Here is a 115,343-nt window from a genome sequence, read left to right on the forward strand (position 1 = left end):
GCACATACAGGAACTTACATCCTGCAAGCTTAATACCATGCCCGACATACAAAAATCCCAACAATTTATGCCGGGATATTTTTTTAATAATATAAATAGGTTATTTATACTAACTTATCGATTTTCTCAGTGAAAAGGGTTTTGGGGCCTGCACCTACCAGTTTGTCTACCACTTTACCGTTTTTAATGAAAAGTACGGTAGGGATATTGCGGATTCCGTATTTGCCGGTTGTTTCATCATTCTCATCCACATTCAGTTTGCCTACTACCACTTTATCCTTGTACTCTTCTCCGATCTCTTCGATGATGGGTCCGATCATTTTGCAGGGACCGCACCATTCAGCCCAGAAATCTATGACCACCAGCTTGTCTGTATCCAATACTGAGTCAAGGGTTGCATCTGTAATTTGAAGCGCCATAATTTGTCTTTTTTGTTATTATTTATTAGTTGATTTTAAAGTCGATAGATAAATTATTCTTTAAGTAATCGATGAACCTTTTATTTACTTGAATTTTAGCTGGCCGTGAAAACAGCTGAATTCTCATGTGCGGTTCTTCACCAATAATTTGGAAATATAACAATGAATTTCCGGAATTGTTTTTCACAAGTGCCGATAATTCAGCCACGGAGGTGTCATCTATTTCTGAAAGAGGAATTTGCAGAGTGATCTTCGACACCAGCTTGTCTTTCACTTCGGATAACAGGGAGATGGAGGATATTTTTACTTCCATCTCTCCCTCCCGGTAACGTCTGGGTTGTACTTTTCCCTCAATATAGATAGAGAGTCCGATACGTGCGTATCTGCCGAAGTTTACACTGTCTTCGCTGAAAAGAGCGATCTCATACTTACCGGCATAATCTTCCAGTTTGAAGATAGTGTAAGGCGAGCCTCTTTTGGTTTGTCCCTCGCGTACTGCTGTGACGATACCACCAAAGGTGATATCTTTCCCATTGAGCGAATCGAGATCCTGTAATTGCTGTGTGTCGGCATTACATACATACTTGAGAATAAACTCATATTCATCTAACGGGTGTGCCGATAAATAGATACCAATCAGTTCCCGTTCTTTGTTCAGCCTTTCCAGATCCGACCATCGTGCAGCCTGGGGAATTTCGGGACGAGCTATCTGGAAAGAGGTATCGTCGCCGAAGAGTGAATTCATTGCTTCAATCTTGTCCTGTTGGTATTTATTGCCGTAACGGATGAGGGTTTCCAGGAATTCTTCTCCCTTGCTGTTTTGTGCTGCGAACTGTTCCCTCTGTATGCCCGGAAAAGAATCGAATGCCCCTGCCATTGCCAGCGCCTCTATATTTTTTTTATTACAGGAAGAGAGGTTTACACGTTCCACAAAATCGAAAATATCTTTATAACGACCGTTTTTAGTGCGTTCTGCAATGATATCGTTTACCGCGTTTTGTCCCACGCTCTTGATAGCAGCCAGCCCGAAGCGGACATCACCTGCATCGTTGACGGAAAATTTCAGCATTGATTCATTCACGTCGGGAGGAAGCACGTTGATACCCATCGCCATGCACTCATCCATGAACTTGGTGATTTCAGTGATGTTGTTCAGGTTATTGGAGAGTACCGCCGCCATGTATTCCGACGGGTAGTTGGCTTTGAGCCACGCTGTCTGATATGCTACCCACGAGTAGCAGGTCGCGTGAGATTTATTGAAAGCGTAAGAAGCAAATTTTTCCCAGTCGTTCCATATTTTGTTGAGCACTTTGGCCTCATACCCGTTTTTGGTACCTCCCGCAATGAATTTTTCCTTCAGCGCCATCATCTTGTCGATCAGCTTTTTTCCCATTGCCTTACGCAACTCATCCGATTGTCCACGCGTGAAACCTGCGAGCAGACGGGAGAGAAGCATCACCTGCTCCTGATAGACGGTGATCCCATAGGTTTCATCCAGGTATTTCTCCATGATGGGAATGTCGTATGCGATCTCCTCCCTGCCGTGCTTACGGGCAACGAATGAAGGTATATAGTCCATGGGTCCCGGACGGTAGAGGGCATTCATCGCTATCAGGTCTTCGAACTTACTTGGTTGCAACTCTTTGAGGTATTTCTGCATACCTGCCGACTCAAACTGGAAGGTACCGGTGGTTTGTCCGTTGCAATAAAGCTTGTAAGTAGCCTCATCGTTCATGTCGATGGCATCGATGTTTATCTTTATTCCCCGGTTTTGTTCGATGATGGATAGCGCATCTTTGATAATGGAAAGCGTTTTGAGCCCGAGGAAATCCATCTTGATCAATCCTGTCTCCTCGATCACAGACCCTTCATATTGTGTTACCAGCAGTTTCTCTTTGGTCTCTTTATCTTCTGCCGTACTGATGGGGACCACATCAGAGATGTCAGTCTGGCCGATGATTACACCGCAGGCATGCACGCCCGTGCTTCGTACGTTCCCCTCGAGCATTCCGGCATACTTCAGAGTGCTTTTTACCAGCGGATCGTTACTTTGGGCGGCCTCTTGCAGCTCAGGCACATTCTCGATTGCTGCTTTCAGGTTGATTTTTTTGACGTTAGGTATCCTATCGGGCACGAGTTTGGCAAGCCGGTTCGATTCGGACAAAGGTAACTTGTGTACACGTGCCACATCCCGGATAGACGATTTGGTCGCCATCGTACCGTAGGTAATGATATGAGCTACCTTCTCACTGCCATATTTTTCCGTCACCCAGCGCAGCACTTTCCCTCGGCCTTCATCATCGAAATCGATATCGATATCAGGCATCGAAATTCGGTCGGGGTTCAGGAAACGTTCGAACAGGAGATTATATTTCAGCGGGTCGATATCGGTGATCCTTAAACAGTAGGCTACCGCTGATCCCGCGGCCGATCCACGTCCCGGGCCGACAGCCACATCCATTTCCCGGGCCGCACTGATAAAATCCTGCACGATCAGGAAGTAGCCGGGAAAACCCATAGTCTTGATGGTCTCCAATTCGAATTCGAGTCGCTCCTCTACTTCCGGAGAGAGCGTATCTCCATATCTTTTTTGAGCACCTTTTTTAGTAAGATATGCAAGATAGTCGGCTTCCAACTTGATACGAATCACTTTATCATAGCCTCCCAGGCGATGGAAATTGGCTTCGCCGAATTCTTCGATCAATTCCCTTTCTGAATATTTTTGTTTATAAATCTCTTCGGTACCGAATGTAGGGTCGATAGGATAGAAAGGCATCAGTGCAGCGTGGTCTATGGAGTAGGACTCTATTTTGGCCGCTACCTCTAGCGTGTTGGTCAACGCTTCCGGGATATCAGCAAAGATACGGTTCATCTCGGCTGTAGTTTTTAACCACTCCTGCTTGGTATATCGCATCCGGTTGGGGTCATCAAAATCCTTTCCGGTACTCAGACAGATCAGCCGGTCGTGTGCATCGGCATCTTCTTCATTCACGAAATGGACGTCGTTGGTCGCGATTATCTTCACATCATATTTCCTGGCGATACGGATCAGTTCCTGATTCACCCTCTCCTGTTTGGGGTAGGTGGCCTGGTCGGCATCAACCCTGTCGGTCTTATGTCGTTGGAGTTCTATATAGTAATCTTCACCGAAAATGCCTTTGAACCACTGTACCGCCTCTTCGGCTTCCTGTATCTGTCCGCTGTCGATTTTCCGGGAGATTTCACCGCCAAGGCAGGCTGAGGAGACGATCAGTCCTTCGTGGTATTGTTCCAACAGTTCCTTATCGATACGGGGACGGTAATAAAACCCTTCGGTCCAGCTCTTGGAGACCATCTTGATAAGGTTTTTATACCCTTGCAGGTTCTTGGCAAGCACGACCAGGTGCCACCCGCTGCCGTCGATCTTCTCCGACTGCAGGTAGCGGTTACGGCGTGCCACGTAGCATTCGCACCCCACTATCGGTTTAAAAAGCTTGTTTTCCGTCTCGGTGAGTTTTTGACGGAGTTGCCCGATCTTCTCTCCACTTTCCCCTTTCTTCTCCAGATCGCTTATCTCGCTCTTTATTTTTTTTATTTCTGCGTTTACCGGAGCATTTTTCCTGGCAGCATAATTGAGGAATTCCTTGATGCCGTACATGGCACCGTGGTCGGTCAGCGCCAGCGCTTTCATACCGTCTCCCACGGCTTTGTCGATCAGGCGTTGTATGCTTGCCTGCCCGTCGAGCAGTGAATACTGCGAGTGAACATGTAGATGTACAAACGGATGCATATAATTGGTCGAATTTTTATTCCTGAATAGGACAAAAATACGGAAAATCGGCCAAGGTTGGTGGAGATATTGTCAGAAGTTATCAACGGGTGATGGTATCTATCTCTGTACCCGTCGTTAACTTATTTTTTACCATTACGATGAACTCTTCGGCTTGTGGACGCAATTCTGCAATCATTTCTTCATCGTATTGGACAAAGTCATCATAATCACTGCTTATGCGGTCGTTAAATAAACGTCCGTAGAATATCGAGTATCGTTTTTCTATTTTCCCGTTGGCAGCGAAATGCAGTGAGAACATTTGTTTAACTCCTTTATGAGTCTGTGCAGTAATATTATGTTTTATCAAAAGCGCTATAACAGCATAATAACAAGCATAATACAATCTGTTTACTGCTGCATTGTAAAAATTGGATTTTATCAGACTATCAGCTTCAGCCAGAGCTTCTTATGCTCGTTGCAGGCGATAGTCGACCAACTGCCAACGTTCTGTCTCGGTTAATGGCTGTTGTTTCATTGCAATCTGACTCCTTCATTCATTACGTTTATAAAAAAGGGTGTTCGAAACGGACGATTGTACCACTCCTTTCGGGTATATACTAAAGGACTGATACTTACACTGCAATCACCTTGTAATTCCAAATCGTATAGTGGATTTGTAATATCCGCTTTTTCCTTATAGGTCAAATTATCCTTGTTTATCAAAATGAGCAAGTCAATATCGCTGTCCACACGAGCGTCACCCCGGGCCTCCGAGCCGTAAAGAATCACTTCGGCATCGGGCGCCACGCACTGTAAAATTGTTTTTACCGCCTGTACTATTTCGGGACGTTTCATTTTTATATGCAAATAACTGGTTGTAAAGATAATATTTTTTATTCACTCTTCACCATACGGTCAGCATTTTAGTTGAAACGGTCATAACTCAATTTCTCTTTTAATTAGTTGCATTGCCATATTGAATAATTGGCACATTAAATTACTCTCCTTTCAATGACTCCACCGGATTGGCCCGTGCCGCTTTCCAGGTCATATAACTTACTGAAATAAGTGTGAGTAAAAGGACAGCTAATCCGGCAATGACAAATACCCACCACGAAAGTGAGATTTTGTAGGGAAAGTTCTCGAACCATTTTGTCATGGCGTAGTAAGCGGCAGGGCAGGCGACCACAAACGCGATAGCTACCCTTTTTAATGAGTCTATGTTAAGCAGAAGCAGCACCTCTTTTTCAGTAGCACCATTGACCTTTCGCAGTGCAATCTCTTTTTCCTTCTGACGGATCAGGTAGAGCGACATGGCAAACACGCCCATCACCATAATAATAATGGTCAGTAACGTAAATGCGTTCATAATGGATGATGTTTTCCGGACGCTTTCGTAATTCTGCTGGATTCCTTCATCTACAAACCGGGCTTCGAACAGTTCTCCCCCGGTGTATTGTGTATATTCCCTTTCAATGCGTTTTGCCGTACCGTAGTAATCGGTTCCCGACATCATTTTCACGATAATAACCCAGGGCGTTTCGTAACTTCTTCGCCAGCGTATACGCAACAGGTTGTAATCTCGCTCCAGGGTGCGTATCTTGAAATCATTGAAAATGCCCGGGATCTGTGCTTTTTCCTCTCCGCCCCAAACGCGGAATGTTTGTGTCGCCGGATCTGCATGTACCGCTTTGTATGCCTTTTTGCTCAGCCACCAGGTTTCTTTCGTAGGTGGAATACCGGTTGGTTCGACCGTGATACCGTATATCCGGAAAAATGCCGAATCCACATAAAATTTCTGAAAACTGAACTGTTCACCGTCCTGTTCATACGAGTTGTTGTTACCGCCATTGAGGGGTGTTCCGCATGAGAAGGAGACCAATTCCACTCCGGGGATCCCCAAGAGTTTTGCTTTAAAACCATCCAACTGCGTTGTATCTAATCCGGTATTGTTTATTTCCAGGATGCCTTCCTTGTTGTAACCTACATCATAGTTGATCAAAAACTGGGATTGCCGTTGAATAAAGATGGCACATATAAGCAATGCAATCGCCACTGTATATTGAAATATGATCAATACTTTGGAATAGGATGATTTCACTTTTCGGGAAAAAGTCCCTTTCACTACTTCAAGCGGAATAAAATTAGAGATAATAACGGCGGGAATAATCCCTGCAAGGAAAGAGATAATAACCACGAACAGGATACAGATTCCGATCATGGATGGTGTAAACTGATGCGCCATGTTAAGCGTGGTGTCCAGTACGTTATTGAAAAACGGTTCGGCAAGAAATGCCAGCAGCAATCCTGCGAGGAAGGTGACGGTGGTGATCAGCAATGATTCAGCAAGCAGTTGGGAAACCAGTTTGTTCTTGCTGCTTCCCAGCAGTTTTTTTATGGCCGACTCTTTACCGCGGAATCCCGCCTGCGCTACCGTGAGGTTGATATAGTTCAACAGGGCGATCACCAATATCAGGATAGCGATTGCCATATAGACCGTAATGGTAGTCCGACTGTTGTGCCTTAAAACCCCATAACCTGAATAGGTAAGCGTAAAATAGGCATCCTTCAGGGGAATGATATTTACCGATTTCCCAAATCCTTCTTTGTAAAACCAGAAATTCTCTTTGAACAAATCCAACAATACGGGCGCTTTCGATGTAAAATCCGTACCCTTTTTTTCGAGAAAGAAGGCCGTGAAACCGAAGTTGTTATTCGTTTCGAGTATATAGTCGCCCCAGTATTGAGTGATGGAATTATAATTGACGAGTATTTCCGCATCGGGAATAATGGTGTTTTCAGGTATATTCTCCATTATTCCCGTGATGGTATGTTCGCTATTATCGATAAAGAGGCTCTTGCCGACGGGATTCTCATCTCCAAAATGTTGGGAGGCAAAGCTACGGGTAACAATCACACTTTTACGTGCTTCCAGCACCCGTGCCGGATCGCCTTCGATCACTTTAAAGGAAAAGACATGGAAAAACGTAGAGTCGGCAAATAAAGCCTTTACTTTTACCTTATCACTCCCCTTTTTTCCAAGCGCTACTTCGCGTGAAAGTACCCGTGCGAATGATTCCACTTCGGGGCAATTGTCCTTCACGAACTGCGGTACGGGATTTCCCAGCATCGATTCGGTGCCGTTCGCGATCAGGAAAATACGGTCTTTGTTCTCCTGAAAATCATCTATCGATAGTTCCTGCTTGACGTATAGTCCCAGAATGATAACGAACATCAGTGAGATGGAAAATCCGACGATGGAAACAAACGTGTAGAGTTTGTTGCGCGAAAGGAATTTCAGATAAGTTTTTAAGTTGACCATTTTAAATAATTGAAAATTGACAGTTGAAAATTGAAAATGGATAAAGACCTTCTTTCACCCAAGAAAGTCTCGCTGATTGCCGACTCAATTGCTTTTACATCTGTACCTCGGTGACGATTTGTCCGTCGAACAGGTTGACAATGCGGTGTGCGAAAGAGGCATCGTGTTGCGAGTGGGTTACCATCACGATGGTGGTGCCTTCCCTGTTGAGTTCGGTGAGCAAATCCATCACGTCCTTCCCGTTTTTGGAGTCGAGGTTACCGGTCGGCTCATCGGCAAGGATTAGCTTGGGGTTGGCGATTACCGCGCGGGCAATGGCTACACGCTGTTGTTGACCTCCCGAAAGCTGGTTGGGGAAATGTCCCGAACGGTGGCTGATATTCATCCGGCGGAGCACTTCCTCTACCCGTCTCTTACGCTCCGACGTTTTCACTTTCAGGTAGGTAAGCGGTAATTCCACGTTTTCATACACCGTCATTTCTTCGATCAGGTTGAAGCTCTGGAACACGAAGCCAATCTTTCCCTTGCGGGTTTGGGTGCGTTCTTTTTCTTTGAGATGCCCCACCTCCTTGTTATCAAGCCAATATTTTCCTGACGTAGGATTGTCCAGCAAACCGAGAATATTCAGCAGGGTGGATTTACCACAACCCGACGGCCCCATGATGGCTACAAATTCACCCTCTTTTACTTCCATGGCGATATTGTTCAACGCGATGGTTTCTACCTCTTCAGTACGGAATACTTTTCTCAAATCATTAATCTTAATCATAGTTGTAAGTGTAAATAGTTTATATTATTGTTATTATTTGGAAATTAGAATTTTTTTAGGAACGAGTGCAGAGTCAAGTTTACTTGAACTATGCCGAGTGACGACAGAAAATGGACAAAGTCAAGTAAAGAAGTGGGAAAATTTACTCCTTCTTCAACGCATTCACAGGGTTTTGTTGCAAAGCCCACAACGTTACTCCCGATGTAGCCAGGATGGCGATGACGCATTGAATCAATATGGGAATTACAAACATTGTCCAACTCAAGGAAGTATGATTACTATATTCGTTCAACATGTTTGATGCCATATAATAGATGATAGGGACAGCTATGATTCCGGCAATCACGATCCATTTGACAATATCACTTGTCAATAGAGAGAATATTGCTTCGGAAGTTGCCCCGTTGATCCTGCGGATCCCTATTTCCTTTGTCCTGCGGACTGTCGTATATAAATGTATCGCCACTAATCCCAGCATGGCTATAAATATCGAAAGCGAGGATGCCAGTGTGATTACCCTGGAAGTGGTTGCGAATGTTTCAAACTTTTGGGTATAGCACTAGTGTCCGGTTATAAATCAAACAAATTCAATTGTTTATTATCATTCGGACTTGTTAAATTGTAATCGCTCTTTGTAAATAGTTCATTTATAGGCATCTTTTCAAAAAGAGTAAGGCTGAAAATCTGTAATAAATTGTAGAGCGAATGCTCCAGATTGAGCCTCTTCTTTACGATCGCTACTAAAAGATATGCACAGACGGAAATCCATATCTGGCAACATACCGCATTGTAGCTCGTGCCGTAAAAATTTTTAATTCGAAGATGTTGTTTTATCCATTTGAAAAACAATTCAATCTTCCAGCGTTCTTTGTATAACTGAGTTATAAGCAAGGCGTCTAACTCAAAGTTATTCGTCAGGAATACGTAAGTGTTTCCGGTATCGGGGTCCAAGGATTTTATCCTGCGAATCAGTTCCGGATATTCTTTCTTCGAGTTGTAGACTGTAAACCTTACGGATTGATCACACCTGAGCCCCGTGGTTTTATCGACCGGCCGGCTATAAACCCTCTTCACCGCAGTGTTCCCCTTTGCCCGGGTAATAAAAAAAGCACCTTTGCAATGAATGGAATGGAGCCTGTCCAGGTCAAGATATCCCCGATCCATGATATAGATGGCACCGGGTTCAATTGTGATATGGTCCAGTATATTGACATCGTGCACACTCCCGTCTGTTATTTCAATAATAGTCGGGATAGAGCCCCGAAGATCCAAAAGGACATGAGCCTTTACGGCTGCTTTCTTTTTGCGGAACTTCGCCCATGGGAACAATGAGAGACAAAGGTCTATCGTTGTGCTGTCAAGGGCATAGGCCATGTTGTCAATGTCAAGTAAAAAATCGTTGTCTGTTTTATACAGCTTGCGCGCATCCTTTATCAGGACTTGCGCAAAGTCTGCATAAATGCGCCAGTCACGATTTTCATTAGCCTCTGCCAATGTGGATTTTGAGACTGCCTGTTTTATACCGCTATGGTATAATTTACTTGAAAGTGCTTTCAAACAGGCTTCGATATCCCTGAGACTTTCCCTGTAGGTGAGTTGGGCAAAACTCATTACATGGAAATGTTCACGGCAGGTAAAGCTTCGCACTTTATAGTTGCCGTTGTATTTAGTAACACATTTATTAAACTCATAGTCCGGGAAGAATGACATTAATTGAGCAAATACGGTTTTCCCTACATTCATATCTGGCGTTTTTACGACAAATATGAAAAATATTTTCAAATCGAAAAATAAAAAAAACGCTCAAAACCGTTTGTTCATCAATCCTACAAGCAAATCGCTATTCGCTTAACCGGACACTAGTGATTGAGAATGAAAAATTCTTAAGTGTTATCATGGAGAGTGTCTCCACCGGCATCATCATCCTGAACGAAGAGAATGTAGTAATACAGATAAACCGCACTGTCAATCAGCTATTGGGACTTCCGGTTTTCACACATATCAATCAACTGGCGAATATCGATAAGTCTTTTCCCGACCTGTTCCGCAATCTGGATTCGTCGGACACCAAAACCATTAAAATCGCCAACGAGCGGGAAGAGATGCAGTTGAGCCTCAGGGCTTCGGAGATCATACTACAAGGAAGACGGCTGAAAATCATCACCCTGAACAATATCGGCAGTGAACTCGACTATAAAGAGATGGATTCGTGGATACGGTTGATCCGCGTAATGACACATGAGATCATGAACTCCATTGCACCTGTCACTTCTCTGACCGACACGTTGCTATTTGCTTTTCGCAAGGACGAACCCTATGAAGAGGATTCTTTGATGCAGAATACCGTAGAGGCACTACAAACAATCAATTCCACGGCTAAGGGTTTGATAAGTTTTGTCAATTCCTATCGCCGTTTCACGGGAATCCCCAAGCCTCAGTTAAACCCCGTTTCATTGCAGTCCGTTATCGAGCGGGCAATAGTACTGGAAGCTGCCGTACTTCAAGAGAAAGGAATATCAGTAACACTACATCTACCCGATGAATCCACCGTGAGACAGGTGGATGAGTCCCAGATCATGCAGGTGTTGCTCAACCTTTTAAAAAACGCTTCGGAAGCCATCCCGGGAGAAGAGGGACAGATCAGGATAGAATTGATGGAAGAGAATGAGAAAATATACCTGGATGTATGCAATAACGGGCAACCCATCGCAGAAGATATACTCCCAAATATTTTTGTACCCTTTTTCACAACCAAACATACCGGTACCGGAATAGGACTGAGCGTATCACGATATATTATGCGTCTGCATGGGGGCACGCTGACTCACTTCAACAGGGAAGGGTGGACGGTATTCCGGATGGCATTCTATCATTCCTCAAAATAAAAAAGGAGGAAAGCAATACTACTTTCCCCCTATCCGACCGGAATCGTATAATGATTATTTTGCGATCCTTTCTAACCATTTGAGCATGCCCAACATGGTGAACATCGAGATCACACATGCTGACACAAATACCAACCATGTGGCTGTCATCGAAATGTTGGCATAGAAGATAGCTCCGATAAACAACAGACTGTTACCGATTGCCGTTGCACCTAACCAGGCTCCCTGCATGATTCCCTGCAATTTCGGGGGAGCGACTTTCGACACGAAAGAGATACCCAATGGACTGATAAAGAGTTCAGCTACAGTAAGGATAAAATAAGTGCCGATCAACAGCCAGGGAGTCACACGTGCCGAGTCGGCCAACCCACCCATAGCATCCACTTCCGATTTAAGGGGAAGTCCTACCGACCCTATCGCCATAACCACATAAGCCAGTGCGGCAATTCCCATACCGATCGCTATCTTACGGGGGGTAGATGGCTCTTTCCCTTTAGCCCTGAGCCATCCGAAAAATCCTACTATAATGGGAGTAAGGAAGACCACAAAGAAAGGATTGATAGACTGGAATATTTCGGCCCCCTGCAAAGTGACAAATCCCAAGTTGAGCTTTATCTGGCTCAGGTCGGTGTAATCCTTGGCAAAATAAGTGAGAGTCAACCCGTTCTGGTGAAACGAGAACCAAAAGAAAATAACAACGGCAAATACGGCGAAAAGGGCATAAAGGCGCTGTTTCACCTCTTTGATATCCATCTCTTCCACAGCGGCATTGGCACTGTCGATCTGTTTATTGGCGGGATCGGGGAATCTGTTCTTATTGAAGAGGTATATCACCAATGAAACAAGCATCGCCACGATAGCCACCGCAAAAGCGTAATGGAACCCGGTAGTAAACACGTTCAGATATCCACTACTGAAAGTCGCAAGGTCGGTACCGGCAAATCCGGCTTCCGATGCCAGACTTTGTAACCGGGCCGCACCTTCAGATGTAATGGTATTTCCCAGATATTGGTGAGCAAGCGTAGGAAGGTCGGCATTATACAGATATCCGTTCTTCTCTACCCACCAGTTCCTTACACCGACGGCAAGGAAGGGCGCGAAGATAGCCCCCACATTGATAAACATGTAGAACAACTGGAAACCGGAGTCACGCATTTTGCTGTACTGCGGATTATCGTACATCTGCCCCACCAACGCCTGGAGATTACCTTTGAACATCCCGTTACCAAACGCGATAATAAGAAGTCCAAAACAACTTAAAGCCAACAGAATCCCGAATTTGTCCGATGGAACGGGTGTGGCCGTAGGAACAGAGATAATCACATATCCCAGTGTCATCAGGAGCAGACCGAGCAGAATGATCCCTTTATAGTTCCGGGTCTTATCGGCAATAAGACCGCCTACCAGCGCTAACAGATAGATGGAAGCATAAAAGACTGAGTAAATAATTCCGGCATTCGTCTCGTTAAGACCAAACTTCGTCATTAAGAAAAGTGAGAGGATAGCCATCATGGTATAAAAACCAAAACGCTCTCCCATGTTCGCCAGTGAGGCGGCGAGCAACCCTTTAGGATGATTTTTGAACATTGATTAATTTGTTTATGGTTGTAAATATTAGTCTTCTCGGTCCTCTTTAATGTGCAAAAATAATGAAAACTGATAGATTTGCAACTGTTTTATAGTGGTTTTATCCTACATTTTTTAATTATTCGCTACATTTTTTCTTCATTTTGTTTGTCGAGAAGAAAAAAATAGTACTTTTGCATTCATTATCGATATGATATTTTTGTCATATCCGCTTTATAGAAAAAATACAATGATTGGTTCTGTTTTTGCATTTGGTTTCTGGTTTTACTTTTACTTTAGTAGGTAAAGGCAGGATTTTATATGCAGAATGAGAAGAATTTAAAAGTCATATCAGAATAATAAAGTCCTGTCGATTACACGACGGGACTTTTTTCATTTAAATAATAAATCAGATGAAACGAATAGCCATTCAAGGGGGAGAAGGTTCATTCCACGAAATTGCAGCCCGCGAATATTTCAAAGATGAAGAACTGGAGATTGTTCCGTGCAGCACTTTTCGTGATATCTTCACTGAAACAAAAAAAGACCCTGATTTGATAGGCCTGATGGCGATTGAGAATACTATTGCCGGAAGCCTGCTGCAAAATCACGACCTGCTGAAAATGAGCGACGTGCAGATCGCAGGAGAGCATAAATTGCGTATCTCGCATTCATTGGTGGTACTTCCCGGCAAGCCGATAGAAGGGATTAAAGAGGTGATGTCGCATCCTATTGCTTTAATGCAATGTGAAGCGTTTCTCGATACTTTATCGAATGTAAAAATTGTAGAGCACGAAGATACGGCTTTGGCTGCACGTGATATCCGGGATAAGCAACTGGAGTCGACTGCGGCTATCTGCAGCGCATTGGCTGCTGAAAAGTATGGCCTGGAAGTGCTTGCCCATGGTATCGAGACAAATAAAAGGAACTTCACCCGCTTCCTTATCCTGGCACAAGGCGAAATGCTGCGTGAAGTACAGAAAGAAAACCATATCAATAAATCGTCACTGGTTTTTGTACTTCCACATAACGAAGGAAGCCTCTCCCAGGTACTTTCTGTATTGTCATTCTATAATATCAACCTGACCCGTATCCAGTCGCTTCCTATTATTGGAAGAGAATGGGAGTATCAATTCTATATTGATCTTACCTTCACCGATTACAATCGTTACCGGCAATCTATAGATGCTATTATGCCTTTGATAAGCAGACTGAAGGTGTTGGGAGAATACAGGGAAGAGAAGCATAAGTTCAGTGAAGAATGAAGAGTGAAGAATGAAAAGGGGAAAGAGGAACATGAAGAGGGGAAAGGGGAAGACTGGGGAAATTGGGGAGACGAGGAGATAGAAAATGTATTTGATGATGGAATTAATGAGTCAATTAGTAATTGCTAACTCATAATTTATAACTTATAATTCATAATTAAAAAAATGATAAAACCAGCCGAACATATCAAGTCGATATCCGAATACTATTTTTCGGTAAAACTGGCGGAAGTGGCCCGCATGAACGCCGAAGGGAAAGACGTGATCAGTCTTGGAGTAGGCGCACCCGACCGCATGCCGTCGGAAGAGACTATCCGCACACTCTGTGAAACAGCCCAGCGCCCAGATACACATGCTTATCAGCCCTATACAGGTATTCCCGAGTTGAGAAGAGCTTTCGCGCAGTGGTATGGCAGGATATATCATGTGGAATTAGCGGAAGACGAAATATTACCGCTGATTGGTTCAAAAGAGGGAGTACTACATATCTCAATGGCCTTCCTCAATTTTGGAGATGGTGTTTTGGTACCCGACCCGGGCTACCCCACTTACAGTTCCGTGTCGGGCCTACTGAGGGCAAATGTAATACCCTACGATCTGTTGGAGGGCAATAATTGGGAACCCGATTTCGAGGCATTGGAGAAAATGGATCTGTCGAATGTGAAACTGATGTGGGTCAATTATCCCAATATGCCTACAGGAGCCAATGCTTCGGTAGAATTATTCGAAAAACTGGTAGAGTTCGGGAAAAAGCATAGTATTATTATTTGCCACGATAACCCTTATAGTTTTATACTGAATGATAAGCCGATGAGTATTTTGTCAGTTCCTGGTGCTAAAGATATCTGTATTGAACTGAACTCATTGAGTAAGTCTCATAATATGTCGGGGTGGCGTATGGGGATGTTGGCATCCAATCCGCAATTTGTAAAATGGGTACTCAGGGCAAAAAGTAATATCGACAGTGGGCAGTTCAAGCCGATGCAATTGGCGGCTATTGCCGCATTGTCAAATACGGACGAGTGGCACACCGGAATGAACAAGTTATACGCGGAACGCCGCGTATGGGCGGAGAAGATTATGGATCAGTTGCAATGCAGTTACGACAAACGCCAAGTGGGCCTTTTCGTATGGGGAAAGCTTCCTGATGAGGCTCCCGACAGCAAAACATTTGTCGACAATATACTGCACAATGCAAGGGTTTTTATTACACCGGGTGCCATCTTCGGAAAGAACGGAGACCGGTTTATCCGGATCTCGCTTGGATCGCCAGCAGAAAAACTGGAGGAAGCTCATAAGAGGGTGGAAAGGAGCCTAAGTGCCTATCTGAATAAATAAACAATAAAACAACAATTAAAATAATATGGAATTTGAATCAATCTTGTTACCAGGCATTGACGATAAGAGGCCTCTTGTGATCGCCGGCCCTTGTAGTGCGGAAACAGAAGAACAGGTGATGGCCACTGCCCGCCAGTTGGCAGATAATGGAGTAAAAATATACAGGGCAGGCGTGTGGAAACCAAGAACCAAACCGGGCGGATTTGAAGGAATAGGCAGTCCGGCTCTTGGATGGATGATGCAGGCCAAAAAGGAAACCGGCATGTATATGTCGACCGAAGTGGCCACCGAAAAACATGTCTATGAATCCTTAAAATATGGGATCGACATGTTATGGATTGGCGCCAGGACAGCAGCAAATCCTTTTGCAGTACAGGAAATTGCTGATACGCTCAAAGGGGTGGATATCCCCATATTGATAAAAAATCCAGTCAATCCCGACCTGGAATTGTGGATCGGTGCTTTGGAACGATTGTACAACGCAGGGATAAAGAAGTTGGGGGTGATCCACCGTGGGTTCAGTACTCCCGACAAGACCATCTATCGTAATTTGCCGCAGTGGCATATTCCTATCGAGCTGAAACGCCGTTTTCCTACGTTGCCCATTATCTGTGACCCGAGCCATATCGGTGGCGCACGCAATCTGATATCAAAGTTAAGTCAACAGGCAATGGACCTGAATTACTCGGGGTTGATCATAGAGTCGCACTGTTCTCCGGACGAAGCATGGAGTGATAAGGCACAACAAGTCACACCCGCCACCCTGAAAGAGATACTCGACAACCTTGTGATCCGCGATACGATACAGACTACGGAAGATCTCTCCGACTTGCGCGAACAGATCGACGAACTGGACAATGAACTATTACAACTGCTGGCCAAACGGATGCGGGTATCAAGGGAGATCGGACAATACAAACTGGAACACCATATGCCGATCTTGCAGACACAACGGTATGACCAGATACTGACTGATCGGGCAGCGCAGGGCGAACGGATGGAAATGTCGGGCGACTTTGTCAAAAAAGTTTTGGAAGCCATCCACTCAGAATCAGTCCGTCAACAGATGGTGATTATGGAGAGAGTAAAATCGAATAAAGATTAATAAGACAAACAACGTTCAACGAAACGAAGTGTAGTTAAATATGCCAATCCCGATAAATCGGGACAAGTAGCGACTAATGTAATTAATTGGTAATTAGTAATTTCAATAGTATGAAGATATTAATTCTCGGAGCCGGCAAGATGGGGTCGTTTTTTGCCGATGTGCTTAGTTTTGACCACGAAGTGGCAGTACTGGATCCCGATCCTCTAAAATTGAGATTCATCTATAATACGCAACGGATGACCGACGCTACCGAAGTAAAAGATTTTGCACCGGAACTGGTGATCAATGCCGCTACGCTGAAGTATACCATTCCGGCATTCCATAACGTATTGCCATATCTGCCGGAGACTTGTATCCTGAGCGATATCGCTTCGGTGAAAACAGGATTAGAGGAGTTCTACAGGGAACGTACCCGCCCGTATGTTTCCACCCATCCCATGTTCGGCCCTACTTTTGCGAGCCTTAACGACCTGAGTAGAGAAAGCGCCATCATTATTTCGGAGTCGTCGCATATGGGAAAGGTCTTTTTCAGGGATCTGTACCATCGACTGAAGCTCAACGTGTTTGAATATTCGTTCCAGGAACATGACGAAACCATTGCCTACTCTCTCTCTATCCCCTTTGCTTCGACATTGGTGTTTGCTTCCGTAATGAAACATCAGGATGCGCCGGGGACGACCTTTAAAAAGCATATGAATATTGCACAGGGCTTACTCTCGGAAGACGATTACCTCCTAACGGAAATCCTTTTTAATCCGCATACATCGAAGCAATTGGAAAATATCAGGATGAAACTGCGCGAATTGCTCGATATTATCGGGGAGAAAGATTCCGATAAAATGAAAGCATTTCTGACCGGGGTAAGGAAGAATATTGAGTGATTGCATAGATTCTTATAATCTTGGCATCAGTTTTGGGACGACTGTTCTCATCGACCGGCAGGGCCGCGATCTTATCGATCACTTCAAGTCCTTCGGTCACCTCTCCAAAGACAGTATAGGAACCATCCAGACGATCTATGCCGCCAAGGGTAGTGTATGCCTCTTTCAACTCCTGGGGGAGGAAGAATTTTCCGGGAGCTATCGCGTAGAGGGAATCCACGACGTTTAAAAGCGAATCTAAAAGGGCATTGAATCCACCGGCATCGTTTGCCGCTTTCAGTTCATCGAGCTTCTCTTTATGCGGCAGATAATGGGTACGGATAATTTCGTTCTTGATAGGTACATTCACAGCCATCTCCATTGAGTCGAGCCGTCCCTGTGTATAAATCCTTCCTTGTACGATATAGATCTGTGAAGCATCTGATTTTTTCTGCGGATTTTCGTTGTCACCTCTTCTTGGAGCAGCGAGCGCCCCTTTTTTATGAAACCTGTTTTCCCGAAATTCAGGCATCAACTCCATATCAGTACGTCCACCTCCAATCCGGGCACCTGACGGGGCATCACGGGAATCCTGTGCCCCTCCCTGTATTACGAAATCCTCTACTACCCTGTGAAAGAGGGTACCATCGAAATAACCTTCCTTTATCAGTTTCAGATAATGATTGCTATGTACGGGCGTATCATCATATAGCATTGCTTTCATTGTCCCATAATTGGTCTCAATGACAATGACCGGATAGTTTGCCTGTGCATTGGACTGCCATGCCACTGCGATTAAAATAAAAATCAGTATGTTACGTATCATAATTTCAGTAAACTAAAAACTAAAAGTGAAATTTCTTTACATCTAAACTTCTCATTCAATCTCATTCAATCTCACTCAATCTCATTATTCACATTGGCATATTGATATCACCACATTGTTAAATCATTACTACCGGTTCCGACTTGTCGGGATCAACAAATCAATTCGGCGCTCTCTTATACAGATACAACGCGATACCGGTAAAAATAATATTTGGAATCCAGGCAGCAATAAACGGGCTCATTCCCCCTTTCACGGCAAAAGTGGAACTCACAGTCATGAAAAGGATATAAGCCATGCTCAGCGCCAGCCCGATACCAATATTAAGTCCCATTCCCCCTTTTACTTTCCTCGCCGAGATCGCTGCGCCGATAATGGTGAGGATAAATGCCGAGAATACAGAGGCTATCCGTGAGTGATACTCTATCTGGAATGCCTGTATATTTCCAAATCCCCGTTCCTTTTGACTCTGGATGTAACTGCGTAGTTGAGGCGAAGTCATCATTTGCTGGTCTGTCTTGGCAATAATAAAATCGTTGGGTACAATCTGTAAAGTGGTGTCTATAGACGTACCTTTGGTAATTATCTCTTTCAATCCTTCGAAACGCCTGATCTGGTAATTGCTGATAGTCCAGTGATAGGCAGAGTCGTAACGGATAGATTGTGCTGTGAGCCTTGATGTTAATTGAAGGCTGTCGAAATGATCCATAGAGAAATTATATCCCGTGTTGGTGGTCATGTCAAAATTACCAAAATAAACGATGGTTTGCGGTCCTATCCTGAACTGGATATCGCGATCGCCCGTCACCTTGCCCCGGGGATTCACATAGGTTTGTTCAAATTCAATACGTGTGGCATTGGCAGGAGGGATAATATAACTCCCGAAGACAAAAGAAAAAACAGCAATCACTAAAGCAGACACCATATAGGGTTTTATCAACCGCTTAAAACCTATACCGTTTGAAAGGATAGCAATGATCTCGGAATTATTCGCCATCTTGGAAGTAAAAAAGATTACGGCGAGGAAGACGAACAGTGGGCTGAACAGGTTAGTATAGTAAGGGATGAAATTGAGATAATAATCGAAGACAATGGCTTGCAGCGATGCGTTGTTGGTCATGAACTTATCGATCTTCTCGTTGATGTCAAACACCACTGCAATAGAGATAATCAGGGCAATCATAAAGATATAAGTACCCAGGAACTTTTTAATGATATATCTGTCGAGTCGTTTTAACTTAAGAAATTCTATATTACTCATAATCTTCTGGTTACATTTTCGAGTATCATCGGCTTCCATTCCGAAAAATCACCGGCGATGATATGTTTCCTTGCCTCCTGTACCAGCCATATATAGAAAGCCAAGTTGTGGATAGATGCAATTTGTAATCCCAATATCTCGTTGACATTGATGAGATGTCGCAGATAGGCTTTGCTGTACAGGGTATCTACAAACGATGCGCCATCTTCTTCGATGGGAGAGAAATCATTCTTCCACCGTTCGTTACGCATGTTCATCACTCCCTGTTTAGTGAAGATCTGACCATTGCGTCCGTTACGTGTCGGCATGATACAGTCAAACATATCTACACCCCGCTCAATGGCTTCCAGAATATTCTCGGGCTTGCCCACTCCCATCAGGTAACGCGGCTTGCCCTTGGGTAAGATCTCATTGACCAGTTCTACCATCTCGTACATCTTTTCGGTGGGTTCACCGACCGCTAATCCTCCGATAGCATTCCCATCCGCACCTTTAGCTGCCACATTTTCAGCGGCACGGCGTCTCAGGTCGGGATATACACAACCCTGTACGATGGGAAAAAGGGTCTGCCGGTGTCCGTAGGGACATTCCGTCTCCCGGAAACGGGCCAGACAGCGGTCGAGCCACCGTTCTGTGAGATCGAGTGACTTTTTCGCGTAATCGTAATCGGCATCCCCCGGAGTGCATTCATCGAACGCCATCATGATATCGGCTCCGATGATCCGTTGGATGTCGACTGCCTTTTCTGGCGTGAAGAAATGTCTTGAACCATCGATATGTGATTGGAACTCTGCTCCTTCTTCCGAGAGCTTCCGGTTCTCGGTCAACGAGAACACTTGAAATCCACCACTGTCAGTAAGCATGGGCTTGTTCCAGCTGTTGAACCGGTGTAGTCCCCCCGCCTGTTGCAGGATATCAAGCCCCGGACGCAGGTAAAGATGATAGGTATTGCCCAGGATAATCTGTGCTCCGATATCCTCTTTCAACTCACTGACATGAACAGCTTTTACACTCCCTACAGTACCTACCGGCATAAATACCGGGGTCTCCACCTCTCCATGGTCAGTGGATATAATACCCGCCCGGGCACTTGATCCGGGATCTGTATGTAATAATCGAAAATCCAATATAATCCGCTCTAACTGAGTTTAGGGGACAAAGATAAAAAATTAATCTTTTAGTTTTCAGTTTTTAGTTTAAACAGTCTTGGTTCTCTTAAGAAACAAAAGTTTCAACGCATTTTTTGAACGGCGACAATGTTCTGGAATGCTTGGTCCTAAAAATAATTTAGCAAATACCCGAATAAAATAGTATTTTTGTTTTCTGTATAACATTAAAAAAAATCACTTTTTCATTGTATCGCAGAAAAATATGATTTTAGTCTGCCTGGTACAACGAATGAAATTAATAAAAATATGGATAGCAAGCCTGAATTAATGACTAGAAAGCCTGATTGGCTCAAAATATCGCTTCCTCAGGGGAAGCAATACCTGGATGTAAGAGAGATCATTGCAAGGAAGGGATTGCATACAATTTGCGTAAGCGGAAAATGCCCTAACTTGTCGGAATGCTGGGGCAGAGGAACCGCTTCTTTTATGATCCTCGGCGATGTCTGTACCCGTGCATGCAGATTCTGTTCTGTGAAAACGGGAAGCCCACAGGGAATTGTGGATTGGAATGAACCTGATCGTCTGGCAGAGAGTATTGAGAAGATGAACCTGAAGCATTGCGTGATCACAAGCGTGGATAGGGACGACCTTCCCGACCTCGGGGCGGAATTTTGGGCGACCACAATCAGACGTGTCAAAGAAAGAAATCCGGACGTGACACTCGAAACACTCATCCCTGATTTCAACGGGATTGAGGAATTGATTTATAAAGTGATCGATACGGGTCCCGAAATCATTTCGCATAATATGGAGACGGTAAGGCGACTCACACCGAAGGTGCGTAGCCGTGCCAAATATGATGTCAGCCTCAAAACGATAGAAACCATTGCTAAAAGCGGTAAGGCCAAGCCCAAGTCAGGGATCATGGTGGGTCTGGGAGAGACCGAAGAAGAAATACTGGAGACGATGGACGACCTGATCAACGTAGGATGCCAGGTGCTCACTATCGGACAGTATCTGCAACCTACCAGAAAACATCTGACGGTGAAAGAATTTGTAACGCCGGAGCAGTTCCGGAAATACAAGGTTATAGGCCTGGAGAAAGGATTTAAGTTCGTGGAAAGTGGACCATTGGTGCGTTCTTCCTACCATGCGGAGAAACATGTTTGATGTGCCGATGATTCAATGAGACAATGAGACTAACGTGGTTAAACGATTTGATAACCTCAAAATCTTGATTTTTGAATAATGAATAAAGTGATATTTGAAAATCTCGGATCGGGCCGTTACAAGGAAACGTGGGATTATCAGGAAAAGCTGTTCGAATCGGTAGTCCGGGCGAAATCGGAAAAGAAGGAAGAGAAAGAACAGTACCTCCTTTTTTGCGAGCATGAACATGTGTACACCCTGGGGAAACATGGCGATAAACAGAACCTGCTTATCGCCAACCACGTCTGTAAGAGTAAAAATATCGACCTGCATACTATTGACCGGGGCGGGGATATCACCTACCATGGTCCGGGACAGTTGGTCGTTTACCCGATCATCGACCTGGAGGCATTCGGAATGGGAATAAAAAAATATATATCCACACTGGAGGATGTGGTAATCGATATGCTGGACACCTACGGTATCAAAGGAGAAAAGGATGATAAGGCAATGGGGGTATGGATTGATGCTGCCGATCGGGCCAAATCGAGGAAGATCTGTGCCATTGGTGTGCGGGCAAGCCATTTCGTGACGATGCACGGCCTGGCGCTTAACATCAATACCGACCTCTCCTATTTTAATTATATCAATCCCTGCGGTTTCAGGGATCGGGGTGTGACCTCCATACAGAAAGAGCTGGGGCATGAAGTCGACTTTGAAGAGGTTTCCGACCGGATGAAAGAAGCTTTCGTCAATCGCTTCGAAATGGAGTTATCCTACAGGCTTAAACATTTTTAACCCCTAAACTGTAAGAAACCTCTTTAACATTTCTAATTTTGTAAGTCGAAAAAAAAATCTACCTATCAATAATAAAAAAATATGAGCCAAGTTGTCGATATTAAGGAGCTAAATGAGAGAATAGAGCAAAAGAGCGGCTTCGTCCAGACACTCGTTACCGGGATGAATCAGGTGATCGTGGGACAGAAGCACTTAGTGGAGTCGCTGCTGATCGGATTATTATCAGACGGGCATATCCTTCTGGAGGGGGTGCCCGGATTAGCAAAAACACTGGCTATCAAAACGCTGGCTCAACTGATCGATGCAAATTACAGCCGGATCCAGTTTACTCCCGACCTGTTGCCTGCCGACGTGATCGGAACCATGATCTACAGCCAACGCAATGAGGAGTTCCAAGTAAAACACGGTCCCATCTTCGCCAATTTCGTGTTGGCAGATGAAATAAACCGTGCTCCCGCCAAAGTGCAGAGTTCATTGCTCGAAGCGATGCAGGAACGCCATGTTACCATTGGCGAGCAGACCTATAAATTACCAAATCCTTTTCTGGTAATGGCTACCCAGAACCCTATCGAACAGGAAGGGACCTATCCTCTACCTGAAGCGCAGGTAGACCGTTTTATGCTGAAGGTGATCATTTCTTATCCTTCGAAAGAGGAGGAGAAGCAGATCATCCGGCAAAATATTTTCGAGCCGGTTGCCATCGATAAAGCAGTCATCTCTACTGAAGCCATCTTAGAGGCACGGAAAGTGGTGAGGGAGGTGTATATCGATGAAAAGATCAGTAAGTATATTGTAGATATTGTGTTTGCCTCCCGTTTCCCCGACCAGTTCGGCATGGCAAACCTGAAAGAGATGATCGGGTTTGGGGCATCACCCCGTGCCTCCATCAACCTGGCGTTGGCCGCTCGTGCTTTCGCGTTTATCAAACGTCGCGGCTATGTAATCCCGGAAGATATCCGTGCGGTGTGCCATGATGTACTTCGTCATCGTATCGGCCTTACCTATGAAGCGGAAGCCAACAACATGACTTCCGAAGAGATTGTCAGCGAAATTCTGAACAGGGTAGAGGTGCCGTAAAGAATAAAGGCAGGAGACTAAATGGAGACGACCGACCTACTTAAAAAAGTACGACATATAGAGATAAAGGCGCGAGGCCTTTCGCGGAATATCTTCGCGGGAGAGTACCATTCCGCGTTCAAGGGGCGTGGTATGGCTTTCTCTGAGGTTCGGGAGTACCAGTACGGGGACGATATGCGTGATATCGACTGGAATGTGACGGCCCGGTACAACCGACCCTATATCAAAATATTTGAAGAGGAACGGGAGTTGACCGTGATGCTGCTGATCGATGTGTCGGAAAGTCTTGGCTTTGGCTCACAATCACTGTTGAAACGTGATATAGTAGCGGAAATCGCGGCAACGCTGGCATTCTCTGCCATCCAGAACAATGATAAGATTGGAGTGATTTTCTTTACCGACAAGGTAGAGAAATTTATCCCTCCCAAAAAAGGAAGAAAACATATCCTTTATATTATTCGTGAAATCCTGGGCTTTAAACCTGAAGGGAACGGTACAGACCTTAACGTGACCCTGCGCTACATGACCAACGCTATCAAGAAGCGGTGTACCGCTTTCCTGATATCGGACTTCATTGATGCAGGCGATTATAAACAAGCGCTTCGGATTGCAGCCAGGAAGTATGATGTGGCGGCTATCCAGGTGTACGACAAGCTGAGTACCGAATTACAACCGGTCGGCCTGATGAAAGTCAGGGATCCCGAAACGGGAGAAGAGCGATGGATCAACACATCCTCAAAAAAGGTAAGGGACCGCTACCGTTCCTGGTGGAGCGACCTGCAGGTGTCGATGAACAATGCCTTCCGGCAGAGTGGTGTAGACAGTGTGTCGGTCTCTACCGAAAGCGATTATGTGAAATTGTTACTGCAATTATTTAAACAAAGAAAGTAACTTTGATACGGAAAAAACTACATATCATCCCGATCCATAGGGCAGCCGCGGTTGCCCTATGCCTTATATCCATCACTTCCCTTGTTGCACAAAAGGCTTCGGTACAGGCAACAGTGCAGCCTACTGAAATTATGATCGGCGAACAGGCGTTAATCAACCTTAAAGTAATTACCCCAAAAGATAAGGTCATCCATTTTCCGGTGTATGAAAAGGAGATAGTGCCCGGTATTGAAGTAATTACTATGTTGCCTCCCGACACCATCATCGAGAACAACGTGATGACACTCAACTTCAAGTACGTGGTCACTTCATTTGATTCTACCTTGTACCATATACCCCATATTCCCTTTTTCGATGGAACGGATACCATTTACTCCAACTCATTCGGATTAAAGGTTACTTCTCCGGAACTCTCCGATTCCACATTGGCTTATCTGGAAAAGATTAACACGGGAGAAACGGACTCCATCGATTTCAAACAATTACAACTTAATGATATAAAACCGGTACGAAAAGCTCCGTTCGTATGGACAGATTATCTGTGGATACTCTGGATTGCGATGGGAGCAATACTGGTACTTGGGCTAATTGGTTTTATCATCTATCTTGTACTGAAGAAAAAGAAAAAAGGGTATTTCTTTAAACCGCCGCAAGTGTTGCCGGCACATGTGCGTGCGCTCTCTGAACTGGACAAACTCAAAACTGAAAAAATATGGCAACAAGGCAGGGAGAAAGATTTTTACAGCAAGCTGACGGATGTCCTTCGTACTTATATCTATGAAAGGGAAGGAATCAACGCAATGGAGATGACTTCCGGAGAGATCCTGAATGAGATTCGCAAAACCACGGATATAGAATCGACGTATGATAACCTCAAGCAGATCCTGTCGACTGCCGATCTGGTAAAATTTGCAAAGTATAAACCCTATCCTGATGAAAATGACCTGAGTCTGGTGAACGCCTATTTCTTTGTGAATCAGACCCGGGAACCCGATCCTGTTGAGAAAGAAGAGGAGCCTAAGAATGATAAAGAGAGAGGAAACAGTCCGGATAACAGTATTAAAAAAAGTAAGTGAGAATGGAATTTCTGCATCCTGAATATCTATATCTGTTGTTGCTGATTATCCCACTGAGTGTGTGGTACGTGCTGCGCCTGTCAAAGACACAGGCTTCCTTTAAGTTGGCCTCTACCAGCGCTTTCGGGGGAATGAAATCCGACTTTAGGGTTTATATGCGGCACCTTCCGTTTGTATTGAGGATGATCTCTGTGGCGTTGATTATCGTTATAATTGCCCGGCCACAATCAGTTAACAGCTGGGAAGAGACAGAAACACAAGGCATCGATATTGTACTGGCATTGGATGTGTCAGGATCCATGCTTGCACAAGACCTACAGCCTGATCGTCTGCAGGCTGCAAAAAAAGTAGCTTCTGAATTTATTGCAGACCGTCCTAACGATAATATAGGTTTAGTGATTTTTGCCGGTGAAAGCTTTACGCAATGTCCGCTCACAACTGACCATAAGATATTATTGAACCTGCTCAACGAGGTAGAGTACGAAATGATAGAAGACGGTACAGCTATTGGACTGGGACTGGCTACTTCTGTCAACAGACTGAAAGATAGCCAATCCGAATCACGTGTGGTAATCCTGCTGACCGATGGGACAAATAATAGAGGACAGATCGCTCCACTTACCGCTGCCGATCTGGCGCGTTCTTACGGTATCCGCGTCTACACGGTGGGAGTGGGAACCAAAGGGATGGCTCCTACCCCTGTGAATACGCCATACGGGGTCAGGATGCAAAATATGCAGGTGGACATCGACGAGAAGACACTGACTGAAATTGCCGCGATGACCGGGGGGCAATATTTCCGTGCGCAGGATACCGAAGGGCTCCGCCAGGTATATGATGAGATCGACGAGATGGAGAAGTACCTGATCAGTGTGCAGAATGTGACGCGCCGTAAGGAGTTGTTCCTCCCCTTTGCACTGGCGGCCCTGGGATTGATACTGTTGGAATTGTTATTACGAAGGACGTGGTTAAGGAGCGTGCCTTAAGGGAGTGAAAAAGGAAAAGTGAATAGTGAAAAGAGGGTTTGCCGAACGGGAATGGATTCCGCGAAGCGAAACAATTGATTGATAATAGTGAGATACAATATAAAAATAGGAAATGTTTAGATTCGGAAATCCGGAATATTTATGGTTGTTCTTCGCCATGCCCCTGTTGCTGGCGGTATACATCTATCTGAACATCAGGAAGCGTAAGGATGTCCAAAAATTGGGCAATCTCTCCACGCTTAAGATGATGATGCCCGAACTATCCCTGAAACGTTCCTACCTGAAATTCTGGCTGATTTTTGCAGCATTATGCGCCGGCATATTTATGATTGCCCGGCCACAATTCGGGATAAAGGTGGAAACAGTTGAAAAAGAAGGAATTGAATTGGTAATCGCAATTGACGTTTCCAATTCGATGTTAGCTGAAGATGTGTCACCGAATCGACTCGCACGGGCTAAACAGATCCTGTCGAGACTGATCGACCTGCGCAGGAATGATAAGGTAGCACTGATCGTATTCGCAGGAGAGGCATATGTACAAATGCCGCTGACATCCGATACCCAGTCGGCAAAAATTTTCCTCAATACCATCGATCCGAGCCTTGTCCCGATACAGGGCACTGCGATTGGACAGGCAATCAGCTTGGGGATGAGTTGCTTCTCCGGTGACCAGGAAATGAGCAAGGCCATGGTGATCATTACCGATGGTGAAGATCATGGGGGAAGCGCCGTCGATATTGCTGCAGAAGCGGCAAAAGCAGGTGTAATGATTAATCTGGTCGGGATCGGTTCCCCGGACGGTTCGCCAATACCTGCCACTGAATATGGAAGCAATTTTATGACCGATTCAGAAGGCAATGTAGTGGTCTCCCGTCTGAATGAACAGATGGCGATGGAGATAGCACAGAGCGGAGGAGGATTTTATGTCCGTGCCGATAATTCAAACAGTGCTGTCCGGGCGTTGGAAACACAACTCGATGAGTTGCAGACAGGCAAGACTACCAGCCTCACTTATTCGGAATATGATGAGAAATTTTCAATGCTCGCCTGGATAATACTTGTGATTCTGGTATTGGAGATACTTTTTTATGACAAGAAAAATCCGCTGTTCAGGAATGTGAGGGTTTTTAAGTGAAAGGTGGATGTGATGATTTGATAATTAGTAATTGGTAATTAGCAATTAGTAATTTTTAATCTACAAAGAATAATAGAATGAGCAGGTTTATTATAAGATATATATTGTTTCTTGTGGCGGGGGTGATGCTGCCAATAGCTGTCTCCGCACAAAAAGATGTCCGGAAGAACATCCGCAAAGGGAATAAGGAGTACCGACAGGAAAAATTCTCCGACGCGGTTAAATTCTACGAAAATGCGGTGGAAGAAAATGCGGCATCCAAAGAAGCGAATTTTAACCTTGGGAATGCCCTTTACCGGCAGAAAGAGTGGGATCAGGCTATTGAGAAGTATAACCATTACACCTCTTTAGAACAGGAAAAACCGGAGGAAGCCTCTGCTGCATGGCATAACATAGGGAATGCGATGCTGCAAAAGAAAGAGTTGCAAGGTTCAATGGAGGCCTATAAAATGGCATTGCGATTAAATCCCCAGGATGATGAAGCCCGCTATAACCTGGCAGTGGTACAGAAGATGATCCAGGATGAAGAGGAGCAGGGTGGCGGTGAACAGGATCAGCAGGAGGATCAGCAGGAACAACAACAAGAACAGCAACAACAGGAACAACAACCGCAACAGAATGACCAGAATCAGGAGAAACGTGCGGAACAACCCGACCAACCGGAACAGATGTCACGCGATAATGCCCGACAACTGCTTCAGGCGATAGAACAGGATGAAAGAGAGACCCAGGAAAAGGTCCAACAGATAAAGGCTAAGGAAAGAGAGGAGCAGGCTGAGAATAACAGGAGGAATAATAAGAATTGGTAAAAAAATAATTGATGAATATGCTAATATGCCAAACAACGTTCAACGGAGTGAAGCGTAGTTAATGTGCCAATGAGTCGATATATTGATAAATTAAAAGTGAAGAATGAAAAATGAAATAAGCCCTATGAAGCGTATCTATATATTTTTTCTTCTTTTCGCTGTGTTGCTTACCGGTGCCGGAAAGGTGTCCGCCCAGGTAACATTCAAGGCCTCTGCTCCGGCGACTGTGGTTGAAGGGGAGCAGTTCAGGTTGAGCTATATCCTGAACAAGGAAGGGAAGGATATTCGCCTTCCGGAGATTCCCGATTTTGATGTATTGTTCGGTCCCAGTATATCCACCAGCTTCAGCCAACGGACGGTGAACGGCAAAACCACCTCTGAGAGTTCGGTTACTTATACCTATATCCTGATGGCAAAAAAAACGGGAACATTCACTATCCCCTCTGCCTCTATCAGGGTAGATGGGAGTAATTATGAATCCAATTCACTGCAAATAAAAGTGCTTCCTCCCGATGAATCATCATCGCAAGAGCCTGCCGCCGGCGGGGGAAGGGGTGAGGATCGCTCTTCCGGCACAGGGACTGCGACTGTCTCAGCCGATGATGCATTTATCAGGGCTATTGTCTCCAAGAACGACCCTTATGAACAGGAGGGATTCACTGTTACATTCCGGCTCTATACTATATTGAATCCGATCAATTACGGGAAAATACAGTTTCCCGAATTCGAAGGTTTTATGGTAGAAGAGATCGATCTACCGGCGAATCAGCAACTACAACTGGAGCGGTATAACGGAAGAAACTATTATACGGCCGATCTTCGTAAAACATTGCTGTTCCCTCAGCGGTCAGGACAGATCTCTATCCCGCGCGGAAGCCTGGAGATGGTCTTTTCTGTTCCGTCAGGGAGGAGGGTTTCCACCTTCTTCGGCACCCAGGAGGTGATGGTGGATGTAAAAAAAGAGTTGATCACCAATCCTTTGTCAATCAACGTAAAACCCCTCCCGGCCAACAGGCCTCCCAGCTACGCCAATGCGGTAGGTACTTTCACATTGAAATCCGGGATCAATTCTACAGCAGTAAAAGCCAATGAGGCGATCACCATTACATTGGAAATATCCGGGACAGGAAATATGAAACTGATCCGGAATCCTGAAATAGAATTCCCCAATAATTTTGAAGTATATGATCCTACAGTTACAAACTCCCTGAATGTAACTACTAACGGATTAACCGGAATCAGGAAGATAGAATATATGGCTATCCCCCGTTACGAAGGATCCTATACCCTACCTGCGGTAGAATTTACCTATTTTGACCCGGGCAAAAATAGGTACGAAACACTCACAGCACCGGAACAGAATTTGCAGATAGCAAAAGGAGATCCGGGTAGTAGTACGACCAGCACTTTTGTGAATCGCCAGGAGGTAAAGGTGGAACAGGATATACGCTTCTTGAAGACCGGTGAACCATCCTATCTTTCCGCCACAACCTTCTTCGTCGGCTCATTAAATTACTGGCTATGGTACCTGATCCCTCTACTGCTACTGATTGTGCTTTATATAATAAACCGGAAGCAGGCACGGGAAAATGCCAATGTGGCGTTGATGCGTACCCGGAAAGCGAATAAAATGGCTATCAAGAGGTTAAAAACAGCCAATAGGTATCTGAAAGAACAGGATAAAGAGCATTTTTATGATGAGGTGTTACGTGCAATATGGGGGTACTTCAGCGATAAACTTTCCATTCCGGTGGCACGCCTGTCAAAAAACAATATAGAAGAAGAACTGTCGCGAAAAGGCATCAGTGAACAGGTGGCGGGTAAGTTTATTGAGATCCTCGATACCTGCGAATTTGCACGGTATGCCCCTGCCGAAAGTAACGCCGAGATGGACCGTATCTACAACGATACGATGAAAGCGATTGAAGATATGGAAAACAAACTGAGAAAGGTGGGAAAGTGAAAAAGTGGAAAGGTTGATTTGTTGATCCCGACAAGTCGGAACCGGTAATGATAATTTAACGATGTGATGATATCAATATGCCAATGTGAATAATGAGATTGAGTGAGATTGAATGAGATTGAATGAGAAGTTTAGATGTAAAGAAATTTCACTTTTAGTTTTTAGTTTACTGAAATTATGATACGGAATATATTCATTTTTATATTGACCCTATATTGTGGCGTGGAGATGGTGTCGGGACAAGAGATAGTCGGCGATACGGTCCCGAATCCGGCCAATACAGCAGTAGAACTATCTGCACCGGCATCTCAAGATATGCCGGAGGCTGCCGCCCAGGCATATCGCAGCCAGAACTATAAAGAAAGTATAGCGCTTTATGAAGAACTTATTGCGCAGGGAATGGCTGACGACAAAGTATCAGCACAACTCTATTACAATCTGGGTAATGCCTACTTTCGGGATAACCAACTGGGAAAAGCAATCCTCTGTTACGAAAGGGCATTGCTCCTTGATCCGGGTGATGGTGATATCCGGCATAATCTCCGGTTTGCGCAGAATCGTACAGTAGACCGTATCGACACAGCAGCCAATCTCTTTCTTACCAACTGGTTCAGAGGTGTCAGGAATGTGTTCAGTTCCAACCAGTGGGCTATCACAGGTATTATCCTCTTTATCCTATTTCTGGCTTGTGTGGCTGTTTATCTTTTCATACGCCTACTCTGGGCAAGGAAGGCTGCTTTTTATACAGGTATCGTAATTCTTCTATTGATGATTGGGGCAAATATTTTTGCATTTAGCCAAAAAAGTGAGCGTACACGCAGGGACTCCGCCATCGTAATGGCAGGGGCTGCTTCAGTCAATGCTTCGCCCGATACCAATAGTAATCAACTTTTTGAATTGCATGAAGGCACGAAGGTGAAAATCAGAAATAGGGATGGCAATTGGCTTGAAATTCAGATTTCCGACGGCAGCATAGGTTGGATTCGCCAACAGGATGTGGACATAATATAGTGGAAAGGAGCCTGGGTGGTTAAGTGGTTAGGTGGGATGAGAATTGAAAGTCGAAAATGGAAAATAGATTGATATGGAACTTTGAATCTTGAATTTGAAATTTAAAAATATGAAAGATTTTATAGAGGGACTACTTCCCGCGGAACGCGATCTCTTTTTTGCCATGAATGGCAGCGATTCACTGTTTCTGGATAATGTGATGTGGACAATCAGTGGCCGGTTCATCTGGATTCCGGTATTCCTTTTCATCCTCTTCATCTTTTTTTACCGTGCACGCCGTAACGAAGCGATTTTAGTCTCCCTCTTCCTCATTCTTGTATTTGTTGCAACAGACCAGATCTCATCCTCCTTTTTCAAACCCTTCTTTGAACGCTTTCGGCCTACCCATCATCCCGACTTCAGGGATATGGTAGACATTATCAATGGCTACAGGGGCGGCAGATATGGTTTTATTTCAGGACATGCTACCAACAGTTTTGGATTGGCCGTGTTTCTTTCGTTAGTGTTCCGGAACCCTTTAGTGACATTCAGCACACTGCTATGGGCTACAATTAACAGTTATACCCGTATCTACCTGGGTGTACATTTTATTTCGGATATCTTGGCCGGAATGATTGTAGGGACGTTTGTCGCCTTACTCTTATATGCGATCTATGCAGCGTTGAGAAAAGCCATTATCCACCCGCCACTATCCCGGAGGGTGAGTGCTTACGGTAAGAAAGAGGGTACAACACTAGCCGCTTTCGTCATCTTATATCTGGCCATTATTACTATTTTTAGTCCTTTTTTAGCAACTTTACCCCATTGAAGATGTTATAAGAATAAGGACAGGATATTTTCGCAAAGATTTTAATACAAAAAATTTGCTTTCTCTGTTTTTTTGTGTATGTTTATGGCAGAAATAGATTACCAAATGTATTATTAATATAAAAAATAAAAAGCCATGGCAAGAACAATCACTTTTAACGAGTTAAGAGAACTGAAAGACAAACTGCCTGACGGTAGTATCCACCGGATAGCCGAGGAATTGGATATGAAACCCGAAACCGTGAGGAATTATTTTGGTGGATACAACTACAAGGAAGGCAGAAGTGTGGGAATACATATTGAACCAGGGCCCAATGGCGGCATTGTGGTGCTTGATGATACTACCATCTTTGACAAGGCACTGAGCATTCTCGGCCTTAAGGATTATCCCGAACCCGACTCGGTAGAAACAGAAGAGGTAGAATAAAATGTAAACCCATTATTGATCACTTACCGGTGCAATATTGGGTTTTTTTATCTTTAGATTATTAACACAGGTATTTGTGGGAATTGACACCCTTGAATACCTAAAACGATGACAGTATGGGAAAGGATAAAAAAGACAGCAGTTCATACGACGAAAAGCTGGTTACCGTTGCCATCCATACGTATGATAAAGCGCATATATTAAAATCAATCCTTGAGTCAGAAGGAATTCCGGCGGTCATTCACGGTATAAAATTGATCGATCCGGTAATCCCTGGCAATGTGCGGGTACGGATCAATGAGAGCGACCTCTCCAGGGCACTACAAATTATTGAAGATGTCGATTTCTCATCGGGTATGGAAAGTGAGAATCAGAAAAAGACAAAGAAGGAGATTCTCATTCCAGTGGATTTTTCCGATTATTCGCAGGTAGCATGTGAATTCGGGTTTCGGCTGGCACGTGATATGGATTGTAAAGTAAAATTACTTCACGCATTCTTTACTCCCTTTTATCCTGCATCAGTTCCTTTTGGAGATACTTTCACCCTACAGACAACCGACAAAGATCTGTTTCAGGATGTTAGAAACAGGACAGAGAGAGAGATGCAGAATCTGGTAGAGAAGATTGAAAACAGGATTGCTTCCGGTGCCATACCCCAGGTATCCTACAGTACTGCCCTGGTGGAAGGACTACCTGAAGAGGAGATCATCACTTATTCCAAAAAGATACGTCCGACTGCCATAGTAATGGGTACCAGAGGAAAAAATGCCAAGGAACTGGATCTTATCGGCAGCGTGACGGCAGAAGTGATGGAGGGCTGCAGGACACCTGTTTTTGCAATTCCTGAAGGAGCTAAGATAAGAAGTATTTCAGAAATGAAAACCATTGTCTTTCTTACCAACTTCCAGGAACGTGAGTTCAAGGCGTTCGATATCATGATGAAATTTTTGAAACCCTATCCGGTAAAAGTCTATCTGGCACATATTGCCAAGAAGGAGGATGTGTGGAACGAAATCAAGTTATCGGGAGTACAAAAGCGTTTTTCCGACCTTTATCCACACTTGCAGATCGAATATAAACTGATCGACCAGAATGAGGGACTGGAGGTAACACTCGATAAATTCGCGGAGACAAATAATGTTGATATGATATCCCTGTCGAGTTCACGCCGCAATATCTTTGCAAGGATATTCAACCCCGGAATTGCGAGGAGAATGATATTCCATTCCGATACACCACTACTGGTGATCAAGGGGATGTAAGAAGTCAAAAAAGGGTTCCTCGCGCGAAGAACCCTTTTTGTGGAATTTACCTGTGTGTATCTATCTGTCCTATTTGATACCCAATTTTGTTTTTACCTGCGGTGTGGCATCAACCGCCGAAGGGCTAAAATAAATAATGGGCGACTGCATGGAGGAAATGTCATACACAAAGGTGTAATTGTTCTCATCCCCTATCGCTTTGATAGCCTCAAATATCTTTCTGTTCACCGGTTCGAGCAGTTTCTGTTGTAATTGCTGAAATTCCTGCTGGCCATTCTGCATATAGGTCTGATACCTTTCATAAAGCTGTGCTATTTGTTTTTGCTGGTCTTGTTTTGCAGCTTCAGATGCAGCCGGATTAGTCTCAAATTCTTCCTGTTTCTTGTTGAATTCTTCCTCCAGCGCCTGCATATTTTTCCTGATCTCTTCCTGCTTGCCGGAGAGTTGGGTCTCAATACCGGAAATTTCAGGCATAGCAGCAAAAATCTCCTGTACATTCACGGTGGCGATTTTCACTTCTTGTGCCATGGCCGCCAATGGAGCCAAAGCAATAAACAAAATCAATAATTTCTTTAACATGATTACTATTTTTCTATTTTTTAAGTTGGTAATTCGATAAAAATCGGCTACAAAGATAATCTATTTATTTTAATAACCTAACCTTGAGAGTACCTGATCACTGATATCGATACTGGGGGAAGCAAAAATGATCGATGTAGCTGAAGCCCTGTCCACTACGATAGTATATCCCGATTCTGTAGAAACTGCTTTCACAGCCTCATAGATATCATCCTGTATAGGCTTGACAAGCTCTTCCTGTTTTTTGAATAACTCACCCTGTGGCCCAAAATATTTATTTCTGAGTTCCTGAATAGCATTTTCTTTTGCCACAATTTCGTTTTCCCGTTTCGTTTTTTCATTTCCACGCAGGGTTGCTAAATCAGCCTGGTATTTCTTATACATGGCATCGACAGTCTCCACCTCTTTATCTATCTCACTCTGCCACTGTGTTGAGAAAGACTCAAGCTGCTTGTTTGCACTTTCATAAGAAGGAATTCTCTTCAGAATATACTCCATATCGATCAGTGCATACTTCTGGGCATAAGTGTTCCCCACTGCTAACGCCATAAATATTCCTATTAAAAAAAATATTTTCTTCATATGATTCTATTTTTTATTCCACATTCCAAATCTCAGATCTCAAATCCAATCTCTATGTTCTTTTCTAAAGACGGTCTTATAGATGAAACGTTTACAGGTATCTTAATAAATTATGTTAAACGCCGCCATGTCATACCGGGTTTCCATCAGGGTAACAAGCCTTTCAGCTATTTTATCCCAATCCTTTAGGTAGCCGGTTAAAATTCCTGCCCGATAATAAAGTGGAACTGGCTCCCTCCTCTCTCTCTTGAACCCCGACCGTATACCGTATCAAATCCATATGCCCAGTCTATCCCCATCAAGCCGATCATCGGAAGGAAAATACGTGCTCCTACGCCGGCAGAACGTTTTAGGTCGAAAGGATTGATATCTTTCACTTGCCACCATGCATTTCCCGCTTCGAGGAATGCTATCCCGTAGATAGTGGAATTGGGTTCCAGGATAAACGGATAGCGTAATTCCAGGCCGAGACGTGTATAAGCACGTGCCTGCTGGGCAATTGAGTTATTTTCATATCCACGCAATGCTATATTCTCGGTAGCGAAGGTAGTGGTATAACCCGTCATTCCATCACCTCCCACATCGAATGTTTCAAATGGAGTCTGCTTGTTTTTGTTATAGTGCCCCAATATTCCGAACTCGACCCTGGTGGCCATTACCGGTGTTCTTTTAACTGTCAGGGGGGTCAGTGGAGTGAAAGTACGCACTTTCAATTTCCATTTATGATACTCGTTCCATCTGTATTTTGCCGGATCGGAGTCAGACATCTTGGTGTAGTCATTGCCATCCCACAATGAGAAAGGAGGCGTAGCACTGACATTTAAAGTGAATTGGGAACCAACACGTGTATAGATAGGGCTGTCGGTAGAGGTACGCGAAAGCGTTAATCCCAGTGTTATACTATTACTGTTCCCTGTCTGGAACGGGAAATAGTTGTATCTCCAGTTTTTCAGTGCGTAAAGCTGGTATCCTAATTCCGCCATAAACTGGAAATAATCGTCCGGCCATTCAAGCCGTTTTCCATATCCCAGGGAAGCACCCACCATATTGAATACCTGGTTCGGGTCATAGCTGTACTCCATTGCATCCTGGTAATAACCGCCACCATAGCCACCATATCCGTAACCGCCATAACCGCCATAACCGCCATAACCACCGTAGGGATATCCGTACATGTAGGGATTGGAGTACATGTTCTGGCTGTAATACCGTTCGTTCAACCCGGTCATTCTCGAATAATAAACATTGAATGAAAGGTGGTTGGGCCTCTTCCCTCCAAACCAGGGTTCAATAAATTGAAACTGATAGGATTGATAATATTGACCGTTGGTCTGCGCACTCAACACCAGAGTCTGTCCCTCCCCCTGAGGAATGATTCCTCTGTGCATAGAAGGATTCAACAGGTTTTGCAGCGAGAAGTTGTTCAGGCGTAAACTGAGCTTGCCCACCAATCCGGTCACACCCCATCCGGCCGAAAATTCGATCTGGTCGTTTCCTTTAGATGTCAACGGATAGGTAATATCCACGGTTCCGTCTTCAGGATTGGGATTGATCCCTCCTGAGATATCGGCAGAGAGGGCTTCAGGATCGAAGTGCCCTGTCTGCGCAATTTCACGAACAGAACGCAAAAGGTCGTCCTTGCTGAATACCGCGCCCGGTTTTGTGCGTAGTTCACGGCGGATGATATCTTCATAGAGACGGTCGTTCCCTTGAATGATTACCCTTTTGATAGTAGCTTTGGGGCCTTCGATCACACGAAGTTCAAGGTCTACCGAGTCATTCTCTATATTGATCTCTATCGGATCTATACGGGAGAATAAATAACCGTTATTCTGGTACAGGTTGACAGCCGCGTCTTCATCGCTATTCAACCTCTCTTGTAATTTCTTCTGGTTATATACGTCGCCGGAGGACATATTGAGGAGTTGCTCCAACTGGGAAGAAGGATAATGGGTATTTCCCACCCAGTTGATGGAACGGATATGATAGAGTGGCCCTTCTTCGAGTTCGATATCTATATTTACCGTTTTTTCGTCGTGCTTGTAAACCGAGTCGCGAATAATTTCCGCATCGCGGTATCCCTCTTCGTGATATTTCCCGATGAGGTTATTCTTATCTTCCTTATAAAGGTCTTCCACAAATTTTTTGGTACGGAAGAGGTTGATCAGTTTTCCCTTCTCGTTGGTTTTCTTCATTGCCCATTTCAATTTGCGGTCTGAAAGTGCTTCATTCCCCGTAATATTGATACTGTTGACCTTCAGTTTCTCCTTCTTGTCGACCTCAATTTCCAGTACTACCTGATTTTTTTGGGTGGGATCAGGGCGTTGCATAATTCTCACTTCCGCATCACCAAACCCTTTCTCAGAGAAGAAGTTTTTAATGATCACTTCCGCACGCGATATCTGGGGAGGGGTAATTTGATTTCCCTTGACAACTCCTAGTTTTTTCTCAATATCATCCTGTTCACTCTTTTTCATGCCGATATAGCGGATATCGCTTACCCTTGGCCGGTCAGTCAAACGCAATTCCAACCAGACACTGTCTCCCTCCACCTTGGTCTGCAATATTTTTATATCTGAAAAGAGCCCATGCCGCCAGAATTTTTTGACGACATTGGATAGTTCATCACCTGGGATTTGGATCTGCTGCCCTTTGGACAACCCGGAAAATCCTACGAGGGTAAACTTCTGCTCCTCATACATGGTTCCTTCCACACCCGTCACATCGATATCGGCTATATAGTATTTCTTGGGGGCAGCCGTATAGTTCACGGGAGGTACGTCCGGGGTAGACGAAGGGATGGTGTCATTGGTTTGTGCCATTGACACAAACTGCGACAACATGATAAATAACAGAAGTAAATAAGATATTCTCTTCAACATTGTGATATTTTTCTTTTCTCTGACTCTCGTTCAGTGGAGAACTGTTATTGTGCACTCTCTATTTGCTCACTGGTCTTTCCGAATCTCCTTTCCCGTCCCTGGTATCCGATGATTGCTTCGTACAAGGCATCCTCACCAAAATCGGGCCAGAAAGTATCGGTAAAATAAAATTCTGCATAAGCACATTGCCATAACAGGAAATTGCTTATCCGCTGTTCGCCCCCGGTCCGTATCAGCAGGTCGGGATCGGGAATACCCCGGGTAGTAAGATAACCTGCAAAGGTCTCTTCATCAATATCTCCTTCCGGTAAAACTCCTTTTACTACATCTGCGGCGATCCTCCCGGCTGCTGTGGTTAATTCCCATTTCGATGAGTAACTAAGCGCAAGCACTAAAGTAACTCCTGTCCCTTCCGCTGTTTCCCGGATACATTCTTCCAATGCAGTACGGGCATACCCGGGAAGGCGGTTCATATCTCCGATCGTGCGGATCCTGACTCCGTTCCTCTTAAGGTCGGCAGTTTCCCTTGAAATGGCATATACCATCAAATCCATCAATCCCTTTACCTCTTCGGTGGGACGACTCCAGTTTTCTGTGGAGAATGCATAGAGTGTAAGGTACTGTATCGACGCTTTCGATGCGGCCTCCACCACTCTTTTTATTGCATTCACCCCTTCTCTATGTCCTTCTCCCCGCTCCAGTCCTCTGGCTTTTGCCCATCGACCGTTGCCATCCATAATAATGGCGATATGGGCAGGCAGGCGGTTTTTGTCTATCTTGTCAATCAACGACATCTTCTTTATGTCTGAATTGTTAATTCCCATGACAAGGATCTTCACGCATACTGAATTCCCAAGTCAAAAAAATCATTGTGAATGAGTACCAGTCCTTGTTTTTAAGGAAACTGCCTTCAATGCTGAAAGGATTGTCCAGATTCCATCCGGTGGTTTTCTCAGTAACATCGAAATCGTCACCAAACAGTTTTCGCATCGAAAACTCAATGCCGATATTCATTCTGTTTTTTAATTTATACTTAAATCCCATTCCAACAGGGATATTTGCACCTATAAATTTTTTATTTCCCTCCGCATAGGTGACACCCGCTCCTGTAAACAGGTAAGGAGTGTAGGGCCTTGTTCCGAGATAAGCATACTTATCGCTATACGGAAAAAAATTAAACTCTACCTGTGTACCCAACTCGGCCAGCGTACGTTGAAACGAGGCCTGCTGTGCATACGGAAAAGCATTGCCCGAATCATCACTTTTCCCTGAAACGTTGGCTATAAATATACCGGTTTTGATGCTCCAGAGAAAATTGGGGTTGTATCGAAACAAAAAACCTCCACTCAATCCGGGGTGAAGATAGAATTGGGTTTTGTTAGCATCACCCATATAAAATGAGGTGCCCGCAGCGCCACCAATTTCGTACTTATATTCCTGGGCACGGATATCCGCGGTGGGTATCATTATAAAGAGACTCATCACAAAAAGTGAGACAACGACAGATCTTTCAATTTTCATTCTGTTTGCGTATTATTGTCTCAACTCTAACGCAAATTTAGCACATAAATTGTGATTTTTTCTATCAATTCAGGGCAAACTTATTAAGCCTGCCTTTCCATATATCCACCAATTGGGTGTTGGATGAAGATATTCCGCCGAATATCCATATATTATTATCAGCATCAGTAATTACTGAGGTATTCGTTCTTGCTGTAAAATCTGCCGGTAAAGATTGATTCTCTTCTGCCTTGATCCAATCTACACCATAATTGTCAGAATACATCAGTATATTTTTCCCGTCCGATGATCTTGCTATCAGATAAGGCTTGTCGTCATAGAAAAACAGACTACTCCCCTTTAAATTACCCTCTTCCGGTCTTTTTGACGAAATATATTTAATAACATCCCCGTCTTCCTGCAGGATCCAGATATTGTTACTGAAAGCATTGTCAGAGGTGTTTCCCCCTGACAGAAAGATGAATTTGCTGGCATAGGAGGTACGGCTCTCAACCTTCATTGCTGAAAAATCTGTTATCGGCATATTGTCGGGCAAATCATTCATCAGGACAATATTCAAAAAACCGTTATTCGTCCGGGCAAACTTGACCTTTTCATCGTGAGTTACCGCCAGCAAAATATTACCTGGATCAGCAAATGGCAGTTCGCCATAAAGCGCTTTCACTTCATATTCTGTTTGCACCGCACTCCAGTCGGAACCGTCAGGAGATTGATAAACCGCACCTGTAGCTGCATCAAGCGCATAGATAAGATTTCCGGATGTAATAAATGATGAAAGGCGAAGAGTGTGGGGGATACCGGAAAGGTCGACTTTTCCCCATTTTGGGGTATCGGAAATGGCTGTTGAATCGGCCTTAATCTCCTCTCCCGATCGGTAATAGGTGTAAAACCGGTTGTTGTAGATGATTGTTGTTTGACTTTCTACCGATGAACCAAGGTAGTTTCCTGCAATTTTTTCCCAAATGAGGATATATGGATCTTCCTGATATATGTTCAGTTGAAAATCATAATTTTTTGATGTGACACCATCAGGAGCCGTAGTCTTGATTTTGCGTAATCTGGGGATGGCAATTGAATCCGATGCGTTCCATGCATATGTACTGTCAGGATCGAGGGTTAACTCTATCATTGAAAAAGCTAAACTGGTTGAACCGGTAAGCTTTAGCATGGCGCTATCCACGTGAAAACCGTAGGGAAGCGGTTCCCTGTTGTATAATTTCCCATTTACCTGGTCAATTGTAAAAACCACTCCGGGTAACAGGTTAGTGGTATCGGTCTTAGAGGCAATGGAGATAGCATATATTTGCGGATCAGTAGGATACTCCATATTGTTGTCGGATGAATTAAGACAAGAGGAAAACAACAATAGGTTCGCGATAAGTACCGATGCCCCAAGGAAATATTTAGATATCATTTGTTTCAAAAATATTGTACACCACAGTTATTTAGGATATGCAAAAGTAGAAAGATTTTTCTCTTTAACCATATTAAAATGAATATTTAATGAAAATTTCGAGTTATTTTACTCTTTAAATGAAATTGAACCGAACCCGGATACTTTCTGAAGGAGGCTGCATCTCCCTGTATGGCCGGTGCTTCCACACCCGATTGGAGCTCCTTTTCGGCTATCTCTACATAGGCCTCGTCCCACATCTCTTTTTCAATGAAAGAGGCTAACAATTGAGCTCCCCCCTCTATCAACAGAGAGTATATTTTTTCATCGTATAACCGGTCTGATATCTGCTTACAGATATTTCCCGTGAAGTCTATTTCGATATACTTTACATATTCCTTTTTTGCTGTAGCGGAAGGGAGGGATGCCGTGAAAACGATAGTAGGCACCGTTCCGTCAAAAAGTGACGCATCAGCAGGAATTTTATTTTCCCTGTCGATAACCACTCTTACAGGGTCATCACCAAACCATTTTCTTGCTGTCAACTGCGGATTGTCCAGGAGAGCAGTATTTGTTCCTACCATGATTCCTTGTACCTGTGTACGGAATTTATGCACAATAGTGTGTGTCATAGTATTGGATATAATAACCGGACTCTTACCATCACCCGGCTTACGAATATAATCCATGAAACCATCGCTGCTCTGTGCCCATTTTAAAATTATGTAAGGCCTGTTATGGAGTTGATTGACAAAGAAAATCCGGTTCAGTTCACGAGCCTCTTTCTCCAGTATTCCCAGCGTTACTTCAATGCCACTCTCCCGCATCATTGCAATGCCTTTTCCGGAAACTTTCGGGTTGGGGTCACCGGTAGCCACTACCACACGTGGAATTTCCCTGTTAATGATCAACTCTGCACAGGGAGGGGTTTTACCATGATGTGCACAGGGTTCGAGAGAGACATAAAGAGTTGATTCCCGGAGTAACGTACTGTCTTCTACGGAAGCAATGGCATTTACCTCCGCATGTGCCTCCCCATATTGCCGATGAAATCCCTCCCCGATAATTTTGCCGTTATGTACCACTACAGCACCTACCAAAGGGTTCGGCTTTGTGAAGCCTTCACCCTTGCGGGCAAGTTGAAGGCATCTCTCCATAAACAGCGGATTTAATTCCATTTTTTTGTTATCTTTACACATCGTTATGCAACACTCAGTTCAACATATCCTACAGGAGTTGGAGGGTCTCTACACAAGACAGGAGATATCCGTTCTCACGCGACTTATCCTCGAAGAGGTATGCGATAACAAAATTAATCATTTATCCGGTTCGGGGCTCAGGAAAGCGGAAGATATTGCCTTTAGGCTGAAAAGCGGGGAGCCGATACAGTACATATTGGGAAAGACAGAATTTTACGGGATGCCTTTCATGGTTACGCCGGATGTGCTTATCCCCCGCCCTGAAACCGAGGAACTCGTGGAATGGATCCTTGCAGGAAACCGGCAGCCGGGTTTCTCAGTACTGGATATCGGAACCGGCAGCGGTTGTATCGCGGTGACGCTGGCGAAGAAAATACATGGCGCCAACGTGTATGCGTGGGATATATCGGAAAGGGCATTGAAGGTCGCATCAGAAAATGCATTCCTGAACTGTGTCAACGTGCGGTTTTCGTTGCGGGATATCTTTCAGCCGGTTGATAATAGCCCCATCTTTGACGTGATAGTAAGTAATCCCCCCTATGTGACCGAATCGGAAAAGACGACTATGGAGGCAAATGTTCTCGGTTTTGAACCGCACGGAGCACTTTTTGTTCCTGACGACCATGCTTTGATTTTTTATGAGCGGATTGCAGATATAGCACTTACTTCACTATATAACGGAGGTGAATTGTATTTCGAGATCAACAGGGATAAAGGTACGGAAGTATGCGATATGCTTCGAAGCAAAGGTTTTACCCATATAGAATTGAGAAAAGATATTTCGGGGAATGATAGGATGGTACGTGCCATAAAACCGGATGATCATGGATAAAAAAGGAAGAATCATCACCGAGGAGACGGCTTATGCAAGGATGGCGCGGACCTGCTCCCAAAAGGAGTGCGCTCCCTTTGATATCACCCGGAAACTGAAGAGGATGGAACTACCAGAACCAGTAATAGATAAAATCATCAATCGGCTAAAAAAAGAGAAGTTTCTTGATGAAAAACGGTTTATCCGTAGTTATATCCATGATAAACTCCATTTTAACAAATGGGGTAAGAGGAAAATCGCACTTTTTTTAAAGTATAAACAACTGCCTCAGGAGTTAATCGAAGAGGCATTCACAGAACTTTCCGATATTTCTTTCAGCCTGTCATTACAGCCAATACTGGAGAAAAAATGGAAGAGTGTGACAGGAAAATCGGACTACGAAAAACGGGGAAAATTAATCCGGTATGCGTTGGGCAGGGGGTTTTCCATGGAGGAAGTGATGGCCTGTATGAAGCAAATGGAGATTGGGGATACCTTCAATGAAACGGAATAAGTTATTACATGAACTGATACACCTTTTTTACCCGAACGTGTGTGTTGTTTGTGGCAACGAATTACTGCCGGGAGAAAAAGGAGCCTGCCTGCAATGCCTCTATAAGTTACCGAAAACCCATAACTTCACGGAACCGGATAACGATGCAGAAAAGCTGATGGCCGGACGGATACCTTTCGAGCGGATTGCCTCTTATTGTGTCTATACCAAGGAAGGAACCCTCCCACCCTTGATCCATCATCTGAAATACCGCCATAAGCAAGAGATCGGCCTGCTATTGGGAAGGATGTTCGGTAAAGACCTGATAGGGAGTGAATTTCTCAACTCAGTCGACTTGATAGTACCAGTGCCGCTCCATCCCAAAAGGGAAAAGAGAAGGGGATACAATCAGGCCGGGATAATCGCCAAAGGCCTTTCCGAAGCCACCGGCCTACCCGTTTCTACAAATAACCTGATTCGTATAGTATACAATCCCACCCAGACAAAACGGACAAAAACACAGCGTTGGGAAAATGTAAAAGATATTTTCAAAGTGGCCGATCCGCTCCTGTTCGAACGGAAACACCTGTTGCTGGTAGATGACGTGATTACTACGGGATCTACACTGGAAGCCTGTGGAGCGGCTTTGCAGGCGTGTAAGGATGTGAAAATCAGTATTGCTACTCTCGGGGAGGTTTTTTAACCCTATTTTTTTCAGAAATTGCACCTGAATAATTTTGAAAAAGCGTACTTTTGTGATTAATCTGCAAAAAAGGTGACAAAAAATAAATTAATCGTATGAACACGCTACAGAAATTAACAGCCGAAAAGCTTCTTAGAATTAAAGCCATTAAACTACAGCCATCTAACCCGTTTACATGGGCTTCAGGTTGGAAATCACCCATATATTGTGACAACCGGAAACTGATGTCTTATCCGGCTATACGTAATTTTGTGAAAGTGGAATTTGCCCGCCTTGTCCTTGAGAAATATCCGCAGGCCGACGCTGTTGCAGGAGTTGCCACGGGCGCTATTGCCCCCGGTGCATTGGTAGCCGACCTGCTCGGATTACCTTTTGTGTATGTCCGCTCTGCACCGAAAGACCACGGACTTGAAAATATGATCGAGGGTGACCTGCGTCCGAAACAGAAGGTGATCGTGATCGAAGACCTGGTTTCTACCGGAGGTAGCAGCCTGAAAGCAGTGGAAGCCATCCGTAATAACGGTTCGGATGTACTTGGCATGCTGGCGGTGTTTACCTACGGATTTCCATATGCCGAGAAACGGATGCATGATGCACGGGTGGAACTGACCACGCTTTGCAATTACGATGCGATACTGGATGAGGCACTGGCAACCGATTATATCGACGAGTCGGAGTTGCAGACATTACAGGACTGGCGCAAAGATCCTGAAAACTGGGGACAACCCGTAAAAAAAAGTAAGAAATGACCGAATTTACCAGTGAGGTAAGAACCATTCCGCACAATGATGCCGATGTGTTCCGTGTGCTTTCCGATTTCCGGAAACTCGAGTTGGTAAAAGATAAAATCCCCGAAGATAAACTCAAAGATTTCTTGTTTGACCAAGACAGTGTCTCCTTCCGGGTGGATCCGGTAGGGAAGGTGACTTTCCATGTGTTGGAGCGTGAACCCAACAAACTGGTGAAGTTCAAGTCGGACAGGCTGCCTTTTGATCTTTTCCTGTGGATACAACTGGTTTCCAAAGCAGAAAAAGATACCCGCTTGCGAATGACGGTAAAGGCTGACCTGAACCCTTTTATAAGGGGGATGGTCGAGAAACCGATGAAGGAAGCGGTGGATAAAATATCCGATATATTGGCACAGTTGCCTTATGATCAGATATGATCCTTAAAAATTCCGCCCCTATCCTCCCGGATAGGGATGGAAGAGGTACTTTAAGCGGGATATATTACATCCAGATCCAGTTTTTCCCCGATTTTCATTCCGATCGGTACAAATCCGTTTTCCACAGAAAGTTCTTTGCCGTTCTTCTTTATTGCTATAGCATGGTCGGGGACTTTCAACCGGAAGGTATTATTTGTTTTTGCTTCCAGAGTCAGTTTGGTGATCTTCCCATCCTTCCATGTTGCGCCTACTTCCGCACCCCCTCTCACGCAAAGCCCTTTGAAGCTCCCGTTTGTCCATCTTGCCGGTAGGGCCGGTAAAAGATGGATATATCCGTCCTGGCTTTGGATCAGCATTTCAGCAATTCCTGCCGTACCCCCAAAGTTACCGTCTATCTGGAATGGTGGGTGAGCGCAGAAGAGGTTTGGATAGGTGCCGCCTCCACTACTCATTTTTACCTCGTTGCCGGATGTCGGTTCCAGAAGGCTTTTTAAAAGTTTGTACGCCCGGTTTCCATCGTGCAGGCGCGCCCAGAAATTCACCTTCCATGCCCGTGACCATCCTGTTCCGGCATCACCGCGGCGGTTAAGTGTCTTTCGGGCTGCTTCGGCCAGGTCAGGCGTAGTGACAGGCGATATCTGGTTGGAGGGATGTAACCCATAGAGGTGGGAGACATGCCGGTGTTGCGGATCTACTTCCTCATAATCCTCGAGCCATTCCTGCAAATGTCCGTCGGGGCTGATCTGCATAGGGGGTAGTTGAGGAATTGTTTCCCTTATCTTTGCCGTAGTTTCATCTTCCATACCGAGTATTTCTGCCGCGGAAAGGATATTGGTGAAAAGCTCCTTTATGATCTGTACATCCATTGTCGGCCCCATACAGACATACACGGCATCTTTGCTTCCCGGTAGATAAAATGCATTTTCGGGTGAGGAGGAAGGGGCGGTTACCAGCCACCCATGCTTGGGTTCCCGGATCATGCTGCTCAGAAAAAAATCGGCTGCACCGGTCAGCACGGGATAGATGGATTCCAGATATGTTCTGTCCTGTGTGAATGCGTAATGCTCCCAAAGGTGTTGACATAGCCAGGCACCACCCGTATTGGTGGCACCCCATGAAGCATGTTCGCCGGGTGCCGTGAATTGCCAGGGGTTGGTCATCATATGGGCAACCCATCCTTCAGCACCATAAAAGGTTTGCGCTGTCTTTTCTCCTGAAGGAACGAGTGATGTAGTCAAATCTATTAATGGCTTGTTTAGTTCCGACAGGTTGCATACTTCTACCGGCCAGTAGTTCATCTGCAAGTTAATATTCAGATGATAATCACCGTTCCAGGGTGTTTGTACCTGATTCGCCCATAATCCCTGCAGGTTGAGTGGCAGGTTGGACTCGCGGGCTCCGCAAATCATCAGGTAACGCCCATATTGAAAATAAAGGGCGGCAAAAGCCGGATCGTCGTCCGATTGGAACCGGATAAGGCGTTCATCTGTCGGTGTTATATTATCCTGTTTGCCGAGGTTCAGCGCCACACGGTCGAATTTCTCTTTATAAGAGTCAATATGGGCATATTTTAACTGGTCGTAATATTTGCTTTTGGCTTGTACCGACAACTGTTCTACGGTAGAGATGTGGTTCTTATCGAGCATATCTGTTGCGGTGGAGATGAGAATGACTGCCTCATCCGCATCGGACAGGGATAATGTGTTACCGGATGATACCAGATTACCACCGCTGTTCACGATTTCCAATTGAGTGAGATAACGTATGCCATTCTCTCCGTTGTATCCGTCATTCAGTTGGCCTTCCATGTAAAGCCTGTTCTCCTTTACAAAGACTGTAGCCCTTTCAGGCCTGCTCAGGTTCACCTCGAAGGATACCGATTTTTTCTGATCGGCTGTCAGTCGGATAACCAGCACATCATGGGCGTGAGAAGCGAAATATTCACGGCTATAGGTGATGCCGTTCCTGTTGAACTGAGTGGTGGCCACCGCATTGTTTAGAGAGAGTGTTCGCTCGTAAAAGCTTACGCTGTCCGTCTGCGGATATCTGTAGTTGATATGCAGATCGCCAAGCATTTGAAAAGAACCATAAGGCGCATCTTTCCCGTTGCCGAAGGCAGATCCCTGTCCTCCGCAGCGGAAGTGACGGTACATTAGTTCCTGTGCTTCCAGATTTCTGCCGGAGAGCAATAATTCCCGTATTTCCGGTAAATAATTGATCGCATCCGGATTGAATGCTTCATTATCTTTACTTCCCGACCACATAGTGATGTCGTTCAACACTATATGCTCAATGTCGATACCACCGTCGGGCATCATGCCGATACGTCCGTTACCCAACGGAAGAGTTTCTTCCCACACGGCTGCGGGGGCATTATAGCGCATGACCAGTTTCTGCGATATTGTATCGCGTGTAGCGCATTGAATCAATAACACCGACAGTACTATCAGGAGTAAAAATGGAGTCTTTTTGAGTGCAATGATGTTCATACTCGTTTTATGAATGGTTTTTTGCCGGATTATTTCAAAATCAATTCGATTACCGGGACATCCGTGCTTGGGCGTTCTACCGGAAGGGTCAGGATGATGTCGTTCTCTTTTGAGGTTTCGACTGTATGGCTACCGGACTGTGTACGCGAATGGAATTTAATTTCCGACGCATCATGTAACAGTTGTGCGTATTCGATCTTATCTTTAAATCCCGGTAAGTGAAGTGATTTGAAAGGCCATTCGAGCACATGAATATACAACCTGTGTGTTTCCGGATTATATGTCATAAGGCAGTTCTGGGGAGTTTGGTATTCGTCCGGCGCCTGTGTACATCCGTAGATTGAACGGTCATGAAATCTCATCCATTCGCCGATACCGTCCAGACGTTCATTGGCGCGTTCATCAAATACTCCCCGTGCCGTCGGCCCCACATTGAGTAGCAGGTTGCCTCCCTTACTCACGGTTTCTATCAGCATCACAACCAACTGATGTGTACTTTTCCATGTATATTCGTCGCGATGGTATCCCCATGAACCGGAGAAGGTCTGGCAGGTTTCCCACGGCACGCGTTCACCCCGGACGGTAGGCCATTCCTGCGGCATAAACTGTTCAGGAGTGATAAAATCCCAACCCCAATCGGTATGGTCCAGGTCCATCCGGTTGTTGACGAGGATATTGGGCTGAAGTTTACGTACAAGCGCCAACAGTTCTTCCGATTTCCAGTCCTCATGTCCTTTGCCGTTCTCCCCGGGATAAGAAAAATCGAGGAACAGTTCGTCTATCCGGCCGAATTGTGTCAATAATTCCGTCAGCTGGTCTTTCATATATTGGCGATATATGTCCATATTCCGGTTTTCATTCGCTTTTTTCCGTTCTTCGGCATCCGTCGGCCCGTTGGGATGGATCCTGTCATAAGTAAAATGGGGATGATGCCAGTCGATCAGCGAGTAATAAAACCCTATCTTTATACCTTCTGCACGGAAAGCATCCACGAAAGGTTTTATCAGGTCTTTGCCATAGGGGGTATTGGTCACCTTGAAATCAGTATATTTGGTGTCCCAGAGGCAAAACCCGTCGTGATGCTTGGTTGTCAGTACAACATACTTCATTCCGGCCTTTTTGGCTTTGGCTGCCCATTCCCGGGGATTGTAGAGGTCGGGATTAAAATGGTCGAAATATTTCTGATACGCTTCGTCCGGGATCCGCTCTCTTTGCTTCACCCATTCATGCCGTGCCGGCAGGGCATATATGCCCCAATGGATAAACATGCCGAACCGGTCGTTGGTCCACCATTCCATCCTTTGGGCTTTCTGTTCTTTGGTTTCACTCCATGTCTGCCGTTGTGAAAACAGCAAATTACTGCTAACCATAGTGAAAAAGACAACAGCCAGAATCATTTTTTTTGTGTTCATAGCGATTAATCGTTATAAGTCGTTTATTATAATAAAAATGCAATGTTGGTATTCATCCGGCAGATTTATGCACTGATAATATCTATTCTTCAATCCGGAAACTTCCTTTTAACCTGATATCGTTGGAGGCAGCGCCGATCATCACGGTGAATTCTCCCGGTTCGGTGATCCGCTGCATATCCTGGTTATACAGTGCGAGGTCGTCATATGCCAGTGTAAACTCCACGTTTTTCAATTCGCCTTTCGGGATATGGATCCGTCGAAAATCTTTTAGTTGGATGGGAGGAGTGACCACTGAACTTACGTTGTCACGTACATAGAGTTGTACTACCTCATCTCCATCAATACCGCCTGTATTGGTCACGGTGCAGGATACCCGCACATGATCCTGTTCTACTTTTACGGAAAGATTATCGTAACGGAAATCGGTATAGCTTAGTCCATATCCGAAGGCATACAGTGGTGAACTGCCCCCATCGACATAATCAGCCTGCCTGCCTAATGAGTAATATACCGGTAATTGGCCTACTGAACGTGGGACGGAAACCGGTAACCTGCCTGCGGGATTATAATCTCCAAAAAGGATATCAGCAATAGCATGGCCTCCTTCCTGTCCCGGATACCATGCTGTCAGCAGCGCATCGGCTTTTACCGAAGCATTGTTCATATTGAGCGGCCGTCCCTGTATATAGACTACGATCAATGGTTTTCCGGTATCGGCGAGAGTATCAAGCAGCTTTTCCTGGTCACCCAGCAGGTTGAGTGAACTGCGGTCGTATCCTTCACCCGACTCCATATCCGGAAGAATTTCATCCCGGTTGTTGCCAACCGTTGCCGCTCCGGTTTCAATGTATTCCGTCTTGAAATCCCTTGCGCTGGACCCTCCCACAACCAACAGGATCACGTCCGACCGGCGGGCTATCTGTACCGCTTCTTCTATATCGCTTTGGGTAGTATCCCGGATGGCGCATCCTTTCGCGTAGCGGACGACAGTCCGGGGACTGACGGCTTGCCTGACCCCGTCGAGCACGGTCACAATATTGCTTCGCTCCTGCGGGGCAGTATAATCACCCAGCTGGTTATAGATATTATCGGCGTTCGGGCCGATCACCGCGATGGAACCGATCTCTTTCGGGAGGGGTAATAGACCATCGCTGTTTTTGAGTAACACGGTGCCCTGGCGGGCTACCTCCCGCGCGATCTGCTTATGCGTTTCACTCCTTACGAGACGGGATGCCTGAGCAGGGTCGACATACGGATCCTCGAACAGTCCCATTTCAAATTTCAGCCGGAGAATATTGGCTACGGCATCGTCTATATCCTGCATCGTAACAAGTCCTTCTTCCAATGCTCTTGCAAGGTTTCTACCATAGGCATTTCCCCCGAGATCGGCGTCCACCCCTGCTTGTAATGCCATGGCGGCTGCATGTTTGATATCGGGTGCAACGCGGTGTGTACCTGCGATACCTTCAATACTGCCGAGGTCGGAGAAAACAAATCCATCAAAACTCCATTGATCGCGCAAGACATCTTTTAGCAGAAACCGGTGTGCAGTAGCGGGGATACCGTCAATAGCATTATAGGAAGTCATAAGGGTCTTCACTCCCGCGGCAGTCACCTTTTTGAAGGGTAACAAATGGTCGGAGAATAATTCCCGCATTCCGATATGCGCCTGTTGTCCGTTGTGTCCGCCCAAAGGAACACCATAAGCGGCGAAGTGTTTGGGTGTGGAATAGATATGTCGGCCGTCACGAATATCATTTCCCTGCAGCCCCTGAACAAAGGAAATACCCAGTTTTGCCGTCAGTACCGGATCTTCGCCGAAAGTTTCTTCCACTCTCGACCATCTGGGTTCCCTTGCCAGATCGAGGATCGGACCATATCCTATATGGGCGCCCTGCAGCCGTGTTTCAAGAGCGATTGCTTCCGCCATTTGCCGTATCAGCCCGGGGTTCCATGTGCTACCTTGCCCGAGTCCGGTAGGAAAAACGGTTGTGCCGATAGCCATGTGCCCATGCATGCACTCTTCGGCGAAGAAAAGGGGAATGCCCAGCCGGGTATGTTCTACGGTATATTTTTGTAATTCGTTCAGCGCATTGGCCGCCAACCTGGGATTAAGTCCTGTCTGTAACGTTTTCCGGGTCCACGGGTCGGCACGGAGTGTGGCCCAGAAGCCCCCCAGAGGCATGGCTTGCATCCGTTCCCTGAACAGGTCGGAAGGCGTAACGGAATATTCACCTGTTTTGGTGTACATCTCCCATCCTGTGGGAAAACACAGCTGACCGATCTTCTCCTCTGTCGTCATAAGGCTTAGCAGATCCTTTACCCTCTCTTCGACCGGCGCGGAAGAGTCTTTATAGCGTTGTTGTGCCATGGATAACTGAGTAACGACACAAAAACAGAGAACAACTATGAAAGTGACTTGTTTCTTCATTTACTTATAAAAAATCCAGTTCAGCAATTGCTACAGATTTCCCGTCTCCTGCGATACCTGTGGCTTGTACCCGTATATAACGGGTAGTTACCGGGTTGGCGAATTGATAGGTACGCGGGGTGGGGTCATTGATCAGGTTGCCGAACTCAAAGGTTTCCACCGTTTTCCAGTTTTTCCCGTCAGCACTGACCTGAACATTTCCTTTGGTCATCATCCCATCACCATGAAAAGTTTGTGGTGTGTATACCATCGCCTTCAGTTCATATTCCTTACCAAGATCAATAGCGATGAAGTGGGGCATTGCACCTTCCTGTGATTGCCAGTAAGTACGGCGATTTGCATCGAAAGCGTGCAGGGCGGCAGTGCGGTCACTTCGTTGACTATTGACGCCGAGCAATACCCAGTCTTTTTTCACAATTCCGAATGCTTCACTGTATACCGGCCCTTGTACGTCATTGTTGAACGAGACTGCTTTCAGTATATTGTTCTCTACTTTTACAGGATTCTCATATCGTTGGGAATTTTGGGTCGGTTCCGATCCATCGAGTGTATAAAAAATCTCATATCCGGTATTCAGATTGCCGGCGGCATTCTCGCCATGGGGATTCCAGTTAAACTCGGTCTGCAGCGGAGCAATAGAGACCATTCCCTCTTTGTCGCGTGTAAATGCCAGTTGGGGCGGGCGGGTACGGTAATAGTGTGCCGATATATGACTGATAGCCGGATCCAGCCGAGACGCCAATACTCGCAGACGGAGTTTATTGGTCGTGACTTCGGGAAAACGGAGAATACGCTTATAACCGATGTTGGTCGCCGTGGCAATCTCTTTCCACTGATTGTCTATCCATGCGTCCACCGCATGTTGTTCCACACGTTCACTGTGGGTGGCGATGGCTTCCTGTAACATCAGCCGGTTGATCGTGGCGGGTGCGGGAAGTGTAACGACGATCTCGCGTTTGTTTTTAGACAATAACAGGTAGGTGTCCGGATCGCCGTCCAGTGCCTGTTTCGGCCCTTTAGCATCTTGTAAGAGGTTTACTTCGTAAGTTTCCCGGATGCGTTTTCCCACTTCTTCGAGCACCTCTACATCCCGGGGAGAGAATGTCCCTTCACGGTTGGGCGGAATATTCAGTAGGAATGTGGAATTTCCCCCGACGGAACGTTCGTAAATGTCGAATACATCGTCGGCGCTACGCACTTTTTGATGCGTATCGTCGCGGTAAAACCAACCTTCGCGAATGGAAGTATTGGTCTCCGCCTGTTGATAATGAAGATATTTGGCTTCATAGAGCTTTTCCCGTGAACCGAGGTCGGCATCGGTCATATCGACGAAATGAGTAGTAGTATGGGGATCTTCGGGATAGGTGATCACGTTCCATTCGGTGGATCGTGTTGCGCCTGATTCGTTACCGCACCAGCGGATATCTTCCCTTCCAAAAATAACCGCCTTGGGAGCCAATGTGCGGATCAGTTCCTTCCATGCCAGATAGTTATATGTCTGACCACCTTTGGTTTTAGGGTGAGCGCCGTCGAACCATACTTCATGGATTTCACCGTATTCGGTCAATATTTCGAAAAGCTGGTTCAGGAAATACTCATTGTAGTCATCCACCTCGAATTCGAATGTGGTTTTGTTTTCGAACGGGCGGTCCGGTACCTCACGTGGGATGGTGCGTCTGGTGTATTCGCTCAGGTTACCGTATAGTCCATCGGGATGTTCAATCTGATACAGATCTGCCGGGGAGAGATAAACCCCGAGTTTCAATCCATATTTTTTGCATGATTCCGAAAGGTCTTTGAGTATATCGCCTTTCCCGTCGAGGAATCCCGATGACATAATGCCATGGTCGGTATAGCGGCTTTGCCACAGTACGAATCCGTCATGATGCTTGACGGTGAGAATGACCATTTTCATACCGGCTGCTTTCATGGTCTGGCACCACTGGTCGGTGTCGAGCGTTTTCAGGTCAAAAATAGCCGGATCTTCCATGCCATCACCCCATTCCTTGCGGGTAAAAGTGTTGGGGCCGAAGTGGATAAAAGCGATAAATTCGTTTCGCAATGCATCCAATTGATTCTCTGTCGGAACTACATGGGCTGCTTTTTCGATAATGACCTCTTTACTGTCGCCCTCTTCTATTTTGATGGTGTTTTGAGGGGTAATGGAATGTTGTGATCCCGTTTGGCACGACAAAAAAAGAATGCCGACTAGGAATAGAATTATTTTTTGCATTATTGGAATGATTTATCTGCTCGTTTCATATGATTAATACTTTTATTCTCAAAGGTATCATATGGAACTCGCTTTAATAGTTTTCTTGTGTGAAAAAGGTTTATCTGCTCGTTTCAAATGAAAATACCAACGGCAAGTTAGCCTGATTTTTTATAACCGGCAAAACGATGCGGGTTTTATTTCCCTCTACCTGCCATTTTACCTGCTTTTTCGTGTGGAGGAGGGTGACCTTACTCCCTTTTTTGGGCGTGTTGCCTTCCCATTCGATCACCGAAGGTATTTCCTTGTCGTTTTCCGGGACATAATGGGCGTAGATCGTTTTGTTGTCCTTATCGGCTGTGAACCATACATTTTCACTGTGATAATGAGGGGTGATGCGGGTATTATAAATGCCTTTCCCGTTTATTTCCAGCCAGCTGCCAATCTCTTTCAATATGGCTTCCACTTCAGGCTGAATAATTCCTTCAGGCGTAGGCCCTACACCCAGCAGAAGGTTTCCTCCTTTTGCCGTCACTTCGATCAATAATGAGATCACTTCGGCCGGCGTTTTGAAGGTGGCGTCCGGGATCCATCCCCAATCGCTGCTTAGAGGGATGCAACTTTCCCAGGGATAGGGGAGTTGTTCCGCAGGAACGGAGCGTTCCGGTGTCTGGTAGTTTTCATATTTTCCGCGGATGGTACGGTCTACAATCAGTAAATCGGGTTGGTTGCGGCGTGCCATCTCCGCAATCTTATCCATGTCGATATCCTGTCTGGGAGGAGCTACCCATCCGCCGTCGAGCCAGAGGATATCAATGTCGCCGTAGTTAGTCATCAACTCCTGCATCTGGTTGAACGTGAATTGTTTGAAATTCTCCCATCGCTCCGGATGCCGTTCAATTTTGTAATTTACATTCCGGGTGGGAGTAGCGAAATAATCCCACCAGTAATACTGGCTGTGCCAGTCGGGTTTGGAAAAATAGGCTCCCACCATGAAATCTTTCTGCCGGAAGGCATCGAGCACGAACTTCGCCACGTCGGCTTTCGGATGGTCTTTAAAAGGTCCCTTTGCAATAGAGAAATCAGATTCTTTTGTATCGAACATGTTGAAACCATCGTGATGTTTGGTAGTAAAGATGGCATATTTCATACCTGCCTGCTCCATCACGTTGCTCCATTGGTCCGGATCGAAATCAACCGGATTGAATTGGTCTTTCAATCCCCAGTACCATTTCTTGTATTCTTCGTAGGAAACGGTGCTGTCACGCGGTATCCAATCGACGTCTTCCGAACAGATCGACCACGATTCCACAATCCCCGGGACGGAGTACAATCCCCAGTGGAAAAGCACTCCGAATTTGAGATCCTGCCAGTTTTCCAGTTTTTTGAGTACGTTCTCTTCTTCCGGCCAGACATATCCTTTCGATTGTTCGTGTACGAAACCCTGCTGGGAATAGATCATTGCGGAGAATAGTATTCCGCATAAGATCAAGATTTGTTTTTTATACATTCTTTTTTTAAAGTGGAAATAAGAAGTTGTTGCTAACTATAGTAAAGTTTATTAATAGAGTTCAATATTGGGGATCACCGGACAGGCTTTCGAATCGGTGATATCTATTCTTATTTTTGAGGTTTTCACAGGGTTTATCTGCAAAATTCTTTTGTACCCGATGGTTGTAGCTTCGGACACTGTCTCCCATTCATCGTTGTTCCAAACTTCGACGCGGAACGATTTTATCCGTTGCCCTAAAGGGATATATTCTTGCAAGAGTACGTAGGAAACCGTTTGGGGTTCGCTGAATTCCAGTTCGAAACTACCCGTCGCTACATCGTCGTCCGTCGTCCAATAGGTTTCTTTATCTCCGTCAATCAGATTTTCAGGAGAAAATTGAGACGATTTACCTCTATAACTGCTTGCTTTAGCTGTTGCTCCGATTGCCAGGTTATTCGAAAAAGCCTTGTTGAGTAGTTCTCTGAAACCCTGAAGTGAACGGATATCATTCTCGTGGATCAGCCCTCTTCTGTCGGGTGGGACATTTAATAATAACACCGACCCTCTGCCTACTGAAGTAAGGTAGATATCGAACAGTTGTTCGGGTGTTTTTACAAGGGAATCTTCCTCTGCATGGTAGAACCATCCCGGCCTGATGGATACATCCACTTCGCCAGGGATCCAGTGGGAACCGTCGATGGAACCGGTGTTCAAAAGTTTTTGAATTCCTGCTTTTCCGGCGTATAAAGTATCCGGAGTGATGGTGTTCCAGTTGGTTTCTCCTGCATATCCACTTTCGTTTCCTATCCAACGGATGTCGGGTCCGGCATCACTGAAAAAAATAACCTGTGGTTGGATACCTCGTACCAGATCGAGCGTTGCCGGCCAGTCATAATATGTTTCACGGTCGATCCTTCGCATTTCTCTTTTTCCGCCGTAATAGCCGTCGCCACCGTTGGCTCCGTCAAACCACATTTCAAAGATAGGACCGTAACCGGTAAACAGTTCTTCCAACTGATTACGGTAGTAGGCAATGTATTCAGGGGTTCCGTAATCCTTATGGTTCCTGTCCCAGGGGGAAAGATATACTCCGAATTTCAGGCCATGCTTTTTGCAGGCATCGCTTACTTCTTTGACGATGTCGCCGTTCCCGTTCTTATACGGACTGTTCTTGACAGAGTGTTCCGCATATTCGGAAGGCCACAGACAGAAACCGTCATGATGCTTGCAGGTGAGGATCACACCTTTGAATCCGACCTCTTTCAAAACGGATATCCATTGGTCGGCATCCAGTTCGGTGGGATTGAAGATGGAAGGGCTTTCGTCGCCATATCCCCATTCCTTCCCGGTAAAGGTATTGGTCGTGAAATGAATGAAAGCATTCATTTCCATTTCGTGCCAGGCAAGCTGGTTTTTGGACGGCACCGGCAATACCGGAGCCGGCGGCTCTACACTTTTCCCGGGTTGACAGGCTGCCAGTAACAAACCGATAATGCAGGAAATCGGAAAGGTGATTGGATGGCTAATTCTTCTCATAATCTGTACTGTATAATGTGATATAATGTGCAATAAATTTCTCCTGTTTATGGGTTAAATATTGTATTTCAGGATTTAATGTTTGAATTAGAAGCTGTAGAGGCTTTTTACAACAAAAGTAAGAAAACTATATTTTATAATAGCGATTCTAATATCTACATCAAAAAGAGTGTCCGCTCTTTTTTGTAGAGTGTTTTAAAGATCAGTTTCTTTTGATTAAAAGAAAGAATTCCATTGAACCAAGCAAACCATACTGTGCTGTACTGTGCTGATACAAAAATAAAATAAAAAAGAGAAGTAAAAAAAGATTTTTATATGTTATGTAACATATTTTAGGGGGGGGACGATTTATGTCCGGTCTAAAGCCGACCAGCAGATTAAATGATAAACTTGTCAAAGAACTTATTGATTTCGCGGCAATTGCCGCATGGCTCTATGTTGAATTTTATAACGAACTATTAATACACCGAAAAGAAAAAATAATCGTACGAAAAAAGGGAATCGGAAGAATAATATATGGCTACTCTCTCCGACTCCCCTTTGGGTATCAATTGGTTGTATTTACTTCACCCGTTAAAAGCTTATAAAAAAATAACTTTTCTGACGGATGGCAATCTATATAATTCCTTTCTCCTGCCTAATCAATGTAAGTATCGCGATAAAAAGATTCAGAGGGACTTTTCACCCAGAAAATTGGTGAACTGTAATTGTCCTGAGCCTGCACTTTCTGATACTCTTCGGCATTCGTAGATTGTTCACTGGCCGGATAATGAGCCCGTTCTATCTGGGTCTTTGCCCGTATATCGAGAAGTGTTGTTACCGGTTCCAGCTTAGGACGACGTGTGCGGCGCAACTCCGTCCATAATTCATAAATACCGATCATGTTGAGATGAATATACTTTTGCTGCATAATTATCTCAAGTTTATCAGGTGCATTATTGTATTCATTTTTAATGAAATCAGCATATTGATCAATGACTGACTGATTCGGTTTCGCCGGGCTTAACACTGTTAAATCCACATCAGGGAAGTAATTTTTATCGGGATTATATGTCGACCGACCGTTATACCAGTACCAGAAATCAACAGAGTGTTTCACTGCATCGGCAACGTGGTCAGCTCCACTTTTCCCCGTACTTCCCAGATTGTTCAATGCCACTTCTGCCAGTAACAGATCCACCTCGGCACGAGAGGTCATATAAACGGGAGTTTCATTAAAAACAAGCGTCTTGAGATTATATTTCGACACGCTGTTCACACTGAGCATTACATCCAGGTTGTTGCGGTAAGAGCCGTTGTTCATCAGATAAGGGAATGACTTCATCAGGTTCCACTGTGCATCCGTTACGTCATCGGGTTTCGTAGCCGTATTATAATATGCTACCTGGGCTGCCCTGTAAGGTTCGTTCCGCTCATACCCCCTATCCATACGTATTCCGCGATAATCACCCCATTTGGTGGGCATAGCAATCACCGGTAGTCGCGGGTCGTCGGTACCCGGCTCGTACGCGTCGTTGCCACGATTCATACGTTTCATGATCACATTGGGAATAAAGTAACTGGTGAATCTTTCGATCATACCGCGAACCCATGTTTCACCTCCACCCGAAAGTGTGGCACTGAGCGTAGTGAAAGGCGGATCCCAGGTAAGGTCTGAGTTGGGAAGTGTACCTTTATTTATAATATCCTGGATATGTTCTTTGGCTTTCGCTTCGTCAACTCCCGATAACCGTACTGCATATTTTAGCCTGACAGCAGTTGCCCATTCTATCCATTTACTGATATCTCCGTTAAAAGCAAGATCCTGCTGTGTGAAAAGTGCTTTCGATTCGGCACTCATAGCATTATAAGAACTTTGTAATCTCTCGGTACACTCCTTTATATTATTGAGTCCCGCCACATAAATATCCTTAGGGTCATCGTATTTTACGAAAAATACACCTTCCACTCCTCTCAAAGCATCGAAGTAGGGGATACTGTTGAAAAAATCCACATTTCTTAAGAAAGCAAAGTCTTTGATGATTGTAACAAGATCATAATAGAGCTGATTTTCTTTCACAAAAGCTTCATCGCCCGTCTCAATCATGTTTTTCATCAATCCCCAGGGACGTAAGCGTTCATACATATGGTTGAAGTATGTTCTGGCATCATTCGTTTCATCGAACCCTCCTCCATTCAGATCAGGCCATGTGTTATAGATGGCATCGTAATTGGCGATCATGGGACGTACTCCAATCTGGGAATAAGCAGCTATTCCCCATCCGCCAAGTCCCCACCAGTATTCACCATAATCCTGGATGAAAATTTTCCACTGGTAAACCACATTACTAAACATACCCGGCATAAGCGTTTCTTCCGGTGCCTGGTATTGTTCGGGGTTATAAAACTGTTCATCCAGTTGTGATTGACATGAGCCAAACACAAAACCGAACAACACAAGTATGACAAATATTTTATTTTTTATTGTTTTCATTGTTATGTATAATTTAAAGGAGAAAAAATTAGAAACTGACATTCACACCAAATCCCCATGAGCGATGCATAGGAAAGATAGAGTATTCCAGATAGCTGTTTGTTCCCTGTAACGATTCGGAGTCGATATTAGGAATAGATTTGTGAAGATAGAACAGATTACGTCCGGTAAGGCTCAATGTCACTTTTTGTAAATGCATTCTTTCCGAAACTCTCTTCGGTAATGAGTAAGCTATTCCAATCTCACGCAACTTCACATAATCATTTTTATAGATGTAATCCGGTTGAAGATTATCCTGCATGTCGTGAATGAAAGTAGACCAATAAGTTGCTACCGGGATAATCTGGTCGTTTGCCACATAGTTATCACCATCTTTTTTCACGCCATTCAAGATCATACCGTCATGATAAACCCGTCCGTCTTTCGAATCGGAGGGAGCGGCAGCCGAATGATTGTCGAGACGTATTCTCCGTTCGGTATCTTTCTGTATATAATATGGAATACCTCCACTCGCCTCGTCACGATGAGCCAGAGTCTCTTTCACCGTACCTGTGCCGAGGAGATAATAGTTGGACATTGAAATCAAACGGCTACCGAAACTATAATCCAATCCTACGCGTACGCTGAAATTCTTATAATAGAAATCTGTTGCAACACCCCCGATAAGTGAAGGATTTACATTACCTACTGCCTTGAATCCGGTGTTTTTGTCGAGTTGATACAAGCCGTCCGATCCTACTATACGTTGTCCGTCAGGAGATTTAAGGTAATCGTAGGTCATAATTTCTCCTGAACGTTTTCCCGTCTCGGCCACCACTTGCCATCCGTTATTGGATGCCAGTATATGACGTGTGATTCCTCCATAAAGTTCTTTTACCTCAGAGAACTGATTGGCAAGGTTAAAGGTTACATCCCACCGATAGTCTTTGTGGGCTATTATTGCACCTTTCAACATAATCTCATAACCATGATTTTTTACCTGACCGGCATTGATTTTGATTCTGTTGTAACCGGTGGCGGAAGTCAATGGTATGCCCATAATCTGGTCATAAATTGTAGCATTGTAGTAGGAGAAATCAAGTTCCAGGCGGTTTTGCGGGAAAAAGCGCAAATTACCCCCGATTTCATACTCCCTTTTACGTTCAGGTTTAATATCTCCCGAGAAGAGTTCAAGGGGAGGTTCTACCCTTCCTGTATTCGTATTCGGGATAGTACTCAGGTTGTATTGACGCAGTGCAAAATAGCGGGTTGCAGGTCGTCCAACATCAGCCCATGACAGGCGTACTGTTCCGAACTGCAATTGAGGAATCTTAAAATCTTGGCTGAAATTCCAGTTAAACGAAACACCCGGGTAGAAATATGAATTGTTCCCTTTTGGAAGCGTGGAAGACCAGTCGTTACGACCCTGTATTTCAAGATAATAACGATCTTTCCAAGAGGCTGTTATCGAGGCGTATGCACTGTATAGACTTTCCTGTCCGCGTGCATGTCCTAACACCTTGCCACGCTCTCCTCCTCCGGGCCAATTGGGAGCATTGTTCAATGAATACCAATCGGGATACGACATATCTCCATAAGTGGAAGCATAAATATTATAATCTTTTATATTTTTAAACTCACCTCCGCCAAGTGCCGTAATACGTAATTCATCGTTTAAGAATGATTGATCGTAATGCAGATTTGCCCTCAGGTTATAAATGAAATATTGATCGGTATCAAACCGGTATCTTCCCCCTTTTACCTCCGGCTCTATCGCGGTTACCTTCTCTTTTTTGGTATAATCGGTCTGAGTGAAATCAAGTCCCGCATGTGTTACCAAGGCAATCAGCGGATGAAATTGGAACGTACCACGAACTGACGAAATCATGTGCGTTTTATCGTCCAAGTTCCTATTCTGGTTCTGATGCCATAGAATATTGGCTATTTGCGTTTGAGAACTTGGCAAACCCATTTCACTGAGATTAGCCCTATATCCATTGGAATCCAAATATTTACTGGCAATGGTTTGATAATCGTAATCCCTGTTAAATCCTGTACTCATTAAAGAGTAAATGTTCGGATAACGGTTATTGGTCTTGATTTTATAAAGATTGGAAGTAACCTCAATTTTAGCGAGCTCCGATACATCCATCTGTCCGGAAAAACTGAAAGTATGTCTTTTTTGCCAATGATTCTGCATGATACCATCAAAATTGTAATTGGTATAGGAAATACGCATATTCCCCCTTTCATTACCCCCGGCAATTGCCACTTGTAAACTATTGGTACTCCCCGTTTGAAAGAGGTCATTATAGTTATCGGGATAGGGTTCGTATTTTCGCGTTGATCCATCCCAATATGTGATGGTACGGCCGTCGAATCTTGGCCCAAAGTTCCTATAGTCGGAAACAATTTTGTTTTCGTTGACATCAAGGCTATATGCATTACCTCCTGATCCGTATTCGTTTTGAAAATCAATAAAACTTACCGGTTCTTCCCATGTGTGGTTGAGTGATAATGTTACACCCAACCCCCGTGTTCCTGCGCCTTTCTTGGTGGTAATTAATACTACTCCGTTAGCTCCGGCGCTGCCGTATAATACCGATGCTTTAGCACCCTTCAAGATTTCCATTGACTCAATATCTTCTGCGTTGATGTCGTTAATACCGGCACCATAGTCAAAAGAGTTGAACGGATCATAACCTCGTGTTTCCATACTTGACTCCTTGTCATAAATAGGCACACCATCCACAACAAACAACGGGCGTGTAGTGGAAGAAGACTCCAATTGTGTGGCACCGCGCACTTTGATATTAATACCTCCCGTGGGTCCCGATGAACTGGCCGTTAATCCTACCCCCGGTGCCTTACCGTAAATAGACGCGAGCGGATTTGTAGGAACACCGGCCATTACCAATTCGTCACCCTTTATGGAACTAACCGCATAACCTAGTGATTTTCTATCGCGTGGAATACCTAAGGCTGTGATAACAATCTCATCGAGTAATTCCGTATCGGACTCCAGTACAATATCAATCGTAGTTCTTCCATTCACCGGAACGAATTGAGTGGCCATTCCCACATAGCTGAACTGTAACGTTGCATTTCTCGGAACATTCCCCAATGTATAATTTCCGTCGATATCGGTCACCGTCCCATGCGATGCATTGCCCTGCACCGTAATCGTAGCACCGATCACCGCTTCATTGTTCACATCAGTTACCGTTCCGCTCACGGTAATATTCTGTGCAAACATACCAATTGATACTATCCACATACATGCGAATAGCAATCCTTTCCATTTAAATGATTTCTCTCTTTTCATTCTTTCTTCTTTTAAGGATTAATAATTCATAAGGTTTATTTTTATTTATTTAATTACAGGATATCTTTTCCTTTCGAAAAGATTCTTTATTTTTTTATATATTATATGTGACTACAACTAGTAACTCTTTTAATTGCATTCGATTTAACTTACTTATTTTAAAGTATTTAGCAATCAGTATTGGAAATTAATACATTTACACAGTACATTGTGGAAATTTCCACATTTTTATAAGTATGATTTCCAGCAGGAAGAACAAAAACTAACTCTTGTTATACTGTCATCATAGAAGTATTATCCATATTATGCGGTCATGTTTATTTTACTTCTGTTGTATGCCTGAGTACCATACCAGGCTACCACCACAAAACATATGAATGGCAGGATAAATGAAGCGTTTACCGCCGGGAAGGATACTCCTATGGTTCCCAAATCGATGATAGCTGCCTGTACCGGGGGTAGAACGGATCCTCCCAATATGGCCATGATCAGTCCCGCCGCACCGAATTTAGCGTCGTAGCCCATCCCTTTCAGGGCAATGCCGTAGATAGTAGGAAACATGAGCGACATGCATGCGGACACCGCTACCAGGCAATAAAGTCCCCAGATATTTTGAAAAAGAATAACGCCGAGTGTAAAGATTCCTGCGGCAATGGCAAATACGCGTAACATTTTTCCGGGGTCGAAGAATTTCATCAGATAAGTAGCGATTAAGCGGCTGACACAGAAAATGATCATCGCGGCAATATTATATTTTTGCGATAATACTTCTGCGGCCTGCTCTTCCATTCCCTGACCCATAAAAACGCGTGTACCATACTGGATGATAAATGTCCAGCACATGATTTGTGCGCCAACGTAAAAGAATTGTGCGATGACCCCCTGGCGGTAGTTTGGAATGGAGAAAATCCGTTTCAGGGTAGCGCCGAAATGGAGGCTTTTGTCTGCATCCCCGTTTTTCGGCATTCTCGCTATAAGGATAATCAGGAACATGGCAAGGACCACCAACCCTATAGCCAGATAAGGTGCGATCAGGATAGAAAGATCGGATTGTTTCATCGCCTCGAATTCCGGATCGGAAAGCACGGCCCGCTCGGCGGTACTCATGGGATTGAGCCGTGCCTGAATGAAGTTCATGGCGACGAACATTCCCATGAGCGATCCTATGGGATTAAATGCCTGGGCCATATTAAGCCTCCGGGTAGCATTCTCTTCGGGTCCCATCGTCAGGATATAGGGATTGGCACTGGTCTCCAGGAACGATAGTCCGCACGTGAGTACAAAATAGGCTGCCAGGAATGGATAGTAGTTACCTGACATCATCGCGGGGAAGAACAGGAATGCACCCGCGGCATATAGCGCCAGTCCCAACAAAATTCCTGCTTTATATGAAAACTTCTTTATGAATATGGCGGCAGGGAATGCCATGGCAAAATAGCCTCCGTAAAAAGCCAGTTGGACGAGCGCACCTTGTGTAACGTTCATTCTGAAAATTTTCGAGAACGCCTTTACCATGGGATTCGTAATGTCGTTGGCAAAGCCCCACAACGCAAAACAGACGGTAATGATGATAAATGGCAATAGATAATTGACTCCGTTGTGTTTAAGTAATGGAAGTTTCGTTTTATTCATCTTCTTTTTTATTTAACCATCCCTGACCATTATCTGACACCCTGTCCTTTCTCCGTTGGATTTTCACCAATTCAATTGCGGAGAAAGGAGCTGGAGGCAGTATATAAGTTGTTTGACCGTTGTATAATTATTTATAAATGGGGCCGAAATTCTTGCAGGCGCGGAAATCTGCACCTTCTTTGTCCATCCCGAAAGCATTCCATGCCGATGGACGGAAGATTTCATCTTCATCCACGTTGTGCATACATACAGGAATTCGAAGGATCGATGCAAGTGTGATCAGATCCTGCCCGATGTGTCCATAGCTGATGGCTCCATGATTAGCTCCCCAGTTGTTCATCACCGAATAGACATCCTTGAAGGATCCTTTCCCTGTAAGACGCGGAGCAAACCATGTCGTAGGCCATGTTTTATCTGTGCGCCGGTTGATAATGTCATGTACTTCGGGATCGAGATCTACCGTCCATCCTTCAGCTATCTGCAGGACAGGGCCTAAACCATCTACCATATTCAGCCGGGACATGGTGACGGGCATACCGCCTCTGGTAAGGAAGGTGGATGAATATCCCCCTCCACGGAAATAATCACGATTGGCCGGCGACCAGCTGGTAGCAGCAAGACAAGCTTTTGTCTCTTCTTCGGTAATGTTCCAAGGTTCTTTCAGGGCCGGCCTGCCGTCAAGATCCATTCTTCCTGTACCGTCGAGCGTGGTAGCTCCTGAATTGATCAGGTGTATAACGCCGTTGGCTGCTAATCCCGTAAGCTCTTTTCCGGCAACTCGTTTTACAGCGTCGGGACTCCAGTAAGTGCGTACATCTGAAAAAATCTGTGCTGTATTGGTCAGCAAATGCCCAAATAACATAACAACCGCATTCAGAGAATCGTTTTCAGTGGCAAATGTATAGGCTTCACGGATACCATTCCAGTCGAAAGAAGTAGTCAGTATCGTTTCACTGAAATCGCCGTTGGGCAGGAAATCAGTCCATTGGCGTTGTCCCTGGAATCCCCCGAAGATAGCATTGTGCCCGATCGCCTCTTCTTTGAAGCCAATTGCTTCGAGTTTCGGGTTGCCCTGCATCAGGTCACGGATGATAATGGTCATTTTTACCACAAACTCCCAGTCTTTGTCTTTTTCTTCCCGGCTCTTTTGTTTTTCCGGTCTGTTGAAATCGGCACCTTCGTTCACTTTACAATATCTCTCGGTCCATGCCATCGCTTTTTCGAACTCTTCGTGGTCATAGATCCCCTCCTGTATCCGTCGTAAGATTTCCGTGGAGTCGATCGACTCGTTGCGGACACCCAGGTATTTCTGGAAGAAATCCGGGTTGACCATCGAACCGGCAATACCCATCGAAACACTGCCGATAGAGAGGTATGATTGGCCTCTCATCGTAGCTACGGCCTGTGCTGCACGGGCAAAACGAAGGAGTTTTCCAGCTACATCTTCAGGGATGGTATTGTCCTGCAAGTCCTGCACCTCGTGCCCGTAGATACCGAATGCCGGTAATCCTTTCTGTGAATGGGATGCCAGCACTGCTGCCAGGTATACGGCACCGGGGCGTTCCGTCCCGTTGAAACCCCAGACAGCTTTAGGGTAGTAGGGATTCATATCCATGGTTTCTGAACCATAACACCAACTTGAAGTCACAGTAATAGTAGAACCTACACCTTCACGCTCAAATTTTGCTGCACAAGCGGCACTCTCACCTACCCGCCCGATGGTACCGTCGGCAATCACACACTCTACCGGGCTTCCGTCGCCATTCTTTAAATTCGTACTGATTAACCCGGCAACTGCTTTTGCCAGATTCATAGTCTTTTCCTCAAGGCTTTCCCTGACTCCTCCCTGACGTCCGTCGATGGTAGGACGGATTCCTATTTTAGGATATTTTTTCATATTCTTTTAGTTTTTAGTGGTTTCGTGCTGAACTGTGCTGATCACGGATAAAAAATTAAAGGGAATCCCGTAATATGATCTCTGTCGGTAAAAATTCCTGGACAGGATCTTCATTCATGACAAAATCGGCGGCCAGATTTCCCATTTTTTCCCAATTGACCCCTATACTGGCTATCCCGTTTTCTATCACTTCATAGAACGGATTCTCATTATATGCCAGTAACCCATAATCCCTTCCGGCTTTAAGTTGTTCCAGTCTCCCTTTCCTTATGATCGTAACCAGGTCTTCCTGTTTGATAACCAGATAAAACGCATTTTTAGAGATGATCGTTTTATCGGTAATCTCATCGATGATCTCAAAGGGCAGATTATTGTCGATGCAAAACTTACTAAAATACTCCTTGCTACTTTGTGGGTGTTTGTGATATTTATTAAATACAAAGAATAATTTCCTGTATTTTTTTAAACGGGTTTTTATTGTCTCCAAAGCCTTATAAAAGGCGGTGTCAAAATCCTGACAAACATAAGAATACCCGTTTTTATCGAATTTTCCAAAATCTATGAGCAATAGTTTCTTTTTATCAATTTTCGTCAATGCTTCGGAAAACTTTTCGTTGTGATAATTCATTACGAGGTAGCTGTTGTGCATGCCTGCGGAATTGCTTATTATCTGGTTGAAAAGATGCTCATTATACTGATGGAACCAAAGGTCGATCTCGTAGTATGAAGGGATCCTTTCCCGCAGTGTGTTGTACATTACTTCTTTAAAAGGGGTATACTCATCCAGTAACAATAATATGTTCTTGGTGTGTGATGCCACATAGTAATTTTTGCCATGTATGGAATCAATAATCCCTCTGCTTTTCAAATCAGCGAAAGCTTTGAAAACCGTATCGCGGGATAGGTGAAATTTTTGGCTTAACTCATTGATAGATGGAAGCTTATCCCCCACTTTCAATTCACGGGCAGCAATGGATCTTTGTATAAAATCCGTAAGTTGTTGTACTTTGGTGTTCTTATTGTTGAACTTTAATTCCATCGGTTTGAGCAAGCTATGCTGTGCTGTACTGTCCTGGTGCAAAAGTAGAATAAAAAAGAGAAGTGAAAAAAGATTTTTATATGTTATATAACATATATTTGAAATAAAATTATGGTGCAGATTTTCAACTGTTTACACATTTATCTAAAAAAGCATCCCGGCATGATCTGCCGGGATGCTTTTAAACCTGTTTTCACTACAATAAAGTCTAATACTCATCCTCGTTGAAGAAGAAATCTTCCTTACTTGGATAATCAGGCCAAATATCCTCAATCGATTCGAATATTTCGCCATCCTCCTCAATTTCCTGCAGATTTTCAATCACCTCCAGCGGAGCGCCCGATCGCTGGGCATAATCAATTAACTCATCTTTTGTAGCGGGCCAAGGAGCATCTTCTAATTTCGATGCCAGTTCAAGTGTCCAATACATTGATAATATATTTAATTTGTTATTTATGCAATTTTTTCGCAAATGTATAAAAAGTTTTTATATATCCCCTTGTTCCCAAAATATTTCTTCCGAGGTTTTGTTACTTTCATACCTTGCAAATACAAAAAAGTAATCTGAAAGCCGATTCAGAAAAATCAGCACCTCTTCTGCAACGGGAAATTTTTCTGCTACACGGTACACATTCCTTTCCGCACGACGGGTCACGGTACGGCATATATGAGCCCGGGCAGCCGCCTCATTACCTCCCGGCAATACAAACCGGTCCAGTCGTGGCAAGTTCTCGTCGATAATATCGATCTGCTCTTCAATACGGACTATATCCCTTTCTGAAATGATACTGGCCGGTTTTGGGTCTTTGCTCTCAGTCTCTGTTGCCAGATAGGATCCCACGGTAAAAAGTTTATGCTGGATATAACGGAGAAAGTCGCGATGCTCCTCTTCTTTCACTGCACAATTCAACCACCCTACATAGCTGTTCAGCTCATCTACCGTACCGTAAGCATCGAGGCGGATATGTGTTTTACTCACCCGCATCCCTCTTACCAATGAGGTAGTTCCTTTATCGCCGGTTTTGGTATATACTATACTTTTTTTCATATTTCTATTTTCTATTGTTATTCGCTCCCACCCAGGCACTTAGCCACTTAGGCATCTTTCCCCCTTTCTACCTAAATCACACCAAATAATTTTCCTTATGAAAATCAGGCCTCAGGAAAACAATTCCGGTATCTTTTACATCGAATGTCATCCGTGCTCTCAAATCATGAACGATTTTATGCCAAAATTGTTTACCTCTCCCTTTTTTTATAGGGTGCAACACCCAAAACGTTCCGGAATGGCTCAATTCCGTCAATGTTTCCATATCGGGAATATATCCTCTTTCAAAGTTAATAAAAATCGCATCAAAACGCTCACCCTGACATTCAGACAGTGAGGAGACAAACCCGATCTTCACTCCTCTCTGTCTTTGAAGGTCTGCGGCGACAAAATACTTCTCACGATCTTCCTCCACACAAATACAAGAAATATGCTTCGAAGGTGCCACAAGGAACAAGGTATTGATACCAATACCCGAATTGACCTCCAATATATCCTTAGCCTGAAGATAATGTATCAGCCGGAAAGAAAGATGATTATAAGTGGTAATGGATCCTTCAGGATTGATGTTGTGCTGCGATACTATCCCGTAGATATCAGAAAAGGCATAAAAGCTATAGGGAGAATAAATTACATTGGTAATCAGATCATAGGCGAATGGTGAATGTACTCCGTAGCCCTTTGCTTGTTTTTTACGCAATAGCCAGCGGAAACAGGTATAAAACTTCTTTTCGCAAAAGTCTACAAATCTCGCAAGCCCATTAAAGCCCGGCATATCCCCTCCATTACGATTTGCATATTAACGCTACCGCATAAGCAGTGATACCCTCTTCACGTCCCACGAAACCCATCTTCTCGGATGTCGTCGCCTTGACAGAGATAAACTCTTCACTTACCCCCATCACTTCTGCTAACTTTCGCCGCATCGCAGGAATATGGGGATTGAGCTTTGGCTGCTCCGCACAGACAGTCGCATCAATATTTCCAAGGGCATACCCTTTCTCTCCCAATAAATTCATTGTCTCCCCCAGGAGAAGTTTACTGTCAATATTGTGATACTCCGGAGATGTGTCGGGAAAATGATACCCGATATCACGCAGGTTAGCAGCTCCCAACAGGGCATCACAGATGGCATGAATAAGCACATCGGCATCAGAATGTCCCAGCAGACCTTTTTCATAGTCCAGCTTAACCCCTCCGATCCAGAGTTCCCTCCCTTCCTGAAGGCGATGCATATCGTAACCAAAACCGACGCGTATTTGCATAGCTTTATCGCATTAAATTCCTAATTCCTTCCACATCGAAGCCAAGAGAGACCCGTAACGTCTGATCCAGCGGATTAGATTGGGCTGTCGACACCAAATAAGCGGCATCTATCTGAAAAAAATCACTCCTGAAACCGGCACCAAAAGTAAAATAACGGCGATTACCCTTATACTCGCTCTCGTGATAGTAGCCGGTCCTGACTGAAAACCGGTTGTCATAGCGGTATTCTGCTCCAAGCGACCACATGACCTCCTGCATCTCTTCCTTGAAACCGCCGGGAGCATCACCCAATGATTTGAAAATACCACCAATAGAAGATATATTCTGATATTCTTCGATACGCCGTTGTGCTTCATCATCGCTCTCATTCTCCGAAGCCAACCGGGGAGTAGGTACCAGAAGCTTATTGACATCAAAACTGAGGGAGAGCGTGTTTTTGGGATCCAGGGGATACCCTAAAGAGGCGCCGAGCCGCAAGTTTGCGGGAAGGAACATGGAACTGTTCCCTCCATCGTATGAGATTTTTGTGCCGATATTGGAGATATTAAATCCCAATCCGAGAAGCGCTTCTGAACGTCCCATATAGAAATAGGATTCATTATAACCGGCAATATCGGCCGAAAATGCGTTTCCGGGTGTCGTTTCATCGTCACCGGTGGAATAATCGGCACGGATATACCGCAGGGTGACTGCTCCGGAGAATGTTTCGGTGAGTTTTCTTGAATAACCCACATCGAGTGCGAACTCATGAGGTGAAACGCCCATCACGTAATCGGTGTTATGTTCAAATATATCAACTTCCCCTAAAGAAAAATAACGAAGCGAAGCACTGATGGCATTGAGGTTATCGTTACCGAACTTCCAGTAACCCGATGTATAGAGCAAGTGAATATCACTCACCAGTTTGCTGAGCCAAGGTGTATATGAAAACGCGATGCCTGCTTCACCCGAAATAAACGGATATTTGGCCGCGTTCCAGTGCTGGGAATAGACATCGGGCATAGTAGCCGCTCCTATATCCCCCATTCCTCCACCTCTGGCATCGGGTGCGATCTGTAAGGAAGGCAAAGCGACCGGGATCGGGTTATATTCTTGGGCTACGGCAGAAAAGTATGCCGTCGACCAAAACATGCAGCACAATATAGTAAGAATTATTTTGTTCATATTGTATCGATATGGCGGTTGAGTGATGTCATTTAATCCGGAAATCCAATAACTTCCGGTCGTCAAGATACCCCTGCAGATGGTCGTCGATCGCTACCGGGCCGATGCCTGCCGGTGTACCGGTGAAAATAAGATCCCCTATCTTCAGCGTAAAGAATCGGCTGATATAGGCTATAATTTTATCCACCGAATAGATCATATCCTCCGTATTACCCTGTTGGACGGTTTGATCATTGATCTCAAGCCGGAGATCAATGCTCCGGATATCGGACACCTCATTTTTAGAGATAAATTTTCCGATAGCAGCCGAATTATCGAAACCTTTTGCAATCTCCCACGGCAAACCCAGCTCTTTCTGTTTTCTCTGTAAATCCCTTGCGGTGAAATCTATACCTACGGTAATTTGATCGTAATAACGGCAAGCAAAACGCTCGCCTATATTTTTCCCCAAACGGTTTATCTTTACCACCAATTCCGTTTCGTAATGTATCTCATCCGAAAAATCGGGAAGAAAAAACGGTTTGCCATCTTTCAGCAGAGCGGTATCCGGCTTCATAAAGATGACCGGCTCCGTACTCTGAAACGTACGTTCCATCTCTTTATTGTGGGAAGCGTAGTTTAATCCGACAGCAAAAATTTTCATTCTCTAAGAATTATCCGTTCAACCGGTTAAACATTACGGCGAGGTGGGCGTAAAGCGAGGTGTTTTGAAGTACTGTTCCCTCCGGTACACGTATCCGGAAAGGCGTAAAATTCCAGATAGCTTTCACTCCACCACGAATCATATATTCTGACACCTCCTGGGCAGCTCCGGGCGGCACGGTAAGAACCCCTATCTCCGCCTTCATCTCTTTGTTCCGCTCTATAAATTCATTGGAATGAAACACCGGAATATGGTGTATTGCGTGATTAACAATAGCAGGATTAACGTCATACCCTGCAATAATTTTCAACCCGAATTGTTCGAGGCCCGAGTCCGACAACAGGGCGGCACCCAGGCTTCCCACTCCAAAAACTACTGCCGTATGCGTATTTGTAAATCCAAGGAACGACTCCAGCACATTGATCAGGTCGTCTATATCATAACCTACCCTTGTCTTTCCGCTTATATCGACATAGGAAAGATCTTTGGCAATCTGTGAGGCGGAAACATCTATCTTTTTTGCAATCTGCGTAGAGGAGACAATGGTTTCCCCCTGGCTCTTAAGGAGTTTCACATATGACAAGTACCAGGGAAGCCTCCTGAGAGCCGGTTCGGGTATTTTTGCGGAATATATCAGATCTGACATATCTTTTTTTCAATTTCATTAGATATTTTCTACACTCGGCATAACCAAAGCAAGCTTTGTTTCTGCTCTTACTGAACGAAAATATTGATAATCTTTAGTATTTTACAAAGATAGGTTCTTTTTGGATAAATTACAGATTTTTTTCTTATTTTATGGGTGCCTGGTTCCCGATACATCCCGCAAGACTGCCTTGATTGAACCAATCCTAAGGGTGGTGTCTATAATCACCGGGATACGATTTTCATCATTGGTGAGCGAGGCTTTTAAAGCTTCTTTCTGATTAGAAAAGGCATCATCGAGAATAGTCATTGTGAGATTAATCACTTCGTAATTTTTTCCATTATTCGCTTTTACCGATGAGATACCCTGGTAATTGACATACATATTCACAGGTTTTCTTCCTGCAATGAAACGTATATGGTGCCTGTCGCCCGGCCTCATGTCTGCATAATCGAGATTCCGGATGTAGGGCAATACTGAGAGGTAATCATAGGTACAATATTCGGTGGTGACCACTTCATCGAACTGTTCTTTTCCGTTCATGACGCGAAATGCACGTATTTTCACCTTATCTCCGTCATAGGTATAAGATTGCCTCTCCACGGAATAGTCTTTTCCCTCAAACGCTTCCTTGGTAAATAACAAAGGACGTATATCCTTATCAATAAAAGAGGTGAGTGTATCGTTTACAGTGTATAGGCTACCTGCCAGGCCGGAGGTATTGAATAACATCACCATCTTATAAGCGTTCTCACCACGATAATTTGCTTCGGTCACTGAGAGTGACCCTCTTCCTGCACGTGCATTGAAAAAGCCTAAATTCAAATAGAGATCATACTTTATATCCTCGCCGCTCGCAAAAGCAGTATTGGTCAGTTTACACTGTGCATCTACCCCTATTACATTTAGCAATAAAAACAGTAAAACGGGGATAGATCTAGCTTTTTGATTGATCATAACTTTAAATTTACGGAGTGTATAGTTGCAATAACTAATGCATACCTCCCGGTTGCTATCTCATATTGGAAGGAGCTCCCGCACCTGTGCTTCCTCCGGAAAAGGGAGAATTCTGCTGATTTTGCCGCTGCTGTTGCTCTCTCTCCCGATTCGGATCCCGCCGCTTTTTCTCTTCCGGCTTATTCTTGGTTATCTCCAATGGTTTCTGATTGAATACGGGCGTTGCACGCACATTCCAATCTTCCGAATGGTCTGAAAAAGCCCTTATTACAAATTTACCGGGATAATAAAACACTTCTTCCGGTTGTCGCCCCTCTTCATAATTTCCGGTAGTCCATACACCATCCTCATTTTCATCTATTACAATGCGTGCATAGACCTCACCGGGAGGCAGATCCTGAAATCTTGCCCTACCCGCTTTGACATGACTCCTGCGAAAAGGTTTATCCGACTTATCGAGCAGTTCCACAAAAGCCGTCTTATCTTCAGGAAGCCCGGTGATGGATATCTCCATGTTTCCATACTGGTCCAGTGGCTTTACAGTGAAAGATTGTTCATACTTGTTGTTCCAGAGTCCATAATGACTGGTGATGGCTGCTGAGTCTACCTGTATCTTGTATTTACCACCCGGCTTCCAGCGGGGACGCAAGGTGAACTTGCGTGGGTTCAGCGAGTCGGACTCCAGACGGAAAGGCACAGCCTCGAATAAAGAATCCACCTCCGTCAATAATTGCACGTAAGTAGAGTCGAATGCCATAACAGGTTGTTCAAACTCTATCCGGATAGGGTTGTACAACTCGAATGAAGACTGAACATTAGTATTAATGTTCAAAAATGTGATCTGTTCTTCCTCCCCTTCTTTTTTCTCTGTATTGGCTCTCTCCCGGCTCGTCCGCCTCATATTGAAATTGAGGGTATCTGTTGCAATATAATTATTGTTGGCCGAGTCGGTACGTATATAATTGATCTGCATACTCAATGAATCCTGTTTATAGACCAAGGAGTCGGTAATCCAAAGCATAAGGGTGTCATTTTTAGCACTCCGTTCGGCGATATACCAATCATTGTTCCTTACCTCCGGTTTCAGTAAAAAGAAAGTCGGCATATCGGTCGGCGAGGCGAAAAAAAGGTTGAGTTTATGTGCTTCGGGGCGTTCATGCTTTTGCAGGAACTGGCGTTGGAAATCGGACAGGAAAGAGCGCAACAGCAGGTCATCCGGCACAAAACGGGTATAATGCACGGTACGTATCGTATCTATGGTGAGACTGTCCTGAAAGATAGTATCCTGCCGTACCGCCGATATGGTGGAGGGTATTACAATAGAATCCAAAAAGGCAATACTTTCCTGTGGATTATCATATTTATAATCCCTGTTCAGGTCATTCAGTGCAAATACCCTGTACTTTCCCGGAGCCATCCCCCTTACAACGAAGTTTCCACGCGAATCTGTCCTGGAAATCCGTTCAAACGGTATATGGGTAAAAGCCGTATCATGATGATTGGAATGAACACCTACATATATACCTGTGACCGGTTCCAGATCCGGAGCTGATAATACTTTTCCTCCAATCGATAAGGTATCAAGCCGGTCGCCGGTAGAAAAAGAATAGACAAAATTCTCTAACGGGTTACCTTCGTTATTATCCACAATTGCATCGGTAAAATCGATGGTGTAAGTAGTATTGGGCAACAGTGTGTCTTTGATTTCAACAATAGCATTTCTCCCTGCCGAACGGATTACCGGCATATTCTTCTGTGGAGGAGTAATAATTACTTTCTCACTGGGTTTCTCGATTTTAATATTTTCATCGAACTCAATCACTATCCTCGTCGGGGTAGCATTCAATGAGTTAAAGGCAGGGGTGGCTTTTTTCACCACCGGCGGGTCCACGTCATAAGCCCCTCCGGTAGGTGCGGCCATATTCGCACAGGAATGATACAAGACGGCAATCAGCGTCATGAAAAAAGACCAGGAGAGGAATGTGAAGATTTTACGCACCATTAGTTCATTAAATTAGACACAAATGTACAATGTTTTATGCAGTCTCATACATTTTTTTCATTTTTTACCACATTGTCATTGGAGATGGGACAGTAGGACCGGGGTTCTCCTCAGTCCAGCTATAAAAAAGTTTGGAATTTTAGATAATTGGTTGTAACTTCGAATTTTAAACCTGACTGCTATGCCTTGTAAAGAAGAACTGTTACATTATATATGGAAGTTCAGGCTTTATCCCCCCGATTCGCTCGAGACGATGGATGGGCGAAGGGTAGAGGTGATTGATCCTGGAATACACAATCTGCATGCAGGGCCCGATTTCTTTAATGCCAAGGTGAAAATCGGTGATGAGCTCTGGGCCGGAGATATAGAGATCCATCGCTCTTCCGATGAATGGGAGCGGCATGGGCATCATACCGACAAGACCTACAATTCTGTGATCCTGCACCTGTCGGAGCGTCTGAACAGGATAATAAAAAATGAGAAAGGGCAACAAATACCACAGTGCAAGCTGTCTGTCCCCGATGAGATACGAAAAAATGCTGACTATCTTATTTATAGCCATAGCGCTGTTCCATGCAAGGATCATCTTTCTTCACTTCCGGAGGTGTTGATCCGCTCATTCCTTGGCCGGTTGGCAATTGAGCGGTTGGAGAGAAAAACCAACGATATCTTTACTCATCTGGATCGTTTTCATCAATCGTGGGATGAGGTGTTCTATGTATTGCTTACGCGTAATTTCGGATTTGGACTGAATAGCGATACATTTGAACGACTCGCACTTTCATTACCATTCAAATGTATCCGGCGGCACGGCGACAGCCTGTTTCAGGTGGAGGCGTTGTTGTTCGGACAGGCCGGGTTATTGGAGGAGTCCGGATACCGGGAAGGTAAGAGTGGCTATTTCCTGCAGTTGCAGAATGAATACCGTTTCCTGAGAAGTAAATATTCATTGACACCCCTGGAGGGTTACCTGTTCAAAAGAATGAGAGTCCGCCCACATTCATTCCCTGAAATACGTATCGCACAACTGGCGGCTTTACTGCAGTCGTCAGGCAGGCTGTTCTCTTTGGTCCTTGAGCAAAAGGAGACCGATGACTGGATGTCACTGTTCCGGGCATCCCCTTCCCTATATTGGCATACCCATTATTCTTTCGGAAAACAGTCTCCCGAGTCAGATAGACAATTGGGCAATACATCGAGGCAGATTCTGTTGATTAACACTGTGGCACCTATATTATTCGCTTACGGTAAAAAAATGTCCACAGAGAGCTATTGTGACAGAGCTATTCATCTTTTAGAGTCATTAGGGCCGGAGAGAAACGTGATCATATCCGAATTCTCTGACGCGGGAGTGATTCCTCGAAACTCATTTGAGACGCAAGCCCTTATACAACTGCGAAGGGTCTATTGTGACACACGGAAGTGCCTGTTCTGCAGGATCGGGCATCAGTTGCTCTCCCGAAGTTAATTTGGAATTTTGGTTTTGACCCTGTCCACTCATCCACCTAACCACCTAGCCACTCAGCCTTTCCATCCTCACTCATTGGGAATATGGGGAATTTTGATTAATTTTGCACCCTCATCGTTCATTCCGTGTACTTTCTTATGCTATCAACCGACAAAAGAACCCGCATACACCTGCTTATGCAACAGGAAATAATTCCTTCCATCGGCTGCACCGAACCAGTCGCTGTGGCTCTTTGCACAGCTAAAGCGAGCAGTACCCTCGGAATAAAGGTTGAAAAGGTTGAGGCTTTCCTAAGCGCCAATGTGCTGAAAAATGCATTGGGAGTAGGAATCCCGGGGACAGGAATGACCGGCCTTCCTATCGCCATTGCGTTGGGAGCACTGATTGGCAAACCGGAAGAAGGGCTTGAGCTACTAAAACATGTAACATCAGAGGAAGTAGAGCAGGGCAAGTGCTTCATAAAAGAAGGTAGGATCGAAATCCGCCAGCAAACGGGTATCACCGATAAACTCTATATCAGGATCCGTTGCAGCGGGGGTGGTGAATCGGCTGTTACCGTCATATCGGGTAACCACAACTATTTTTCCTATATAGAAAAAAATGGTGAAGTGTTGCTCGACAGGTCAGCTTCCACAAGCAAAGAAGATCAAACTGAAAACAATCTGCCACTTAATTTCCGCACCGTCTACGAATATGCTGTAGAGTCGCCCCTAGAGGAACTCTCTTTCATACTGGAAGCTGCACAAATGAACAGGAAGGCATCAGTCGAAGCCATGCTCCACAACTACGGGCACAACGTCGCCGGGAGTCTGAAAAACAGGAATGGCCTTCACATTTTCGGTGATAACCTGCACACCCGCATGGTTATCTCCACGGCAGGCGCCTGTGATATGAGAATGGATGGGGGATTGATACCGGTAATGAGCAATTCCGGCAGTGGTAATCAAGGGATAGCTGCTACCATGCCTGTCCTTATCTACGCCGAGAATGAGTCGTGCAGCGACGAACAATTGATCCGCGCGTTGACGCTAAGCAGCCTGCTAATCATCTATATAAAGCAACAATTAGGCAGACTCTCCGCCCTGTGCGGTTGTGTGGTGGCTTCCACCGGATCGAGTTGCGGCATTACTTACCTGATGGGCGGGAATTATGAACAGATCGTGTATGCGGCCAAAAATATGATCGCAAATATCACAGGCATGATCTGCGACGGAGCCAAACCCGGTTGTGCCCTGAAAATCGCCAGCGGGGTATCGACCGCTGCCTTGTCGGCAGTGATAGCTATGGAGAATGAGGTGGTAACCTCACAGGAGGGGATCGTCGATGAAGATATCGACCGCACTATAGAGAATCTGGCACGCATTGGTAACAGTGGTATGCAGGAGACCGATAAGTTGGTGCTGGATATTATGACAAAGAAATAAGACGGAAGAAAAACCGTCAGGGTTATTATATCGAAAGAAAAATTTTGCAGTCAAAAAGAGAACAGGATTTTCAAACTAAGAAAATCAGTAAATTAGTATGGGACTATGCCCTTCCAGGTATTGTGGGGACGATGGTCACGGCAATGTACAACGTGATCGGACGTATCTTTATCGGGCAGGGAGTGGGTGCACTGGCTATTTCAGGCCTCGCCATCACATTCCCCGTGATGAACCTCACCGCCTCCCTCGGAATGTTGGTAGGGGCAGGCGGTGCAGCCCGTATTTCCATCAGCCTGGGAAAGCAGGACAAGCTGACCGCGGAGAAAATACTCGGCAATTCATTACTGATCACGGTCATACTCAACCTTGTCTTTATCACCCTTATCATGATTTACCTCGATCCTATCCTAAGGGCATTCGGAGCGAGCGACCTCACTATCCCCTATGCACGCGACTATCTGCAGATTGTCCTGTTGGGAAATGTATTTGTGAGCCTCTGTTACAACTTCAACGCGATGATGCGTTCCTCGGGTTATCCTAAAAAAGCAATGATTACCATGCTAATCGGTGCTATATTGAATATTATTCTGACGCCTGTCTTCCTCTATGTGTTCAATCTCGGGATAAAGGGGGTGGCCTGGGCTACGGTAATCTCCATGTTCATCGGTATGCTGTTCGTCATGGATCATTTTACCAGGGGAAACAACCTGATCCGTCTCCGCTGGAAGAATATAGGGTTCAACAAAAAGATTGTTGCCTCCATTCTCTCCATAGGGATATCCCCGTTCAGCATGCAGGTTGCCGCTTCCGGTGTGGCGGTGTTGCTGAACACCTCCCTCTTACGTTATGGAGGCGACATGGCTGTCGGTGCATATGGTATCATCAATACTGTCATCATGATTTTCGTGATGATTATCATGGGATTGAACCAGGGCACACAACCTATCATCGGTTACAACTACGGTGCCCGTAATTTTGTAAGGGTAAAGGAAACCCTCTACTATTCCCTGAAAGTGGCTACGATAATCACCACCTTGACATTTATTGTGGGGCAGTTCTTTCCACACCTTTTCGCCTCGGCTTTCACAACCGACCCGGAGTTGCTGTCGATCACCGAGAAAGGAATCAGGATCACTGTGGCCGCTTTCCCTCTTGTGGGTATACAGATTGTGGCATCCAGCTTTTTCCAGAGCCTGGGCTACGCTGCTAAATCGATCATACAGAGCCTGAGCCGCCAGTTAATATTCCTGGTGCCGTTTATTATCATCTTTCCCCGTTTATGGGGATTGAACGGTATCTGGATCGCTATGCCGGTAGCCGACACGCTGGCCGCCATCCTCTCGATCTATCTGCTGATTATCCAGCTCCGGCTGCTGAACAGAATGCAAGAGGAAGATAAACAAAACTTACAGGGGCAACCTTTTTGATAAATTTACATCCTGATTGCCTGCAATTAGGCCAATTTTATGTAGTTTTGCGAAAAAGATTCAAAATTCAAGATTCAAAATTCAAAATTCAAAATTCAAAATTTAAGATTTAAGATTTAAGATTTAATTCCGTCAATTTTGGCTTTGCCGAACGTTGTTTCAATTCAGAATCAAGATTTGGGATGAGAGCCACATTGGTAATTGGTAATTGGTAATTAGTAATTAATATAAATTAGTATGAAGAAAGTAGTCTTAATTCGCCACGGCGAGAGCGTATGGAACAAAGAGAATCGCTTTACCGGATGGACCGATGTGGATCTCTCCGAAAAGGGTATTGCAGAAGCGCATAAAGCAGGTAAACTGTTGAAAGAAGAGGGTTTTCAATTCGAAAAAGCCTATACTTCCTATCTGAAAAGGGCAGTAAAGACTTTGAATGTGGTACTGGATGAGATGGACCTGGACTGGATCCCGGTAGAGAAAACCTGGCGGTTGAATGAAAAGCATTACGGCATGCTCCAAGGGTTGAACAAGGCTGAGACGGCAGAAAAGTATGGCGACGAACAGGTACTTATCTGGCGTCGTAGTTACGACGTGCCTCCTACACCACTGGATAAGGAAGACGAACGCTCACCATTCCAGGATCCGCGCTACAAAGGAGTTGACGAAAAGGACCTTCCGCTCACCGAAGCGTTGAAAGATACTGTAGAACGCATTCTTCCTTACTGGAACAATACTATTGTACCGGAAATGAAAAAATTCGACCAGGTAATCGTAGCTGCTCACGGCAACAGCCTCCGCGGTATCATCAAACACCTGAAAAATATCTCCGACGAAGATATTGTAAGCCTGAACCTGCCAACCGCAGTTCCCTATGTTTTCGAATTCGATGACGACATGAATCTGCAGAAAGATTATTTCTTAGGTGATCCCGAAGAGATCAAAAAACTGATGGATGCTGTGGCTAACCAGGGAAAAGCTAAATAAACAGGCGGAGTTAGACCGGCAAGGTTATCCGAAATAAAAACCGGAAACGGAGAAGGCGGATAAAAGAAGATGACCGGGAAAGAAAAAACGGGTACCGAATATATTTCGATGCCCGTTTTTAATTCATTATCAAACTTAAAGGATTGTTTTCAAATCTTCGGGAGTGATATTCATCGCGATGATTACTCCGTTCTCATCTATTAAGTAGTTACGGAACCTTTCGTTCAGTTTGAAATTTTTATAGATTTCAGAACCGGTTCCACTTATCTCATAGAATTGAGACATATTCTCCAGCCTGTCCAACATCAGTGTTTTTTCCACTACATTTCTATTTTCATCGAAAACCACTGAAACAAATTCAACATCACTATCCCTATTTTGAAGATAATTGTAGAGTTGAACATTGTTCGCTCTGGATTGGGCATGGTAAGTGGCCCAAAAACTGACCACTACTTTTTTGCCTTTATAATCGTGCAGGTTGCGCCAATTACCTTCCAAATCCGTTAAAGCGATATCAGGAATCGTCTCGCCGGGATGATAACCGGAGGAAGGTAAATCAGTTTTTACCGAACCCGATGACAACACGAATGAAATCACCGATACAAGGCAAAAGCTTAAGTACTTCATAAAAATTTAGTTTGGTTAGTACTCAGATAAAGCCACTGCTTCACGCAGTAAACTAAATCCATTAACTTTAATGACTTTTCGCTAAAAGTCTCATTTTTAGGATGGCAAAAGTACGCTACTTTTTCTTATCAGGAAACTATTTCGCTAAAAAAAATGCTTCTGAATGTTAATTTTAACCCTTATGAAACGACAACACACTTACAAACAAACACTTACGAAAACAGGAAAGGATATATTAAGGAGATAGATATCAATCTGCACACAGCACCATCAATGAACAGCAAAGAAAGACTCAATCGCCTCTATGGAAGTGTCCTTAAGAATTACTTTTTTATCCTTACTCAACAGGTAAAGGGAGGGAAATGCTCTTATATCATACAATCTTTTCGTCATAATTTCCCCGCTTTTATCATATGCATAGATCCATTGCAGAGGCATTTCAGGAAGATGTGCACTCCATTCTGCATAATCATTATCCGGCGAAAGCGCAAGAATGGTAATCATAGTACGCGACGGGCTGTTCATAGACAATGCATCTCTCAACTCTTTAGACTCTTTGAGGCGCTCTGTCACTGCCGCACAGGTAGAACAACCCGGATTGGTAAACATCAGCAATGTATATTCGCTCTTCAGGTCATACAAACGGAAAGATTGTCCCGATGAGACCGTATAAGTAAAATCATTGGCGCTCTCCCCAACACGGTTTTTCCGAGCCATTTCCTGTTGAAACCCATATCGCGAACGTCTCTCTTCGGTTAATAGCGGAGAGTTTACCACCTCCTGCAATACGGGTAGATAGTACTCCTCATTACGAAAAGGGGAGTTGGGATCGTAGAGATATTTCTCGAACAACTCAGTGAAATGCACATACATCATTGTGTCGGCCTCCGCCTTCTGTAATGCATACCGAAGTGAAGCATCAGCATTTTCTTTTGGTACATACCCCAGGATATTGATATAATCTACAAAAGCCTGCTCGGTAATTTCCGGCCGCCGGATCAGGTTTCGGTCAGCAAAATCAAACCTGTCCCAGTAATGCATTACTAAATATCCGGCTCTTTCTTCAGGCTCTTTCATGATTTCAGGGATCTGTGGCAAGACAAACGTATCCGGCACGATAGTTTGTACCGGTATCTGTTTTTCTTCAACGGGTTCTGTCTGCGCTTTTTTACTCGACAGACAGGAGAAACCGGTTATCAACATCGACCCGGCCAAAGCTATGATTGAAAGATTATGTTTCATTATTCATATGTTCTACACTCCAAAATTACAAGAATTTATTCTTAAAACCGCATATATAGATAAAAATACCATTTTACCGAATAGGGAAAGATAGAAAATAACCGGCAGATAAGTTAAGAATATTTTCACTACATTTGTACTTTACTATTGTTCATAAAGCTATGGATACATTTGTTGTTTCCGCAAGAAAATACAGACCCTCTACATTCAAATCGGTTGTGGGGCAGGAGGCCCTTACCACCACTTTGAAGAATGCAATTGCCGGTAATAAACTGGCACATGCCTACCTGTTTAGCGGCCCCCGGGGTGTCGGGAAGACTACTTGTGCCCGCATTTTCGCGAAAACAATTAATTGTCTTAACCCTGCTGCCGACCATGAGGCGTGTAACCAATGTGAATCGTGTGTGGCATTCAATGAACAGCGTTCTTATAATATCCACGAATTGGATGCGGCCTCCAATAATGGTGTGGACGATATCCGGAACCTGATCGACCAGGTACGTGTCCCTCCCCAGATAGGAAGATATAAAGTATATATCATCGATGAGGTGCATATGCTCTCGCAAGCGGCCTTCAACTCTTTCCTGAAAACATTGGAAGAACCGCCGGCGCACGCTATCTTCATTCTCGCCACCACGGAGAAGCAGAAGATTATCCCTACCATCCTGTCCCGTTGCCAGGTGTATGATTTCAACCGTATCACTATTGCCGATACGGTTGCGCACCTGCAATATGTGGCGGACCAGGAAGGAGTAATAACTGAACCCGAAGCACTGAATATTATCGCCCAGAAAGCAGATGGCGGAATGCGTGACGCACTTTCCATCTTTGATCAGACAGTAAGTTATACCGGTGGGAATATCACCTATCAAGCTGTGATCGAAAATCTGAATGTACTCGATTATGAATACTATTTCAGATTATCCGACGCTATTCTCGACGGGAATGTGGTGGAATGTTTGCTGATATTGAACGACATCCTAAACAGGGGATTTGAAGGACAATATATCATCAGTGGCATCTCCAACCATTTCCGGGACTTATTGGTATGCAAAGACGCGGCAACTGCACAGTTATTCCAGGTGGGAGCATCCATCCGTGAGCGATATGTCACAATGGCCCAAAAGTGCAGCAATCAGTTCTTGTACCAAGCTATTGAAATATCAAATGAATGTGACCTGAACTACCGGCTTAGCAAAAATAAACGGCTTTTGTTAGAATTATCGCTGATACGGCTATGTCAACTATCCAATCGGGATGATGCTTCCGGAATGAAAACGGAAAAAAAAAGAACTATTGAACCAATAGTATCGAAAGAGAAGCCGGCACAAACAGATACCGAGCAGGAGAAGGCGCCCGAAACGGAAAAAATTACAGAAAAAGAAAAGGTTACAGAAAGAGAGACTACCACTCAAGGGAATCCATATTCGGAAAAAGAGAATGATTCCGGGAAAAAAAATATCTCCGGAACAGACAATGATGGGCAGAAACCGGCGGCAAGCAGCATACGTAAGCCTGCCGAAGCTGCCGTATCATTGAAAAAGAAAACAGTCTCACTCTCAGGAATGGGTGTATCGCTCTCCTCTATCACCAGCAAAAAAGAAGAAGAAAACTCTTCCCCAGGATCTGAGGCACAGCAGCAGAATGGTAAAAACCTTTTCACCGAAAGTGAACTGGTGAATGCCTGGAAAGATTATGCTGACAGCCTGAACGAAGAGAAGCTTCTCAAGAATACAATGACGCTCTATCACCCCAGGATGCTGAGCGATACCCTGTTCGAAGTGGAAGTAAACACGGAACTCAACAAGCAATATCTCACCGACCATAGCATTGCCCTTCTCTCTTTCCTGAGGGAAAAATTGAGAAATGACGACATCACCATGACCATCAGGATCGCGGAGACAAATGCCATCAAGAAGCCACTCACTTCACGTGAGATATTCGATGAGATGGTACAACAAAATCCTTCACTGCAAAAACTTTCCGACGAGTTTGGACTGGAACTGAGTTAAAATGAAAACCATTCTTACCCTTTTTTGGTTATTTTTTGTTTTTTATTCATGTACAGAACATAAAAGTGACAAACGAGCGTCGACAAGTGACGAAAACCCGGTGACAAAATCCGGACTACCCTCCGAAATTACCGATACAACCTCGCACTATTGGCTTCACGATGATGTGGAAACATCTGAGACAATACCTGTTGGAAATGACACAATAATTGATGCTGCCTACACCTTTGAAGAGGCTATTTCCGGTACCAAAGCCCCCCGGAGCATTATTGACCAATTAACTCTTTTCGATGTAACATATCTCTCTACCGACGGGCGTATCCACCGCGGACAAATACTTTCCAACAAAATAATAGAAGAAGAGATCAAGAAGATCTTCAGGTTTATGCTCGACAAGGAGTTCGTCATCGAAAAGGCAATCCCTATTGTGAAATACAACTGGAACGACAGTTTGTCGATGGATGACAACAACAGCTACAGTTTCTGTTACCGCGACATCACCTACTCAAAGCATGCGGCAGGAATGGCTATTGACATCAATCCCCGCTTCAACCCTTTACGATGGAAGGGAGAAGAACGGCCCAACAAACCGGAAGGAGCAGTACGGGATACCACCGTGAACGGTACCCTCTATCCCGGCCATCCGGTAGTGGAAGAGTTCAGGAAACTCGGGTTCCGATGGGGGCATACCTTTACAAGATTCTATGATGACCATCATTTTGAGAAAAGGTGAAAAGGTGGGACACCTTACAATGCCCAATTCGCCCTGTCTAAATTCCGGTAGTTAATTGCCTCCGCCAGATGAGATGGCTGTACCTGTTCACTCCCCTCGAGATCAGCAATGGTACGGGACACCTTCAATATGCGGTCGTAGGCACGGGCTGAGAGGTTGAGCCTTTCCATTGCTGCCCTTAACAATTGCATTCCTCTCTGGTCGGGAGAAGCATATTCACGTAACATCCTACCGTTCATCTGTGCATTACAAAAGATTCCTTTCCTGTTTTTAAACCGGTGCAACTGTATCTCCCTTGCTCTCACGACTCTCTTACGTATATCAGCACTACGTTCTGCGGGGACAGGGTCGGATATTTTTTCGAAGGGAACCGGCACAATTTCTATCTGAATATCGATCCTGTCCAGAAGTGGCCCCGAAATCTTATTGAGATATTTCTGTACTGCTCCGGGAGGACATATACACTCCTTATCCGGATGATTATGATAGCCACAGGGACAGGGATTCATTGCTGCGACCAGCATAAATCCGGCAGGATAGTCCACAGTGAATTTGGCACGGGAAATGGTGATCTTACGATCTTCTAACGGTTGTCGCATCACTTCCAGCACATTCCTGCTGAATTCAGGCAGTTCATCCAGAAATAAAATTCCATTATGCGCCAGACTTATCTCGCCGGGCTGGGGATATGACCCTCCACCCACCATCGCCACATCACTGATGGTATGATGAGGAGAGCGAAAGGGACGGGCGGTCATAAGCGACCTGTCCAGATCAGTTTTACCGGCCACACTATGTATCTTTGTAGTCTCCAGTGCCTCTTCCAACGAAAAAGGAGGCAGGATAGAGGACATTCGTTTTGCCATCATCGACTTTCCCGAACCCGGAGTACCAATAAGAATCACGTTATGCCCTCCGGCGGCAGCTACTTCTAACGCCCGCTTCACGTTTTCCTGCCCCTTCACATCTGAAAAATCGAGTTCGAAAGAAGAGCGTCCCTCCAGAAACTCACGTTGCAGATCGATCTTTGTTGGGCATAGCTCCTGTTCTCCATTAAAGAAAGCGGCGACCTCACGGATATTATTCACTCCATAAACATCCAATCCCTCCACCACAGCGGCCTCCTTTGCATTCGCCACCGGCAGGACAAACCCTTTGAAACCTTTCTCCCTTGCCATCAGCGCAATGGGTAACGCTCCCCTCAAAGGAAGAATGGTTCCGTCGAGCGACAATTCACCCATTATCAGATAATCACCCAACCTGGCACGGGAAACCGATCCGGAAGCAGCGAGGATGCCGACGGCAAGTGGCAGGTCATACGCCGACCCCTCCTTCCGGATATCCGCAGGAGACATATTGATAACAATCTGTTGACGTGGAAATTTCAGCCCGTTTACTTCGACGGCTGATACGATACGTTCATGGCTTTCTTTCACAGAGGCATCCGGCAGGCCTACCAGCATAAACCTAATCCCTCTCGAACAGTTAACTTCAATGGTAATGAGCGTTGCATCGATACCCTGTACAGCCGCTCCAAACAACTTGACCAGCATGTCACCAAGCCTTTTCTTACACTTAATCTTCGGTAGAATTTCTGATTGCATTCACTACTCCCTGAGCGGGAATATTGCGTACTTTGATATTGCCGTCGGGAGCGATCAGAATATTAAATGGTATATATTGCACATTGTACGCGTCTACAATATCCGATCCCCAACTCCTTTTCTCGGGAACCACACTCCAGGGAATAGAATCATTTTCCACATATTCCACGGGATAAATATCGGAATCGATATATACAGTAAGGAACTCCACACTGTCCCTATTGACTTCCCGGTATGCCTCTTTCAGCAAATCGATTGTCTCACGCGATTCAATCCCTGCGGTAGAAACAAAAGAAAGCAGCAGATATTTTCCTTTGAATTGGTGAGAATAGATACTATTCCCTTCTTTGTCTTTGAGTATAAAATAGGGCATCTGCACACCTTCGCCCGAGCGGTTGATCCTTTCAGAATAGGATCTGAGCCGGGCAGCATACTGAGTATTGGTCACATCTCCCTGCAGATATCCCAATACCCGTTCCAGTGCCTGAGGATTATCGCTATTTATAAAAAAATTATTGATGAGGATAAGACTGGAAAATTTGCCGGGATTTTTCTCGATAAATTCTTCCGCCTGTGATATCAATTCATGATTGAGCAATTGCAATCTGGCAATCTCATCATGGCGGGACATCGGCTTATTGAGGATAGTATCAACGTGGGATTCCCTGCTCAGGTTAAGCAACAACTGCCCCCGTTGCGCAAGCAATTCACGGTTTTGCGTCTTGAACAGCGTCAGATCGTTATTGATCTCATTACCGGTCACTTCAATAAGATCCGGCAACAAAGCATCACCCTTCACCTTCAAAGATTGTCCTTTGTCTGCAAAAACAACTGCAACACTCTCATAATTGTTCAGATAGAGTGAAAAAGTGGTAAGCGTATCGATTTGGTTTCTGTAATTGAATTTTCCTTTTGTGTCTACATTGATTGTATCGATGGCCAGTGTATCTGCAGAAAGCCAGGTAACCAAGATATAGGGATTTTCTAAATTCGAAATCTCCCCCTTGATTAAAACCTCCTCTCCATTTTTACATGATAGGACGCAATATAAAACAAGTATGTAAGTAACTATTTTACAAAATCTTACCATACGATAACAATCTCTCATTAACCATCGTTATTGATATCTTGTTCCTTCTCCCGCAACATATCAAAAAAACAATATTTATTGGAAAGGACAAAGATATTCTTTTTTTTTAAATATTCAATGATTTTCACATTTATTTAACATTTTTTTGTTTTTAGACTGAAATAGCCCGATCCATCACCAGGATAAGCAGCATATCTTTTATGCTGGGAAGATGAAAAAAGATGATTGATACAAGAAATAAACGCTTTGATCATATGAAATAAAATAACTAGCTTTGTGCTGATTAAATGGGTAAATTTTATGTTTTTTTCAATTATCATACCTCTTTATAATCGTCCTGATGAGGTGGATGAACTTCTCGAAAGCCTTTGCAAACAGACAGACAAGCAATTTGAAGTAGTGGTTGTTGAGGATGGGTCTACCCGGAAGAGCGATACCGTGGTGAAGAAATACCGTGACAAACTGGATATCATCTATTTCGAAAAACCCAATTCAGGTCCCGGCCTCACCAGAAATGCAGGAGCGGCGGGTGCAAAGTATGATTACCTTATCTTCTTCGATTCAGATTGCATCATTCCGCCGAATTATATCGAAACCGTTTCACATTTTCTTGAAGACCATTGGGTGGACGCTTACGGGGGTCCGGATGCGGCACTGCCCTCTTTTACCATCACACAAAAGGCGATCAATTATTCCATGACCTCATTTTTTACGACAGGTGGTATCCGCGGCGGGAAAAAGTCGATGGAAAAATTCAATCCCAGAAGTTTTAACCTGGGGGTATCCCAAAAAGCATTTGAGGCCATAGGCGGTTATGGAGCCATGCGATTCGGGGAAGATATCGATTTTAGCTTACGCCTGCTGAAAAACGGGTTCCAAACCGCACTTATTCCCGGCGCTTTCGTGTATCATAAACGCAGGAGCACTTTCAGGCAATTCTTTAAACAGGTATATAATTCAGGTATTGCACGTATCAACCTGCATCTTATTCACCCGGGTTCACTCAAGGCAGTACATCTGTTACCTTCCCTTTTTGTGGTAGGGATAACATTCAGCCTTCTTTTATCACTTTTGTATACCCCGTTTTTGCTTATCCCATTGGTTTACTCCCTGTTGGTTTTTATCGATTCGTTTATAAAAAACAGCTCGTTCGAAGTGGCACTTTACAGTGTTATTGCGGCCTGGGTTCAAATCACAGGATATGGCACGGGATTCCTGTCTGCCGTATGGAGACGGCTGATCCTCAAAAAAGGTGAATTCAAAGCCTTTGAAAAAAAATTCTATGATTAAGAAACTGTTTTGAATTTTTTCATCCATTGTTTTTTAGCAATTTTTTGATGGATTTGGATTTTCATTTATTGAAATGTAGCGGGCTACTTGAAAGAAATGAAAATTCAAAGGCGCGAAAAAGGGCAAAAAACAAGATGAAAGAGTGGAAAAATAAGTGTAATATAATTTCTCGTAAAGTTCAAAACAGTTTCTAAATCTTCTGCCCGTAAGCGAGATCTCCTGCATCTCCAATACCCGGTACGATATAGGAAGACTCATTCAAATCGGGATCGATAGCCGCAGCCCAAATCGTTGTTTTATCTTCAGGAAAATTGGCCTTGCAATAATCAATTGCCTGTCTGCTGGCAATGATCGTAGCAATATGGATTTGTGCCGGGGTTCCTTTGGTAAGCAGTGCCCTGTAGGTCAAATCCATACTACTTCCTGTTGCCAGCATAGGGTCGGCCAGGATCAAGGTTTTCCCCTCTATGGAAGGTGATGCGATGTATTCGATATGGATGTCGAACGACTGATGGCCTGTCTCCTTGTATTTTCTGTAAGCAGATACAAAAGCATTTTCCGCCCCGTCGAAATAATTCAATATGCCATGATGGAACGGGAGTCCCGCCCTAAGGATAGTAGCAATAACAACATCCTCATCCGGAATGCTCACTTCCACCACATCAAGCGGTGTATTTACCTCAATTTTCTCATACTGGAATCCTTTACTGATTTCGTAAGCCATAATCTCACCGATACGTTCTATGTTTCGGCGGAACCGGAGCCGGTCGTTCTGAATGGTAATATCCCTTATTTCACGGATAAAAGAGTTAAGTAGAGAATTACTGTCCGAAAAGTTGTATACTTCCATTGTTATAAATTAGTTTTATCTCTTCCAGCTTGTCACGATGTAAAACAAATATCTTCCAATTCCCGCCATGACATAGCATAAGCAAACTTAACCTCTGCTCACTTGGCTTAACGGAATAGTTCCGCAACCGACTGGATGAAGTAATGATTTCCGGAAAACAAAGGTAATGATTTTCTCTGCTTAGCTAAACTTTTGATATGAATTTTTTGTTTTAAAAAAGATGTGCTGATAAAAAAACAGCCAATTAAAGAAAAATTTCTTTAATTATTTTCCTGTTTGAAAGAATTTGTATATTTTTGTATGCCAGTTTTTAGGTTGGTCTGCATGCAAGTTTTATTCATTCATAATATTAAACCCTAATTTTATCAAAATGGCAAATTTAGATTTGAGCAAGTATGGCATTACGGGCGATTTTGAAGTCGTTCATAATCCTTCCTACGAGACGCTTTACCAGGATGAAATGAATCCGGCGAACGAAGGTTTCGAGAGAGCTAAATTAACGAAGAGCGGCGCTACTGCCGTTTACACCGGCAAATTCACCGGCCGTTCTCCCAAAGATAAATTCATCGTTGAAGATGACATCACAAGAGACACACTGTGGTGGGATGGCACTATTAACCGTCCTTGTACCCGTGAAGCATTCGACTACTGCAAGGGATTGGTAGCCAACCGGCTTTCCAAAGCGAAAAAACTGTATGTAGTGGACACTTTCTGCGGCACCAACGCCGACACACGTATGAAAGTACGTTTCGTGATGGAAGTTGCCTGGCAGGCCCACTTCGTAACCAATATGTTTATCCGTCCGTCACACTACGAACTGGCCAACTACGGTGAGCCCGATTTCGTATGTTTGAACGGTTCCAAAGTAACCAACGACAAATGGCAAGAGCAAGGTCTGAACTCTGAGAACTTCACGTTGTTCGACCTTACCCAGAGAATGCAGGTGATCGGTGGTACCTGGTACGGTGGTGAAATGAAAAAAGGTATGTTCGCCTTGATGAACTACTACCTGCCATTGAAAGGTATTGCTTCGATGCACTGCTCTGCCAACGTAGGTGAAGATGGTGACGTGGCTATCTTCTTCGGTCTTTCCGGAACAGGGAAAACCACTTTGTCTGCCGACCCGAAACGTTACCTGATCGGTGACGACGAGCACGGATGGGATGATCACGGCGTATTCAACTACGAAGGTGGTTGCTATGCAAAGGTGATCAACCTGAGCGAACAAAACGAGCCGGACATCTGGCGCGCTATCCGTCGCGACGCCCTTTTGGAAAATGTAACTGTGGATGACGAAGGCAATATCGATTTCGCTGACGGTTCTACTACCGAAAATACCCGCGTATCGTATCCTATCTACCACATCAGCAAGATCGTCCTTCCGTCACGTGCCGGCCACGCCAACAAGATCATCTACCTGTCGGCTGACGCATTCGGCGTATTGCCTCCGGTATCTATCCTCGACGACAACCAGGCACAGTACCACTTCCTCTGCGGATTTACTTCCAAGCTGGCAGGTACCGAGCGTGGTATCACCGAGCCGCAGCCTTCGTTCTCTCCCGCTTTCGGAGAAGCGTTCCTCACGCTGCATCCCACCATGTATGCAAAAACATTGGTTGAAAAGATGAATCAGCACAACGCCAAAGCATATCTGGTAAATACCGGTTGGAACGGAACAGGGAAACGTATCTCCCTGAAAGATACTCGTGCCATCATCGATGCCATTATCGACGGTTCAATTGAAAAGGCAGAAAAGGTACATATTCCTATCATGAACCTGACGGCTCCTGCAAAACTGGAAGGTGTTTCTGACATCCTCGACCCGCGTAACACTTACGCCGATAAGAGCGAATGGGAAGCAAAAGCCAAGAAACTGGCCGCCATGTATATTGAAAACTTCAAGCAATATTGCGACAACGATGCTGCCATAGCATTGATCCCTTCAGGACCGCAATTAGACTAACAAGTTAGATAAATTCGCTTAACGTTAGTTTTCACAATAAACCCGTTGAGTATCATTCATAAAAAACCCGCCTCACATCTGCGAAGCGGGTTTTTATTTTTACAGTAATCCATCACCGTTGAGGCTATGGAAGGGCTGTGTATATTTTTACTCCTCCAGCACCATGATCTCCACTTTCCTGAAATCGATAGGATGTCCTTCGCTCTGCAGGGAGATAGTGCCACCGCTCAGCATTTTGTCACCACCATTCAGCTCAACCAACTTGGGATAGGTTGCGTCCCGTTCGTCTAATTGTGGTTGCGAGTACTGAAGCACGGTATCACCATTAATGATATGCTTTATCACATCGTCACCCCTTACCTCTACTTCGGCAGTGATCCAATCTTCGCCATAAAAATATCCGGTAGATGAGTTGATGCAATGATCCAAGGTCAACTTTCCATCCATCACAATATTGGTTCCGGGGGTACACACATTCATGTTGGTACGCTCCACCAAGGAATCACTGCCAAGTAACTGCACCTCGATGGAAGTAGGAAAATCCTGGTCTTTGTCCATCGATTCAGGCGTCTGCCCATGAATCATGATCCCGCTGTTCTTATATGCCCAGCCGGGCGCACCGGGGCATTGGTCACCTACAATACGGTATTCCACACGTAACCGGTAGTGTGAGAACTGATCTTTGTAGAATAGATGCCCGAAACGGTTATCGAATGAATCGTATCCTCCATCGTAGCGTACTTTGATCATCCCATCCTCTACCCGGAAGGTATTTCCAAAATTATCCCCCATTTCATATCCGGTGATCTTTGGCGTCCATCCGGTCAGGTCTTTACCGTTAAAAAGCTGTACCCATTCGGCTTCGCCCGCCTTTTTCGCGTTACAGGAAACTAAAGATACAATTGCAACAACACTAAAAAAGAAAAATAATTTGCTATACTTCATGATTGTGAGCGGTTTAAATTAAATCAATAACAAGGAACAAAGATAATCATTTTTTAACTTTACACCTCTAAAACAGCGCGAAATCCTCTGGCCGCATAATAAGACTCGGCACCATTATGATAGATAAAAACCCGCCCATACCGCCGGTCCCCAAATAATCCACCGCCCAACTTCCTGACATCCTGAGGTGCCACGATCCAACTTGAGGTTTTGGTATCGAACTCTCCTAACCGCTGCAAGGCATGGTACTGCTCCTCCGTCAGCAGCGCTATTCCCATCTCCGAGGCCATCCCGATAGCACTGTGCCGGGGTTTATGCTCTTTTCTTGATGCCAATGCCTCGGGATCATAGCATACACTCCTTCGGCCTTTCGGACTTTCAGGCGAACAATCACAAAAGATGTACTTGTCAAGCTGTTTGTCATATCCTATCACATCGGGTTCTCCTCCGGTCCCCTCCATCTCGTTGAGTGACCATAACTTTTCCGGATACTCTTCAAGCCGGTTTTGTATCTTGCCCCAGTCAAGACCTTCGTGCCGATTCATATTCTTCTCAAACCGACTCCGCAAGGAAGCCAGCAACGCGTTTGCCTGTTCTTCAGGCAATACTTTCTTATCTTGCATCTTATTTCCCATAAAGTTTATATTGATTGTCCAATAAATCCAGATTATTTGAACCGCATACTCCTAGATTACTGGCTCTGCGATTGCTTAACGAAATAGTCTCATTCGCCCTATCGGGAATCTCTCCGCTATCTTTCTGTAACTGAGAGTCTCTATTATTCAGATTTAAACAACTCTGCCGGTGATTATGTTTTGAGACTCCATTCTTAATCGTTTTATCACTTTCATTTTATTGTTTTTCAAGTTTCAAAGGGCCTCTGCTTTAGTTGTACACATCTCAAATCCACACACATAAGTTAAATTATTTTTTATTTTAATAACATTATTAAAGTAAATTTATAGTTAAAAATATCACTTATCGATTTTTTTATATGCTGCCACAGTATACACGATAAACATCTGATTTTAAGCCTATTTGATCTTTTGTCCTGCACAGGCTAAAGTATGGCAATTCTTCTGCATCCTGTTGGAACGAAAAATTTTACGAAACAATCATACGGTTTAACTTAAAAATCGACAGAAAACATCGATTAAAAAATCGTAAATAAAATATTATTTAAATATTTATTGCTACTTTTGTTTTACTGTCAGGTAATTTTTTTAATAAACTTAATACCGTGCAATAAAATATTCACGGCATTAAAGACAAACACAATTCACTTATAATCAATACGTTTAAATATAGATAAATATTTTTTACCGATTGTTTTACCATAACTCACTTAAAACTGGTAAAGTTTAGCAATGAAACATAAGACCTCAGTTCTAATTGTTAATTCCAGGGAGAAGACAAGCAAAGTCCGTCAGGTACCCACCCACATCATTGTCCACTGGCGGAAATACGCGGCATTTCTCTCATTGCTTATCATCTCCTTTATCCTGGTTTCCGGTTTCCTGATCTATCAGAACACCAGTCGGGTTTATCAGGAAAGGCTGGACAGGGCCAATTATATCCGGAGCCGGATCGATCTACACAAAGCCCTCACCGCTTTTGCGTCCATTGATTCAGGGATGTACCGCATCAACTCATTCCTTCAGGACAGGGGGTTGGAAAAGTTGAAAATGGACAATATGGGGGGGGAATAAGCGCTGAATTTGACATCACAAATATCAACGAATTTGCCGATTTTTATCAAAAGCAGGTACTGGGATTGGAGGAAACATTAAATTCGGTACCGATAGGCAAACCATTTGACGGAAAAATAAGTTCAGGATATGGGTATCGCCGTAACCCGTTCACAGGAAGAAGTACGGAATTTCATGGCGGCATAGATTTTAAAGGCCAGGTGGGTGACAGCATTAAAACCACGGGTTGCGGGATAGTCACTTTTGCCGGATATAAAAGCGGATACGGTAGATGCGTGATCATTGAACACGATAAAAACCTCCAAACGCTGTATGCACACCTCTGGCAAATCCATGTGAAGAAAGGTGATTATGTGCAGAGCGGGCAATTTATCGGATTGATGGGCAGTTCCGGAAGGAGTACGGGGCCGCATTTACACTATGAAATTATTTATGACAGGAAGAGGATCAACCCTAAAAAATACATAAGTCTTGATGATGAGGAAGAAATTTATGGCTAAAGAAGAAAGAAAAAAGGATGTCGGGGTTTCAAAGTTGGATTCCCTTCCTATCACCACCGTCGTAGGTAACGATATGAGTTTCAAAGGGGATATTCATGGAGACGGCATTATCCGGATCGACGGCAAAGTGGAAGGAAACATATCGTCAAAACAAGGCATTATCCTGGGGGAAAAAGCAAATGTGGAAGGTTCTTTGGAAAGCGACAATGTCATTATCTTCGGACACATCAAAGGCTCTATCAAAAGCAAAGAACTTATTTTAAAAACTACCGGATCGGTCCAAGGCGATATCGTTTCCGATTTTTTGGAAGTAGAAATGGGCAGCAAGTACGATGGATCCCTGAAAATCGGACAACGCGAAGTGCACGACGATGGCAAACAGGGCAAAGTAAAAGTAGCTCCGCCGGGAATCGAACCCGGATCTACGGTTTAGGAAACCGCTATTCTATCCATTGAACTACAGAGCCGAATAGAAGTGCAAAAATAATATTTTTCCCGTTATCTACAAAAGAAAGAGGAACGAGAAAAAATATTTGCATCTCACGCCGACAAACAATTTCCTTTTTAAGTTGTTATTCAATAGATCAAAAGTTGAATATCACAAAAATTATGAATAAAATAGCGATTCTATACGGTTCATCGGGTGGGAACGCAGAATCTGTGGCAAGGCAGGTGCAGGACCTGTTCGACGGAAATGCCGACTTATACAATGTGGAGTATGTCTCCATTGATGAAATAAAAGATTATCCCTATTTTGTGGTAGGGACTTCCACTACAGGGATAGGAGACCTGCAGGACGACTGGGACGGATTTCTCCCAAGTTTTGCCGGAATGGATTTCACCGGAAAAAAGGTAGCCATCTTCGCACTGGGCGACAGCGCTTCTTACTCGACCAGTTTTGCCGAATCGATGAAAGTGGTCTACGACGAATTAAGCGATAAAGCCGAAATTGTAGGCCGGGTTCCGGATGAAGGGTATACCTACGACGAGTCTACCGCCGTAATCGACGGTTTGTGGGTAGGACTTCCCATCGATGAGGATAACGAGTACGATATGACTGAAGAACGCCTCGCTAAATGGGTCGAAACTTTGAAAGAAGAATTCGTGTAGTGGGTGGATGTTCCATCGTGATTGATTATTGGATAACCTTGAATAAATTTTCAGTGAAAGGAGCTGGTTGAGAGATTAAATTGCATATATTTGTGTGACGATTGAGGAACGGCCTTCTTAAGGAAACGGTTGAGGTGCGTAATAACACGATAGTCAGAAAGTTGACGGGCAAGGTAGTCCTGAACAATAATTCATGCGATTGAAGTGAAAAACAAATAATCATAATGGCAGTATCAAAACGATTTATTTTACTGACAGCCTTGATAGTGGTCTTGTCGGTAAGTTGTTATGGCGTTGAAATCGAACCGAGCTTAACACTGGACAAAATTGCGCAGGCATCCGAGAAAACGTCAGTCAACACAAATCCTACTCGTTTGGGGCAAACGGATGCAGACGAGATCACCAACCTTTTGCTAGCGGCCTTTGCCGCCCTGGGAACAGTGCTTACCTGGCAGGCCATTCGCAGGGAATCAAAACAGCAACAAATTAAGCGCACATTTCAGTCTAAAATCCTGTCCGACCTGATACGGCACATGTACCGGAATAAGGTATGTATCTGTGCAACACACCGGAAGCTCCAAGAAGAAGGATTTGACAGGTATTATCCGTCGGAAGAACACCTGTTAAAGTTAAAACTCCTACCGGAAGACCTGCGTTTCGACCGTTTCGACAATACCCCTGATTTTTATGATATCCTGCATGAACTGGAACTGAAGTTCAGGAATTTCAATATTGAAGTAGACGTTTCATTAGAACATCTGAAACAGCAAAATATAGATGAGAAAACCAAAATACGGGATCTGGAAGTACTCGAATTCAAATCCCAGTTGCTGACAAGCGACATTATCAACCTGATGCATACCCTGAAACTTCCTATTGTGGAAGAAGAGAATAAAAGCCCCGGGAAAAGCACCCTGAGATACATTCCCATGGAAAGCGGCAGTACCGATCAAAATGGCTTGCGGAAGAAGTTCCATGCGGAGATTCCCTTGGAGTATATTGAAAATGTGAGGAAATTCCTGGCATCCAAGTCTGCCCGTTATTCGAAGTTGCATCCGGCAGAGCTTCCTTCAAAACCTTGCCGTCCGGATCACAGGAATGAGAGAACAGGCTACTTCGACGATGTCCTGCAACTTTCCGAATATTTAGACAATGACATCAAAGGTGAATACCCGAAAATTCACTTGATTGAATTCCGGGCCTGATTTCCCTCCAGGAAAAAGGCAAAAAACACATTTATATCATATATTCCAACTCATTGGTATTGTTCTATTGATGAATTGGTTTTGGCAGGCTCCTCTGCTCATTTATTCTAAAACCGGGATAATAAGGAAGAGAAGCTGTCCCAAAATACTTGAAGCAGCCTCTCTTGCTTGACCTGCCTTCTAAACGAGCGGAATAAACCACTTATATTCTTTGATTAGATCTCTAAGGATAAAGGGTATTAATTATTGTCTCCAAATCGATATAGATTTTTTCTGTATTGCCCAATATTATGGGATTGTCCAACTTGTATAGATTCCAATCCTCCATAGTGGGATCTGACCCTTTAAAAATATGGGTAATAATGCGTCCGTCGGGTTTGATAGTACATTCACCATCATTATTGAAGTTGATTTCCTGCAATTTGGGCGTGCCATTCAAAGAGCCGTCTTCCGTCAACTGATTATCGTAATAGAAATAATAAGTCTCATTTTTCGGACCTTTAAACGTTGGATAAGCCGTGACCGCCACATACTCTCCCAAAACCGGCTCACCGGTGACCCAATTAATGACAGACACGGGAGATATTGTCATCTCTTTTGGAGATAAGGTGAAGCAATAGCAATTATTGCTTCCGAGTGCTCCGGTTATACCCAAGTTCACCTTATGCTTATATTCGATCGGCAGTAGAAGATCATTACCAACGGTCTCATACTCTACAATGATCTCTGTTGCAGCAGGTGTATCTTCGGGAAGTATCAGCATATATTCCAGTACGCCCGCGGCTCTTAAACTATATGGCGTATAATCCGTTCCTCCTACCTTTACCTTAACCGTTACCTCATTGATATCCTCGCGTACAATGTCTTGGAATTTGAAATTAAGCATCGCCCGTTGATGGCTCAATTGGACAGATAGTTTCTTGCCAAACGATTCTGTGGCATTTCCCGGAAGCACCGATTTCGCCCTGTGCAATATATCCTGAGCTATCAGTTGCTCTTCTGTAGATTGATCAGTTGCAACTGCGGCATCTTTTGTGCTTGGATACAACCACGCCTCCACATGCGGCTTGAAATAGTTGGGGAAAAGGAGCTGCTTGTCTGGAGATGGTTTCCAAGTATTGTTCGTGTCATCATACACACCTGCGGTAAAGGAAGCAGCGTCATATGGTGTTCCATCAACACTTCCGGATGCGTTTCCATTATACAGGGAAAAGTCCAACTTCCAGTCTTCCCGAATATTATTACTGCCAAGGAAAAAAAAACTACTAGTAGGGTCTTCATTCGTATTCACGGCATAATCAATGCCAGCTACTGTTGCCCTGGTAGTAGCTGCGGTTCCTGATGAAAGGTCTACACCCCCCAATTGCAATGCGACACCATCGATCTCCACCATATCGCTGTTGACTTCAATATTGTCATTCTTGTCGCATCCCGCCACATTGAAGCCCAATATAAGGACAACTGCGTATATATATAAAGTTTTATGTTTCATTTTTATTCCTGTTTATAAGATTATCCCGTTATCAGTTAAACACATTCGTCCCATCAGAATAAGTGACCTTATCAGCATTGGAAAATTGATTCTTGTAATTGTTCAACGTAGAAATATTCAGATAACGATCTCCCTCTGCCTTTATCCTGTCGGATACTTCTATATCATTCACGATGTCGAATGTACGAGTACTCCAATCCGATTGCAACTCCCCATTCAGGTCTCCGGTCAGCAACCATGATACGGTTACCAATTGTGCGATAGTACTTATCTCATAGCGCTCTGTTTCTTCATTCAATACCGGAAGCTGGAAGGGCACACCCACGTGATCCCCATCGGGTTGAGGGAATCCGGCTATAGAGATAGTTGCCATCAAATCATAACCTTCGGGAGTAAGGGTGACCAAGTAATCGTGATTTTTTTGTAACTCAATATGCGTGCTATTAGGGATATACATAATCCCTTCGTAGTCATTATCGGTAGTTCCTTCAGCACCCACTTTCACCAATCCAATTTCCATTCTCTTTCCGTCATTTATGCCTGGGCCAAAGACAACTCCGGCCGGCACAATCACTTCGGCATTGAGGGTTCCCGTCCCTTCACAGTACGCCCAAAAACCGACTTGCCGCTCTCCTTGTCCATCATCAAGATCAACATTTTCAAGTTCAAAAAGGAGTGATTTGATGATTAATCCACTGGCATTTTGCCCTGCAAGACGGAAAGTGATCTTACTTTGTTCATGTTCGAAAACCAATGGAACGGGATCTGCCGTAGGCATGATATTGGCCTCGGTGACATGGGCAGTAAGGCGGTTGGCAAGTTTGAACTGATCCAAGTCGCGTTGATCGGTAATAACCGCGCCCCTGTTCTCAAACGACGGCCAAAAAGCTTTCAATTCAGAAATAAAAGTCTGGTCAGCAGGAAAAAAGAAACCCTGACCTTGAGCCTTTTCGGCAAAAGTACCATTATTATAAGTATAGGGATACGAAACAAATTCGCTTCCCGTCCTGCTTGTCTTGATCTGGACAGTAATATCGTTCCCGTTCTCGAAAAACGGTATATTTCCTGCGGCGCGAACTTCCACTTTGTTCCTATCTGCCACGGAAGGAAGCAATGTTAATTGTTGTCCTTCCCCCACAGGAAGAGGATCGTTGACATCGTTTTGGCACGAACCCAAAGAGACCACCCCTCCAAAGATCAACAGCGAATATATCAATGATTTTATCTTCATAATCAAATTCTTATTATTGTAAACGAGACTCCCACACTAAAGTAGGATAGTTGGAAGGAGTACTTCCCATATTTCCCCAATAGTTATCCAAAAAGCTGTTGGCTTTCGGCCATTCGTCACTAGTACCCCAGGAAGGCCATTCGGAAGCGCCGAATTTTTTTACCCCATCCACCGTATTACCTTTCAAGGTTTTAGTAAAGCTATCAGCAACTCCTGTCCCTGCCGGTACAGGATCTACCACATTGGTGAATCCTTGTGCCACCTCCACGGGATCAGTGTCCGGAGGAGTTGGTTGCACATACCCTTCTGCCGATGAGGTTGTATAACTACGCGATATGGAACCTCCATTGACCAGGCCGGCAAAGGCTCCAACCCATACTTTCTCGTAAGCGTTGGGATCCACATCTTTATTCACCTCAATGCTGCCTTCAGATACATAAGAATCTTTTATCTCTCCCTTATAATTCTGGTCATCACCAACCATTCCTGCGAGGCCACCCACAATCACGTTCTCTCCCATGACTTTAATCGTGGGTTGTGAAACCTTACAGCCCTGCACGCTACTGGTTCCTTGACCAGTATCTTCTTTCAAGAGTTCGGCCAATAGAGCCTGGATCACCGACTCGGGGAGCCCGGGGGGAAGACTTTCTCTTAAATTATTTTCAATAGCTTGTATTCGGGCTGCCTCCTCTTCTGGAGTCAAAGCCCTGTTCAGCTGCCCTACCAGTCCCCCTATGTTAAGAGTCTGATTGGGATCAGTATTCTCTACCTCAATCTCCGGACTCTCCAAATGCAGGTTCTTGATGACGCTGCTGCCGGTAACACTTCCAAACAAGCCAACATTCCCGTCAACCGGCACTTGGGTTATTTTCATATTTTTTACCGCATGGCCTCCACCATCGTAGGTACCGGAAAAATTTACCGGGGTCCAGTCGCCTTTATCTGTCAAATCTATATCACACACTTGGTATCCCCCACTCCCACCGGCCAAAGTGGATGCATCATATATCAGGTTATCGGAAGTGGGAATAAACATCTCACCGGTTGTTAAATTGTATCCGTAACGATATACGTTACCCTCCCGTATCTCCAAGTCCTCAGGGAAAAACAAAGTCAACTTATCACTTTGAAGCAATACATCCCCTTTTTTGAAGGTATTGTCGTAGTGGTTAGGATTGTCGCCATGATGGGGATTATCGGTTCCCTTTTGCTCATTATTTTTCCATATATAGGAGGTAAATCGTTGCACATGCATTCCACTGGAGGTGGGACTCGGCGCAGAGCCGTAGGGTTGCTCAATGATATCCACCCAATTCTCCCTCTTATCCTCACCGCTGCCGGCATCCTGTGGATCTATAGACGGCACTATCTTCACTACTCCATCTGTCTTTGTCGTAGCATCAGGAAATAGGTCCGGATCGTCAGACACCAATACCACCTGTATTTTCACTGTTTGCTGAGGCACCAAATGCAATCTTACAAGATAAGCATTGGTAGGATTCACATTAGTTTGTGCCCGGTATGGGATATAATACTGGTAAGAATAATCGTTCTCGGTGATGGGATATCTTTTCTCATCATCTTTCGAAGTGAATGTATAATCGTCAGCCGCACTATTATAAGGATAAAAAGCCACAATAGTCATCCGGTCGTAAATATAAATATCACTCCCATCTACCGGCACGATTTTACCGTCCTTCACTTCACACTCCAAGTTACGCACATAGGGTTTCGTAAGAATATCAGCTTTATAATCATCTTCATAATAGATATACAATCCGATATTCTTTTTGTCGTCACCATTTGTGGGATGCGTTCCCTCGCTGATACTTCCGGCTCCCCCTAATTCGGCAAGACGGGTTCCGGGCGTTACGATATCTCCCACGTATAGGTTTAGCAAGGTCCCCTCGGCAGCAGGTTCGGAATTGTTTACCACCTCATCCGAACAGCCATACAGGATCACCGACAAAAGGGCCACACACACATACGTGATATATTTCATAGTCTTCATATCTCTTTCGTTATTAAATTAAGGATTCGGTACTGCTATTGGCCAAGAGAACCTATTCTCATCCAGTTCGTACTTCCAAGCAGAAGAACCCAATGCGCTATTTAATTTATCAATCGTATTGTTACTACGAATTACCGAAGAAGCCAAATCGGCACTTTCTCCATCTACTGCATATTCAGGGTTATTGCCTACGGCCAATTCCGCACTGACAGCCTGGTCTTTTCTGGCTGTACCGGTCAACCAAAATCCGGTGACGACAACAGGCTGGGAAGTACCGGCTACCGAAGTGCCGATGATTCCACCCAAGACATTGGCACTCTTATCGAGCATTCCCGTATTGAGACAGGCGGTAACAGCGCCTCCACTGGAATTCTTATTTTCACCGACAATACCTCCTACGGCTCCAGAAGAATCACCGAATACGTTTCCGCTATTCACCGAAGCGATGATTGTACCGCCAGCCTCATTTGTCCCCGCAATACCACCGGCAACCATTTGTCCTGAGGCAGCCTGCACGTTGGCCTGGTTGGCTACCGCCTCTATCGTACCGGAGTTGGATTGACAGATCGCCCCGATAGCTCCGGAGCCGTTTCCTGTTATCTCTCCCGACGCGATACGGAAATGTTTCAAGATTCCCTTATTTTCGGTGAAAAGGCCGTTACCAGTGATGTACAGGTTTAAAATATCGAATCCTTTACCGTCCAACACTGAATTTTCGGGAAATGCCTGAGGAACGATCTCCACTGAAACACCATTCATATCAAGGTCTCTCATCACTTCATATTTCGCACCGTCAGGTTTAGCGGCATCGTTGAGCATCAGTGCAAATTGCAAGGGAGTGGAAATTTCCAATATATCACCCCTTTTCTTCATTCCATATCTGCCCAGATTGTCCACCGCAAGCTCTGTATCACCGGAAGGAGTGATCGTGACATCTTTTGCCAATAGTCCGTCTTTAGTATATAAATCGGCCGTGAGTTTGCCCCCTAACGTTGAGAGGTTTGGGGGTAATGAAACAAAATCTACATTGTAACCAGATCCATCCAACTCTGCCTTACCGATATATTGATATACCTTTCCATCCGTATGTTCGTACTTCAGTAACATCTTGGAGATATCACCACTATCATAGTAATCAGTGGAGAGTGAGATAATTTTCGGTTCGTAACCCCATTCGGTATCACCCGGTTTAACATCCCAAGGTTTCACGGTCACTTCTATCGAAGTAATCTTCAACCGATTGATTTTAAACACCAAGTCATAAGCAAGACCCGGTTTAAGAATAAAATCGGTTTCGACTCCCGTACTCCCTAATTTAGCTTTTGAGAATTTCAATGCCACCAAGTCTTCTGTTGTGGCCACATAGTCATCAATTTTCAGATAGGAAAATATCTGCCCTGAATATGTGGTCAAGTTCATGCCGTTTGGCACCAGATAGTGAGTGGTAGGGGTTGTCGTGATATTTGAAAAACTATAGTCCCCATTTGGACTATTTGTTGCATAACCCTCACTATTTCCACCGGTAAATATGTTGTAAGTGCCTTTATTAGCAATAGGTGCCGTATTTCCGGAACGGTAGAAATTCATTGTCACGCTCTGCGGTTTCGTTTCTTCCACATCACCTGCCACCTCTATCCTCACATCCACCCGGGTCATCAGGTGCTTGTAGGTGATGTACTCGACCGGAACATCCGACTTGCCGGATTTCAGTGTAGTCCCATCGGCTTCGGTCCCTACGCCCAACAGATAGTCATTATTGATACCTGTACCGGAAGTCAGGGTGATATTTCCATTTTCACTTATCGTCGATCCTGTATAAGAAAACAAATTAATCGCTTTCTTACCGAGAGGATAATAGACAGTACCATCCAGCTTATTCCGGCCTTGGTCTGTTGTATTTTTCGCACCAATAAAGATTTCCTGGTTTAGCAAGTAGTTTGATACCGGCGCGGCGACTGTCCTTGCGGACAGGTAAAACTGCACCCCGGAATAGGCATCCAATGGATACCCTGTAGTGATCAACTCCCCATAACCTGGGTCATCAGCATCACCCAACGACCTCAGCATTCCATTCAGTTGTACCGGCACATCTCCTTCCGCAGGCGGGTTTTCCACCGGAAAGTCGGAAGTACAACCAACGATGGTTCCGCCTATGAGGAGTGCCGTCATATATTTATAGAATTGTTTCAACATATTCTTTATCCTTTATATCATTCAATCGTAACGGTACTTTCACCTTTATAATCCCATTCCACCAATTGTCCTTCAAGAATGACATCTATATCGGGATCCGGAATAGGCACATATTTCACCTTAATGGTCAGCAACGTGGTTTTTCCCATTTCGAGTTTGGCGCCTACCCCACTGGAGACCTCAAACTCTGTGATTTTAGCCTCTCTCAAGACTTCATTGACAACAGTGTTGGTAGTTGGGTGTAGTTCCTGAATCTTGATCGACACATAACTCTTTTCCTCCGTACCCGGCAGCAAGAAACAGTTTGTATAAGTGGGAAGTGTCGCCGTCAGTGTTATTAACGAACTGATGTGAGTACGCACTATCTCTTTAGGACCTGTCGCATCCAGGTTCGTCCATGCTTTGGGAGATGTTGTCTGAAGTAAATCGAACTCCCCGTTTTTCACCTCCGTCAATACTTTCAGCTCCGCAATCCTCAACCGGTTCGGATTGGGGAAATTCGCGGCCGGAATATCATTTCCATCTTTATCCACCAACTTCACCTGTATATCGAGCTTTGCCATGGCATGCTGAAATTCCCCTAAGCTGATGGCTTTATCTGTTGCCTCCTTTGCCGATTCTTTGTTATACGGACCAACCGGCTCGGTATAAAGAAAATCGGGAAAAGAATTTGCATTGGCTGTAACCTTTAATGTGTTGGTTCCGGCCACTCGCTCTACCCGGCTATCACCATTAGTCCCATAATATGGACTGTAGGCCACGAAAGCCAGGTATTCGGCGGGATTGAACGGCCAATATTGGGCAGGAGAAAAAGCGACCTCTTTCTCTCCGTTCAATGTTGTATTTGTACCGCTTGCCTTTACATGATCGAGATAGTAATCGAACCAATCGACGGATGTAAGAGGGGTTGTTTCATCCGTATTTGCGGCGACCACCCCAATGGTTCTTCCATCGATCGTCTCCGCCCTTGTCTGCACATCTACCGATACCGGAAGGGAAGACGCGGAGAGGGTGATTGGCACCTTCTCCGTCTCCGTGCCGGGGATATCGACGGCCTCTTTGTCGCAACTCGCAAAAATGAGCAGCGAACAAAGTGCCGCCATATATATAGAATATTTTCTTTTCATCTCTAACATCTTTAGAAATTACTTATTCAATTGTGATACTACCGTTGGTACCGGTCTCCCATTCCGCGATTGTCGCGGAGAGTTTCAATGCCGTCTTGGCAAGGGTGATATCCAACACATGGTTTTTACCTGGTTCAAAAGTGAAGACTCCTTCGTATTGGGCTTCATAGACAACACCTCCAAGCGTAATTTTCACTAACGTGACTTTGTTTCCGGCCGTGCCCTTCGTTTGAGGCAAGATCAACGCCTGGTAACTCAATTCGGCACCGCTATTAGGTGTAGTCAATTGAGTAGGTTCAAATGTCTGGTTATCGGATAGATTTGAAACAGCGCCGTTGGATATATCCACTGTCCCCTTCTGCATGAATTCCACAAGCTCTACCACCGGACTTCCACCGCTTATCTCATTGGGAGCAAATCCTTCGCCAGGGATAATATTCACGGTCACCTTACTCAATATGTGATCGAAAGTGAGATCCACATTGGCATCCTTGTCTTCGATCTCTCCATCGGACGCGACCAGAATATCATTGGTGCGGTCGGAAGGATCGGTCTTGCCGTTCAAATCCACATCGAAGGTCTTTTCTCCGGATGCAATCCCGGTACGCGTTCCATCGGGATAAACCGCCACGATCTTGTCGCCGGTTGCAAAGTCGTCCCTGTACCATGGGGTTCCGTCTTCCGCCACCAACTTTTTCTTTCCTTCAACTTCCTGCACTACATATACTTTCGATTCGATTACATCTCCATTATTATCCAAACGGTGGAAAGTAATCTTGTCTCCAACTTCAAATCCTTCCACACTTGTGGGGCTCTCATTGAATGAGTAGGTAAGCTCCACAGGTGTCTGGTCGATCCAGTCGGTCACCTTCACACTTACCAGTACTTCCGATCCCTTTATGGTGATGAACAGATGGGTGATCTCACCGGCATTGTATTCCACATCGTGATTATATGTCACATCATAAATCCGTGAGCCTATCTTCACCTGCGCTACGGTCTCTCCCGTCGGGATGGTCTGTGCCTGCAAATAAGAACGTGTGGAAATTTCATTGTTATCAGGATTATCGAGACGGATATCACCGGTATTGATGCCCGGCACATACACGCCCTTGTTCAAACTTCCTCCGATCGTATAACCGGGCAAAGTAATTTCAGCTGTTTTAAGCTGGTCCGCGGTATAGGTGTCGGAAGTACGCAGGGTTACGTTCACCTGTGATACGGCATGACTCATTTCAAAATGAATGGCCGTATTGCCTTTTCCGCCTTTATTTTCTATCGGCGTGGCGACGATATAGTCTTTCGATTGGTTATAACCGTTCGTACCATTTACCGCTTCGTTTTCAATTGAAGCGTATATATTTCCCGTACTGGGCAGATCCTCCCAGAACAAAGGATTGGAGGCATCTGAATAACTCCAACTATCGCTCGTCGCATTGTAGGTGAAATAACCAGGTACTTCAACCCGTTGAGCTCCTACGGTCTCTTCGGTAAAAAGTCTCAATTGACTGCCATCAGGGATATTTTCATTGGTTCCTAAAGTAGGGGTACCAATCCGTACTTCCGCTTCATGATCGTCGCCATCTACCCAATCAACCAATTTGGTGGTGAGCAACACCCCCGACTTTTGAATATTCAACCGTATTTCATGGTGCTGTCCCGCTTCATACGTAAACGCTGAGGCGTCTTTCACTTCATACACGTGACCGTTGATTTCCACTTTTACCAACACGTCGTTCGCGGCGATAGTCTGTGCGGGGAAAATGGCTACCCGCTCGGTAGCTCCCGGCGCTTCGGGGGTAATGTCTCCCTTGCCGGTCCCAACGGTATATGCTCCAGTAGTTTCATTCAAAGACCCGGTATTGAGATAATCGGGCAAAGTCACGGTAGCTCCTTGCAGGTCCGCAGCCGTGTAAATGCCGTCAGAAGATGAGAGTTTCACCGTGACTTTTGTTCCGGCATGCTTCATCTCGAGATGTACTCCTTTATATAAATCCACACCCGTGGTTTCACCCACCAGGTAATCGTCCATCTGGGTGGTATTCAGCTTCTCGGCATACACCGAAGTGGCTCTGAAATCGACCGGGCCGGTGAAGTTTTCCCAATAAACGGGATTCTCGATGGTCCATTTGGATCCTTTGAAGATAAATGAACCACCCTTAGTATAACTATAGTCAGCATCTCCGTTATCTTTGGCATACAGCCTCAGCACGTCGTCTTCCTTGAATCCTTCGCTCTCACCTTGGGCGGTCACAACATGAACGACATCGTAATTCCTAACAGGCCCGTCCGTCCAGTCTTCAATGCTGGCGGTGATCAACGCCGGCGTGGTCTTGAGGGTGAGGTTGAAGGTGTATTTGGTTCCGCCTTTCAATTCGAGGCCGGCATCCATTTTTGCGGTATAAACTCCACCATTGTCGGTAGTTACTTCAAATGTAACACCCTCGCCGGCTTCCCGGGGCAAGAGGATGGCTTGTCCTGTGTTGTTCGACAATGGGATGTTGATGGCATTCACACTTGCGGCATCGGGTGTCAACACATCGGTCAACAGGTTATAACTACCTGTGGTCTTCATCCCTTTAATTGCCAACTGACTGCCACCTAAATCAATAGGGCTTCCGGCTTCTGTGAGCAGATTGACCGTCACAAGGGTCAGGCGGTGATGGAACACCAAATGGGCTTCTTTATTATCCTTGCTATTGGCTGTGGAGCCATCCTTGTTCTCATGGACGGCTGTCATCAAATCCAAAGCGGCCATATCGGCTTGTCCCGATACATTCACCGGATAATTGGGATAATCAGTCAGTCCCGTATAGGGATAATAGGCTTTGAAGGTCACTTCACTGCCATTGATGGGATAATACATCTTTTGTCCCTCCGTTTCGGGATTGAAAGCCACATCACCCGATCCGGCGGCGACAGCTTTATACTGGTTATTGGTATAGATAGGTGTCGCGGGGGTTGACGTGCTTAACATCGTGACGCCAATCAGGTCGTCGGCTGCCCATGTGTCATTGGCGGCACGGGTGGTAGATTGGGCATCTACAGAGATTGTGGTGCCCCCCGTGAGCACCACGGCATCTTTCACATCGTTGGTAGAAGGAGTGAAGTCTTCGCTATTGCAACCAGTGGCCAACAGGGTCAACAAGGCTCCTCCCAACAGTGATTTACATATATTTAAAAATGATTTATGTCTCATATCTGATCAATATTTATTGTTTGCTCGGTTTTGCTAAATTGGACTCTCCCACAACGGTATGATCCAGGGTATATCCGGCATCATACGTGCTGTGTTTCGAGAGTTTAATGTAATTCAACATCGATATCGGGTTCTTTATTCCAATCCACGATGGACGCTGTGAGTTCCACTCCTGTCTTGTTTAAAGTCAGGTTCAGCATATTGTGGGCGCCGGCGGCAAAGAGCTTATCAGCGGGCAACTTCACCTGAAACTCGGCATCATTCAGTCTCACTGTGACCATCACACTATTGCCGGTAATGTTTTGTGGCATCACGAAGGCTTCGTAGCTCGACACGACGGTCTTGCCTGTCACGGAATAGACCTTGTCTAACTTCGACGGGGTGAATGCGGCAGTAGCAGCACCGTCAGGAGTGGCTGTGCCGTTGATTACATCCACAATACCCGACAATTGGAAGTTGTTCATCTCAACCTCGGCAAGCATTATCTCATCGGAAGTGAATCCTTCCCCTGCGATCAGGTTGATAGAGACTTTACTCAACACGTGTTTGAACTCAAAAGCCACATCGCCCTCGGCTTGTATTTCACCTAAATTCCTGTCTGCTACGGGAGCCGCTACCATAATATCGTCGGCATGAGCATTCGTGGTTCCAGAACTCTTTACCGTCCAGTTGAACGTATTCTCTCCGGCTGCAAGCGCGGAAGCAGTTGCGGGATATACGGCGGCTATCAAGTCGCCGGTTTTGAAATCATCCCTGTACCAGGGAGTTCCTACCGGGCTAAGAGTGCCGTTATCGGGGCCGCCGACATACTTATATATATTGCTGATAGCATCCACGGCATCACCGTGAGCATTCAGTTTATAAAATTTAATTTGATCCTCATTTTCAAAACCTGCGGAAGTTTTGTTGGATACGGAGAAGAAGAGGCCTTCGAACTCAAGGGCAGGCAATTCAGTCCATCCGGTCACATCCACGCTTACACTCAATCCTGTCTTCTCGATGGTGATGATGAGGTTGGTCACCTTGCCCGCCTCATAAAGGATGTCGGCCGCGATGGATCCCCCTTGCAACTTCACATCTTCGGGTTTCACCGTATAGGTGCGTCCGTCAATTCCAATGGTCACCAGGTCTTCTCCTATGGCAACGGTCTGTGGTTGCAGGTAAGAAGCGCTATTGTAGGTAACTTCGGTAGCGTCGCCCGTTTTGGTGGGTTTGGCCAATGCGATGGTTCCCTTGTTAGAACCCGGCACATATACACCTTTATCCAACTTACCGCCAATGGCGTAATCGGGTAAGGTGATATTGGCGCTCAGCAACTTCTCTTCTCCATAAGTGTTGGAACGGAGCATCACATTCACTTTCGCCACCTGATGCGTCAACTGGAAGTTCAACGCGGTATTGTCGGTTCCGCCTTTGTTGACGATAGGAGTGGCGACGATATAGTCGGGCGATTGGTTATTACCCTCGGCGGCATCTACTGCCGGCCGGGTGATGGAGGCATAGAGATTACCGTCAGCCGGGATGTCTTCCCAGTAAAGCGGTGCCGAAGGACCGTTATATGTCCAGGTATCAGCGGCTTCGTCGTAAACAAAATTGCCGGGAAGGGTGATACGGTCGGCATCATCGCCGGAGAAGAGATAAAGTTGGTCTCCGTCAACCAGATCGCCGCTGTTATTATCAAGGCTCGCGACCCCTATGCGCACCTCTTCAAACTCTATAGTTTCTTCTACCCAAGGTTTAATCACCGTACTCATTTCCACTTTGGCCTTACTTGCATCGAGTACCAGCGTGTAAGCATATCCTTTTTTGTATTCAAAATTATCGGTCCCTTCGGCTTTCACCTCATAAAGGCGACCGTTGATGGAGACGGTAAGGATATTATCTCCGTTGGCAATGGTTTGCGGCGGGAAGATGGCCACTCCCTCTTCGGGGATGATATCCCCGCGGGTAGTACCCGGCACGAATTCCCCTTTATCGTTATAAGAGCCCGAATTCAGGTAATTGGGCAGAATCACCGAAGCAGCGTCCAAGTCGGCTTTAATGAAAGTGCCGTCGGAAGATTGCAACACCACAGTTACTTTAGAACCCACATGCTCCAATTCGAGGTTCACACCCGTATAAGGACTCACCTCCACTTCCTTGGAGATAAGGATATCATCCATCTGCGAGTCGTTGAGCGCTTTTTCAAGGATGGTGGCACCTTTAAACAGAGTGGGACTGCCGGTAATGCTTTCCCAATAGATGGGAGATCCGGGGGTCCATTTGTTATTTCCTTCGTATGTGAAGTTCTCAAGGAGTCCGAACTTACCATCGGTTCCTTCTTTCAGGAACAGATCGAGAGAATGTCCCGTCTCGAATCCTTTGGTAATGCCCAGTCCCGTAACCACGCGGATCACATCGAAATGGCGGGTGGGCCCTTCAATCCAAGGCTCAATGGTGGCGCTTATCTCAGCAGGCGATTTCAAGCGAAGGTGGAAAGTATGCACATATCCCTCTTTGAATTCGAAATCACTGCTTAATGCCGCGGTATATTTTCCCCCGTCAGTCGTGGTGATCACAAATTCCACCCCCTCGCCCGCGGGACGGGGAAGGATGATCCCTTCTGCCTTCGCATTGGAGACCGGGAAAGAGATATCCGCACCAGGAAGGTTATTATCCACAATAAGGCTTTCACTCAAAAGATCGTAGCTCGCTTCAGTCTTCAAGCCCTTCATCGTCACGTCTACTCCCTCGAGGATGGAGATGCTCTCGTTATCGGTGGAGAGGTTCACCACCACCTTTGCCAAACGGTGATAGAAATGCAATTTCACGTTAGGGTCTTTGGTGGAGGTGCCCGAAAGGTGCTCCGCCGTCATCAGGTCGATATCCGGCAGGTTGGTCTGGTCTTTGGTAGATACCGGGATCACCAAGTTCGACGGGAGATCCTTTTTATACGGATAGTAGGCTTTGAAAGCCACCTCTTCGTCGCTGGTGGGAAAATAAATGATCTGCGAAGCATTGTTGGGGGAGAACTTATCGTCGCCGGAAGTTGTATATCCAAAGTTACGGTAAGGAGCGATCACTTCAAGCGACTGCGGGTTGACCATCGTCACGCCAATCACATCACCCTCATCCCACACATCATTTGTTGCCCGGGTACTGCTCTTCAAATTGTCGGCTCCGGACTTCAACAGTCCCCCCGCCTCGGCGGAGATACGGGCTTCCACGCCATTCTCAGCGTTTGGCGGTATCACATCATTCGTGCAAGCCACAGCAAAAAGGGCTGCGATCGCACTCAAAAAGATAAGTTTAAAAAAAGATGTCTTCATATGTTTTATATGTTTTTATTTTCTATCTGACCATTGAATTGCCACAATTCTTAGACCGGTTTCACATCTATCCATTCTTCGGGCCCCGCTTGCCAATCCTCTATATCGGCAGTGAAATCGGCTCCGGTACGAAGCACAATACGAATAATCCAAGGGGTAGTCACTTCTTTGGTATGAAAACCAGCAAGATCGTCAGCGATCTCATAGTTGAAATCTCTCTTGAAACCATCCTTATAGTGAATGGTCAACACCAGATTCTGGTCCGCATTACCATCCAATCCCAACAGGCGGTACGAATCGGTATAAAAGCCGTCCTTATCCACTTCATCCAATGCATAAGCCGCATAACCTGTGCTCAATGCCGGATAACGATCCCGTTCCCCGTTTTCAATAAAGGCGTTGTGCAGTTCACGGGAGAGGGTGATACCGTCTACAGTGGCTGTCACAGATTCCACCAAATCGGCATTTTGCCCTTCAATCTTCACCTTTAGCGTAAGTATGCGAGTTTGGATATAAGTAGGAACATCGTAATTGATGATACCCCAATCCTCTAATCCACCATCGACATTAAAATCGATATAGCCTCCTACAAAGTCACCCGGATCGCCGGCAGCTCCATCGGTGGAACTAACAGATACCACCGTTCCGAAGTGTAATCCTACCTGCTCGTTCTCTCCTTTCAGGGAAAAGGCTCTGTATTGTCCTTTGGTCAGTTCCAGGATATTATCCGGCCCTACTTCGGTCTTGCGCCATTCTCCACTGGGATACATCACAGAGGTATTCGTATTGGGCAGAAACTCATTCTTTTTCTGTTGCAATTCCACCGGTACGATAGGAGTGATGGTGTATAATCCCGGACAGTTTTCCGTGTCGTAATCGGACTTAATGCAAGATGCCAAAAGTAAAAGCAGGGAGACGCTTGCTATTTTACAGATATTCTTCATCATTGCTTTTCTTTCAATATTTTGATATATTCCATGTTATTTTTTCCTTCGGGTGTAGAGAGATCCGCTTTCTCCATATATTTTTCGGCAGACTCCAAATCGCCCCGTTCCAATGCCGCCGCCGCGGCGTTGAGGTTTGCATCGGGATTGTCGGGATAGGTCTTTACGGCGGTTTCTATCAACCGGTAATACTCATCCGACCCTTTCCCGCTCAGCAATGCGGCATCGAACATCTCCCTCAAACTCAATTGGGATGGATCTTTTTTCACAATATCACGGGCTTCTTGGGCCGCGTAATCGCGAACGATATATTCAATCTCGTAGTTGGTATGACGTAATACCGGAAACCAGTTACGCATCATATGCCGGAAAGCTTCATGCATCCGTTTTAATTCGGTTTCCTTCACATCGGGCTCCACGTCACTCTTGGCAATCTCAAGGATACGCGCCTTCTGTGGTAATTGAGAATTTTCAGCCAAACGGATAAATCCTTCCCAATTTTCGGGAGTGGAATTGGTTTGAATGATCTTTTCGGGAAGGTTGAATTTCTTGATGATATACTCCTTCAACGCCTTGGTACGTCCGTCAGCCAAATACACATTATGTTTATAAACTCCTTCGGGCGATGCAAAACCATGTAGCTTGATACTTTGGACATCGCTTGGGGCGAAGCCCTTCAAGGTACTGTCGATTTTAGCCAACTCAATTGAGTTGCGCATATAATCGGGATAAATCACGATTTGGTTGATGGGAAAATCGATATACGCCTGACCTTTGAGTATGCGACGCTTCACCGGTTCCGGTTCGGGGGCGCGGTAAAGAATGTTGGGCAGCACCACCGGCTGAGGCACGTCGATATGGGTAAGTGCAAGGAAATCGATCTCTTCCGATTGATTCCCGCATCCGCAAAAGTCTTGTTCTAACACCAATTCCGCCTTATCCATCCAATCCTCGGAAGGAAGAGATGCAGTATATGCGATAACCTGTTCTTCACCGCTTGCTCTTCGGAATAACTGTTCTGAATCATCAGGTAAAAGATTATTCCGTTCAGATATAATCTGACGTTTCCTGCCATACACATGAACCGACGGCAATACATTCTGATTATCATTTCCTTTTATAATAGGAGTGAATGTAACCATCCTGTTAGATGAAACCTTGAAATTTTCCGGCAAGATGATATCCATGTCGACAGACAAGATACGATCGTCAGACAACTGTACGGAGAGGTTTTCCACCCGTACCGGATTGTCGGAAGACGACTGTCCCCGTAATGTGACGAAACTCAAGAAAAAGAGCGTGATTATGAATATATTTCTCATTTGATCTTTATTTTAGAATACATAAACAATACTTAGTGCCGCTTTAGTAGGACCGAAATAGTGTTTATCCTTGTCCTTGTCGAGACGCTTTCCACAGTCGCCGCACTGATACCTGTCGTAATTAATGTAAGCATATCCTGCTCCAAGAGTTGCCTCAAGGTTCCAATGTTTTGACAGCACCCATTGATAACCATAAGAAACACCACCTCCAATAAACTCACCCTCATATCGGTGTGTCTTGAGGCCGGGATACATTCCGAAAGGAAGCTTAATTCCCGCCAGATTAAAGAGCCCTCCATGCAGATGAACCCCTAAGAATGAACCGGAGAATTTCTCACAGAACCAAAATCGGTACTCGGGTTGCAAATACAAATGTTTGATCAATTTGCCGTCACTCAACTCCCATGGGTTCCAGTGCATATAAAGCTCCAGCGTATTTTTGGGAGCTGTCCCTATCTCCGCCGCCAAACTCATCGTGGTGGTGGCATCTGCCATTATATTTGTCTTAATGGCGGCTTTTTGTGCCGATATGCCGTTAAAACTGAACAACATCACAATAGCGATAATTAATTGTTTTGATTTATCCATCTCTTTTGTTTCCAAATAGTTTTAAATAACAAAGCCGTGTATATCTTTCTATTACCTATTTACTTATTTAACTAACCTATTTAAAAATGCTTTAACATCGATACTCCTAATGATATCTTAATTGCTAACGACCTTATGACTGTGCTTAAACGAGTTATGGTTTGGCTTCAAAATTTATATTTGATGCCAATCTTTATCATCATATGACAATGGTGGCATCGCAGTGGTCATTATCAATTATTAGGTAAGCATTAACTAAGAAAAAAATAAGCGCTATCTCTTATTTCTAATAAGACTATCTTCTTTCATAATAATTTGCTGACAAAAAAAGACCCCAAGATATTATAAAACAACATCTTATCTTTTACACAATTCTAATAAATCAATATCGATTTTTAAAGCACCACAAAAGTCATATTTTAGCCACTAATATCAAAAAAAAGACATATCGAAAAATAAAAAGAAGATACTACATAGATACAACATATAATTTAATTATCTGTATATATGAATATTAAAAGACAATTTACAAAAAAAAACAGAAAAAGTATACTGTGGAAAAAATCCACAGTATACAAATTTATTCATGTCTTAAATATCATATTGCCAGAATTGTTGAAAAAAATATTTAATTTCGCAATAGTTTTTTTCCGGAAGGGTGAAAATCTTTTATTTTATAAAGGAAATTCCATAAAAAATAACAGATTCCTGTTTCTTGATAATCGCTGAATCGTAAAAAACCCCTATCACTATCATATATAATATATAATAGATATTACACATTTATTAAAAACAAAAAGGAGTTTGAAGAAACTAAAAAAACAATTATGAAATTAATCTTCTTTGCATTTGTATTATTGATAATTGGATCCAGCATATATGGTCAGGATATTGTACCGGA

At 44.7% G+C, this 115,343-nt stretch carries 94 protein-coding genes and 1 tRNA gene (1 of these 95 running past the window's edge); 38 read left to right on the forward strand and 57 right to left on the reverse strand.

Annotation, left to right across the window (positions count from 1 at the left end):
• Positions 1-104: 104 nt before the first annotated feature.
• The 8 genes from trxA to U2P89_RS02450 all read right to left on the reverse strand — a co-directional run bounded on the left by trxA (position 105) and on the right by U2P89_RS02450 (position 10,004).
• Positions 105-419 (reverse strand): thioredoxin, encoded by a 315-nt coding sequence (trxA, locus tag U2P89_RS02415; RefSeq protein ID WP_019538335.1) that lies wholly within the window; start codon positions 417-419, stop codon positions 105-107.
• 25 nt (positions 420-444) lie between these two features.
• On the reverse strand, positions 445-4,188 hold the full coding sequence (gene dnaE, locus U2P89_RS02420; RefSeq protein ID WP_322190526.1) for a DNA polymerase III subunit alpha: 3,744 nt from the start codon (positions 4,186-4,188) through the stop codon (positions 445-447).
• An 82-nt stretch (positions 4,189-4,270) separates the two neighbouring features.
• Positions 4,271-4,630, reverse strand: a complete 360-nt coding sequence (locus U2P89_RS02425; RefSeq protein WP_313379999.1) for a HEPN domain-containing protein — start codon at positions 4,628-4,630, stop codon at positions 4,271-4,273.
• Positions 4,631-4,701: 71 nt separating this feature from the next.
• Complete coding sequence (locus U2P89_RS02430) at positions 4,702-5,025, reverse strand: nucleotidyltransferase domain-containing protein (RefSeq protein WP_313379724.1); 324 nt, start codon at positions 5,023-5,025, stop codon at positions 4,702-4,704.
• Between the two features lie 142 nt (positions 5,026-5,167).
• Positions 5,168-7,492, reverse strand: a complete 2,325-nt coding sequence (locus tag U2P89_RS02435) for an ABC transporter permease (protein ID WP_322190527.1) — start codon at positions 7,490-7,492, stop codon at positions 5,168-5,170.
• Between the two features lie 94 nt (positions 7,493-7,586).
• A complete protein-coding gene (locus U2P89_RS02440; protein ID WP_322190528.1) occupies positions 7,587-8,261 on the reverse strand; it encodes an ABC transporter ATP-binding protein in 675 nt (224 codons plus the stop codon).
• A gap of 142 nt (positions 8,262-8,403) precedes the next feature.
• Positions 8,404-8,775 (reverse strand): ABC transporter permease, encoded by a 372-nt coding sequence (locus U2P89_RS02445; RefSeq protein ID WP_322190583.1) that lies wholly within the window; start codon positions 8,773-8,775, stop codon positions 8,404-8,406.
• A 56-nt stretch (positions 8,776-8,831) separates the two neighbouring features.
• Entirely contained in the window at positions 8,832-10,004 is a 1,173-nt protein-coding gene (locus U2P89_RS02450; protein ID WP_322190529.1) for an IS4 family transposase, read from the reverse strand.
• Between the two features lie 119 nt (positions 10,005-10,123).
• Here U2P89_RS02450 and U2P89_RS02455 point away from each other — a divergent pair, with 119 nt between their 5' ends.
• Positions 10,124-11,146, forward strand: a complete 1,023-nt coding sequence (locus tag U2P89_RS02455; protein ID WP_313379721.1) for a sensor histidine kinase — start codon at positions 10,124-10,126, stop codon at positions 11,144-11,146.
• 54 nt (positions 11,147-11,200) lie between these two features.
• Here the strand turns inward: U2P89_RS02455 and U2P89_RS02460 are convergent, their stop codons facing one another.
• Positions 11,201-12,733, reverse strand: a complete 1,533-nt coding sequence (locus tag U2P89_RS02460; protein WP_322190530.1) for a peptide MFS transporter — start codon at positions 12,731-12,733, stop codon at positions 11,201-11,203.
• A gap of 392 nt (positions 12,734-13,125) precedes the next feature.
• Here U2P89_RS02460 and U2P89_RS02465 point away from each other — a divergent pair, with 392 nt between their 5' ends.
• The 5 genes from U2P89_RS02465 (at position 13,126) to U2P89_RS02485 (ending at position 17,304) form a co-directional block, all read left to right on the forward strand.
• Positions 13,126-13,977, forward strand: a complete 852-nt coding sequence (locus U2P89_RS02465) for a prephenate dehydratase (protein ID WP_092026450.1) — start codon at positions 13,126-13,128, stop codon at positions 13,975-13,977.
• Positions 13,978-13,980: 3 nt separating this feature from the next.
• Positions 13,981-14,106 carry a hypothetical protein gene (locus U2P89_RS02470; protein WP_322190531.1) on the forward strand — a complete coding sequence of 42 codons (126 nt, stop codon included), beginning with the start codon at positions 13,981-13,983 and terminating at the stop codon, positions 14,104-14,106.
• Between the two features lie 36 nt (positions 14,107-14,142).
• The gene (locus U2P89_RS02475) at positions 14,143-15,315 is read left to right on the forward strand and encodes a pyridoxal phosphate-dependent aminotransferase (protein ID WP_092026447.1); all 1,173 of its coding nucleotides are present in this window, start codon (positions 14,143-14,145) and stop codon (positions 15,313-15,315) included.
• 25 nt (positions 15,316-15,340) lie between these two features.
• Positions 15,341-16,420: a bifunctional 3-deoxy-7-phosphoheptulonate synthase/chorismate mutase type II gene (locus U2P89_RS02480; protein WP_091908252.1), complete on the forward strand. Its 1,080-nt coding sequence runs from the start codon at positions 15,341-15,343 to the stop codon at positions 16,418-16,420.
• Positions 16,421-16,530: 110 nt separating this feature from the next.
• Positions 16,531-17,304: a prephenate dehydrogenase/arogenate dehydrogenase family protein gene (locus U2P89_RS02485; protein ID WP_076931814.1), complete on the forward strand. Its 774-nt coding sequence runs from the start codon at positions 16,531-16,533 to the stop codon at positions 17,302-17,304.
• Here U2P89_RS02485 and U2P89_RS02490 read toward each other — a convergent pair.
• From U2P89_RS02490 to tgt, 3 genes are all read right to left on the reverse strand, one after another.
• Complete coding sequence (locus U2P89_RS02490) at positions 17,237-18,109, reverse strand: peptidylprolyl isomerase (protein ID WP_313379713.1); 873 nt, start codon at positions 18,107-18,109, stop codon at positions 17,237-17,239. The genes U2P89_RS02485 and U2P89_RS02490 overlap by 68 nt on opposite strands.
• 160 nt (positions 18,110-18,269) lie before the next feature.
• The gene (locus tag U2P89_RS02495; RefSeq protein WP_416188605.1) at positions 18,270-19,370 is read right to left on the reverse strand and encodes an LptF/LptG family permease; all 1,101 of its coding nucleotides are present in this window, start codon (positions 19,368-19,370) and stop codon (positions 18,270-18,272) included.
• Positions 19,367-20,497: a tRNA guanosine(34) transglycosylase Tgt gene (tgt, locus tag U2P89_RS02500; protein ID WP_091908254.1), complete on the reverse strand. Its 1,131-nt coding sequence runs from the start codon at positions 20,495-20,497 to the stop codon at positions 19,367-19,369. Before tgt ends, U2P89_RS02495 begins: the two co-directional genes overlap by 4 nt.
• A 288-nt stretch (positions 20,498-20,785) precedes the next feature.
• On the opposite strand from tgt, the gene lipA reads away from it, so the two are divergent.
• The 13 genes from lipA to U2P89_RS02565 all read left to right on the forward strand — a co-directional run bounded on the left by lipA (position 20,786) and on the right by U2P89_RS02565 (position 33,870).
• Positions 20,786-21,649, forward strand: a complete 864-nt coding sequence (gene lipA, locus U2P89_RS02505) for a lipoyl synthase (protein ID WP_091908256.1) — start codon at positions 20,786-20,788, stop codon at positions 21,647-21,649.
• Positions 21,650-21,727: 78 nt separating this feature from the next.
• Entirely contained in the window at positions 21,728-22,426 is a 699-nt protein-coding gene (gene lipB, locus U2P89_RS02510; protein ID WP_076931818.1) for a lipoyl(octanoyl) transferase LipB, read from the forward strand.
• Between the two features lie 81 nt (positions 22,427-22,507).
• Entirely contained in the window at positions 22,508-23,503 is a 996-nt protein-coding gene (locus tag U2P89_RS02515) for an AAA family ATPase (protein ID WP_322190532.1), read from the forward strand.
• A gap of 21 nt (positions 23,504-23,524) precedes the next feature.
• Positions 23,525-24,394 (forward strand): DUF58 domain-containing protein, encoded by an 870-nt coding sequence (locus U2P89_RS02520; protein WP_322190533.1) that lies wholly within the window; start codon positions 23,525-23,527, stop codon positions 24,392-24,394.
• A 2-nt stretch (positions 24,395-24,396) separates the two neighbouring features.
• Positions 24,397-25,470 (forward strand): hypothetical protein, encoded by a 1,074-nt coding sequence (locus U2P89_RS02525; protein WP_313379709.1) that lies wholly within the window; start codon positions 24,397-24,399, stop codon positions 25,468-25,470.
• Positions 25,471-25,472: 2 nt separating this feature from the next.
• On the forward strand, positions 25,473-26,456 hold the full coding sequence (locus tag U2P89_RS02530) for a VWA domain-containing protein (RefSeq protein ID WP_313379708.1): 984 nt from the start codon (positions 25,473-25,475) through the stop codon (positions 26,454-26,456).
• A gap of 112 nt (positions 26,457-26,568) precedes the next feature.
• On the forward strand, positions 26,569-27,591 hold the full coding sequence (locus tag U2P89_RS02535; RefSeq protein ID WP_091908268.1) for a vWA domain-containing protein: 1,023 nt from the start codon (positions 26,569-26,571) through the stop codon (positions 27,589-27,591).
• A gap of 77 nt (positions 27,592-27,668) precedes the next feature.
• Positions 27,669-28,400 carry a tetratricopeptide repeat protein gene (locus U2P89_RS02540; RefSeq protein ID WP_322190534.1) on the forward strand — a complete coding sequence of 244 codons (732 nt, stop codon included), beginning with the start codon at positions 27,669-27,671 and terminating at the stop codon, positions 28,398-28,400.
• A gap of 124 nt (positions 28,401-28,524) precedes the next feature.
• Entirely contained in the window at positions 28,525-30,363 is a 1,839-nt protein-coding gene (locus U2P89_RS02545) for a BatD family protein (RefSeq protein WP_091908270.1), read from the forward strand.
• Between the two features lie 177 nt (positions 30,364-30,540).
• Positions 30,541-31,374, forward strand: coding sequence for a tetratricopeptide repeat protein (locus tag U2P89_RS02550; RefSeq protein WP_091908272.1), 834 nt, complete (start codon positions 30,541-30,543; stop codon positions 31,372-31,374).
• A 109-nt stretch (positions 31,375-31,483) separates the two neighbouring features.
• Entirely contained in the window at positions 31,484-32,182 is a 699-nt protein-coding gene (locus tag U2P89_RS02555) for a phosphatase PAP2 family protein (RefSeq protein WP_091908274.1), read from the forward strand.
• Positions 32,183-32,317: 135 nt separating this feature from the next.
• Positions 32,318-32,608 carry a DNA-binding protein gene (locus U2P89_RS02560; protein WP_076931826.1) on the forward strand — a complete coding sequence of 97 codons (291 nt, stop codon included), beginning with the start codon at positions 32,318-32,320 and terminating at the stop codon, positions 32,606-32,608.
• Positions 32,609-32,724: 116 nt separating this feature from the next.
• Positions 32,725-33,870, forward strand: a complete 1,146-nt coding sequence (locus U2P89_RS02565) for a universal stress protein (RefSeq protein WP_322190535.1) — start codon at positions 32,725-32,727, stop codon at positions 33,868-33,870.
• A gap of 69 nt (positions 33,871-33,939) precedes the next feature.
• Here U2P89_RS02565 and U2P89_RS02570 read toward each other — a convergent pair whose 3' ends face one another.
• From U2P89_RS02570 to ribD, 7 genes are all read right to left on the reverse strand, one after another.
• A complete protein-coding gene (locus U2P89_RS02570) occupies positions 33,940-34,449 on the reverse strand; it encodes an OmpH family outer membrane protein (protein ID WP_313379701.1) in 510 nt (169 codons plus the stop codon).
• 69 nt (positions 34,450-34,518) lie between these two features.
• Positions 34,519-35,031 carry an OmpH family outer membrane protein gene (locus U2P89_RS02575; RefSeq protein WP_322190536.1) on the reverse strand — a complete coding sequence of 171 codons (513 nt, stop codon included), beginning with the start codon at positions 35,029-35,031 and terminating at the stop codon, positions 34,519-34,521.
• A 197-nt stretch (positions 35,032-35,228) separates the two neighbouring features.
• Positions 35,229-37,913: a BamA/OMP85 family outer membrane protein gene (locus U2P89_RS02580; protein ID WP_091908280.1), complete on the reverse strand. Its 2,685-nt coding sequence runs from the start codon at positions 37,911-37,913 to the stop codon at positions 35,229-35,231.
• A 44-nt stretch (positions 37,914-37,957) separates the two neighbouring features.
• Positions 37,958-38,707, reverse strand: a complete 750-nt coding sequence (locus U2P89_RS02585) for an isoprenyl transferase (RefSeq protein WP_076932334.1) — start codon at positions 38,705-38,707, stop codon at positions 37,958-37,960.
• A gap of 19 nt (positions 38,708-38,726) precedes the next feature.
• A complete protein-coding gene (locus tag U2P89_RS02590; protein WP_322190537.1) occupies positions 38,727-39,434 on the reverse strand; it encodes a DUF6089 family protein in 708 nt (235 codons plus the stop codon).
• Between the two features lie 64 nt (positions 39,435-39,498).
• Complete coding sequence (locus tag U2P89_RS02595; protein WP_091908282.1) at positions 39,499-40,848, reverse strand: DUF6242 domain-containing protein; 1,350 nt, start codon at positions 40,846-40,848, stop codon at positions 39,499-39,501.
• A gap of 86 nt (positions 40,849-40,934) precedes the next feature.
• Positions 40,935-42,005: a bifunctional diaminohydroxyphosphoribosylaminopyrimidine deaminase/5-amino-6-(5-phosphoribosylamino)uracil reductase RibD gene (gene ribD, locus U2P89_RS02600; protein WP_322190538.1), complete on the reverse strand. Its 1,071-nt coding sequence runs from the start codon at positions 42,003-42,005 to the stop codon at positions 40,935-40,937.
• 25 nt (positions 42,006-42,030) lie between these two features.
• Here ribD and prmC point away from each other — a divergent pair, with 25 nt between their 5' ends.
• From prmC to U2P89_RS02625, 5 genes are all read left to right on the forward strand, one after another.
• Positions 42,031-42,858 (forward strand): peptide chain release factor N(5)-glutamine methyltransferase, encoded by an 828-nt coding sequence (prmC, locus tag U2P89_RS02605; RefSeq protein WP_322190539.1) that lies wholly within the window; start codon positions 42,031-42,033, stop codon positions 42,856-42,858.
• A complete protein-coding gene (locus U2P89_RS02610; protein ID WP_322190540.1) occupies positions 42,851-43,351 on the forward strand; it encodes a regulatory protein RecX in 501 nt (166 codons plus the stop codon). Before prmC ends, U2P89_RS02610 begins: the two co-directional genes overlap by 8 nt.
• A complete protein-coding gene (locus U2P89_RS02615; protein WP_091908289.1) occupies positions 43,338-44,033 on the forward strand; it encodes a ComF family protein in 696 nt (231 codons plus the stop codon). Before U2P89_RS02610 ends, U2P89_RS02615 begins: the two co-directional genes overlap by 14 nt.
• Before the next feature lie 95 nt (positions 44,034-44,128).
• Positions 44,129-44,782: an orotate phosphoribosyltransferase gene (pyrE, locus tag U2P89_RS02620; RefSeq protein WP_076931836.1), complete on the forward strand. Its 654-nt coding sequence runs from the start codon at positions 44,129-44,131 to the stop codon at positions 44,780-44,782.
• Positions 44,779-45,198 (forward strand): SRPBCC family protein, encoded by a 420-nt coding sequence (locus U2P89_RS02625; protein WP_076931837.1) that lies wholly within the window; start codon positions 44,779-44,781, stop codon positions 45,196-45,198. Before pyrE ends, U2P89_RS02625 begins: the two co-directional genes overlap by 4 nt.
• A gap of 50 nt (positions 45,199-45,248) precedes the next feature.
• On the opposite strand, the gene U2P89_RS02630 is transcribed toward U2P89_RS02625, so the two are convergent.
• The 20 genes from U2P89_RS02630 to U2P89_RS02725 all read right to left on the reverse strand — a co-directional run bounded on the left by U2P89_RS02630 (position 45,249) and on the right by U2P89_RS02725 (position 74,844).
• Positions 45,249-47,687, reverse strand: coding sequence for a glycoside hydrolase family 95 protein (locus U2P89_RS02630; RefSeq protein ID WP_322190541.1), 2,439 nt, complete (start codon positions 47,685-47,687; stop codon positions 45,249-45,251).
• A gap of 29 nt (positions 47,688-47,716) precedes the next feature.
• A complete protein-coding gene (locus U2P89_RS02635) occupies positions 47,717-49,099 on the reverse strand; it encodes an alpha-L-fucosidase (RefSeq protein ID WP_322190542.1) in 1,383 nt (460 codons plus the stop codon).
• Positions 49,100-49,181: 82 nt separating this feature from the next.
• Entirely contained in the window at positions 49,182-51,533 is a 2,352-nt protein-coding gene (locus U2P89_RS02640; RefSeq protein ID WP_322190543.1) for a glycoside hydrolase family 3 N-terminal domain-containing protein, read from the reverse strand.
• Between the two features lie 4 nt (positions 51,534-51,537).
• A complete protein-coding gene (locus tag U2P89_RS02645; RefSeq protein WP_322190544.1) occupies positions 51,538-53,766 on the reverse strand; it encodes an alpha-L-fucosidase in 2,229 nt (742 codons plus the stop codon).
• Between the two features lie 100 nt (positions 53,767-53,866).
• Positions 53,867-55,255: an alpha-L-fucosidase gene (locus tag U2P89_RS02650; RefSeq protein ID WP_322190545.1), complete on the reverse strand. Its 1,389-nt coding sequence runs from the start codon at positions 55,253-55,255 to the stop codon at positions 53,867-53,869.
• Between the two features lie 51 nt (positions 55,256-55,306).
• Positions 55,307-56,773: an alpha-L-fucosidase gene (locus tag U2P89_RS02655; protein ID WP_322190546.1), complete on the reverse strand. Its 1,467-nt coding sequence runs from the start codon at positions 56,771-56,773 to the stop codon at positions 55,307-55,309.
• Between the two features lie 637 nt (positions 56,774-57,410).
• Entirely contained in the window at positions 57,411-59,246 is a 1,836-nt protein-coding gene (locus U2P89_RS02660; RefSeq protein WP_322190547.1) for a SusD/RagB family nutrient-binding outer membrane lipoprotein, read from the reverse strand.
• 28 nt (positions 59,247-59,274) lie between these two features.
• A complete protein-coding gene (locus tag U2P89_RS02665; protein ID WP_322190548.1) occupies positions 59,275-62,550 on the reverse strand; it encodes a SusC/RagA family TonB-linked outer membrane protein in 3,276 nt (1,091 codons plus the stop codon).
• A 303-nt stretch (positions 62,551-62,853) separates the two neighbouring features.
• Positions 62,854-64,182 (reverse strand): L-fucose:H+ symporter permease, encoded by a 1,329-nt coding sequence (gene fucP / locus U2P89_RS02670; RefSeq protein WP_322190549.1) that lies wholly within the window; start codon positions 64,180-64,182, stop codon positions 62,854-62,856.
• Between the two features lie 127 nt (positions 64,183-64,309).
• Positions 64,310-66,079, reverse strand: a complete 1,770-nt coding sequence (gene fucI, locus U2P89_RS02675; RefSeq protein WP_322190550.1) for an L-fucose isomerase — start codon at positions 66,077-66,079, stop codon at positions 64,310-64,312.
• A 55-nt stretch (positions 66,080-66,134) separates the two neighbouring features.
• On the reverse strand, positions 66,135-67,118 hold the full coding sequence (locus tag U2P89_RS02680) for a GntR family transcriptional regulator (RefSeq protein WP_322190551.1): 984 nt from the start codon (positions 67,116-67,118) through the stop codon (positions 66,135-66,137).
• A 208-nt stretch (positions 67,119-67,326) separates the two neighbouring features.
• Positions 67,327-67,548: a DUF2795 domain-containing protein gene (locus U2P89_RS02685; protein ID WP_019538324.1), complete on the reverse strand. Its 222-nt coding sequence runs from the start codon at positions 67,546-67,548 to the stop codon at positions 67,327-67,329.
• A 57-nt stretch (positions 67,549-67,605) separates the two neighbouring features.
• On the reverse strand, positions 67,606-68,166 hold the full coding sequence (locus tag U2P89_RS02690; protein WP_076931846.1) for a cob(I)yrinic acid a,c-diamide adenosyltransferase: 561 nt from the start codon (positions 68,164-68,166) through the stop codon (positions 67,606-67,608).
• 76 nt (positions 68,167-68,242) lie between these two features.
• Complete coding sequence (locus U2P89_RS02695; protein WP_322190553.1) at positions 68,243-68,941, reverse strand: hypothetical protein; 699 nt, start codon at positions 68,939-68,941, stop codon at positions 68,243-68,245.
• A 10-nt stretch (positions 68,942-68,951) separates the two neighbouring features.
• On the reverse strand, positions 68,952-69,431 hold the full coding sequence (gene ispF, locus U2P89_RS02700; protein ID WP_091910140.1) for a 2-C-methyl-D-erythritol 2,4-cyclodiphosphate synthase: 480 nt from the start codon (positions 69,429-69,431) through the stop codon (positions 68,952-68,954).
• 4 nt (positions 69,432-69,435) lie between these two features.
• Complete coding sequence (porV, locus tag U2P89_RS02705; protein WP_322190554.1) at positions 69,436-70,596, reverse strand: type IX secretion system outer membrane channel protein PorV; 1,161 nt, start codon at positions 70,594-70,596, stop codon at positions 69,436-69,438.
• A 28-nt stretch (positions 70,597-70,624) separates the two neighbouring features.
• Positions 70,625-71,239 carry a fumarylacetoacetate hydrolase family protein gene (locus tag U2P89_RS02710; RefSeq protein ID WP_076931850.1) on the reverse strand — a complete coding sequence of 205 codons (615 nt, stop codon included), beginning with the start codon at positions 71,237-71,239 and terminating at the stop codon, positions 70,625-70,627.
• A 10-nt stretch (positions 71,240-71,249) separates the two neighbouring features.
• A complete protein-coding gene (locus U2P89_RS02715; protein ID WP_076931851.1) occupies positions 71,250-71,885 on the reverse strand; it encodes a redox-sensing transcriptional repressor Rex in 636 nt (211 codons plus the stop codon).
• 150 nt (positions 71,886-72,035) lie between these two features.
• Positions 72,036-72,842, reverse strand: coding sequence for a DUF3108 domain-containing protein (locus tag U2P89_RS02720; protein WP_091910147.1), 807 nt, complete (start codon positions 72,840-72,842; stop codon positions 72,036-72,038).
• Positions 72,843-72,897: 55 nt separating this feature from the next.
• Positions 72,898-74,844 (reverse strand): Ig-like domain-containing protein, encoded by a 1,947-nt coding sequence (locus U2P89_RS02725; RefSeq protein WP_322190555.1) that lies wholly within the window; start codon positions 74,842-74,844, stop codon positions 72,898-72,900.
• Positions 74,845-75,025: 181 nt separating this feature from the next.
• Here U2P89_RS02725 and U2P89_RS02730 point away from each other — a divergent pair, with 181 nt between their 5' ends.
• The 4 genes from U2P89_RS02730 to gpmA all read left to right on the forward strand — a co-directional run bounded on the left by U2P89_RS02730 (position 75,026) and on the right by gpmA (position 80,147).
• Entirely contained in the window at positions 75,026-76,312 is a 1,287-nt protein-coding gene (locus U2P89_RS02730) for a DUF2851 family protein (RefSeq protein WP_313379667.1), read from the forward strand.
• A 137-nt stretch (positions 76,313-76,449) separates the two neighbouring features.
• The gene (locus U2P89_RS02735) at positions 76,450-77,736 is read left to right on the forward strand and encodes a serine dehydratase subunit alpha family protein (RefSeq protein WP_076931854.1); all 1,287 of its coding nucleotides are present in this window, start codon (positions 76,450-76,452) and stop codon (positions 77,734-77,736) included.
• 44 nt (positions 77,737-77,780) lie between these two features.
• Entirely contained in the window at positions 77,781-79,163 is a 1,383-nt protein-coding gene (locus U2P89_RS02740) for an MATE family efflux transporter (RefSeq protein ID WP_313379665.1), read from the forward strand.
• A 237-nt stretch (positions 79,164-79,400) separates the two neighbouring features.
• Positions 79,401-80,147: a 2,3-diphosphoglycerate-dependent phosphoglycerate mutase gene (gene gpmA / locus U2P89_RS02745; protein ID WP_091908325.1), complete on the forward strand. Its 747-nt coding sequence runs from the start codon at positions 79,401-79,403 to the stop codon at positions 80,145-80,147.
• 135 nt (positions 80,148-80,282) lie between these two features.
• Here the strand turns inward: gpmA and U2P89_RS02750 are convergent, their stop codons facing one another.
• Together U2P89_RS02750 and U2P89_RS02755 are read right to left on the reverse strand one after the other, a co-directional pair.
• On the reverse strand, positions 80,283-80,774 hold the full coding sequence (locus U2P89_RS02750) for a TlpA family protein disulfide reductase (protein WP_091908327.1): 492 nt from the start codon (positions 80,772-80,774) through the stop codon (positions 80,283-80,285).
• Positions 80,775-81,044: 270 nt separating this feature from the next.
• Positions 81,045-82,016, reverse strand: coding sequence for a DUF5106 domain-containing protein (locus U2P89_RS02755; RefSeq protein ID WP_322190556.1), 972 nt, complete (start codon positions 82,014-82,016; stop codon positions 81,045-81,047).
• A gap of 161 nt (positions 82,017-82,177) precedes the next feature.
• Between U2P89_RS02755 and U2P89_RS02760 the strand changes: the two genes are divergently transcribed.
• Together U2P89_RS02760 and U2P89_RS02765 are read left to right on the forward strand one after the other, a co-directional pair.
• Positions 82,178-84,028 carry a DNA polymerase III subunit gamma/tau gene (locus U2P89_RS02760; RefSeq protein WP_322190557.1) on the forward strand — a complete coding sequence of 617 codons (1,851 nt, stop codon included), beginning with the start codon at positions 82,178-82,180 and terminating at the stop codon, positions 84,026-84,028.
• 100 nt (positions 84,029-84,128) lie between these two features.
• Positions 84,129-84,761 carry a M15 family metallopeptidase gene (locus U2P89_RS02765; protein ID WP_232001478.1) on the forward strand — a complete coding sequence of 211 codons (633 nt, stop codon included), beginning with the start codon at positions 84,129-84,131 and terminating at the stop codon, positions 84,759-84,761.
• 14 nt (positions 84,762-84,775) lie between these two features.
• On the opposite strand, the gene U2P89_RS02770 is transcribed toward U2P89_RS02765, so the two are convergent.
• Together U2P89_RS02770 and U2P89_RS02775 are read right to left on the reverse strand one after the other, a co-directional pair.
• A complete protein-coding gene (locus U2P89_RS02770; RefSeq protein WP_322190558.1) occupies positions 84,776-86,314 on the reverse strand; it encodes a YifB family Mg chelatase-like AAA ATPase in 1,539 nt (512 codons plus the stop codon).
• 22 nt (positions 86,315-86,336) lie between these two features.
• Positions 86,337-87,473 (reverse strand): TlpA family protein disulfide reductase, encoded by a 1,137-nt coding sequence (locus U2P89_RS02775; protein WP_076931862.1) that lies wholly within the window; start codon positions 87,471-87,473, stop codon positions 86,337-86,339.
• Positions 87,474-87,755: 282 nt separating this feature from the next.
• Between U2P89_RS02775 and U2P89_RS02780 the strand changes: the two genes are divergently transcribed.
• On the forward strand, positions 87,756-88,745 hold the full coding sequence (locus tag U2P89_RS02780) for a glycosyltransferase (RefSeq protein WP_091908338.1): 990 nt from the start codon (positions 87,756-87,758) through the stop codon (positions 88,743-88,745).
• A 190-nt stretch (positions 88,746-88,935) separates the two neighbouring features.
• Here the strand turns inward: U2P89_RS02780 and upp are convergent, their stop codons facing one another.
• Positions 88,936-89,595 carry a uracil phosphoribosyltransferase gene (gene upp, locus U2P89_RS02785; protein WP_091908340.1) on the reverse strand — a complete coding sequence of 220 codons (660 nt, stop codon included), beginning with the start codon at positions 89,593-89,595 and terminating at the stop codon, positions 88,936-88,938.
• A 370-nt stretch (positions 89,596-89,965) separates the two neighbouring features.
• On the opposite strand from upp, the gene pckA reads away from it, so the two are divergent.
• A complete protein-coding gene (gene pckA, locus U2P89_RS02790; RefSeq protein WP_091908385.1) occupies positions 89,966-91,558 on the forward strand; it encodes a phosphoenolpyruvate carboxykinase (ATP) in 1,593 nt (530 codons plus the stop codon).
• Positions 91,559-91,705: 147 nt separating this feature from the next.
• On the opposite strand, the gene U2P89_RS02795 is transcribed toward pckA, so the two are convergent.
• Both U2P89_RS02795 and U2P89_RS02800 read right to left on the reverse strand, forming a co-directional pair.
• A complete protein-coding gene (locus U2P89_RS02795) occupies positions 91,706-92,503 on the reverse strand; it encodes a 3-keto-disaccharide hydrolase (RefSeq protein WP_091908342.1) in 798 nt (265 codons plus the stop codon).
• Positions 92,504-92,562: 59 nt separating this feature from the next.
• The gene (locus tag U2P89_RS02800) at positions 92,563-93,126 is read right to left on the reverse strand and encodes a DUF4256 domain-containing protein (protein ID WP_313379658.1); all 564 of its coding nucleotides are present in this window, start codon (positions 93,124-93,126) and stop codon (positions 92,563-92,565) included.
• Positions 93,127-93,870: 744 nt separating this feature from the next.
• Here U2P89_RS02800 and U2P89_RS02805 point away from each other — a divergent pair.
• From U2P89_RS02805 to U2P89_RS15220, 3 genes are all read left to right on the forward strand, one after another.
• A complete protein-coding gene (locus U2P89_RS02805) occupies positions 93,871-94,212 on the forward strand; it encodes a hypothetical protein (RefSeq protein ID WP_139233427.1) in 342 nt (113 codons plus the stop codon).
• A 65-nt stretch (positions 94,213-94,277) separates the two neighbouring features.
• Positions 94,278-94,712 (forward strand): M23 family metallopeptidase, encoded by a 435-nt coding sequence (locus tag U2P89_RS02810; RefSeq protein ID WP_175533492.1) that lies wholly within the window; start codon positions 94,278-94,280, stop codon positions 94,710-94,712.
• On the forward strand, positions 94,705-95,145 hold the full coding sequence (locus tag U2P89_RS15220; protein WP_416188606.1) for a bactofilin family protein: 441 nt from the start codon (positions 94,705-94,707) through the stop codon (positions 95,143-95,145). Before U2P89_RS02810 ends, U2P89_RS15220 begins: the two co-directional genes overlap by 8 nt.
• Here U2P89_RS15220 and U2P89_RS02815 read toward each other — a convergent pair.
• Positions 95,108-95,179 (reverse strand) — tRNA-Arg (locus tag U2P89_RS02815). The two genes, U2P89_RS15220 and U2P89_RS02815, sit on opposite strands and share 38 nt — an antisense overlap.
• Before the next feature lie 142 nt (positions 95,180-95,321).
• Here U2P89_RS02815 and U2P89_RS02820 point away from each other — a divergent pair.
• Positions 95,322-95,822, forward strand: coding sequence for a flavodoxin (locus tag U2P89_RS02820; protein WP_019538294.1), 501 nt, complete (start codon positions 95,322-95,324; stop codon positions 95,820-95,822).
• A 224-nt stretch (positions 95,823-96,046) separates the two neighbouring features.
• Positions 96,047-97,027 carry a hypothetical protein gene (locus U2P89_RS02825; RefSeq protein WP_322190560.1) on the forward strand — a complete coding sequence of 327 codons (981 nt, stop codon included), beginning with the start codon at positions 96,047-96,049 and terminating at the stop codon, positions 97,025-97,027.
• A gap of 223 nt (positions 97,028-97,250) precedes the next feature.
• On the opposite strand, the gene U2P89_RS02830 is transcribed toward U2P89_RS02825, so the two are convergent.
• From U2P89_RS02830 to U2P89_RS02875, 10 genes are all read right to left on the reverse strand, one after another.
• Complete coding sequence (locus U2P89_RS02830) at positions 97,251-98,519, reverse strand: hypothetical protein (RefSeq protein ID WP_322190561.1); 1,269 nt, start codon at positions 98,517-98,519, stop codon at positions 97,251-97,253.
• A gap of 31 nt (positions 98,520-98,550) precedes the next feature.
• Positions 98,551-99,750, reverse strand: a complete 1,200-nt coding sequence (locus U2P89_RS02835; RefSeq protein ID WP_322190562.1) for a fimbrillin family protein — start codon at positions 99,748-99,750, stop codon at positions 98,551-98,553.
• Between the two features lie 13 nt (positions 99,751-99,763).
• Complete coding sequence (locus U2P89_RS02840) at positions 99,764-101,761, reverse strand: fimbrillin family protein (protein WP_322190563.1); 1,998 nt, start codon at positions 101,759-101,761, stop codon at positions 99,764-99,766.
• A gap of 18 nt (positions 101,762-101,779) precedes the next feature.
• A complete protein-coding gene (locus tag U2P89_RS02845; protein WP_322190564.1) occupies positions 101,780-103,954 on the reverse strand; it encodes a fimbrillin family protein in 2,175 nt (724 codons plus the stop codon).
• 17 nt (positions 103,955-103,971) lie between these two features.
• Complete coding sequence (locus U2P89_RS02850; RefSeq protein WP_322190565.1) at positions 103,972-105,081, reverse strand: fimbrillin family protein; 1,110 nt, start codon at positions 105,079-105,081, stop codon at positions 103,972-103,974.
• 22 nt (positions 105,082-105,103) lie between these two features.
• On the reverse strand, positions 105,104-108,280 hold the full coding sequence (locus U2P89_RS02855) for a fimbrillin family protein (protein WP_322190566.1): 3,177 nt from the start codon (positions 108,278-108,280) through the stop codon (positions 105,104-105,106).
• A gap of 104 nt (positions 108,281-108,384) precedes the next feature.
• Positions 108,385-111,588, reverse strand: a complete 3,204-nt coding sequence (locus U2P89_RS02860) for a fimbrillin family protein (protein WP_322190567.1) — start codon at positions 111,586-111,588, stop codon at positions 108,385-108,387.
• 50 nt (positions 111,589-111,638) lie between these two features.
• The gene (locus tag U2P89_RS02865; protein ID WP_322190568.1) at positions 111,639-112,535 is read right to left on the reverse strand and encodes a hypothetical protein; all 897 of its coding nucleotides are present in this window, start codon (positions 112,533-112,535) and stop codon (positions 111,639-111,641) included.
• A complete protein-coding gene (locus tag U2P89_RS02870) occupies positions 112,532-113,854 on the reverse strand; it encodes a DUF3868 domain-containing protein (RefSeq protein WP_019538283.1) in 1,323 nt (440 codons plus the stop codon). Before U2P89_RS02870 ends, U2P89_RS02865 begins: the two co-directional genes overlap by 4 nt.
• A 12-nt stretch (positions 113,855-113,866) precedes the next feature.
• Positions 113,867-114,442, reverse strand: a complete 576-nt coding sequence (locus U2P89_RS02875) for a DUF3575 domain-containing protein (RefSeq protein ID WP_044059997.1) — start codon at positions 114,440-114,442, stop codon at positions 113,867-113,869.
• Positions 114,443-115,269: 827 nt separating this feature from the next.
• On the opposite strand from U2P89_RS02875, the gene U2P89_RS02880 reads away from it, so the two are divergent.
• On the forward strand, positions 115,270-115,343 hold the 5' portion of the coding sequence (locus U2P89_RS02880) for a hypothetical protein (protein ID WP_313379644.1). Its footprint extends 1,363 nt past the window's final position; 74 of the gene's 1,437 nt are visible here — the first part of the coding sequence; the start codon lies at positions 115,270-115,272; its stop codon lies beyond the right edge, outside the window.

It is taken from the genome of Proteiniphilum sp. (assembly GCF_034331125.1).
Taxonomy (GTDB): Bacteria; Bacteroidota; Bacteroidia; order Bacteroidales; family Dysgonomonadaceae; genus Proteiniphilum; species Proteiniphilum saccharofermentans.

Bases quoted from the DNA above. Each gene is read 5' to 3' on its own strand.
- trxA (WP_019538335.1), bottom strand. From the start codon at position 419: ATGGCGCTTCAAATTACAGATGCAACCCTTGACTCAGTATTGGATACA.
- dnaE (WP_322190526.1), bottom strand. From the start codon at position 4,188: ATGCATCCGTTTGTACATCTACATGTTCACTCGCAGTATTCACTGCTC.
- U2P89_RS02430 (WP_313379724.1), bottom strand. From the start codon at position 5,025: ATGAAACGTCCCGAAATAGTACAGGCGGTAAAAACAATTTTACAGTGC.
- U2P89_RS02435 (WP_322190527.1), bottom strand. From the start codon at position 7,492: ATGGTCAACTTAAAAACTTATCTGAAATTCCTTTCGCGCAACAAACTC.
- U2P89_RS02440 (WP_322190528.1), bottom strand. From the start codon at position 8,261: ATGATTAAGATTAATGATTTGAGAAAAGTATTCCGTACTGAAGAGGTA.
- U2P89_RS02450 (WP_322190529.1), bottom strand. From the start codon at position 10,004: ATGAATGTAGGGAAAACCGTATTTGCTCAATTAATGTCATTCTTCCCG.
- U2P89_RS02460 (WP_322190530.1), bottom strand. From the start codon at position 12,733: ATGTTCAAAAATCATCCTAAAGGGTTGCTCGCCGCCTCACTGGCGAAC.
- U2P89_RS02465 (WP_092026450.1), top strand. From the start codon at position 13,126: ATGAAACGAATAGCCATTCAAGGGGGAGAAGGTTCATTCCACGAAATT.
- U2P89_RS02475 (WP_092026447.1), top strand. From the start codon at position 14,143: ATGATAAAACCAGCCGAACATATCAAGTCGATATCCGAATACTATTTT.
- U2P89_RS02480 (WP_091908252.1), top strand. From the start codon at position 15,341: ATGGAATTTGAATCAATCTTGTTACCAGGCATTGACGATAAGAGGCCT.
- U2P89_RS02485 (WP_076931814.1), top strand. From the start codon at position 16,531: ATGAAGATATTAATTCTCGGAGCCGGCAAGATGGGGTCGTTTTTTGCC.
- U2P89_RS02490 (WP_313379713.1), bottom strand. From the start codon at position 18,109: ATGATACGTAACATACTGATTTTTATTTTAATCGCAGTGGCATGGCAG.
- U2P89_RS02495 (WP_416188605.1), bottom strand. From the start codon at position 19,370: ATGAGTAATATAGAATTTCTTAAGTTAAAACGACTCGACAGATATATC.
- lipA (WP_091908256.1), top strand. From the start codon at position 20,786: ATGGATAGCAAGCCTGAATTAATGACTAGAAAGCCTGATTGGCTCAAA.
- lipB (WP_076931818.1), top strand. From the start codon at position 21,728: ATGAATAAAGTGATATTTGAAAATCTCGGATCGGGCCGTTACAAGGAA.
- U2P89_RS02515 (WP_322190532.1), top strand. From the start codon at position 22,508: ATGAGCCAAGTTGTCGATATTAAGGAGCTAAATGAGAGAATAGAGCAA.
- U2P89_RS02520 (WP_322190533.1), top strand. From the start codon at position 23,525: ATGGAGACGACCGACCTACTTAAAAAAGTACGACATATAGAGATAAAG.
- U2P89_RS02530 (WP_313379708.1), top strand. From the start codon at position 25,473: ATGGAATTTCTGCATCCTGAATATCTATATCTGTTGTTGCTGATTATC.
- U2P89_RS02535 (WP_091908268.1), top strand. From the start codon at position 26,569: ATGTTTAGATTCGGAAATCCGGAATATTTATGGTTGTTCTTCGCCATG.
- U2P89_RS02540 (WP_322190534.1), top strand. From the start codon at position 27,669: ATGAGCAGGTTTATTATAAGATATATATTGTTTCTTGTGGCGGGGGTG.
- U2P89_RS02545 (WP_091908270.1), top strand. From the start codon at position 28,525: ATGAAGCGTATCTATATATTTTTTCTTCTTTTCGCTGTGTTGCTTACC.
- U2P89_RS02550 (WP_091908272.1), top strand. From the start codon at position 30,541: ATGATACGGAATATATTCATTTTTATATTGACCCTATATTGTGGCGTG.
- U2P89_RS02555 (WP_091908274.1), top strand. From the start codon at position 31,484: ATGAAAGATTTTATAGAGGGACTACTTCCCGCGGAACGCGATCTCTTT.
- U2P89_RS02560 (WP_076931826.1), top strand. From the start codon at position 32,318: ATGGCAAGAACAATCACTTTTAACGAGTTAAGAGAACTGAAAGACAAA.
- U2P89_RS02565 (WP_322190535.1), top strand. From the start codon at position 32,725: ATGGGAAAGGATAAAAAAGACAGCAGTTCATACGACGAAAAGCTGGTT.
- U2P89_RS02570 (WP_313379701.1), bottom strand. From the start codon at position 34,449: ATGTTAAAGAAATTATTGATTTTGTTTATTGCTTTGGCTCCATTGGCG.
- U2P89_RS02575 (WP_322190536.1), bottom strand. From the start codon at position 35,031: ATGAAGAAAATATTTTTTTTAATAGGAATATTTATGGCGTTAGCAGTG.
- U2P89_RS02580 (WP_091908280.1), bottom strand. From the start codon at position 37,913: ATGTTGAAGAGAATATCTTATTTACTTCTGTTATTTATCATGTTGTCG.
- U2P89_RS02585 (WP_076932334.1), bottom strand. From the start codon at position 38,707: ATGTCGTTGATTGACAAGATAGACAAAAACCGCCTGCCTGCCCATATC.
- U2P89_RS02590 (WP_322190537.1), bottom strand. From the start codon at position 39,434: ATGAAAATTGAAAGATCTGTCGTTGTCTCACTTTTTGTGATGAGTCTC.
- U2P89_RS02595 (WP_091908282.1), bottom strand. From the start codon at position 40,848: ATGATATCTAAATATTTCCTTGGGGCATCGGTACTTATCGCGAACCTA.
- ribD (WP_322190538.1), bottom strand. From the start codon at position 42,005: ATGGAATTAAATCCGCTGTTTATGGAGAGATGCCTTCAACTTGCCCGC.
- prmC (WP_322190539.1), top strand. From the start codon at position 42,031: ATGCAACACTCAGTTCAACATATCCTACAGGAGTTGGAGGGTCTCTAC.
- U2P89_RS02610 (WP_322190540.1), top strand. From the start codon at position 42,851: ATGGATAAAAAAGGAAGAATCATCACCGAGGAGACGGCTTATGCAAGG.
- U2P89_RS02615 (WP_091908289.1), top strand. From the start codon at position 43,338: ATGAAACGGAATAAGTTATTACATGAACTGATACACCTTTTTTACCCG.
- pyrE (WP_076931836.1), top strand. From the start codon at position 44,129: ATGAACACGCTACAGAAATTAACAGCCGAAAAGCTTCTTAGAATTAAA.
- U2P89_RS02625 (WP_076931837.1), top strand. From the start codon at position 44,779: ATGACCGAATTTACCAGTGAGGTAAGAACCATTCCGCACAATGATGCC.
- U2P89_RS02630 (WP_322190541.1), bottom strand. From the start codon at position 47,687: ATGAACATCATTGCACTCAAAAAGACTCCATTTTTACTCCTGATAGTA.
- U2P89_RS02635 (WP_322190542.1), bottom strand. From the start codon at position 49,099: ATGAACACAAAAAAAATGATTCTGGCTGTTGTCTTTTTCACTATGGTT.
- U2P89_RS02640 (WP_322190543.1), bottom strand. From the start codon at position 51,533: ATGAAGAAACAAGTCACTTTCATAGTTGTTCTCTGTTTTTGTGTCGTT.
- U2P89_RS02645 (WP_322190544.1), bottom strand. From the start codon at position 53,766: ATGCAAAAAATAATTCTATTCCTAGTCGGCATTCTTTTTTTGTCGTGC.
- U2P89_RS02650 (WP_322190545.1), bottom strand. From the start codon at position 55,255: ATGTATAAAAAACAAATCTTGATCTTATGCGGAATACTATTCTCCGCA.
- U2P89_RS02655 (WP_322190546.1), bottom strand. From the start codon at position 56,773: ATGAGAAGAATTAGCCATCCAATCACCTTTCCGATTTCCTGCATTATC.
- U2P89_RS02660 (WP_322190547.1), bottom strand. From the start codon at position 59,246: ATGAAAACAATAAAAAATAAAATATTTGTCATACTTGTGTTGTTCGGT.
- U2P89_RS02665 (WP_322190548.1), bottom strand. From the start codon at position 62,550: ATGAAAAGAGAGAAATCATTTAAATGGAAAGGATTGCTATTCGCATGT.
- fucP (WP_322190549.1), bottom strand. From the start codon at position 64,182: ATGAATAAAACGAAACTTCCATTACTTAAACACAACGGAGTCAATTAT.
- fucI (WP_322190550.1), bottom strand. From the start codon at position 66,079: ATGAAAAAATATCCTAAAATAGGAATCCGTCCTACCATCGACGGACGT.
- U2P89_RS02680 (WP_322190551.1), bottom strand. From the start codon at position 67,118: ATGGAATTAAAGTTCAACAATAAGAACACCAAAGTACAACAACTTACG.
- U2P89_RS02685 (WP_019538324.1), bottom strand. From the start codon at position 67,548: ATGTATTGGACACTTGAACTGGCATCGAAATTAGAAGATGCTCCTTGG.
- U2P89_RS02690 (WP_076931846.1), bottom strand. From the start codon at position 68,166: ATGAAAAAAAGTATAGTATATACCAAAACCGGCGATAAAGGAACTACC.
- U2P89_RS02695 (WP_322190553.1), bottom strand. From the start codon at position 68,941: ATGCCGGGCTTTAATGGGCTTGCGAGATTTGTAGACTTTTGCGAAAAG.
- ispF (WP_091910140.1), bottom strand. From the start codon at position 69,431: ATGCAAATACGCGTCGGTTTTGGTTACGATATGCATCGCCTTCAGGAA.
- porV (WP_322190554.1), bottom strand. From the start codon at position 70,596: ATGAACAAAATAATTCTTACTATATTGTGCTGCATGTTTTGGTCGACG.
- U2P89_RS02710 (WP_076931850.1), bottom strand. From the start codon at position 71,239: ATGAAAATTTTTGCTGTCGGATTAAACTACGCTTCCCACAATAAAGAG.
- U2P89_RS02715 (WP_076931851.1), bottom strand. From the start codon at position 71,885: ATGTCAGATCTGATATATTCCGCAAAAATACCCGAACCGGCTCTCAGG.
- U2P89_RS02720 (WP_091910147.1), bottom strand. From the start codon at position 72,842: ATGATCAATCAAAAAGCTAGATCTATCCCCGTTTTACTGTTTTTATTG.
- U2P89_RS02725 (WP_322190555.1), bottom strand. From the start codon at position 74,844: ATGGTGCGTAAAATCTTCACATTCCTCTCCTGGTCTTTTTTCATGACG.
- U2P89_RS02730 (WP_313379667.1), top strand. From the start codon at position 75,026: ATGCCTTGTAAAGAAGAACTGTTACATTATATATGGAAGTTCAGGCTT.
- U2P89_RS02735 (WP_076931854.1), top strand. From the start codon at position 76,450: ATGCTATCAACCGACAAAAGAACCCGCATACACCTGCTTATGCAACAG.
- gpmA (WP_091908325.1), top strand. From the start codon at position 79,401: ATGAAGAAAGTAGTCTTAATTCGCCACGGCGAGAGCGTATGGAACAAA.
- U2P89_RS02750 (WP_091908327.1), bottom strand. From the start codon at position 80,774: ATGAAGTACTTAAGCTTTTGCCTTGTATCGGTGATTTCATTCGTGTTG.
- U2P89_RS02755 (WP_322190556.1), bottom strand. From the start codon at position 82,016: ATGAAACATAATCTTTCAATCATAGCTTTGGCCGGGTCGATGTTGATA.
- U2P89_RS02760 (WP_322190557.1), top strand. From the start codon at position 82,178: ATGGATACATTTGTTGTTTCCGCAAGAAAATACAGACCCTCTACATTC.
- U2P89_RS02770 (WP_322190558.1), bottom strand. From the start codon at position 86,314: ATGCTGGTCAAGTTGTTTGGAGCGGCTGTACAGGGTATCGATGCAACG.
- U2P89_RS02775 (WP_076931862.1), bottom strand. From the start codon at position 87,473: ATGAGAGATTGTTATCGTATGGTAAGATTTTGTAAAATAGTTACTTAC.
- U2P89_RS02780 (WP_091908338.1), top strand. From the start codon at position 87,756: ATGTTTTTTTCAATTATCATACCTCTTTATAATCGTCCTGATGAGGTG.
- upp (WP_091908340.1), bottom strand. From the start codon at position 89,595: ATGGAAGTATACAACTTTTCGGACAGTAATTCTCTACTTAACTCTTTT.
- pckA (WP_091908385.1), top strand. From the start codon at position 89,966: ATGGCAAATTTAGATTTGAGCAAGTATGGCATTACGGGCGATTTTGAA.
- U2P89_RS02795 (WP_091908342.1), bottom strand. From the start codon at position 92,503: ATGAAGTATAGCAAATTATTTTTCTTTTTTAGTGTTGTTGCAATTGTA.
- U2P89_RS02800 (WP_313379658.1), bottom strand. From the start codon at position 93,126: ATGCAAGATAAGAAAGTATTGCCTGAAGAACAGGCAAACGCGTTGCTG.
- U2P89_RS02805 (WP_139233427.1), top strand. From the start codon at position 93,871: ATGAAACATAAGACCTCAGTTCTAATTGTTAATTCCAGGGAGAAGACA.
- U2P89_RS15220 (WP_416188606.1), top strand. From the start codon at position 94,705: ATGGCTAAAGAAGAAAGAAAAAAGGATGTCGGGGTTTCAAAGTTGGAT.
- U2P89_RS02820 (WP_019538294.1), top strand. From the start codon at position 95,322: ATGAATAAAATAGCGATTCTATACGGTTCATCGGGTGGGAACGCAGAA.
- U2P89_RS02825 (WP_322190560.1), top strand. From the start codon at position 96,047: ATGGCAGTATCAAAACGATTTATTTTACTGACAGCCTTGATAGTGGTC.
- U2P89_RS02830 (WP_322190561.1), bottom strand. From the start codon at position 98,519: ATGAAACATAAAACTTTATATATATACGCAGTTGTCCTTATATTGGGC.
- U2P89_RS02835 (WP_322190562.1), bottom strand. From the start codon at position 99,750: ATGAAGATAAAATCATTGATATATTCGCTGTTGATCTTTGGAGGGGTG.
- U2P89_RS02840 (WP_322190563.1), bottom strand. From the start codon at position 101,761: ATGAAGACTATGAAATATATCACGTATGTGTGTGTGGCCCTTTTGTCG.
- U2P89_RS02845 (WP_322190564.1), bottom strand. From the start codon at position 103,954: ATGTTGAAACAATTCTATAAATATATGACGGCACTCCTCATAGGCGGA.
- U2P89_RS02850 (WP_322190565.1), bottom strand. From the start codon at position 105,081: ATGAAAAGAAAATATTCTATATATATGGCGGCACTTTGTTCGCTGCTC.
- U2P89_RS02855 (WP_322190566.1), bottom strand. From the start codon at position 108,280: ATGAGACATAAATCATTTTTAAATATATGTAAATCACTGTTGGGAGGA.
- U2P89_RS02860 (WP_322190567.1), bottom strand. From the start codon at position 111,588: ATGAAGACATCTTTTTTTAAACTTATCTTTTTGAGTGCGATCGCAGCC.
- U2P89_RS02865 (WP_322190568.1), bottom strand. From the start codon at position 112,535: ATGATGAAGAATATCTGTAAAATAGCAAGCGTCTCCCTGCTTTTACTT.
- U2P89_RS02870 (WP_019538283.1), bottom strand. From the start codon at position 113,854: ATGAGAAATATATTCATAATCACGCTCTTTTTCTTGAGTTTCGTCACA.
- U2P89_RS02875 (WP_044059997.1), bottom strand. From the start codon at position 114,442: ATGGATAAATCAAAACAATTAATTATCGCTATTGTGATGTTGTTCAGT.